The organism is Streptomyces sp. NPDC031132, from assembly GCF_055570595.1.
Map to the genome: position 1 here is coordinate 1 of NZ_JBVIGX010000017.1, position 115,343 is coordinate 115,343.

Sequence of the window (115,343 nt, forward strand, 5' to 3'; positions counted from 1 at the left end):
TCGTCCTCGCTGGCGTGGGGGTTGCCGTACGCCGCGTTCGCCGCGACCTTGAAGGCGCCGCCGATGTACTGCTCCTCCTCCCACACGGTGCCCGCGGCGATACCGAGGTTCCCGGCCAGGGTGGACGCGTCCTGGATCAGGGAGCGCACGCCCCACTCCCAGCGCTCGCAGAAGTCCTCGAAGTCGGTCGAAAGCCCCGCATGCCCGGCCTCCATGCCGGTCATCGACAGATCGCTGAACCCGGAGCCCATCGAGGCACCAGCCGCGTCCGCACCGGACTCGCGCAGCTCGGCGATGGCCGCTCGCAGACCCTTCTGGATGGCAGCGACCGCAGCAGGCGAGACCTCCAGGTCCCCGTCGCCGGCCATCAGGCCGCGTCCACGGCGTCGACGGCGTAGGCATCGGGGACGATCCCGGTGACCGGCGGGAAGAACATCGCACCGTCCGCGTCGGCGACGTTGACGACCACACCGGTCGGCCCGTCAGCCATCGGAACGACTGCATCGACGAGACGGGCACCCAGAATCGCCAGGTACTCCCACTCCCGGCCAGCCGCGCCACGCGCCTCGGCGAACCGCGCCAACGCCTCCTCATCGGTGAACGCGTACAGCCAACGGATGCCATCCTTGACCGCGGACATCAGGCCACCATGAGAACCCTCGGACTCACCGGAACCATCAGCACGGACGGCGAGCGGCACGAGCAGCACGGCCCGGCGGAACTCCCCCACCAGCCGCGCCGGATCACCTCTGCCATCCCGGACGGCTGCTATCTCCCCGGTCAATCCCATGATCGTCATCCCCACACGTGCTGGTCAGCGGCCTAGGGGGAACCGTACCTTGGGCGGTTACTCCACTTTCAGCTGGATCGTTCCGGCGGCCTCGCACCAAGTCGGTCCTCTCGCTGGTACCGCCTCGGGTGCGGCGAAGCCCGTGTGCACCACCGGCCGGTACGTGCCGTCCGGAGCCCCTGGTCAGTCGCCCGGTGTCACTGCCTCCGCCTTCGCCGCGCGCAACGGCGGACGGTGCAGGACCGCCCGTTCCCTCGGGGTCAGTTCGGGGCCGTCGAGCAGCGATCTGCGGGGCCCGAGGACAGCTGCCAGCAGGATGCCGGGGCGGCCCAGGACATGGGCCGGGCTGCGCATCGTCATGACTTCGGTGAGCTTCTTGACGAGCATGCCGTCCCCAATGGCCGTGTGGTCGAGGCCCTGGACGTAGCGCCCCATGCGGTCCGCCAGTGTCGACTTCTTGCCGGTCGCCCAGGTAAAACCCGTCCTGGCCGGCCCCCAGCATCCACGCCACCACGGCCGGCCAAACGATGGCGCCGTCGCTGTGAATCCGGGAGAGGCGCGGACGGCCACCGAAGCTGGTGCCTCTGCACTGAAATGCCCTGTCCACGGCAACCCGTGCGGTCGCCCGGTCCAGACTCGGGGCCGCTGCCGAATCGCAGCCGAGGAGGAACGCGCCACCGCCCGCATCGAACGGGAGGTAGCGGTCCAGGAGTCCATCGCCGCGGCAACCTCAGCCGAACCGGATTTCAAGATTTCCGTAGCCGGAGATCATCGCTGGAGGACGGTTGGCCAACGGCCACCGTGCTGGGGCGGTCGACGCGTGAAGCTGAGAGCGCAGCCCGCGGCAAACAGGGTCACAGCGGCTACCAGTGCCGGCAGGGAATTCGAGCGGTGCAGGATGAGCGCCCAGGGTTCGGCTCCACCGCCTGCGCGCCATCCCGCGGCCGCGCAGATCAAGGGAAAGACTGCGGTGAGCGGCGCTGCCACGCGCTGGCCGACGAGTGGGTTGAGGAGGAGGGCAAGGCCCAGGTAGACGGCAGTGTTACGTCCCACCGCCACGGCGATGTCGGAGAGGCCCAGCAGATGCGCGACACCGGTTATGGCAAGGGCGATGGTGGCGAGTCCGGCGGCGAGCCCGGTGTCCCAGCGGTGTACGGGCCGTACGGCGGTGGCCTCGGCGGGCGTGGCGGCGCGCCCTGTGCCATTCAGCCACATGACGGCGGGCAGGACCGTGACGAGGTCTGCCAGGAGGAACGTACCGGCTTGGCCCACCAGGACGGGTATGGGCAGTTCGACGTTTCCGATGACCAGGCTGGCGAGGGCCGTCAGCAGGGTGCCGGCGGCCAGCACCGAAATGGCGCGTGAGCGGAGCCACCACGTCACTGTGCGGCTCCGGTCGGGTCGAGGCTCGGCGCCTGATCGCATGTGGTCAGGGCCTGACGGTTGGCTTCGTACCACGCGAGCTGTGTGTGGCGGGGTTGCTGCAGCACCTTCTGGGCGAGGGCCGCTTCCTCAGGCCTGAATCGCCCCCCGGGCCGGGGCGGGGACTGGGTGGCGATGGCCATGAGCCAAGCCATCAGGGGAGCGCGGGCAGGGTAGGCGGCGAACTTGCCCGTGGTGCGGGCGCAGTCGGGAAGCGGGGGAAGGACAGCGTTTGCCAGGTTGGCTGCCAGGTCCTCCTGACGGGGGCTCTCGTTGATTCCGAACGTGATCTCGCCCGGCTTGGGGCTGCGGTTCTGCGTGAGGTTGGCAGGAACGAGCAAGCCGGCCTCCTTCAGGCGGGCCGCATAGGCACGCGTCTGCCTTATGGCCGCCTTGTCGTCGGCGTTTTGCGGCCACAGGCAAATCCGCGGTTCTCCCTCCGCGTCACAGATCAGCTCGGAAGTGTCACGTGCAACGACAGGGTCGTAGCCCAGAGGCTTGGCGAGAGGGATGGCAACGGCAGCGGAGCCGACGACCAGCACGAGCGCCAGCGCCGTTGTGGCCAGGGACGTGCGGTGGATCACAGCCAGGGCCGCAGCACACAGTGCTGCGGCGAAGATGACGGCGACCCAGACAGCCGTTGGGTTGATTACGTTACCGACCGAGCAGCAGCTTCCGAAGCCTCCGGCGACGAGCTGGCGCGGCCATGAACTCTCCCAGGAGGCGGGAAACGCCATCAGGAAGAAGCTTGCGACGAGTCCGAGAGGGGCGGCGGCCAGCGCGGGAAGGACGGAGCCGAGAAGGTATCCCCCAAGGACGTTGGCCGCCAGTAGCAAGCCGAGCGCGACGAGCATCCCCAGATGCGAGAGGGGAGGCACCGCACCGACAGCAGCGGAAGAGATGACCAGAGCCACGCTCATACCGGCGACGCCCATCAGCCAGACGGGCAGAAGTACGGGCAGGACAATCCCCAGCCGGCCCCGTACGGGAGCCTGGTGAAAGACCCTGCCACGTTTGAGACGGGCTGCTTCCCATGCCGCGCTGCCCGCGCATGCCGCCGCGGCGAATGGCAGTGCCATGGAGGCTTTCCCGAGAGCAGAGGGGCCGTACCCGTGGGTCACGAAGCTCGTGAGCGTGTCGTTGAGCAGGAAAGCGATGAATCCGGCGAGCAGGAAGAACATGACCGTCGCGGAGGACGACCGTATGAGGGTGCGTGTCAGCATGATTCAGACCTCGTGCCCGACGAGATGCGCGTAGGCGGCTTCCGCTCGTTCGCGGCTTCCCCCGGCGGTAGGGGCGAGGGCGTGGAAGTCTTCGGGAGTTCCCTGGAAGCGGACAGCGCCCTGATCCAGAACGATCACTTGGTCGTACAGGTCCGCGAGGTCCTCGGTCTGGTGGGTCGAGACCAGAACATGCACTGTCGAGGACAGTTCCTCCACCAGCTGGCGGAACACTTGCCGCTGCTGAGGGTCGAGTCCCGCGGTTGGCTCGTCCATGAGGATCAACTCGCTGCGGTGGGTGAGGGCGCCGGCGATGCCGATGCGCCGCAGTTGACCGCCGCTGACCTGATGGCTCCTGCGGTCCGCGAGCTTGCCCAGACCCACTCGTTCGATCGCTGTGGCGGAGGCCTCCCAGGCAGAGGCTCGGCTCATGCCCTTGAGCCAGCCCGTGTACGCGACCTGCTCGCGCACGGTGAGTCCGGGGATCGGCGTGATGTGCTGAGGAATCCACGCGACGCGTTTGCGGTAGGCAGACCGCGTGCGCCGGTCGGGGCGCAGAGCCTTGAAGCTCAGCGTTCCAGCTGTTGGTGTGAGCTGAGAGGCGGCGAGGGCCATCAGGGTGGACTTACCCGCCCCGTTAGGGCCCAGGAGCACGGTCGCGGGAGCATCGACCGTCAGCGTGAAACCGGTCAGCACCAGCGACTGCCTTCCATATCGGAAGGCGATGTCATGGAATACCAAAGCCATGTTGCAGCGCGCAATCCGCCGCCCTGATCGATCAGTGGCGGCATGTCGTGGGACGATGGAGAGCTGGGTGTCCCGGCGCTGAGACCGCCGGGACACCCGTCTTTCACAAGTGGTGCTACCAGCCGATCTTCACGTAGTCGACCCACAGGTAGCCACCGTTGAGCAGACTGTCCAGCCGGAAGTAGTACTGGCCGGCGTCGTCAGGGTCATTCCAGTCGACCCAGCCGCAGTAGTTGACGCGGTAGCCCTTGTTGATGTCCGGGCGGAAGTCCTGGTGCTTCCAGAGCTGCAGGCCGGATCGGTTGTAGCCCATGCTCGAATCGGTGCTGCAGCCCTGGAAGTAGACGCCCGTCCAGGCACCGTCATTGTTGTTGTCGGTCCAGCGGCTGGACTCCCTGCCGGGCGCCCACTGGGTTATGTAGCTCTCACGCGAACCTTCAGCCTGGGCAGCGGTTGCCCCGACCAGGCCGACCAGTGCCACACCTGCCATCAGAGCGGCGATCCGCTGGCGATTGATCTCCATGCTTGTCCCTTCGTTTTGGGCACCCCCAAGGAGCGCCGGAAGTGGATGGGGAGTGATTGAGCCGCCGCAGTAGCCCGGGCCCGAGCCGGACACGTGCCCTTGCGCAATCCGGTCGCCGCAGCGACACGGCACGGACCTGCGTGCCGCGCATGTGGAAGTCGGCTGCTGCTTCCGGGAGAGGCGGTCCTACCAGCCGATCCGCACCGTGTTCACCCACAGCGCCTCGCCGTTGGCCAGGCTCCCGAGGGCGAAGTAGTACTGACCTGCGTCGTCGGGGTCGTTCCAGTCGACCCAGCCGCAGTAGTTGGTACGCGAGCCCTTGGACACGTCAGGGCTCCAGGAAAGATCCTTGTAGAGGTGCAGTCCCGCGCTCGAGAAGCCGCCATCGGTGGAGCAGCCCTCGAAGTAGACGCCCGTCCAGGCACCATCGGAATTGCTGTCGTACCAACGGCTCGACTCCTTATGCAGGGTCCAGCCGTTGATGTAGGAGTCCCGTCCGGACTCTGCATGTGCGGGGATGGCACCCGCCACACCGAGCAGGAGTACGCCGGTCACAAGGCCGGCTAAGCGCTGGAATAACACTTCGTCGTTCTCCATCCTGACGAAAGGAGCCGCGCGCGGTCTCTGACTCTCTCCAGCCCTTCCGCACGGCCGTGGGGTGCGTTCCGTAGACCTTAAAAACCAACCGTCACCTTGTTGACCCACAGGCGGCTTCCACTGCTGAGGCTCTCCAGCACGAAGTAGTACTGGCCGGCGTCGTCAGGGTCGTTCCAGTCGACCCAGCCGCAGTAGTTCGTACGCGAGCCCTTGCTCGGGTCCGGCTGCCAGTCGACGGCCTTGCGGAGCATGAGCCCGGCCTGGTTGAAGCCGGCATTGGTGGAGCAGCCTTCGAAGTAGACGCCCGTCCAGGCACCGTCGGAGTTGCGGTCTGTCCAGTGGCGGGATTCGTTGCTCACGAACCAGTTCGAGAGGTACGTGTCGAAGGTGCCCTCGGCATGCGCTGGTGACATGCCGACTGTGCACAGAAATGTCACACCGGCCATCACACCGGCAACGCGCTGACGACTGATCTTCACTGCGTCTCCCCCAGATCGGGTACGTCGAGGGCAGCGTTCAGCTGTGCGCATCCGTCCCCCGAAGTCATGCACGAAATCGAAGGGTAGGCCCGGAAGATCTTGTTCCACCTGCGAGGCCAAGACATGGCCTGAAACGAGGGTTTTGCCAGCCAACTGCGCACGAACGAAAGCCAATGGTCAGGCATGGGTTCAAGGATGCTCGAGGTGCTCTCGACATTGGCCAGAGTCAGATCTCTCGAGGCGGGGCTGCCGGTACATACCGGCCACGCAATCCGGTTACGCAACGTGGGCGATTCGGGTTTCCATTCCTGGTTCCGACGCGACAGACCCTCATGGCTCAGGATCCGACGGCGCACTCCTCATTTCAAACCTCGGCGATTCAGATGAGGGCCTTCCACGACACCCCGGCGTTCAGGCTAGGGCTACCCGTCTTGACCTTCGGCATACAGCTCGCCGCACGGGTGACACCTGACCTGGTACCTGCCTCGGCTCGGAGGAGAGGGTCTGGGGACCCGGATCAACGCCGACGGCACGGCAGCCTGCACTTCAAGGAGCTGCGGCGTGTGCCAGCCGCAATAGCCAGAACTCCCTGATCGGATCGGGCAAATCGAGCAGGAACAGCAGCTACGACCAGGACGACAGGGGAGGCGGCACGGTGCAGACCCTCGTACCGATCGAGGCACGCAACCGTAGCCTGTGAGCGGCTCCTGTTCGCACTCCGTCACGTGGACGGGGAAAGCTTGGCCCGTACCCATTCAGGGTCGGGGTTGATGTGCGGCCGACCCGCCACCACGACCGTGGGAACGGTCTCGTCGCCGTCATTGGCTGCCCTCACGGCCGTCGCCCCAGCCGGGTCGCGCCAGATGTCGACCCAATGCAGCCGACGGGCGTTGGGGCCCAACCGGATCCGCAAGCGCAAGCAGTACTTGCAGCCAGCCCGCCAGTAGACGATCGGTCGGCCGTCGACCGCGCTGCGGCGTTGTGCCTCCGCCGCACCGATCGAACGTGGGAACGCCAGCGGCGAGTGCAGTCCAGCGAGCACGACGAACATCAGCAGGAGTAGAACGGCTACGCCGGGGAGCCCCCGGACGACCAGCGTGGTCGCAACGAGGGAGCCGCAGACCACGAGCAACATGGGCAAGATCCAAGCGCGCATCATGATGACGCAGGCTACCGATGGCGCAGGTTCGGCGGATCGAAGGGTCCCGCGTCTCTGGGCCATGTCGCGCCGCGTCATTGGCGATGGCCGTGGATCGCCGGCGGCCGGTCACCGACGGCCGTCCGCTGGAACCTCGAGTGCTGCTATGAGGCTTCGATACGAAGCCAGGTGTCGCCTGCTCGAAGCCACAGAGAGCCGTCCCGTCCCTGACCGCAGCGCATGACGACCCGGCCCGGCATTCGGACCTTGCGTCGGTCAGTCACCGTCCAGGTATCGCCGACCAGTTCGGCTCGGACCACCTCGGTCGACCTCTGGTTGTGATCGCGCCTGGTGAGGACTGCCTGGTGGCCGCGTACGGCGAATCCGTCCGGGTTGCGCACCGGGCTGGGCCAGCTGGTCACTTCCCCCGTGGAGGGGGTGATCCGCGTGAGGAATGTGCTGCCGCGCGAGCTGCCGGAGTACCAGATCAGCCAGACTCGGTCACCTTCGGTGGCGGCAGTACAGCCCTCCAGGGGCGCGTCAGGAAGGCGACCCTCCGGGGCCCAGGTTGCCCGGCCTCCGGCACTCCAACCGGCCAGCCCGGCTGCGGACTCCGGATGCCCTCCGTAGATGCCCTCGTCCCCGTACGCCGTCCATATCGATCCCCCGCGATCGGTCACCAGAGCGGGGATGTCGTCGCCGATGCAGAAGGTGTCCTCCTGCTCGCCGCTCTCCAGGCAGAACACCACGGCGTTCGGCTGCCACGAGCCCATGTCTGCCTTGCGCGTACGACCGCTCGCTATGAGGAGCCGGGAGTCCGGGAGAAGGGCGATGTGGCTGGGCCGGACCGGGATGCCCTTGATCAGCCGGCGTTGAACCGATCCGTCAGCCTGGCGAAGCACAAGCACCCCGTCGAACGGGATCTTCGGTCCCCAACCCACCCATCCCTTGATGTAGCGGCTTCGGCTCAGATACTTCCGATGGACGAGCAGAACGACAAGCTCTCCTGTCGGGCCGCCGGTCCACCACAGAGGACGTCGCCCCGCCCAGAGATCCCTGGCAGACGGGCTCCAGACCCTCTGTATCTCCACGCCCGCCGACACCGCATCCCCCGCTCTCAAGCGCAGCCTCGAACGTAAGCGCTGGTGAGAGGAGTGTATGGCTGCCAGAACCCGGCGGTCGGGACACGGTCGGCATGCACGGCGCAATCCAACTGTCCCGACCCGGGGCTCAGCGGATATAGTGGAGGCACCAAGTTACTCAGGCGCGGAAGGCCCTCCACCACGGTGGAGGGCCTTCTGTCTTGTGCGGCTCCCGCCCAGGTCAGGCGATCAGGCGACCTGAAGCTTCGGGCGGCCCGTCGGGGTGGGCGGCGCCTGGTGGTACGTCGGCAACTTCAGGTTCGGCAGGTCCCCCGCCTGGATTCGGACGAGCGCTGCACGAAACGCCGCCTCCATCGCCTCGGGGCTCTCGTACTTCGCCGCGAGCGGGTGGAGCCGGTAGGAGTTGCCGTTGCGTTCCTCGCTGCGCGGCCTGAGCACGATGTTCAGGTCGCACAGGGGCGCCATGAGCCCGCTGACCGCCTGCGGGGTGACCCCGTACTCGGCCGCCATGTCCTTCTGCCGGACCGGCAGTGTGCCCCCGAAGTCGCTGCGGGCGACGAGGTACTGGAGGAACTTGACGGCAGACCCTGACAGCGGCAGGGCCCAGATGCGCTCCGCGACGATCGGAGACATGACGTTAGCCATGGGACAGCCTTCCTCGAGAACGGTCGCCCGTACAGGGGCATGGCAGCACTATCACCCGGTACGTCTCCTTCCGCGAACGTCGGCTTCGGTCCCGAAGTCGAGGTCCAGCTCCTCCTGATGGGCGCCTTCCGGTCCCACCGCGTACGGGAACACCTCGGTGTCGTGGTCGTGCCGGTCCGCGATCTCGGCGAGCACTTCGTGCTGGGCCGTGCTGTTGCCGTGGAACCAGAGGCGCACGTTGATCTGGATCCGGCCGTTGCCGGCCTTCTCCACCCAGTTGTAGTCGCACAGCGCCTGGACGGCACGGTTGACCGTGGAACGCGTGATCATCTTGCCGCCCTTCTGTGCGGCAATCTTGTTGAGCCCGTCGGTGATCTCCTGCTGCGTGTACTGGGTGATGCCGGTCCCCGGCACCTGCCCCCCGGCAACGAAGAGGAAGACACAGAGCTGGGACTTGGTGATGCTGTTCGCGACGGCGAGCTGTGCCAGCAGCTGCGTGAACCAGTTGCTGGCCAGGCTGTAGCCGGCGCCTCCGGCCATGTCGTGGACGGAGCGCGGGTCGGCGGCGTACTCGAAGTGGACGCCCTTGAGCCGACGTCGGCCGCTGGGGTCGGCGGCGTCGGCCACCTTCTCCCCGAGCTGCTGGCCGAGGACGGCCAGGATGTCTCCGTACTCGGCGTCGTTCCCCGCGGCGGTGGGGACGGGTACAGGTCGGGGCCCGCGCTGTCGGCGACGTGCGGGCGGATCAGATGTCACAGGACCTCCTTGTTACTCAGGCGGTCCGAGACTATCCAAAAAATCAACGTGTGCTTGTCTTTTGGGCCGTCGACGCGCCGGAAGATGCCTCTGATCCCAGGCCTGTTCGAACGGGACGCCAAAAGTACACGGTACGTGAAGTTATTTTGCCGTCAAGCGCCGAAAGTACACGGCTGCTTGACTTCGGTTGTCGCGATGGCAGCACATTTCAGAGGGTCCGCGCGTGCCCAGCCGGTGCTCAACGGCTCCGCGCTCGCCATTGTCCGAGGCTCTGACCTGCGGCGATCCAGGGCCCGTTGGCGCCTCGCGAAAATCAAGCTGTGCTTGAGTTTTCAGCGAAATGTGCTCGCCAGGTACACATTTCAAAGCTCCAAATGTGTCCTGGGGGACACATACCCTCGAGCAAAACCGCAGGTCAGAGGCCCTGCGACGGCGGCGGCCTCTTACTAAAAGAGCAACGTGCCCACCGGCATCAGCTAGCACCGGACCTGTCGTTGCCGAGCCCCCATGACAGCGCGCACGTCACCCTCCCTGCACCCACAGGCCCGATGACTCCCAGCTCCTCCCCTACCGATACCGCTGCCCCACCCACCTCACTTCACGGGAGCTGTACTTTTTGTGCTCCCCCCTCCCCCGCACCCAGCCACGGACCTCCCCCGCACAACCTGCACCACCGAACGTCAGCCCCAATGGGGGGTGCGGCAAACGAGCACGACCAGTGGCCACCCGCACCACCCACGGCCTCAACCACGCTTCCAGTCTTTGCCGCGCGTCCCGCCCGCAGTCGCCGATGCTGCCTCACCACCCCGGCGGGGCACCGCAAGCCCGCCAGGGCTGAGGAGCTACCGACCAGGGGCGAGACCGCAAATCCGGCACACCGGTGGAAAATCGGCCCGCAGAACGGCACCTCTGAGCGCCGATCTCCATGCTCCCGGTGTGGTGGGACGTTTCTTCCCCTGGGAGGCCCACAGCGAGCCGCACGCGGCCTTTCGGTCGCTCCAAAGCTGCTGCAAACGCGTCAAGCGTCATCTCAACGGCCCAATGTGCAAGAGCAGACAGCCGGGGCACACTCTTCAGCTCCAGCCCAGCCGTCGGTCTCGAAGGTCCGGGTAGTACGTCGGAGAGCCGGCGCCGACGGGCCGGGTGGAGCACGGTCTCTGCGATCTCGCGGACACGGTCCAGAGTGATGCCGGTGCGCTGTTCGACGGCGAGTTGTGGAGTAGCTCCTCGGGAGCTCCGGGTGGTGCGCTCCACGTCACGAGCAGGTGAAACCGCGGTCGTTGGTCATGGACGGAGCGTAATCGGGGCCGCATGACGGGTCCTCATGAAGTCCGTCCGGACTCTCGCCGTCATCCTGCAGGCACAAGTAGCCGGTGATCCTTCGGGCAACACGTTACAAACAAGGGCAACATATTTTGGTGTGCCTCTTCGCCTTCCCGTCGGAAGGTTAGTAAGGTACCCGCATGACCGCTCCATACGATCCGGAAGTCAGGGAAAAGGTAGTCGCCAAGCTGCCCGCACCCCTGCGGCAGGAACTCAAGGTCCGCGCAGCCCAGTTGGGCGTGGACATCCAGGACGCCGTCACCGAAGGCATCCACGCCTGGCGTGCCGATGCCTCCGCGGCGTCCCCCGTGGACACCTCCGGTGCCGCGTCGTTCTCCACGTACCTGCCCACTGGGCTCTACGGGGACTTCAAGGAGGACTGCCGGGTGCGGGAGGTGCCCTACAACCAGGGCGTCGCCCAGTCGATCCGGCTGTGGCTCGACACCCACCCCTCCCCCACCGGGCGCCGCCGGCCGTCCCACGAGGGCGCCCGCCGGATCGTGGTCTGCAACCAGAAGGGCGGCGTCGGCAAGAGCGCCATCAGCAACGGGCTCTCCCAGGCCCTCGCCGAGACCGGCGCCCGCGTCTGCGTCATCGACTTCGACCCCCAGGGCCACCTGACCCGACACCTGGGCGCAGAGATGCTGGGCATCAAGGAGCCGAGCCTGGCCAAGCACATGCTCGGCGAGACCGAGGTCCGCATCCGGGAACTCCTCGTACCCATCGAGCACGGCGTGTTCGCCGGCCGCCTCTTCCTCCTGCCGTCCTGCAAGGACGCCTTCCTCCTCGACGCCCGGCTGGCCACCACCCGCCACGTCCGCACGAAGGAAACAGCGCTGGAGAAGGCCCTGGAGGACCTGGAGAAGGAGTTCGACTACATCGTCGTCGACTGCCCTCCGAGTCTCGGCTACACCATGGACACCGCGCTCTACTACGCACGCACCCGTGAGGGCGAAGTGCCGAAGACCTCCGGGATCATCGTCCCCGTCCAGGCCGAGGACACATCCGCCGACGCGTACGACATGCTCAGCGAGCAGCTCGAGGACCTCGTCGACGACCTCGACATCGAGATCGCGCAGCTCGGGTTCGTCGTCAACCTCTACGACAGCCGCAAGGGATACGTCGTCACCTCCTCCCTCAACAGCTGGAAGGAGTTCGGCGACCCGCCCGTCATCACCGTCATCTCAGACCTGAAGGAGCAGCGCGAAGCCGTCCGCGTCAAGCTGCCCCTGCTGCACTACGCGCCCGACTGCGAGCAGTCGGAAGCAATGCGCGAGATCGCGCGGAGGATCGCGGCATGAGCAAGAGCGACCTTCTCGGCACCGGCGCGGCGTTCAGCAACGCCCGCCGCAGCGGCGGCCGGAGCGAGCGCGGGCGGGCCAAGGCCGTCGCCCAGGGCGACGTGCCGGCATACGAACTCCTGCGGGTCCTCCTGGATCAGGTCTCGCCGACCCCGCTCAACCCGCGCCGCAACTTCGGCACCGACGAAGACATGGCGCGCTTCGGCGAAGAGCTGCGGCAGGCCCAGCTGTCGGCGTGCGTCGTGGTCAGCCGGAGCGCATACCTGCGGCTGTGGCCCGAGCACGAGTCCCGGATCGGGACCGCGTCGTACGTCCTCATCAACGGCGAGCGACGTTTCCGCAGCGCGCTGCACGTGGGGCTCGAGTCGCTGGACTTCGTCGTACGCGACGACCTCGCCGGCTCGCGTACGGACTTCATCGACCACCTCCTCGCGGAGAACCTCGAGCGCGAGGACTTCGACGTGGTCGAGCGCGCCCGCGGTGTGCAGCAGCTGGTCGACACCTGCGCGGAGGAGGGCCGCGAGCACGGCGCCAAGTCCCGGGCCGCAGAGCGGCTGGGGCGCTCGCCGTCGTGGGTGACGAACCAGCTGGTGCTGCTGGAACTGCCCGACGAGATCCAGCGGATGCTGAGCTCGGGGGAGCTGCCCGAACGGGACGGGCGGCTCCTGGCCCGTACGGCCAAGGACAGGCCGGGCGTGGGCGCGGCTGAGCTGCTGGACTTCCTCAAGACGAGCAAGCAGCAGGAGGCCGAGGTCAAGGCGGCGCAGCGGGAGATACTGCGCGGCGCGCAGGAACCCGTTGCGGCAGCTGTGCAGCTCGAGCCGAGCCAGCCCGGGGGAGTCACGGAGGCTGCTGCTCAGGACCCGGAGCCGCCCCGACTTTTGTCCGCGGACAAAAGTCCGGCCCCCGAGAGCCGCCCTCCCGTAGCTACGGAGGCGCCCGCTCCGGCGGTCGAACCGGCCCCGGTGCCCCCGGCAACTTTCCTGCCGGGGGCGCCGAGGGCACCGGAGCCTGTGGCCGCTTCACCGGTTCCGGCACCGGCTCACGAACCCGACCCGGAGCCCGAGCCGGAAGGCGCGATCCCGCCGCAGGGCAGGGGAGCGGACGACGCCGGACTTCCGTGGCACGACCCGAAGGCCGTCTTCGACGCGATCCGCCTGAACATGCCGGCGCAACAGCGCGCGGAGCTGACGAAGCTCCTGCTCGAGAACAACAGCTGATCCGCTGCCGCTGACCAACCCTGAGGGGCCCACCGCATCTTGCCGCGGTGGGCCCCGACTTTTGTCCGCGGACAAAAGTCGGGCGACCCCCCGGTGTCGCTCTGTAAGGATGACGCCATGACACGTGATCTGCAGATGATCAGCTCCGGGTCCCCCCTCGAACCGCAGATCGGCTTCTCCCGAGCCGTTCGCATGGGCGAGTACGTCGCCGTTGCCGGGACCGCACCCATCGGCGACGACGGCGCCACGGTGGGGACAGGCGACGTCTACGCCCAGACGGTGCGCTGCCTCGACATCGCCGAACGCGCACTGAAGGACGCGGGAGCCGACCTGAAGCACGTCGTGCGCACCCGCATCATGCTCACCGACATCGAGCAGTGGACGGATGCGGCGCGAGCGCACGGCGAGCGGTTCGCCTTGATCCGTCCCGTCTGCACGTTCGTCGAGGTGTCCCGCTTCATCGACCCCGCATGGCTCGTCGAAGTCGAAATCGACGCCATCGTCGGCTGAGGACTGCCCTGTCGTCCGACCAGTGGGGGATGTGCGATGAACGCGTGGGCCGTGGTGTTCAACGAGCTCGCTCAGGAGCGGCGGCCGATGTCACACGGCATCCAGTGGTTCGATGGGCTTGACGGCGAAGAGCAGTCCGCAGCCCTGCGGCTCTTGTCCCACTACTGCATCCAGGCTCGCGCCGACGTCGAAGACGTACCGGAGAGCATCCGCCGTTCCGGGCTTCGCCCGACCCATACGCCGGCGGTTCTGATCTCACGCGGCCGGATCAACGAACAGCTGGGGAAGATCGCCAGCCTGACGCCCCTGGACGAGCGCCGGAAGGCATTCCGACTGCTGATCTCGGTGCTGGCGATTTCGGACGCACGCCGCCGCGAGCGCTACTGCTCCGACGGGTGCGGCCACGAGTGGCACAACCTGAACCCCGCGGGGTAGGGCTGTTCAAACGAGTCAGCCTGACCTGGATACATCAGCGGCAACACGGATCCGTACCCTCTGACCGACCCGGACGGGGCCTACTGCATCTTGCCGTGGTGGGCCCCGACTTTTGTCCGCGGACAAAAGTCGGGCTCCCTCGAGCACCACAGCCGGGGCGTCGGCACAGCACTGGCCGACGTGAAGTAGCTGGTGGGTTCTTCCGACCGCGGTGAGGACATTCGGCACGTCTGGCGGATCACCCTGCCGAGCGTCTGGGGCAAGGCGGCATGACCGGAAATTCCATCGCCGGTTCGAGCAGGAGTCGGTAGGTTCCGCGGGTGATCAATATGGTGGTACGCGGGGACCTTGGGAACCTCGTGGCTCGGGCCGAGGCCGGCCTGACGTGGACCGCTGCCTTCGCGGATCTGGACTCAGCGGAGTTCCCGATGCTCTGGGCTCTGACTCCCTACGGGGATGCGGTCTTCAACCAGCGGCAGATGCCACTGCTCCTGGCGGAACTCGACAGGCTCCCCGCCGTATATGGCGGTGACTGGGTGGAGCAGACCCGAGAGTTGTGCCGGGTCGTCGCGCGGGGAACTCACCTGTATCTGTGGTTCCTCGGCGACTGACCCCGCTTGATCTGCTCTCACCTTTCGTTAGCCCGGTACGGGCCTGTGGCCTGCAAGCCGACGGTGGCCGTGCTGGACGGAACGGGCCTTGTCCGCGAGTGCGAGCGAGACCCACCACACGGCTGGTGAAGCTGACCCGGGCGAAGCGCGCGGCCACCGCACCTCGGGCAGACCACGAGCACCCGGCGGGTGAACTGGACGAGCCACGTGCCGTGATCGTGGTGGCGTATCGGCCCCAGGTGGCGGGTCAGGTGCCCCTGGGGGTCGAAGTCGATGACGCAGACCCGGGCGCCGGTCTCGGCCAGGGCCCTGGTGATCGTTGTGGTCCGCGCGTCACTCACACGAGTGAAGTCGGCGAAATGGCGTTCGGGGCAGGTTTGATGCCTCGATCATGAGCGGGTTCCCCTTACTCGAGGGTGAGCACGGGGGCCCGCACTCCCGGCAGGGACAGGCGTTCCCGCTGGCGGTGGGGGGGTACTGCGGTCCTGGGGGGATCGAGATGCATCAGGGAACATCGCACTGGAGCGTCGGGCTGACACCCGCCGCGCGCACGGTGTGGGCCAAGCACGACCAGAACGCCGGGCAATGGCTTCAGCTCTGGCGGCACATGGCTGACTCAGCCGCGATGGCGGAGCGCCTGTGGGACGAATGGGTGCCGCACAACGTGCGCACGCTGGTCGCGGAGAGCCTTCCTGGCGGGGATGACGACGCCAGGCTGCTCGTCGTATGGCTGTCGGCCATCCACGACATCGGCAAGGCCACGCCGGCGTTCGCGTGCCAGGTGGAGCAACTCGCGGGCGCCATGCGTTCCGAGGGGCTGGAGATGCCGACCGCTCGGCAATTCGGAGACGCCCGCAAGCGGGCCCCACACGGGCTGGCAGGCCAGGTCATTCTGGAAGAGTGGCTGGAGCAGCAGGGCTGGTCTCCCCGCGCAGCGATGGCTTTCGCCGTGCCCGTCGGGGGCCACCATGGTGTGCCCCCGGGGCACGAGCACTTCGACCATCTGCACCAGCACACCGAGTTGTTACGTACGGCGGGCCCGAGCGAACCGCTCTGGAGGGGCGTCCAGACTGAACTGCTGGACGCGTGCGCTGCGGCCTACGGCGTCCAGGAGCGACTGGCGCACTGGCAATCGGTCAAACTGCCGCAGCCGGTCCAGGTCGTGCTCTCGGCTCTTGTGATCTTTGCGGACTGGATTGCCAGCAATTCGGACCTCTTCCTCCTCTTCCCCGAGGACCAGCCTCGCGGGGACGCGGAACGGATTGAAGCCGCGTGGCGTGGCATCGAGCTTCCGCCGCCGTGGTGGCCGGCGCCCGTGGCGGAAAGCGCGCAAGTGCTCTTCCAAGCGCGGTTCGGGCTCTCCCAGATCCGTCCCTTGCAGGAGGAGGCCGTTCGGCTCGCACGGGGGGTTCAGACTCCTGGGCTGATGATCATCGAGGCACCCATGGGGGAGGGGAAGACCGAGGCCGCGCTCGCTGTGGCGGAGATCTTCGCTTTTCGTACGGGGGCAGGCGGATGCTTCGTCGCCCTGCCCACCCGGGCGACGGCCAACGCGATGTACGGCCGCATGCGCAACTGGCTCACGCGCCTGCCGGGGGATGAGGTCCGCACCGTCTCCCTGGCTCACTCGAAAGCCTTCCTCAACGATGACTTCGCCCGGGACCTGCGGGCCGGCGCCCGCACGATTGCCGCCGTCGACCTCGACGGCGCGACCACCTCGCGCTGGTCCGCACGAGACGACCAGCGCGCCGCGGCCTCCGACCTGGTTGCGCATCAGTGGCTGCGTGGCCGCAAGAAGGGCATGCTGGCACCGTTCGTCGTAGGCACCATCGACCAACTGCTCTTCGCGGGGCTCAAGAGCAGGCATTTGGCACTGAGACATCTCGCTCTGGCGGGCAAGGTCGTCGTCATCGATGAGGTCCACGCCTACGACGCCTACATGAACGAATACCTGGAGCGCGTCCTGTCCTGGCTCGGCCAGTACAAAGTGCCCGTGGTCATGCTCTCGGCCACCTTGCCTGCCGACCGACGCCAGGCCCTTGCCCGCGCGTATGCCCAGACGGCCGACGGGTGCGAAGAGCTGGTGGAGACGGACTCCTACCCCTTGATCAGCGTGATCTCGGACGGCGGGGAGCTGATGGTCAGCACCCCGCCGGCAGCGGCCGACCGGCGCGGCGAGATCATCCTGGAACAGCTGGACGACGGAATCGGCTCCCTGGCGGACCGCCTGGAGAGCGAACTCGCCGGGGGCGGCTGCGCACTGGTCATCCGGAACACCGTCGACCGTGTCCTGACGGCGGCGGAGGTCCTGCGGGAGCGCTTCGGGCCACAGGGGGTGGCGGTGACCGTGGCCCACTCCCGGTTCACCGACCTCGACCGGGCACGTTTGGACGACCGCCTCGTCGCCGAATTCGGGCCTCCCCCACGCAAGCGGCCTGCCGGCCCGCACATCGTCGTCGCCAGCCAGGTCGCGGAGCAGTCCCTCGACATCGACTTCGACGTTCTCGTGACCGATCTGGCTCCGGTCGACCTGGTCCTCCAACGCATGGGGCGTCTGCACCGTCATCGCCGTGGTGACGGACAGCGCGAGCGCCCGGAGCGGCTGCGCACACCCAGGTGCTTGATCACCGGGGTCGAATGGGAGGAGGCGGAGCTGCCGGAGCCGGCGCCGGGATCGGTCGCCGTGTACGGACGCCACGCACTCCTGCGTGCCCTGGCCGTGCTGCGGCCGCATTGGGCTGGGCGGCCCGTGGTCTTGCCCGACGACATCAGTCCGCTCGTGCAGGACGCATACGGTGCTCCCACCCCCCACGTGCCCCAAGGCTGGGCCGAGCCCATGCAGAGCGCGCTCGCCGAGCACGAGCAAGCCATGGCAAAGCAGCGCCGACAGGCGCAAGCGTTCCGTATCGACGAGGTCCGCAAGCCCGGCCGCTCCCTCATCGGATGGCTCGATGCAGGCGTCGGTGACGCGGACGACACACGCTCCGGCCGCGCCCAGGTCAGGGACGGCGAAGAATCCCTCGAGGTCCTCGTCATCCAGCGTCGCAGGGACGGTACGTACGCCACGCTGCCCTGGCTGGACCGCGGACTTGGGAGTCTCGAACTCCCCGTCGACGCCGTTCCGGCTCCTCGCGCGGCCCGAGCCGTGGCCGCCAGTGCACTGCGGCTTCCGTACCACTTCAGCAAGCCCTGGCTCATCGACCGGGTGATCGCAGAGCTCGAACAGTTCTGCCCGGACGCGTGGCAGGCCAAGGAGAGTTACACGCTGGCCGGGGAGCTGTTCCTCGTACTCGACGAGGATTGTCAGACCCGCCTGGCAGGCTTCGAACTTCGCTACAGCGAGAGCGACGGCCTGGAGGTCACTCCGGTCGGCGCCAAGGACGTGAAGGTGGTGAAAGGCGTGCCCGGTTTTGACCTCATCTCTCGTCCGTGGCTGCCCGTCCAGTTATGCGACGGCTCAGATGCGGAGCTCTCCTTGAAGGAGGTCTTCGCCCGTGCCGCCGGCATCCGGCGGCTGGTGGGCGACGTTCCCACCCAGGAATTCGCGCTGATGCGGCTTCTGCTGGCCATCCTCCACGATGCAGTGGACGGCCCCGAAGACGTCGATGCCTGGCAGGAGCTCAGCGAGAGCCCACAGCCGCTGGCCGCCGTCGGGCCGTATCTGGACCGGCATCGCGAGCGGTTCGACCTCCTCCACCCCACCCAGCCGTTCTTCCAGGTGGCTGATCTGCGGACGCAGAAGGACGAGGTTTTCTCCCTCAACCGGATCGTGGCCGATGTCCCGAACGGTGACCCCTTCTTCACGATGCGCCAGCCCGGCGTCGAGCGGCTCGGCTTCGCCGAGGCAGCGCGGTGGCTCGTACACGCCCAGGCCTTCGACACTTCCGGGATCAAGTCCGGTGCCGTGGGCGACCCCAGGGTCAAGGGAGGCAAGGGCTATCCGCAGGGTGTCGCATGGGCCGGCAACCTTGGGGGAGTGTTCGCCGAGGGAGACGACCTCCAGCAGACGCTCCTCCTCAACCTCGTCGCCACCGACACCACTGCACTCACCATCGACGAGGACGACCGGCCCGCGTGGCGCCGCGAACAGTGCGGCCCGAACGTTCAGAGCGATCTGGTAGCCCGGCCCAGCGGTCCCCGCGACCTCTACACCTGGCAGGCCCGCCGTATCCGCCTCCATCACGACGGTCATGCCGTGCACGGTGTGGTGCTCTCGTACGGCGACCCTCTTGCAGCATCGGACGGTCACCGCCGCGAGCCGATGAGCGGCTGGCGCCGTAGCATCCCGCAGGCAAAGAAACTCGGCCGCCCGCTGGTCTACATGCCTCGCCAGCACGATCCCGCCCGCTCCGCCTGGCGCAGCCTCGCCTCCCTCCTCGTGTCCGCCACGGAGGAACAATCCATTCAGCACGGCGAACCCGCCCCGTACCTGCGTGCCGGGGTGCTGAAGTGGATCGCCGAGCTCACGCACGAGCGCCTGCTGCCCCGGGACCTGCTGATCCGCCCTCGGCTGATCGGCGCGGAATACGGCACTCAGCAGTCGGTCATCGACGAGGTCGTCGACGACGGTTTCGCAATGTCCGTTGTGCTGCTGCACGAGCACGACCAGCGGTATGCGCGGGAGGCCATCGCTGCCGTGGAGGACAGCACCAAGGCCGTCAACGCTCTCGGAGACCTCGCGTCCGACCTGGCCAAGGCCGCCCGCCGGCTCACAGAGGCGCCCCGCGACACAGCACGTGACCTGGGCTTCGGACTGCTCGACGGGGCCTACCGGCAATGGCTGGCAGAACTGGGCAACTGGGAAGACCCCGCAGATGCCCGAACCGCCTGGCAGCGGACTACGTACCGGATCGTCCGCGACGCCGCAACAGGGCTCCTCAACGACGCCACCGAGCCCGGGTGGTTGGACAACGCCGCCTCCGAACGGACGTTCCGCTCACGGCTCAGCAAGGCGCTCCCGCTGCGTCACGGCGACGCTCACCGCAACGACGGCGCGGACGGTGAACAGAACGACCCCATCAAGGAGGCAGTCCGATGACCGAGACCGCGCCGCCGACGCCGGCGCCCACTCCGCCACCCCAACACGTTCCAGTACGAGGCACGCTGAAGGCCAAGGAACTCAAACCGCTGGGCCAAGCCGTCGCCCGGCGCATCCGGATCCTGCAGGACGACTACCGCAACGACAGCTCCCAGGCCGTCCAGGCGCTCGCACGCCTGCGCAGGGGAATCGGCCGACAGGCGACCGAGATGCCTGACCTGTGGGGCCTGGTGGGCATGGAGCAGTTCTACGCCGCCCAGCCCCACGACCGCCGGATGAACGAGGCAGAAGTACTGCGAGCCGAACGCGCCGCACATGTCGCCGTGACCCTGTGGGCCCTGCACCAGCAGTCCAATCGCACCAAGCCGATGCACGTACCGGACGGAGCCTCCCTGGGCACCGCCGTACGGCATCTCATGTCCGGCACAGACTCCGACGAGCCCATCCGCAAGCGGCTCTTACGTGCCGGAACCGCGACGACGTTCGACGTGCTCGCGCAACGTCTGCGTGAACTGGTCGTACTCCTGCGCACGGCCGAGATCCCGCTCGACTACGGCCTGCTGGCCGAGCAGCTCGAGCAGTGGCAGAAACCCGGAGGACCGAGCCTGGTCCGCCAGGCATGGGGACGCAGCTTCCACGCCTACCACTCCTCGGCCGACGCCGGCCGACAGCAGGGCGAAGCACCCGAACGTACCGAAGCCGACGCAGGCACGAACGAGACGAAGGACCAGACGTGAGCCGCACCATCCTCGACGTACACATCCTGCAGACCGTCCCCCCGAGCAACATCAACAGGGACGACACGGGAGCCCCCAAGAGCGCCGTCTACGGAGGGGTACGCCGCTCCAGGGTCTCCAGCCAGGCATGGAAGAAGGCCACCCGCAAGGCCTTCGAGGAGCTGCTGGACCCCGCCGAGCTCGGCGTCCGTACGAAAAAGGTGGTGGAGGCCCTCACCGAGCGCATCGTTGCGCGTGAGGAATCGCTGACCGCACAACAGGTTTGGCCGATGGCCGCCGAGATCATTCAGGCCGCCACCGGTGCCAAGATCGAGGCGACCACGCGCAAGACGACCGCGAAGGGCGGCAAGGCGGGCGCAGACGACGAGCCGGCCGAGCCGCAGGCCCCCCAGTCCTCGTACTTGCTCTTCCTCAGCGCTCACCAGCTCGACGCACTTGCGGAGCTGGCCATCGAAGGCATCGCCAAGAATGCCGAGCCCAAGGTGTTCCTGAAGGAAGCGGACATCAAAAAGCGGGCGAAGGAGGCCGCAGCCACCCGGCACTCCGTCGACATCGCGCTCTTCGGCCGGATGGTCGCAGACACCACCGACATCAACGTCGACGCTGCCGCCCAGGTTGCCCACGCTCTCAGCGTGCACCCCGTCGACCTGGAAACCGACTACTTCACCGCCGTCGACGACCAGAACAGCGATGCCGAACCAGGCGCAGGGATGATCGGCACCGTCGACTTCAACTCCGCCACCCTTTACCGCTACGCCGCCGTAGACATCGACCTGCTGGCCAAGAACCTGGATGCCGGCCTCAGCGACGCCGAACGCGCAGGAGAGCCCGTACGGCGCGCAGTGGAAGCCTTCATCGAAGGCTTCACGCTGTCCATGCCCACCGGCAAGCTCAACACCTTCGGCAACAACACGCTCCCGGACGCCGTGATCGTCAAGCTGCGTTCCGCCCGCCCCGTCAGTTTCGTAGGAGCCTTCGAGAACCCCGTTTCCCAAGGCGGCACGACGGAAGGCCACGTGGCAGCTGCCTGCCAAGCACTGGCAGAACACATCCCGGCCGTCGAAGACGCCTTCGGCGCACCGGCGGACCACACCTGGATCGTGCGTGTCGGCCAGCAGACCCAGCACCTCGCTCCGCTCGGAGAGCAGGTCAACCTGCGGGAGCTGGTCAGCCAGGTGGGCACGGCCGTGACGGACCGGCTGGGGAAGCTTGGATGAGCATCTTGGCCCTCCGTCTGGCAGGGCCCCTGCAATCGTGGGGGTCCTCCGCCCGGTTCGCTCGTCGCACCACCGAGACCGCGCCCACCAAGAGCGGCGTGCTCGGCATGCTCGCCGGCGCACTCGGCCGGGATCGCAGCGCAGACCTGTCCGACCTAGCAGCACTGACTTTCGCCGTACGGATCGACCAGGCGGGAACGCGCCTGCGCGACTTCCAGACCGCCCATCACGCCGACACCGGGAAGGCGATGCCCATCTCGGAGCGCTTCTACCTGGCCGATGCAGTCTTCGTCGCAGCAGTCGCCGGCGACGACGACGTCATCCGCGCCCTCAACGAAGCCGTGAAGGCCCCCGTCTACCTCCCCTACCTGGGCCGACGGTCCTGCCCGCCGCAGGGTCCGGTCGACCTCGGGATCAGAGACGGCGACGACCCGGCGACAGCGCTGCGCGAAGAACCCTGGCACGCCGCTGAATGGCATCAGAAACGGCAATGGAGGAAGGCGGCAGTTTCCCTGCCGCTCCTGTCCGAAGCCGTCGCCGGAGGCACCCTCGGATCCACCCTCCGCGACCAGCCCATCAGCTTCGACCCCTCCCACCGTCGATACGCCCTGCGCGGAGTCGTATCGACCTCGGTCGACGTACCGAACCCCTACCACCGGCCCGACAAGCAGCCCACGCGCGCGGCCCGACGCCCGCTGCCCGTCCCCCGCCACACCCCGGAAGCACTTCTCACCCCGCTGCCGACGCAGTTCCCGCTGGACGGCCACTGATGTACCTGACCCGATTCCGCATCAACACCGCGCGCCTCGGCGCCCGCCACCTCCTCGCCTCACCGCAGCACATGCACGCAGCAGTCATGTCCTCCTTCGCCGGCGCCCTGCCCAGCGAGGGCAACACCTCGCGGGTCCTGTGGCGCCTCGACCGCAACGCCCGCGCCGAAGTACTGCTCTTCATCGTCAGCGAAGACCGCCCCGACCTCACCCACCTCGTCGAACAGGCCGGCTGGCCCACCACCGCCTCCTGGCAGACCTACGACTACAAGACCTTCCTCGACGGACTCACCCCCGGGAGCGTCTGGGACTTCCGCCTCACGGCCAATCCGGTCCATCACATACGACGCACACCAGACGAGCCCCGCAAGAGGACCGCGCACCGCACACCTCGCCACCAGATGGACTGGCTCCTCGCCCACCAGGAGCACGCCGGTTTCCGCGTCCTGGAAACCCCCGCAGACAAGCGCCGGCTGGCACAGGGAGACGAGCACCAGCTGACGGTCCGCGACGAGCAGCGGCACCGGTTCGGCAAGACCGAAGCGGCGACCGGCCACGCCAACCGGGTACCGCTGGTGACGGTCACGTTCGACGGCCGTCTCCAAGTCACCGATCCGGCTGCCTTACGTCGCACCCTCACCCTGGGTCTGGGCAAGGCGAAGGCGTACGGCTGCGGCCTGATGACGCTCGCCCGAGGCGGGGGACAGTGACCACCGTCGCCCAACGCCGCACATCCTCCCCACGGGAACTCACCCGCGTTGCCGAAAGGATCTCCTTCCTCTACCTGGAGCGGTGCACCATCCACCGCGACGCCAACGCCATCACCGCAGAGGACGCCGACGGAACCACGCACATCCCGTCCGCCACCATCGGCACACTGCTCCTCGGCCCGGGGACCCGCATCACCCACCAGGCGATGACCGTCCTCGCCGAAAGTGGCGCGGCGGTTGCCTGGGTGGGCGAACAGGGCGTGCGCTACTACGCCGGAGGACGAGCGCTCAGCCGGTCCTCGGCCCTCGTAGAGGCCCAGGCCACGCGCTGGGCCAACCGCCGCACACGGCTCGAGGTCGCTCGCGCGATGTACCGGCTCCGGTTCCCTGACGAAGACCCCTCCGGCCTGACCCGCCATGAACTCCTGGGCCGCGAGGGACAACGCCTCAAGGAGTGCTACCGCCGCCAAGCCGAACGCACCGGCGTCCCCTGGCGCGGACGCCACTACGTCCCCGGGGATTTCACGGCGGGTGACGCGCCCAACCAGGCCGTCACCGCCGCCGCCCAGTGCATGTACGGAGTAGCCCACGCGGTCGTGGCGGCACTGGGCTGCACCACCGGCCTCGGATTCGTCCACTCCGGACACGAACTGTCGTTCGTGCTGGATATCGCAGACCTGTACAAGACCGAAATCGGCATCCCCGTCGCCTTCGACGTGGCAGCCGAGAGCGACCAGGACGTCGGCTCCCGCACACGCCGTGCACTGCGCGACGCAATCAACAAGACCCGCCTGCTCGACCGCTGCGTGGACGACATCAAACTGCTACTGCTCCCCGACGGCCCCACCGTGGCCGTACCGGCGGGGGATGACCTCGTCACGCTCCAGTCGGACCGCGACGTCCCTGTTCCGGCCGGCCGCAACTACGCCGACGAGGTGACCTGGTGACGGTCATCGTCCTGACCCAATGCCCGGTCGGCCTCAGGGGCTTCCTGACCCGCTGGCTCCTCGAGATCTCGCCCGGAGTCTTCATCGGAGGTCCGTCTGCGCGGATCAGGGCGACGCTGTGGGACGAGGTGAAGCAGTACGCGGGCAATGGGCGCGCCCTTCTCGCTTACAGCACCGACAACGAGCAGGGATTCGCCTTCGAGACCCATGACCACAGGTGGCACCCGGTCGATCTGGAGGGCGTCACCTTGATCCACCGCCCGAACGACCGCGCTGCCCCACCTCCGCGGACCACCGAAGGCTGGAGCAAGGCAGCCCAACGCCGCCGCTTCGGAAACCGGTAAGGGCGGATTGAATCCTGATGCCGGATTCTCAACAACTGCTTGAAAATGGCCCACACTCCCCATAGACCCGCAGGTCAGGAAGTCTGCTCCCCGCACCCGCGGGGGATGACCCTTCTCCACGTACTGGTTGGAACCGTAGAAGAACTGCTCCCCGCACCCGCGGGGGATGACCCAAGGAGATCTGAGATGCGCGATTTCATCCTGGCTGCTCCCCGCACCCGCGGGGGATGACCCCTAGTTGTTTCTTCGACTACCGGTAGTACGTGGCTGCTCCCCGCACCCGCGGGGATGACCCCGAGTGGCAGCCGATGCGGCGCGCATGGGAGGACTGCTCCCCGCACCCGCGGGGATGACCCCTGGGCGCGGTCGCACCGGTTCGTGGTCGTGACCTGCTCCCCGCACCCGCGGGGATGACCCCATCAACCCCGGCGGTTTCCTGCGGGGCGTGAGCTGCTCCCCGCACCCGCGGGGATGACCCCGAGGCTGCCGCGTTCATCGAGGCGAGTGGCGGCCTGCTCCCCGCACCCGCGGGGATGACCCCGTGTTGACGACGGTGTCGACGCCGCGGAAGTTCTGCTCCCCGCACCCGCGGGGATGACCCCTTGTAGTGCTTGGCGGTGCCGCCGCCGGACGGCTGCTCCCCGCACCCGCGGGGATGACCCCGGCTCCCAGAGCGGCCCCAACTTGAGCGTCGCCTGCTCCCCGCACCCGCGGGGATGACCCCAGCGGAGGCGCTTTACTCGACCCTGTAAGGAGCTGCTCCCCGCACCCGCGGGGATGACCCCATGAGCGGTTTCAGAGACATGTCACCCCTTCTCTGCTCCCCGCACCCGTGGGGATGACCCCGGAGAGGCCAGGCTGTCTCCACGAGCGACCCCCTGCTCCCCGCACCCGCGAGGATGACCCCGAACGTGACGGGTACCAGGCCGGGCCGAAGTTCTGCTCCCCGCACCCGCGGGGAGGACCTTCAGTTTTTCGGCCACCGCGACCTAGAACACCCCTTGCTCCCCGCACCTGCGGGGATTGCCCCTGCCCAAGCGCACCGGTGTATGGGGGTACGGCCGCTTCCTTACCCGCGCAGCGACTTTTGTCCGCGGACAAAAGTCAGGCATCCCAATCTCGATGTTCAACTGCTGTCGGGCGACATGGATATGTCAGCGGTTGGCGACACGTTAGGTGTCAGCGACTCTGGATCGCCGGGCTGTCTGGTCTCATCCCTGGCGAGCGAATTGGTCGAGGGCCTTGAGTACATGGGCGCGGGTCGTATCGCTACCCAGATGGCCTGCGTTGCCGACGATGGTCAGCTGGGCATCGGGCCAGGCGCGGGCGAGTTCCCATGCGGTATCGAGCGGGCCGGCCAGGTCGAGCCTGCCGTGGACCAGCACGCCCGGGATACCGGCCAGGCGGTGCGCATCGCGCAGGAGTGCGCCTTCCTCCAGCCAAGCGCCGTGGGAGAAGTAGTGCGAGCAGATGCGGACCAGGGCCAGTTGCGCGGCTGGCGGGCGGTCGCCGTACGGGTTGGAGGCGCCGTTCGTTTCCCCGGACAGGACCGCGTCCTCCCAGGCGCACCAGTCGGCTGTGGCCTTCTCCCGTACCGCGGGGTCCGGATGTTCCATCAGGTGTGCGTAGGCCGCGACGATGTCACCGTCCCGCGGTGTGCCGCCGGCTCCTTCGAGGAAGTGGTCCCACTGCTCGGGGAAGAACCGGCCTGCACCTCGGTAGAGCCAGTCGATCTCGGAGCGCCGAGTAGTGGTGACGGCGGCGATGACGATCTGCGACACCCGCTCCGGGTAGGTCTCGGCGTAGGCCAGGATCAGCGTGGAGCCCCACGAGCCTCCGTAGAGCAGCCAGCGGTCGATACCCAGGTGATTCCGAAGCCGCTCCATGTCGGCGATCAGGTGTCGGGTGGTGTTGTGGCGCATGTCGGTCGTGGGTTCGCTTGCGTGGGGGGTGCTGCGGCCACAGCCGCGCTGGTCGAACAGGACGAGTCGGTAGCGGTCCGGATCGAAGTACTGGCGTGCCCCTGGTCCGCATCCTGATCCCGGTCCGCCGTGGACGACGAGTGCCGGCTTGCCGTCCGGGTTTCCGCAGACCTCCCAGTACACGAGGTTGCCGTCGCCGACGTCGAGCATCCCCTTCTCGTACGGCTCGACCGGCGGGTACAGCTCGCCCATCTTCCAAACCTCCTGGCAACCAAATGCAACATGAACAAGGCCTTGTAGTAGACAACATGGCTGAGGTGACACCGTCGGCTACTCCGGCCCCTGCCCGATCGGCTGGCTGGGTTCTCGGCTGGTCACCGACGGTTGTCAGGCGGCCCAGCGCGGAGGGCGGTGATCCTTGGCACGTCTGTGGTGGCCGCGGCTTCGTCGTACGCGGCGAGGGTGCGGTAGAGGTGGAACGGCCGACGCCGAGGTGCTTGGCGATGGCGGTGACCGACTCCTTGCCGTCGCGGCGGCGGAGGGCGACGGCGAGCATGTCGCCGTCGATGGCGGGCGGGCGGCCGCCGTGGGTGCCGTTGGCCGCGGCGGTGTGTCCAGGCCGATCAGGATTCGTTCGTGGATGAACTCCCGCTCGACCTCGGCCATCGCGGCGAAGACGACGCACAGCACCTTCCCGGCGCCCTGCGGGTCGTACATCCCGGACAACGGGCTGCCGAGGATTTCCAGGTGATGGTCGCGTTCGGCGAGGTCCTGCGCGGAGGTGATCAGCTCGATCATGTTGCGGTCGAGCCGGTCGAGCCGGTCGAGCCGGTCGAGCCGGTCGAGCATGGTGACGGTGAGGGTGTCGGCCGGACGGAGGTCGGCGAGGGCGGCGTTGTACTCGGGCCGGATCTTCTCCCGGGTGCCGATCTTCTCGACGTAGATGCGTACGCACCCGGCCCCTCTGAGGAGGCGGACCTGTCCGGCGAGGTCCTGGCCTTTGCTGGAGACGCGGGCGTAGCCGATGCGGTCGCCGGACCGCGCAAGCGCGTCGCCGATGGCGAGGTGGGGTTCGAGGCCGGGCTGCCACGGCCGGCCCGGACTGCGCGCGGCGCGGATGCGGATCGCGGGCCCGGACTCCAGCGCGGGGATCTTGCCGTAGCGGCCGGTGTGGTAGTCGACGGCGACGTCGGAGTTCGCCCTCGAACACGCCTGGGCCGACCCCGGCCTCGGCGGCCCGTACGCCCTGCGCCGAGTCGCCCCCGCCCACTTCACCCTCGCCCCACGCCTGGACGTCCTCACCGACGAGCAGATGAACGCGATCCACCCCGGCAACCACAGCGCGACCTGGCGCAACCCCAACGGCACACACCGCCGGCCCCTCCAGCGCGACGTCCTCAGCGACCTCGACGCCAGCGTCCTCTACCAGGCCTGGCACGACGGCTCCGTGCCCAGCCGGCGAGGACGGGCCATGGGCCCACGCCGTCGCCGGACTCATCAACGCCGGACTCCTCACCGTCACCACCGTGGTGACGCCGTCCTGGCCGACGACGTCCAGTACAGCCTCCGCGCCATCGACACCGACGACGTCAATCCCTACTGACACACCTCATGTCGCCGACCACTGACACTTTCTGTCGCCGGCCACTGGCATCCGTCTGTCGTCCGACACACGTCATCTTGCCGACTACCGACACGTCGTGGCGTCTCCCACTGACGTTCCGACGTCGTCCGATACCCCTGGGGCGCGTCACAGCGGCTCCGGGATAAGGCATAGGCGAAGGATGTTTAGCACTCCAGGTATCTTTGATACACGATCATGAGTTGGGAAGCGGCGCGGCCGGGTGAGGGGGTGGACGGGTGGGGTATGCCACGCCCATCTACGCCCCCGAGCAGGTCGACTACCGGCTGAGCGAGGACTGCGGGTGCGACCGGGCCGAGGATGCTCAGGTCGAGTACCGGCTCGCCGGCGAGAGCACGCTGCGGTGGATCGGCGGGGGACTGGGCGATCTGGATCTCGTCGCCGGGGAGCGCGTCGATCCGGATGCCGCCCGTGCGCTGATGGACGGTCGGGACTGGCGTAGCGGCGAGCAGCTGGTGGCCCGTAAGAAGGCCCTCGACCCGCGGGGGAAGGTCACCGCGCGCGTGCTCGTGGACGCCGTCTCCGAGGCCGCGGCCGATGCGGGGCTGACGGTCTCGGCGTACCTGGGGCGGCCCGCATTGGCGACGCGGTTCGCTCGGGCCGAGCGCGGGGTCATGCGCGCGGGGGAGATGCACCTGCTGCCCCTGGCCGACGCCGAGCAGCTGGCCGCGGCCGCCGGGCTCGACCTGGACGGGTTGTACGGCGCCGAGGTCGTGGCCGAGGCCCGGAAGTGGATGCGCCGCCGGGTGGACGTCGGTCTGCGCGGCGTGGACATCACCCTCGATCTACCGAAGAGCATCTCGGCCGCGTACGGGCTGGCCGGCGCCGAGCTCGCCGGACTGCTCGAGGAGGAGTGGCTGGCATCAGTCACCGAGGCCGTCGACGCGCTGGAGGGCTGGGCGGCGTACGGGATGGCCGGGCACCACGGGGACGGACGCAAGGCCGAGCGGGTGGAGACGTCCGGCCTGATCGGCTGGACAACCCTGCACCGCTCCGCGCGCCCGGTCGACGGCGCGCCCGGCGACCCGCACCTGCACGTCCACGTGAACATCGCGCACATGGCGAAGTGCGCGGACGGCAAGTGGCGCACGATCGCGGGCGGCGGCGAGGACCTGCACCGTTATGCCCACCTCGTCAACGAGATCGCCGAGGGCCGGCTCCGGGCCCGCCTCATCCAGTCGTACGGGGCCCGCTTCGAGCGGTCCGCGACCACCGGGGCGTGGGAGCTCGCCGGAGTCGACGCAGGGCTGCGGGACGCTTTCTCGCGGCGCCACCGGCAGGTTCTCGAGCTGGTCGGCGAGGGCGCCTCACGCGAGCAGCAGAAGACGGCGGCCCGCAGGAGCGCGGAGGCCAAGGAGGACGCAGGTCCGGGTGCGCCGAGGCAAGCTTGGCGCACGCGGGCGGCCGCCGTGCTCGGCGGCGAGGCCGCGGTCGACGCGATGGTCGCGGCCGCGCTGCCCGGACCGGACGGGCCCATCCCACCACTGTCTGCCGGCAACGGCGGCGGGCCGCGGATGCCGGGTCCGGCCGAAATCGCGGCCCTGGTCTGGGACGCCGAACACGGGCTGACGGCGGCGCGGAAGGCCGTGGCCCACACGCACGTCATGGCGGCCGTCGCCAAGACGCTGCCCTACCTCCTTTCGGTGCAGCAGCTTGCGGCGCTGACGGACGAAGTCCTCGCAGTCGGCGGCCACGCGGTCCGCCTGGCCGACTCCAACCGCGGCCACCACACGCACCGGCAGCGCTACACGCACACCACGGTCGTGGCCGCCGAGCAGGCCGTCATCGAGTGCGCCGCGGCGGGGCTCGAGCAGCAGCTGGCCCGGCTGACGGCCCAAGCCGCCGAGTTGACGCTCGCATCCGTCGAGGTCGCCCACTCCGCTGCCGACCGGCCGTTCCGGTTCAGCGCCGAACAGCGCGCCGTCGTGATCCGGCTGCTGACCGCCGGACACGCAGTCGACGCGGTCATCGGCGTCGCCGGCGCGGGCAAGACCACGCTCATGGAGGCCGCCCGCACCGGATGGGAGGCCGCGGGCCAGCGCGTGGCCGGCGCCTCCACCGCGGCCGTCGCCGCCGCCAACCTGGCCGCCGAGGCGGGCATCGCCTCCCGGACCGTCGCCGCATGGACCCGCGAGATCAGCGGCGGCCGCGGCCTGCACGGGGTCGGCGTCCTCGTCATCGACGAGGCGGCCATGGTCGACGACCGCGCCCTCGCCGCGCTGCTGCAGCATGCGGCCACCACCGGCACCAAGGTCGTCGCCGTCGGCGACCCGCTCCAGCTGCGCGCGGTCGGCATCGGCGGCAGCTTCGCCCGTATCCATCGCATCGTCGGCGGACTGGAACTCACCGAGAACCGCCGTCAGCGCGACATCGTGGAGAGAGCCGCCCTGCAGGACTGGCGCACCGGAGCGCGCACCGGCGCACTCGCCTCCTTCGCCGCCCACGGGCGCGTGCACGCCGAGGACACCGCCACCCAGGCCCTCACCTCCCTGCTCGGGCACTGGAACGAAACCCGCGCCCGCTGGGCCGGCGACCCCCACCGGCAGGTCGGCGACCTCCTGCTGCTCGCCGCCCGCCGCGCGGACGTTGCTGCCCTCAACGCCGGTGCCCGCGCTGTGCTCGTCGCCTCCGGCGAGCTGGGCGAGGGCCGTACGTACGCGCTCGCGAGCAGCAGCGGCGGCGGACGGATCGCGTTCGCCGCCGGCGACCTGGTCCACATCCGCCGCAACGACTACCGCAGCCGACGCGACGCATCCGCGGTCGACGTCCTCAACGGCTTCCGCGGAGTCGTCCTCGAGGTGCACGCGCAGCGGGGCGCCCTCGTCGAGTGGCGCCGCCCGCGGCCGGACGGCGGATTCGCGATGCACGAAGCCTGGATGTCCCCCCGCGACATCGCGGAGGGCCGCCTCACCCACGCGTACGCCATGACGATCGGCTCCGCACAGGGCCTGACCGCCGAAGTCGCCCTCGCCTACGGCCTGCACGCCGACTCCCACACCCTCTACCCGGCCATGTCCCGGGCCCGGCAGGAAAGCCACCTCTACCTCCCCCTGAACGAGCTCGAGGACCACCCCACCCGGGCCGACCTCGGCCCGGTCCGCAGCGACGCCGAGCGTTTGGCCCGCGCCGTCGCCGCGTACGGCCGCCGGCTGCAGGGCAACGGCCACGACTTCATGGTCACCGACGAGCTCACCCGCGTCGGGACCGCGGAGGAGCCGGCCCACACCCCGTGGCGGCAGCGCCCGTACGGTGATCTGCCCGCGCACGACTTGTACGCCCGGGCCGACGAGGAGAGCACCGCCGTACAGCGCGCCGCGCAGCAGGCCACCGAGTACGAGCGACGGGCCGCCGAACACCAGCGCCGGCTCGAGGCACCCGTCACACCGGGAGCGGCTTTGGCGGCCGAGGCGTACGAGGTCCTTGCCCGTGCCGATGCCTGGACGCAGCGTGCGCGGGAGGAAGCGGAACACCACGTGGCGGCAGAGCAGCACGCCGAAGCGATGCACCGGATCAGGGACGGGATCGCGCAGTCCGCGAAGAAGAGCCGCACGGCACTCCGCCTGGCTGGCACCAGCCGGAAGGAAGCGCTGGCGCTCACCGCCCACTACCAGCAGCAGTACGAGACCGCGACGACCGAGGCCCAACGGGCCGCGCACGCCTCCGCGCAGGCACTGCGGGAGGCGTGGCAGACCCTCACGGCCTACCCCCACACCGCCCTGCTCGCGCAGGCCGGGACCTCGATCCCGCCCAGGGACGCCCAGTCGATGCAGGCGACCCTGGAGACGATGCGGCAGCGCGTCCCGGTCCTCGCCGGTCGCCTGGACGCACGCGTAGCAGAGGACGTACGGGAACTGCGCGGCAACGCGGCGGCCCAGCGCGCCGCGGCCGACCGCCATCGCGCGAGCCTGAGCGAGATCCAGCGCGAGGCTGCGCTGCGCCAGGAGATGCAGTCCGCATCCCCCCTTAGCCACGCCCGCGAAGCCGCCGAACGCGCCGCGGCCCTGCGTGAACAGCAGCACCGCCCCCCGCCGCAGGCGCCTGCCCCTGCCGGGCAGCCGCGCCCTCCGCACGTACCCCTCCCGGACCACGCCCCCGGCCCCCGCCCTCCGAGGGCATAGCCCGCACGACTGTGGCGCCGCCCCAGGCCGGGGCGGTCGCCCCTCACGTAGAACCTGGAGCAGGGGACCGGGCCCTCTCCGGCTTCGGACGGCCTGATCCGGAGAGCGCGCAGAGAATGTCGCGTGCTTGGGCCTCGAATCCACCAGTCAGGCACCACGGGTTGGCTGCGCCCTGCGCTGCGCTCCGGTACTCGCCTCGCCAACTGAGTTGTGAGAGACGGTGGCGAGCGCGTTGTGGCCGTGCATCGTGAAGGGCAGCACAGTGGCTGGGGCTGTCTGTGGTGCGGAGTAGCGCCCGTGCACCGGATACCGCGTGCGGCTATCGGCTGGGCGCACCTTCTGTGGCTGAGGCTTCACCGGGCAGAGACGGCCGTCCGCTCGCACCATTCCCGGCCCGCAGGACGGGTCCGGCCCTACAGACGTGATGGCATACAGGTAGATGCGCCGGGTTTGCCGGTTCCGGTGAAAGTGCTTCAGAACGCCCTCCGGCCGACCTAAAGTGGCAGGTCAGCAAGACTGCTCCCCGCACCCGCGGGGATGACCCCCCCCGAGACTGCCGACAAGGAGATGGAAGCGGTCTGCTCCCCGCACCCGCGGGGATGACCCCTGCGCGCGGACCTTGACCGGAATGGCATCCTTCTGCTCCCCGCACCCGCGGGGATGACCCCGGCGCCACCGCCTGCGTTTCCCTCAGCGGCGACTGCTCCCCGCACCCGCGGGGATGACCTCGGGACAGTTCCACCACCCCCGCCGCCCTGAGGCTGCTCCCCGCACCCGCGGGGATGAACCCACCCAAGGGTTGGCCGCGCCGCCGCCTACCCACTGCTCCCCGCAGCCGCGGGGATGACCCCGTGTAGGTCTTCGATCCGGTCGGTGGTGTCGGTCATGGTGTCCCGATCGTCAGGGGCCGCGGGTGGTCCACTGGCCAGGCTAGTGACGGGGCTGGGGTGGTGCCGGCTGCGCCGCGGGGTGTCAGACGAGCCTGGCGCGGATGGGGAAGCGGGCGGCGCTGGTGCGGCGGCTGAGCGGAGCACCTCGAGGAGGCCAGGCGTGGTGCGCCGGAGGTTGAGGTCATGTGCCGCGGTGGGGGCGTGGTGAAGTTGGTGGCCATCCTGGTGCCGGAGAGGGCCTCGTTGCGATCGAAGACCCCGGAGCCAGTTACGCGAGCGACAGGACAGTTCAGGTTATGGCAGTTCGAGTTCAGGTAGGGAGAGGCAACCTGTGATCGTCTGCACGATCCGTTCCTCGAAGTCCTCTTCGCCGCGTTCCGCGCGCGGGCCGACCAGGTCGGCCGCCTTGAGGGCGGGCAACAGCAAGTTGGGTTCCTCACCCACCCCGGAGGCCAGCGTCTCGAAGCTGAAGCCGGTGTGCAGGCGACCGTCACGGTAATACTGGAACCAGGGGCGGTGGGCCTTCGCACTGCATGGTTCGGTGATGAACACGGCGAGTTCGCCGCCGGGTGGGCACACCTTGCCGTAGTCGGTGTCGTCGTAGTCGCCCTCATCCCAGCTGAGCATGTCGTGCATCATCAGGCCCCAGTCGGTGCCCTTGCCGTAGGCAAGCGGCCGACGGTGCACGCCGAGGAGTCCCTGCGTGAGCGTGTCCAGGGACATGCCCCGAAAGAAGACGACATTGGTCTCTTCTTCGTGCGGGAGTGGACCGTGTATCCATGCGAGCGGACCGTGTATCCAGTGCTTCATACCGGCAAAGTAGAGGACCGCACTGACACCGCTACCCCAAACTGCGGCGATCACCAGACCACACAGGCCACCGAGCCCCCAGGAGCCAGTGGGAGAGGGGGCGCCCTCTTCGTACCTGGGATCAGGACTTCTCACCAAGAGCAGCCCGCAGCCAGTCGAGTGAGCCCTGCCCGAGCAGCTCATCAGCCAGACGCTGCCCGGTTTCTGTCGTGAGCCGAGCCCGGCTGTTGTCGATCCACCTCTGCGCACTCGCATAGCCCTGCGCCTTGTATTCGATGCCCTGGAGCATGCACTCCAGTTTGTCTGCATCCCGTGCGCAGACGGCCTCCGGCGAGTCCTTGCCTTCGTACTCGGCGACGAGGTCCTGGATCGCTGACGCGAGCAGCTCGGGCATGCCGGCTGTCTGGTCGGCCGTGACCGCCACAGGGTCGGCGCCGGCCGCGTACTTCTTTCCGAGGTGGTTCACGTCACCGGTGCGGGTCTCTTGGGTGTCGTGCCAGACCGCGAGGAATGCTGCCCGGGCAGGGTCGGCGCCCTCCAGCTTTGCGATGATCGACGCGATGAGAGAAGTACGCCAAGAGTGTTCGGCGACGCTCTCCGGGTTGTTGATGCCGGCCATCCACCAGCCCGTGCGGCGCGTGTGCTTCAGCGTGCCCGCTTCGTAGAGGAAGCGGGCCACCGCGGACAGGTCGTCAGCCACTGTGTCTCTCCTTTACGCCTCGGCGAGGCGGATCGCGTACCGGATGCCTTCCAGCTCTCGGCGCGCACGCGTCGAGGCCGTGGTGCTATCCAACAGCACGGGTAGCTGCGCTCGCAGCGCGCGTCCGGTGTCCGAGCTCGCGCGGAGAAGTCCCGGCCGAGCGGCGAGAAGCGCCCACAGCGTGTGCACGTTCAGATCGAAGAACCCGTGGTGGGGGGCAAGACCGGCCACGAGGTGTTGGAGCAGCCGGTGACCGTGCCAGGTCATCGTGCGGGGGGCGGCAATGAAGTCGTCGGACAGCTCGGGGTGCGTTGACTCCCCGATCCAGTAGGCCCAGTAGCTGAGGTTGGCCGCCTCCCCTGCGTCGTCATCGTCCAGTGCCGTGGAGATGAAGTGCTGCATTCGGTCACGGTCGCCCTGGCGGGCGGCTACGGCAGCGACGGAGCGGGAGGTAAGCCACTGACTGAGCCAGTCGGAGGGCCGCTGGGTTTCGCGCTGCTGGGCGAGCCAGTCAGCTGCGTCGGCCGCGTCGTCGTAGCCCGCGAGGTAGAGGGCCTGGCGACGGAGGAGGAACTGCCATCCGTGGTGGGCCTGCTCGGCCATGCGCCGCATGTGCCCGAAGAAGCGGCGGCGCTCCTCCCGGGTGAGCTCGGGCTGGCTGGCGGCAGGCCCGCGTCGGGAACGCGGCGGCACCGGAAGAGCCCGCATGGGCTCCGGAGTGACGCCGTTCACCGGCCAGGCGAGCACCTCAACGAGGTCTCGCTGCATGACCCAGGCGCCGAGCGGACTGTCGCTAGGGGTGCACTCGTCGTCGAGCGCGCTGGCTAGCAGTACATCTGCTTCCAGCGCCTTTTCCAGGGCGAGGAGCAGAGGGGGGCTGGCGCCCATCCGCATCAGCCGGTGTCGGTGCACCAGCATGTGGCCGACGGCGAGGGCGGTCAGCGGGCGGCGTCCGGTTTCCCATCCGGCGATCGTGTCCGCCGATACCGCGAACGCCTCCGCCAAGGTTTCTTGCGTATGGCCGAGCTGCTCGCGGATGACGCGGAACACGTAGCCGGACACGATGCCGCCGCGGCCTCGCCACTGCTCTCCCTGACCGCTGGTCAGGGTGGAAGTCGGGTTGTTACCCATGACGCTCCACCTCCCCGCGCGCGCCGCCAAGTAACCCGTACTGGGGGTCACTTCGACCGGCGCGGCACGAATTCTACGCTCGTGTCACCACCCGCTGACGACGATAGGGAGCGCAGCCGTGAGCCGTTCAACATTGGCCGATTGGCTCGCAGACAGCCATCCCGACCCCAAGGAGGCACGGGCCGAATGGACGGATCGCGGCGTCGCGGTGATCCCCGTAGGCACGCTTTTCGGGGCGGTGCGGATCCCCGAGGCGATCGTCCACGCAGCCGTGCAGTCCCAGGACCCCGGGGAGATCGAGACCGTCCTCTCCGACCGCCTCGACGGGCCCGTCATCCACGACGGCCGCGGCCGCAACTACTACATGCTGATCAATTCCGAAGCGACCCTCGACTGGGGCACCTCGGCCCCCGGCGTCGAGTGCCTGCCCCCAGGAACATACCTAGGCGTCCCCGCAGTCGGGGTCTCCCACTACACGCCTGGGACACCCGTCTACTGGGCCGTCCTCGGCGTCACGCCAAGGCATTGCGACTCGGCCGCGATCGCGCTCCTCGTCCGCGTCGGGGCTGCTCGGCTCAGCGAGGCTGCGGCCTGATGGCCGCAAGCTTGGGGCGTATGCAGCGCCAGGCGTACGACCTGACACGGCTGACGCGGCGGGTCGAGGCGTCCGAGGCTCATCCCGATGGGGTGTGCGCGCGAGAGATCATGCGATGTCTTTCATGTGTGCAGCCGGTTCCGATCGCACCCAAGTACGGCGGCCCGATGGCTGACTGCCGGGTCTGCCGGCACGCCTGGTCCGTATGGCATGACGCGGTGTACTGCTGGCAGCGCACAGACCCATTGGGGCGGCGCCCGTCGTGGGCGAGCACGTGAGCCGGCGCGGGCAGCTGGCCTGGGCAGCAGGTGGGCGATGGCGTAGGAGATGACGACGGTCATGCGGGGTGCGAGGCCCTCGACGAGAGCCCGCCCCAGGCCCTGGCCGCCGGTGCCGGTGCCGAGGGCGGTCGAATCGCAGGCCGAACGGCCCGACGAGTTCACCGACGTGTCTAGCGCCGCAAGCCTTGCGGTCATGCGCTCTTACGGCCCCGTGATGCGCCACGGCGGCTTGCTTCTCGTGGTGGTCAGCAGCCTGGGCACTCCCGGCCGCCTCGACCTCGGAATCCACCACCGTTTCGACGGCGCGAGCCTGGACCAGGTCGAGTGTCTTCGGTGACCACTTTGACCACCTACTCGGTCAGCCACGGCGATGGCGGGCAGCCCGGCGGAAACGGTCGATGACTCCTTTGGGGGTGAGCTCTTCGCGCAGCCCGAGCAGGTAGCCGGGCGCGGTGTGCCGTTGCGTCCTTGCTTCGACGACTGCGGCGCGCGCGGCGGAGGTGAACATGATGGCCGCCCCCGCTGCCGTGGTTACTACGGTCGAGGCTCCAGCGGTGTGCATGAGGGCTGCGGCGCTGGCCGGGAGGGCGAGTTCGCGAGCGCCGAGGACGGCGGAGACGGGTCGCAGTCCAAGGCGGGTGAGGCCGGTTTCCAGTTCCTGGCGGACGCTGTCCAATTGAGTGTCGAACAGTTCGCGGAGGTCGGCGTCCAAGTGGGCGGGGTCGCTGGAGCGTGCGATTTGCTCGAAGCGCTGCATGGCGTCGTCGAGGTGGGCGGTGAAAGCGTCGAACTCGGTGCGCAGGGTCTTGCGTGCGCGGACGATGGCCAGGGCCGGCACGCGATCGAGGTCTGCCGGAAGGACGGCCTGGACGGCGAGGGCGGCGTAGGCGTGCCTGACGTCGTCGGCGCGGACCGGATGAATGGGCCGGTCCGAGCCGCCACTGGCGTCGGGTAGGAGCGCTGCTGTGAGGCCAGCCTCCTCCGCGGTGTGGAGGTGGGAGAACGCAGTCGACCTGTCGGTGATCGTCCTGACGCCGCGGTGCTGGGCGACAGCGTGGGTGATGACGGTCAGGACTGCCTCGGCCAGTCTGCCGTCCATCGCGAGCCACGCCTGACTGACCTGCCTACCCGTACCGGGAATGGTGACGCGTTGTGCCAGGCCGGCGTGTTCCAGGAGGCTGGCCAGGTAATTCCCGCTCTTTCCGCTGTCCAGGAACCCGATCCCCACGGCTTGTGGTGTCGACCCGGGTTGGTGAGGAAAAAGGTTGCTGGACAGCTCTTCGAACGGCGGAACCGGATAGCGGGCAGCCAGTTCGGTGGCATGCTGCCGGACGAATTCGTTCAGCGTTCTGCCAGGCTCCCGCAGCACCAGGTCGAGGTCGTAGCCGTCGTATGGAACGGTCCTGAAGAAATCGAGTTCTGCCCGGAGGACTTTGACCGTTCGCGAGTCCTGTCTGGTGCCCACCTCTCCCGCGCCCAGGCCGGCGATGCGGGGGAGGTACAGGGCAGCGGCCTTCAGCCAGGCGTCGTCCCGGATCCGCGGATACGGGTAGTGCAGCACGTAGTCCATGGGTTCCCCGCATGTCGCATGGTGCCAGCCGCCCCGGCGCGGCAGCGCTGGGACAAACGTACTCGTCGTCCTTCTGTAGGACGGGGAATAGCGAGAAGTTCCCTGCCGTGCGCGCAGACACCACCTTGCTGCTCCCTGCGGCGATGGCCCCACCGCCCAAGCGGACTGGCGTCAGCGACGTAGGCCCGGGCGGCGGCCTGCCATCAGTTCCTGCGGGACCGATGCTCTGGGCAGAGGGCGTTGTGTCGGCGGGACTTGGTGGGGTGGGGCCCAGCGTTGGTCCGCGGCGATGGTCTGGTGGGCGGACGCATCGAGTACGGCGCGGGGAACGGCGGTGCCGGCTCGGCGGGCCGCGTCGAGGAGCGTTCCCGCGGTCCGCTGTTCTGCGGCCATCACTGCGGAGTAGGCGCCTGTCAGGGCTTCGACCTCGCGCAGGTGTACGGGGTAGAAGCGGTGCCTCTTGTCGACGTTTTGTGGTCCGTGTCCGATGACGCTGGATACGAGGGTGGCTCCGGCCCGCTTGATCGTCCAAGGGGCCGCGGCCGCCATCTGCCAGCCAGCCGAGGGCAGCCGGTACAGCGAGGCTGCGAGCGGGCCCGGTCCGCCGGCGTCCGCGAGGATGTCGGCGGCTGGCCGTTCGGGCCCCGGACCCGTGTATGGAGTCCACTCTGGGCCGAACAGTAGTTGCCCCAGCCGCGTCGCCGCCGTCCGTGAGATCACCGTGGCGGGGTGCGGGTCGGGCGAGGGCATCCTTACGGCTTGACCGCGGCGGACCATCTCATAGGCGGGAGGCGCAAGGGCGGGGTGCTCGCGAGGATCAGCGGTGTCGACCACCTGCCGCCACGCACTCGCCGTTTCCTTCCATGCCCCGGAGGACTCCCTCAGCGCGCCGGCCGCGGCTCGGAGGCTGCTGCTGACCTCTCCGTCCGTCACGCCTTCTGCAGCCCGAAGCAGGACCCGGCCCGCCAGAAGACGAGCCGCCGAAGTCCAGCGGGCCATCTGGTGGAGGTCCGAGCCGCTCAGCCGCCGCTCATCACGGTCGTGCAGTGCTGCGTAGGCAGCCCGGGAGAGGCGCTCGCTGTCCTCCGTCAGGCGTGTGACGACCGCGCTCGTCGGGTCGCTCGGCGTGGATTGGACGGGCACGACCGGTAGGGCAAGGGGGAATGCCGCCCAGTGTGCTCCGGAGTCGCGGGTCGCGGCGCGGGTGAGTACCGAGGCCTTGTCGAGGGAGGTTCGGGCTGCCTGGAAAGCCTCGGCAGCGCCCGGGTGTTCGCTGTTCTGGGCGATTCGGTGCACGACCTGCCCGGCTGCCCGTGTCACTTCGGCGTACCGAGTAGAGAGGTAGTCGAAGGCGCTCTGGTGCCGTAACAGGTAGGCGTACGGGGTCAGCGGCGCCCGGTCCGGGCCGAGGTGGCTGCCGATGGTGTCGCGCACCGCGCCTACGGCCTGCGCGGCAGCCTCGATTCGAGCACCGGCCAGTCCGGCATCCTGGGCTCCCGGAGATTGCAGGAACTGCTGGGCCCTGCCCAGCCAACCGGAGGCCTGCGTCAGCCATCCCTCGAGGTCCTTCTCGGCCGAGGTAAGGAATCGCTCCTCCGTCGTTGGTACCGGCGTGTAGGCGCCCGGCCCCAGCCCCCGCCTGATTTGGTGCAGGACCTCGTCTACGCGGCCGGCCAGTGCTGCCCGCTCGTGTGGGCCGGTTCCCGTGAACGGCTCCCGGGCCGCGTGGTGGAGCTGGGTGACCGCGACGTCGAACAGCTCGCCTAACGTCGTCACCTCACTGCCCCCGTACGGCGGCCAGTGCCGCGGCAGCGCCTGCGGCCAGCTCCGAGGTGATAGCCAGCGACTGCTTCCCTTCCTCACTGCCTTCTGCAGTTGCTGCGAGGCGAGTGAGGGATTTTCCTGTGTGCTTGAGCAGCTGCACGTACGGGGTCAGGCCTGCGGCGCCTGGCGCCGGATCTGGGGGAGAGAGGGGCTGACCGTTGGTGGGAAGCGGTAGCCGGCTACGGCCCTCGATGCACTGCTGCGCAGCGATCATGGCCTGTAGCTCATCGCTGCCCTCCTCGAACGTGATTCTGTCGGCCAGCTCGGCAGTCATCGTGAACGCGTCCCAGGCCGCCGACAGCACCGTCAGAGTGTCGTCGGAGTTGAGCTGTTCAGTGAGGCCCGTCAGGGCAGACGAGGGCATCAGTGTCCCCTCCTTCGTGTCGAGGTCGGATTGCCGTGATCGTCCCACCCCGGGCCGGGTCGCCTGTGAGCGCTGTGGACAACGGACCGGTTGTGGAGAACCGGATCACCTGGCCGGGCATGGGCGGTCATGCAGGAGGCTCGAGTGCAGGTCTCGCCAGGACCTGGCGGATCCGTATCGCGGCCGCCCCATGTGGCCCCTGGACGTCGATGACCGTGGTCAGGAGTTCCTGGCCGAGGTGGTGGCTGAGCACCGGGTTCCTGATTTCCCGCCAGAGGCTGTACGCGCGGCGTACAGCCGCGTCGGTGTCGGGGTGCGCGGGCCCCTGCAGGCCGGCGCGGAGGCGGACCATGTGCAGGTACCAGCCCACGGCCGCCCGATGGTCGCCGCCCAGGCTGGCCAGGTAGCCGCGGACCTCACGGATATCGGCGGTGGCCGCGGTGAGCGTGCCACCGCAGGCTGCGGTGTGCTCCTCGTCGAGCTGTTCGGCCAGCAAGGTGGCCTTCTCGAGAGCTCCTTCCGTGGCGAGGGCGGCAATCTCCGCGATCCGCTCGGGTACGGGCACCAGGGTGGGGGCTGAAGCGGCCAGCCCCGGGACGGACTCGGGCGCCGTCCAGAAGTCCGGGGTGACCACGCCCCACGGCAGGAAGACCTCGCTGCTCACCAGCTCACCACCCGTCGTACCGCCGTCACCCGCGTCATGTAGTTCGAGGAGTTGCGCCAGCTGCTGTACGGGACGATGCGGGTACGGACCCCGGTCCGGGGCGACTCGATCAGCAGGCCTGAGCCGAGGTACATGCCGACGTGACCGGGGCTGGAGGCGGAGCCGTCGGATCCGGCGTTGAAGACCAGGTCTCCGGGCTTGGGGTTGTCCAGGCCGACGTGGATCGGCAGGTCCACCTGGTCGTAGGTGACGCGGGGGATGGAGATGCCCGCCGCCTTGTACGCCTGCTGCATGAGCGAGGAGCAGTCGCACCAGTGCTGGGGGTTGCTGCCGAGTGCGTCGGTGCAGTCGCCGCCGAGCTGGTACCAGCCGTCCTTCTGGGCGAGGGCCCAGGCCACGGCGGTGCGGACCTGCGGCGGGGTGTCCGGGGACAGGGTGAATCCCTTGGGGAGTTCCACTGGTCCACCTCCGCCGGCGGGCGCCGTGTACTGCGCTGAGCGCGCCATGATCGCCTTTACGTAGTCGTAGGTCTGGCCCTCGGCGAAGCTTGCCGGGGGGACTCCGCGGAATTCGTCGACGCGTCCCCAGCCGGCGTTGTAGCCGGCCAGTGCCAGCTCGATGGGCGACCCGCGGTATTCGGGATGCTTCTTCGCCGTCTTCAGCAGGCCGCACATCATCCGGCCCTGCGCAGGAATGGCGTCGGCCGGGTCCATGACGTCCTTGTCTCCGTCTCCGTCCCCGTCGACGCCCTGAGTCGCCCATGTGTCCGGGATGAACTGCGAAATCCCGAAGGCGATCGGATTTCCGGACCGGTCCCTTGAGACGGCGGAGGGATTGAATTCGGACTCGGCCCACAGCTGGGCGGCGAGGATGGCCGGGGGCAACCCCTGGTCACAGGCGGCTGCCGCCGCCAGGATGAGCGGTGCGTACTGGGCGGGCACGCCGTTGGCACCGCCGATTTTCAACGCCCCCGCCGTGGGCCAGGTGCCGACGCGGCCGCCCTTGTCGTCGTCCTCCGCGAGCGCGGCGATCAACATGACGAAGCCGATCCCGAGAGCCACAGGGGTGGCCACCACCCCCGCGGCGGCCACCCCTAACCAGCGCTTCGCCCGCATTCAATCCCCCCGAACCGACAGTCTGTTTGCGTCCACGAAGAAGCAATTCGGCCACTGTGGCCTGTACTTGATCTCGCTTTGGTCGCGCAGCAGATCGTGACACTATGCCATTTCTGCTCACGGGAGGGTCGCTGAATATCCCTCAGTCGGTCGCGAACGGCCGGTGTAGGGTGCCGATGCGTTCCGTCTTCGAGCCGACAGATGTGTGAAATTCACACTAGTAATGGCTTTGGGTCGCGTGTTCGGGGGGATTCATGGGTAAAAGGGACGGCTCGGGGTTAGCCAGCCTGCCGGAGCGTGCCCGTCTGGTGGTGCCGCTGATGGCTGCCGCCGGAGGCAGTGCACGCTCAACCGTGGCGCACCTGCTCGCCGACGAACTGGCACGTGCCGCCGACACCGTGGTCGCGGACTTATCACCGCGCCTCGCCTCACCCTGGCCCTCTTGGACCGCCGGGGCGGCGGCCGAGGTGCCAACCCCCGGGCTCGCCGCCCTCCCGCCGGATCGGCCCCTGTCCCGCGATGACATTCGCCGAGCTGCAGCCGTACGGCACACTGCCGACGGCGCATGGGCCGTGCTGACCGACGCCCGCGAGTGGCACGCTGCCCCTCTGGAACTGCCGCCCGAGCCCGCCGCCTGGTACCAGCTCACCGCGGCCGGCGGCTGGCAGGCCCTCCTCGCGGACACCGCGCACCCGGCGGCCCACGACCTGATCGAGTCCCGGTGTTCAGGAGCCCCGAGCCTGACCCGCGCCTGGTGCGCGCTCCCGTTCGCCGTACCCGTCCTGTGCGCCCAGTCGACCGCGGCCGGCGTCCAGGCCCTGCAGCAGGCCGTGATGGTGCTGAACGCCGAAGGCCTGCCCCTGCAACGCACCGTGGTCGTCCTGGCCGCCACAGGAGACGGGCGGCCGCCGGCCGTCGTCCGGGCCGCCGCCACCATGCTCTCCGCCCGTACGGCGGCTGTGATCCACCTGCCGTACGACGCAGACATCCGCGCCAACGGACTCCAGGCCCAGCCCGCCCGGATCCGCACGCGTACTCGGCAGGCGGCGCAGGAGCTGGCCACCGCCGTGCTCACCGCCGCCCGCGAATCCTTCGGTGATCCGCTGCCCGATGCTCCGCAGCCCGCGCCGCTCTCCGCCGTTGCCGTCTCCGCCGTCTGACGAGGAAACCCCGAACATGAGCCTCCTGATGAACCTGCACACCCTCGCCACGGACCCCGGTGTCGCCGTGCTCGCCGACGGTCCCGTGCCGGCCTTCGATCCGTCGCTTCCCAGCGAGGTCAACAACTCGGTCAAGAACATCCTGGCCTGGACCGCAGGCGGTGGCCTCTCGCTCGCCGTACTCGGTGGTCTCAGCGGCTGGGCCTTGGTTGCGGTCGGTCACAACACCGAGCGTGCCGCCTTGGCCGCGCGGGGCAAGCAGAGCGTGCTGTGGAGCCTGATCGGCGCAGGCGGCATCGGACTGACGTCCTCGCTGGTCCTGGCCGTCTTCACCATGACCAAGAGCGGCTGAACGTGGACTCGTCGAACGGGCTTAAGGCCCGCAGAGCCCGACTGGTCCTCGCCGCGATCGTCGTGGCGGTGGCCGCGCTCCTGGTCGCGGGTGGGTTCACGGCCGCCACCCTGATGCGGGACGACGCGAAGGGGCAGCCGCAGGCCGGCGGCGCCAGCCCTTCCGCCAGTGCCCCCGCGTCGGCGAGCACCGGTGCCGCCGGCCCGGTGACCCCGGAGACGGGGAAGAAGACCACACTCTCCAAGCCCACGGGCCACACAGACGGGGTGTCCACCGGCTTCCCTGCTTCGCCCAGCGGGGGGATTTCTGCCGTCGTCTACTTCTGGGAGGAGTTCGACTGGCTCGACGACGAGAAGGCCCGCCAGCAGCTCAATGCAGTGGCCTCCAAAGACTCACCCGAGTACGTCGACAAGCGTGTCTCCGAGATCCGCAAGATGCGTGAGGCTCTCGGCCTGGCTCCCTCAGGGGGTATTCCGGCCGATATCACCTTCACCACCTCCGTCAACGCCACGCGAGCCACTACCGTCCACGCGCCCGGCCTCCCGGTCGGCCACGTCATGCAGGTCTGGGTCTCCTATGACCGCTTCGCCACTGGCCCGAAGGGCGGCCGCGATGAGAATCCGCTGCGCGGAGACATGGTCGACTTCATCGTGAAGTGGCAGGAAGGAGCCTGGAAGTTCACCGACGAGTTCAATTCTCTGCGCTCGTTCCCCGTCGCCTACGAACCCACCAGCCGGTTCGCCTGGAATGACGGATGGGTCCAGGTTCGCCGTGCCGACTGACCGCTGCCATCGTGTCTCCCGTGCCTTAGTCCTGCTCTGCGCCCTGTTCTCATTCCTGGGCGCTGGCGCCACCTTGTCCGTCGCTGTCGCGGCCGACGACCCGAAATACCACTCGTCCGTCGGACCGCCCGACCCCATCCCCAAGGAGTGGGAACTGGACATCGTCGGTCTCGACTCGAAGGGGAAGTACTGCCTGGCCGACCAGATCGGTGACATCAACCTGTGCCATAGGCCCGGCCCAGGCGACCCGCCCATCCCCGGCCGAACGATTCCCTGTGAGGGCGCGGACGGCAACGGGGCCAGGGACTGCACTCCGGAGGACCAGACGGAGGCTGAGCTCCGCCGCGTGGAGAGGTGGCGTAAGGACTTCCCTGACAAGCAGTGGAAGAACTACGAGCCCCTCAACCAGTACATCACCGACTGCGTGGTGAAGGAGAAGAAGCCGTTCACCGTGTGCCGGGACGCGGGGGAGGGAAGGTTCGGCACGCCTGCCAAGGGGCCGCTGGAGTGGGTCGCCGGCAAGTTCTCAGAGTTCGCCTCCAACGCGTTGAAGGAGGCTGCGTCCTACATCGGCAAGTCGGTGGTCTGGCTGCTGTCGGAGTTCGCGAAGCTCTTCAACCAGAACTCCTCGATCGACCTGGGCAAGACCGGCATGGCGAAGTTCACCATGATGATGACCTCGCTGTCTGCGGTCCTGGCCGCCTTCCTCCTGCTGATCCAGTTCGGGAAGGTCGCGGTCAGCCACGAGGGCGGGCCGGCGGCGACCGCGCTGACCGGTCTGGCCAAGTGGGCCGTCATCTCCTCCGTCTACTGGGTCGTGGCACAGACCGCACTGACGTGGTCCGACGAAGTCTCGACCTGGATCATCAACAAGACCTTTGAGGGTGGCGGCAGCGGGCCGGACTCCGCGACGGCGGCGATGCAGAAGCAGCTCGGAACGCTCTTCGGCGGCCTGATCACCGGAGGGGGCGGGACCGCCACCATCGGCGGGGCGATCATTTCCGGCGAAGGCGTGGCTGCTTCCGCGGTCGGCGTTGTCATCGTCGTAGGGATCGTCTGCATCCTGGCGATCGCCGCCCTGTGGGTGGAGATCCTCATGCGCCAGGTCGGCATCATGATCATCATCGCGACGATGCCCATCACCCTTGCGGGGCAGCTCTCGGATGCCACCGCCGAGTGGTGGCCCAAGGCGCGCAACGCATTCATCTCTCTGGTTCTGATGAAGCCTGCGATCGTCGCCTGCTTCTCCATCGGCTTCTTCGCCATGTCGACCGGCGAGGGCGTGCAGAACATGATCGTCGGCTTCGTCATGTTCCTGGCCGCGAGCCTGTGCTGGCCGGCCCTGGCCAAGTTCATGGTGTTCACGACCAACGGGGCGGGCTCCTCCATGGTCTCCGGCTGGCTCAGTTCCGTCGGCTCCTCCGCCTCCTCGTCCTCCGGCGGATACCGGCCCGATCCCAGTGGCGCCGGATCGGTCGGCGGTGGCCCCGGCTACACCAAGGCACTGGAGTCGGAGAACTCCGTGCCCGCCGCTGGTCCCAGCGAAGGCGGCGTTGCGGGGGCCGCCAAGTCGGCTGCCCGCTTCGGCGGGAAGGCGCTGGGCGTGGCCGCCTTCGGGCTGCAGGTCGTGGCCGTCGGCAAGGACAGTCTCGAGTCCGGGCTGGCCAATACGGCCGCCCACGCGGGCCTGGACCAGGGAGCAGCCGGCGGTCGGCACGTGGTCATCCCGCCGCCTCGAGGGGGTCCCGCGCCCGTGCCGATCGGGGCGCCGGTCGAGGTGCCGCCCGATCCGCAGCCCGATGAGCAGCCCGAACCGCAGCCCGCACCGGCTTCCTCAAGCGAGGGATGAGATGTCACAGCCTGTTTCGTACGGAGGCTGGCAGTCCGAGACGACCGGCTTCATGGGCCGACTGTCCGGTCCCGGCTTCGCGATGGTCGCTGCCGCCTCCCTCCTCGCGCTCCTGCCGTTCAACGTCGGCTGGCAGGCCGCGTTCGTGTGCGTGCCGATCTCGCTGGTCCTGCTCGGCCTTGCCTTCGGGCGGGTCATGGGGCTCAGCGCCGACGAATGGATCTCTCTCGCAGTAAGGCATCAGATCTCCGTGGCCACCCGACGCAATCTCTTCTTCTCCGGCGCCTTCGCGCCGCGCTCCGCCAAGACCGGGCGCCAGCCGATGGACCTGCCCGGGATCCTGGCCCGCCTGCGGATCCTCGACGCCCCCGACGGACTCGGCGGGCAGCTCGGCGTCGTCCACGACCCCGTGGCCGGCACCTACAGCGCCATCGCACGCATCACGTTCCCCGGCCTCGCCCTGGTGGACACCGACAAGCAGAACGCCCGTGTGGCCGCCTGGGCGCAGCTCTTGCGTGGCTACTGCACCGAGGACTCCCCGGTCACCCGGATCGCCGTGCACCAGCGGTGCCTTCCGGACGACGGTGCGGCCCTGGCCTCCTGGACCGCGCGCCACGTCACTCCGGATGCGCCGGCCGCCGCGGTGACCGCACTGACGGAGCTGATGGACGGCGCCGGGCCGGCCGCCGCGTCCCGTGAGACGTACCTGACGGTCACCCTCTCCAGTGCCCGGGCCCGTCTGGCGATCAAGGGCGCGGGAGGCGGTCAGGTCGGGGCCGCGGCGGTCCTCGTACGGGAACTGCACGCGATGGGTCAGGCGCTGTCGACCGCGAGCCTTCAGGTCGTGGAGTGGCTGCCGCCGCGCAAGGTGGCGCAGGCCGTGCGCACCGCGTACGACCCCGAGTCCCAGCAGGTCCTCGCCACGCGCAACGCGGCGGCACAGGCGCCGGGCTGGTCCGGTACCGCTCCGGGTGTCGACGTGGATCTCGCCGGTCCCGCCGCGACCGAGACGGCGTGGGGCGTCTACCGGCACGATGGCGCGTGGTCGGTGTCGTACCAGGTCCGCACCTGGCCCCAGGCCGCCGTGTACGCCACGATCCTGCAGCCGCTGCTGCGGCCGCGGCAGAACGCCCGCCGGGCGATGACCCTGCTGTACGAGCCGATCGGCCCTCGCCGCGCCCGACAGGAACTCGCCCGGGACAAGGCGAAAAGGTCCTCCGCCCGGCACTTGCGCAAGAAGTCGGGGCGGGACGAGAGCGAGGACGAGCGCCGCGAGGAGGCGATCTCCCGCGCCCAGGACGTGGCCCGCGCCTCCGGGCAGGGCGTCATGCGGATGACCGCCGTCCTGACCGTCACGGTCACCGATCTCGACGAGCTGGAGACGGCCTGCGCCGAACTGCAGGCCGACGCCGCCGCCTCCGGGCTCGAGGTACGCCGTATGTGGGGTGCCCAGGACACCGGGTTCGCCACCGGCGCCCTGCCGCTCGGCCAGGGACTGCCCTACCGCAGGATGGGATTCTGATGGGCCTCTTCTCCCGCCGCCCCGCAGGCGACACCCTCCTCGAGGCCATCGGCATGGACGAGGCCGCCGGCGTCGCCGACCGCGCACCCGTACCACTCCCGCCGCAGCGCAGCGCCCGCGAACTGCGCCGCTCCCGCCTCCTCGAGGACCCCGAGACCTCCATGCGCGTGGCCCCGAAGAAGGGGTGGACCCATCCCTTCGCGGGCCGGGCCGCGTCCATGCCGCGTACCGAGGTCGTACGGGCCGACACCGCGAACGCCGCCGGGATGTACCCGTACCTCCATGCCGCGAGCCTGCCGCCGATCGGCGCGTACATGGGCCGCAACGTACTGACCACGGAGGCCTTCAGCGCGCACCCCGCGGTCTGGGTGAAGGAGGGCCTGTGCACCAACCCGAACGTCATCTACACCGGGATCCCCGGGTCGGGTAAGTCCGCGCACGTCAAAGCCCTCGCCTTCCGGCTGATGGCGTTCGGGCACCGCACGCTGATCGCCGGGGACGTCAAGGGCGAGTACCAGGCCCTGTGCCGCCACCTGGGCGTCGAGCCCGTACGCCTCGGCCCCGGCCTGCCCGGACGCCTGAACCCCCTGGACGCGGGCCCGCTCGGCCACGGACTTGAGCTCATCAAGGACCCCGCCGAGCTCAAGGGCCGCCTCACCGAGATCCACCGCCGCCGCCTGACGCTCCTCAAGGCCCTGCTCGAGCTCCAGCTGCGCCGAACCCTGCAGCCGCAGGAGGAGGAAGCCCTCGACGTCGCGGTGCGCGAGGTCACCGGCGAACTCCACGGCGCCGGCGCCACCCGCTTCGCGGTGCCCACCCTCCCGCTCGTCTACGACCGGCTGCGCGACCCCACCGACGCGATGGCCCGCGAGCTGCGCATCCGCGATGGGGAGGTGCAGCGGGCCCGCGAGCAGATGGCCTCCATCCGCTCTGCCCTTGGCGGCATGGTCACCGGCCACCTCGGCGGCCTCTTCGACGAAGCGACCTCCATCGACCTGGACTGGGACGCCCCCATCCAGTCCGTCGACATCTCCGCCCTGCAGGAGTACGGCGACGAGACAGTCGCCATGGTGCTGTCCTGCGTCTCGACGTGGGCGCAGTCGGCCATCGACCAGCCTGGGCAGAAGCCGTGGATCGTCGTACGGGACGAGCTGTGGCGGCAGATGCGCTCCGGTGGGGCGACGATGGTCAAGAAGATCGACGCCGATCTCAGGCTCTCCCGCGCCACCGGCACGATCCAGGTCCTGGCCACCCACCGCCTGTCCGACTTCGAGTCGGTCGGCGCGGCAGGCTCCGAGGCCGTGGCCATCGCCCGCGACCTCATCGCCTCCTGCGAGACGCGCGTCCAGCTCGCCCAGGACACCCGCCCCCTGCAGATCACCCGTGAGGCCATCGGACTCACCGATTCCGAATGCCGCCTCATCGGCTCCTGGGGCGCCGGGCAGCGCGGCCGCGCGCTGTGGAAGGTCGGCCGCGGAGGCGGCTCCCACGCCGTCCAGCTGATGCTGTCGCGCACCGAGCAACGGCTCTTCGAGACCGACGAGAAGATGGTGATCTGAGGTGTCCGAGCGCGGCTTCTCGGCAGGGCTGGACGACAACACCCTCCTCGCGGCCTACGGGGCAGGGCTCGCCGTCACCGTGTCAGGCGCCGTCCTGCTCGCCGGGCCGCTCGCCTCGCTCCTGTCCGGCGGAGGGTGGGCTCACAGCTCCCAAGGCGTCCCGGTCACCGTGGTCCTCGCGCTCGCGAAGGGGCCGGCCGCGGTGTACGAGCCGGCCCCGCCCGCCTGGCTCTTCTATGCCCTGACGGCCCTTCTGGTCCTCGCCCTCGGGCTGACCGTCGTCAAGGTGGCTGGCCGGGTCTCTTTCGGCGGGCGTGGCAGCGGTGCGCAGTGGGGCGGGGCCAAGGTCGAGAAGAAGATGGCCGCGCACGACGACCCTCGGCGCCGGGTCAACCGCATCACGGCCGGACGCGGGCGTCAGACCAGGAAGGTGGTCGCCGCCCAGCCCAACATCTCCGCGACCGTGTTCGGCGTGCCCGGCTCCTCCAAGACCACCGGCCTGGTCCTGCCGAACGCCGCCGAATGGGAGGGGCCGCTGGTGGTGACCACCACCAAGGCCGCCGACCTGGACGTCATCTACGCCCGCCGGCGCTGGTTCGGACCCGTCTGGGTCATCGCCCCCGCGGGCATCCCGGGACGGGCCAGCGACCACTGGTCGCCCGTCGAGTACTGCACCGACGCCAAAGCCGCCGACCGCATGGCCGCCTGGCTGGCCGAGGCCTCCGCCTCCGGCGGCGACAAGCGCGGCGCCCCGTGGGTCGACCAGGCCAAGAGCGTCCTCAAGGGCATCCTGCTCGCCGCCCACCTCTCCGGCGGCGGCCTCTCCGACATGCGCCGCTGGATCTCCCTGGGCAAGGACGCCGTCGACCACGTCCGCGCCGTCCTCCTCGCCCACGGATTCACCGACGTCGCCGACGACTACGCCTCCCCGTGGCTGCGCCTGCACGAGGACGGCGTCGGCTCCATCCAGTTCAGCCTCAACGTCCTCGCCCGAGTCTTCGCCGACGAGGAGGTCCGCGAGACGTGCGCCCGCTCCGACTTCGCCTTCGAGGACTGGCTCGACCAGCACGGCACGATCTGCATCATCGCCTCCGAGGCCGACGCCGACCGTTTCGCACCGCTGATCAGTTCCCTGATCGCCGGAGCCATCCACGCCGCCGAGACCCGCTACAACACGTACGGCAAACCCATCGACCCGAGCGTCGGCATCCTCGTCGACGAAGCCGGCAACATGCTGCGCTACCCGCGCCTGCCCAACATCCTCACCACCGGCCGCGGCATGGGCATCACCCTGCTCACCGTCTGGCACGACCTGTCCCAGCTCCGCGAATCGCTCGGCACCCAGAAGGCCAACACCGTCCTGTCCGCGAGCGGCCTGCGCATGCTGCTGCCGGGCTGCGGCGACCTCGAGACCCTGCGCTACTTCTCCGGGCTGTACGGGCGCACCGAGGTCATGAAGACCAGCCACGGCCGCTCCCGCGGAGAGCAGTCCACCAACACGCAGGCCGTCGAGACCGACCTCGCGCCCGTCCACTCCCTCCAGCAGCTGCCCGACTTCACCGCCATCGCGCAGTACACCAACCTGCCGCCGATCAAAGTAAAGATGCGCCTGACCTTCCGCGACAAGGACCTGAAGAAGCTGCTCACCGATCCCCGGACCACCACCGTCGTGAAGGGACCGTGACCATGAGCGCACTGAACCCGGCGGACCTGTGGCCAACGCCCCCCGGCAGCCCCCGTAACGAACCGCAGCGCTGGGTCTGGGCCGCCATGGAACCCCCCGAGCGCAGCATCCGCATGCGTGAGCTGGCCGCATGGGTCGAGTGGCTCCGCGAGACCTTCGAACTCCACAACGTGCTCTCCCACTGCTGGTACCGCCACTCCGCCGTCGTCGAGCACCTCACCGCCCTGTACGCCGGCTGGATGCGCACGTACGCCGGAGAGGAGCCACCCGGACGCGAGCTCGCCGAAGCCGACTGGATCAACACCCTCCACGCCTTCACCCCGCGCCTGCAGCTCGCCGCCTGCGCCACCGGCACCCACCAGCAGCCGCCGCCCCGCATCCCCCGCCCCGCCGGCGCCGACGAGGACTTCGAGCTCTACCTCGCCGTCTCCGACGCCGCGACCGATGCTGCAGCCCATCCGGCCGCCGCCGAACTGCTCCGCCGCGAGACCGAACTGAACGCCCCGCTGTAACGATCCCCGCCGCCTGCCCTGGAGGTACGAGGTGTCCACACCCATCGACCCGAACGACCCCGCCTACGACCGCCCCGGCCTGCGCCCGTTACCCCTGTGGCGCGGAAACCCTCCGCAGGCTGCCCCGACTCCGCAGCCGCCTGAGCCTCCGGCACCGACCGAGCCCGCCATCCCGGGGGACCCGGACTGGCCCGAGTACCGGGACGTCATCGCCGCCTACGCCGCGATCGGCCTCGACCCCGACGAAGTCCGCGAAGCACTCTCCGCCTACGTGGCCGAGATCCTCACCCCGCAGCCGGCCCCATCTGAGGACACCTTTGAGGAGGCGACCCCGCCAACCCTGGAGGACGCGGCGACCTCCACCGAAGCCGCCCTCGCCAAGGCGGAGAAGTACGCGCCCACCCTCAAGGACTTCCCCGAGTGGCAGCGCATCCAGACCGTCTCCGGCGCGCTGCGCCACGTCTGGGACGTCCTGACGGAGAGGGCAGGTCCGTACTGGGAGACCCTGCGCAACGACGTGCGCGTCCAGGGCTTCTGGAAGACGGCCTCCATCCGAGCCTGCGAAGCGATCGCCACGCACGCCGTTGCCCTCGCCCAGCGCGTCCAGGGCAACCTCCCGGCCGCCGAAGCCCTCCTCGCACTCTCGGCAGCCACCCTGACGTACAGCACCACCGCGACGGCCGGCCCCACTGCGCCGCCGTCCGTACAGCAGACTCCACCGCCGTACGCGGTCCGGGAAGACGCCGTCCGCGCGGCCGAGGAGATCACCTCCCGCTTCCAGGTCTGGTTCGCCAGCCCCATGGGCCAGGAGGCCAAGACCTCCGACCACCGCAGGGTGCTCGAGCTGCGGGCGGCCTGGAAGCAGGTCCCGCCCCACGACGCCGACCCCGCCAAGGCGGTCGCCCCGTACGGAGCGGTCGCGGAGAAGGCCCTCGCCTTGGCTGCCGCAGCGTCCCGCTCGGGCCGCTTCACCCCAGGCGACGTCCAAGCCCTGCAACTCCTCGCCCAGGCCGCAGACCACCACGCGGCCCGCCTCGCGGTCACCCTCCCTCCGGGTACGGCCAAGCAGCCAGCGAAGGCCGCAGCGCCCACCCCAAAGGTCGCCACTTCCACACCCCAGGCCGCCCGCAGCCCGAGGGCATCCATTTAGATGGCTTTTGTTACTGAATGAGCCGATTGTCGAATTCGATGAAAGTACTCAAAAACAGTGCCCGGCCCCCATAGAATCCCAGTTCAGAAAGCCTGCTCCCCGCACCCGCGGGGATGACCCCTCTCCGGAACCTTCGGATCGGCGGGAACCCTGCTGCTCCCCGCACCCGCGGGGATGACCCCCCCTCTCGGGGACGGGCGTTCTGTGGTGTCAGCTGCTCCCCGCACCCGCGGGGATGACCCCCACATGGAGGGGGGAAAGTTGAGATCCGCCGCCTGCTCCCCGCACCCGCGGGGATGACCCCGACAACGGCGGCAGCCAGCCGAGCATCAGTTCCTGCTCCCCGCACCCGCGGGGATGACCCCTCGACACACAGCCTCGACCGATGGGGAAAGTCCTGCTCCCCGCACCCGCGGGGATGACCCCTCCTCGACGCCAACCTGACCATCCCGCTCGCCCTGCTCCCCGCACCCGCGGGGATGACCCCAGGTCGGGGTTCATCAGCGGCGCGATCACGTTCTGCTCCCCGCACCCGCGGGGATGACCCCTGCTTGACCCGGGCATTGCCAGGGCAATCGGTCTGCTCCCCGCACCCGCGGGGATGACCCCGCCCAGCTCATGAAGCAACTAGCGGCCGTGACCTGCTCCCCGCACCCGCGGGGATGACCCCGAAGACCTCAGCAGCGAGCGCGAGGCGCGGAACTGCTCCCCGCACCCGCGGGGATGACCCCGAGCAACCACCCATCACCCCGCTCGGGAGAGCCTGCTCCCCGCACCCGCGGGGATGACCCCCCGTTCGCTGGCCCCAAAGCGCACAGCGAACTCTGCTCCCCGCACCCGCGGGGATGACCCCATGCGCATCGAGCCGAAGCACCACATGCTGCTCTGCTCCCCGCACCCGCGGGGATGACCCCCGCGCCGGTCCGCTGCGCCACCTCAGATCACCACTGCTCCCCGCACCCGCGGGGATGACCCCTTCTCGGTGCTCTCCATCGCTTCGGCCGCGTCCTGCTCCCCGCACCCGCGGGGATGACCCCGGGAGTCGACGTCGACGGCTACGCGGTGAGCCCTGCTCCCCGCGCCCGCGGGGATGACCCCTTCTCGACCGGCTTGGCGATGGCCAGTGCCATCTGCTCCCCGCACCCGCGGGGATGACCCCGCGCGCGCAGCCGGAGACAATTTCTTGAGGGCCTGCTCCCCGCACCCGCAGGGATGACCCCGAACCCCATTAAGCTGAGCGACGTCAACGCGACTGCTCCCCGCACCCGCGGGGATGACCCCACCACCTTGCTGGTGTCCATGGCATGCCGGACCTGCTCCCCGCACCCGCGGGGATGACCCCGGGTCCGTCTCCCGGCGCCCCTTCCTTTCCGCCTGCTCCCCGCACCCGCGGGGATGACCCCGACGACGCAACTCTCGTCATCGGCAGTGGTAACTGCTCCCTGCACCCGCGGGGATGACCCCGTGAGCGTTGCAGGTGCGCGGAAGACGAGCGCCCTGCTCCCCGCACCCGCGGGGATGACCCCGAGCCCAGCGGAGCGGCAGAGTGCGTGGGGCGCTGCTCCCCGCACCCGCGGGGATGACCCTCCCCGCACCCGCGGGGATGACCCTCCCCGCTCGCCGCTCTCCACGGCCATGGGGCGCTACTCCCCGCACCTGCGGGGATGAGCCCGCTCCATCGCCGAGGGCGGCTCCACCATCCATGGACTTCACCTACCTCGGCCGCGGGAATCGCCGCGGGCATAGATCATGTCGAACCTTAAGATGCCCGCATGCCCAATCCCCTTCGCCCCTGTGCCGTCTTACTCGCCGCGCTCGCCACACTGCTCGCGACGTCCGTGTCGGGGTGTACCGCAGATCGAGGAACCACGTCGACAACCAGCCCGACGGTCGCGGGCAAGGCTGGTGGAGGGCCTCCGGATGCGAAGCCTCGCGCTCCCAAGCAGGACGGAAGCCCTGGCGACATCCTGGTAGCTGGCCGTCCCGTCACGGGATCGGAGCGGTCGGGCATCCCCAAAGCCCCGTTCAAACGTACCTACACCGATGGTGAGCTGTATGCGTCGGTTACGGGGTACTGGTCTATGGCCTTTGGTTCTTCCGGGCTTGATGCTCTCCTGGCAGACGACATCAAGGCGGGCAAGGATGTGGCGACCACCATCGAGCCGGCTGTGCAGCGTGCCGCCTACGACGGGCTGCAAGGTCAGCGTGGAGCCGCGATCGTCCTCGACGCGGAGACGGGCGACATCCTCGGGCAGGTGAGTACCCCGTCGTTCGACCCCGGTTCATTCAGCGGCAACTCCATGGCGGATCAACGGGCATGGATGCAGGTGAAGGACCTCAACGACGGGCCCCTCACCAACCGGGTCCTGCGCCACGTGGACAACCCAGGGTCAGCGATCCACGTCCTGGTCGCGGCCGCAGCCCTGGAGAAGGGCCTCCTTCCGTCTGTGGACACGCCAACCCGGAGCCCGGCCGTCTACGTCGCCCCGAACAGCACTACCCAGTTCTCCGGGGATCCGGCCCACTGCACCGACGCAACCCTCCGTGACGCCCTGCGGTACACGTGCGCGAACGTTTTTGCCGGCATCGCTTCCGACCTCGGCGCCGACGCACTGGCATCGACGGCGCAGGCGTTCGGGTTCAACAACGACACGATGGACACGCCGCTACGCGCCTTCGCCAGCACCTGGCCGAAGAAGCCTGAGAATCCGACCCAGCTCGCCCTCATGGCCAACGGACTGCTCGAAGTAAAGGCCACCCCGGTACAGATGGCCATGGTGATGGCCCTGCTCGTGAACGGCGGGAGCCGAGTTCATCCCAATTTCGTCACCGGTTCAAAGACTGCCGTGCCTGCTCAACGGGTGGTCACCGAGCGCACTGCGAACCAGCTGAGGTCGGCCCTCGGGGATTCGTTCGGCACATGGGTGCCCTCCGCTTCGGCCGCCTGGACGTTGTCAGCCACCCGGACCGCGGCTGGCCGGCCCGTAGCCATCGCCGTTTACCTTTCCTCGCCCGCCGACTCCGCCCACCAGGCCAGCCAGGTCGCAGAACGGATCTCGGCAGCCACCCGAAAGTAGGCAGTGACGCAGGTTCAGTGCACACGACGTGTCCGCGCGGCTGATCGACGTAATGCGGTGGGCCGCCGCGCAGGCCGGGGGAGGCGGACATCGTGACCGCGGCTGCCTGCCTGCACACGGAGGCGTTCCGGGCGGCGCACGCCCACGGTATGGGGCAGACAGCCGTGGAGCGTGCCCTCAACGCGGGTTATGAACCTCAAGTCCGTTGCGGCTGGGGCACTTTCGTACGTTCTGGATCACACAGGACCGGCCTTGCCCCATACCCTGTCAGTGTCGAGCTGCAAGGTAGGAGGGCAAGGCCGCCATGTCACCTGATGCTACCCCCGACCCGTACGCCAACCCGCTGGTCTTCGGCCAGAGAATGCAGATTAACCGCCAGCGCCGCGGACTCACCCAGGAACAACTCGGCGGCCTCATCGGCCGGTCCGGGTCATGGGTCCGGGCTGTGGAATCGGGGCGGCTGAAGACTCCGAAACTGGAGATCATCCTACGAATCGCCGAGGTTCTCCGCGTTCGGGAGCTATCCGATCTCACGGGGGACCAGTCCACGCACACCGCCCTGTTCACCGGCCCCGGCCACCCGCGGTTCGCCGCGGTCCGCGAGGCCCTCAACGCCCTCCCGTTCGCCAGCGACGTCGAGACACCGCCCGCGGCCCACCTCACGGCGCGGCTGGCCCGCGCCTGGCAGGCCCGGCACCAGGCGCCGCGGCACCGTGACGTGGTGGGCGCGCTCCTGCCAGACCTGATCCGGGACGCGCAGGCTTCCGTGCGTCAAGCCGAGACGGTCGCCGACCGCAAGGCGGCGCAGGCGCGGTTGGCAGAGGTGTACTTCCTGGGGCAGTTCTTCTGCGCCTACCAGCCGGACCCTGCGCTCGTCTGGCGGGTCGCAGAACGCGGCATGATGGCCGCCCAGGACTCCGAGGATCCGCACGCCATCGGCCTCGCCGCGTGGCTTACGACGCAGGCCCACCGCGACAGCGCGCACTTGGACGCCGCGGACGCTGTCACCCTGGAGACCCTCCGTTACCTCGACCCCCTCCTGCCCGACGCCGGCGCGGACGTCCGCGCGGTGGCCGGCGCGCTCACCGTCGAGGCCGGGCTGACGGCGGCCCGCCGCGGGGAGACCGGGACGGCGTGGCGGTACTGGGACGAGGCCCGGCATCTTGCAGAGGGCCTGCCGGGCGAATACTTCCACCCGGTCACCTCGTTCTCCCGGGCGGTGATCGGCGCACACGCGGTCACCGTGGCGGTCGAGCTGCACGCAGGCCGGGAGTCCGCGAGGCAGGCGGCCCGGGCGGAGGCGGAATCGATCCCGTCCCGGCCGAGGCGTGCCCGGCACCGGATCGAGCAGGCTCGCGGCTATCACCTGGACGGGCAGCCTGACGTCGCGCTGGCAACGCTGGCGCAGGCGCACGAGGCGGCCCCGGAGACCGTCCAGTACAACGGGTACGCCCGCCGGATCCTTTTGGAGGAGTCCGAGGCCAAGAGTCCCGCGCGCCGCCGCCGTGCGTCTGAACTGACCGCACGTCTGGGCCTGCTGACGGCCTGATACGGGACCGCACGTTCTGTGCGGTCGTACGCTCGCGCCGCCCCTACCGTCGTCTCAACACCCGCTGACGACGGTAGGGAAGCGTCCGGCATGCAGCAGCAGACTCACGTAGCGTTAGCCGCCCTGACGGCCCGGGCGCTTGCCCCGTACGCCACCCGCCCCGACCCGGAGGATGTGGCTCACCTCGTCGATGACCTGATCACCTGCGGTCAGCGCCTTCACGACGAGGTGGCAGACATCCCGGCTGCCGAACAGACGCCGGGGGCGGGAGACGCTCTGGCCGAGTGGGCGTACTGCGTGGCGGCCGGACCTCTCGGGGCCGGTCCGCACGCGAACTGGAACTACGCCCGCGGTCTCGCGCGCACGGTGCGGAAGCTCGCTCGCGGGCTGGAGCAGCACCGCGCGGCGGGCCTCCTGTGACTGAGCTCGGCCGCCAGGTCGCGTACGTCGCGGTCGTGCTCGGGATCCTCGCCGCGATCATCATCGGCACTCACTGACTCCCGCGTCGGGCGCCCGCAGGCCTCCGCCCGACGCCTCGTGACCGACAGCCCGGGCGGCCGACTACCAACCGTGGATCGCGAGGCATACAAGAGGCGCAACGCCGTCGAGATCCCCCCGGTCACCTTCCACCCCGACGCGAAGGCCCTGGTCGTGATCGGGCTGCACGCCGACCGGCGGTGGGTGGCCAAGCGGGGCCGCGCGGCCGGACTCAAGGTGTTCATCGTCGACCCGGAGGGATTCCCCCGTCCGGACGGCTCCTGGTTCGACTACCCGCTCGAGGCGCCGCAGACCGGTGACGTCGTCGTACGTCAAACGGCCGCCGACGCGATCAGCGATCTGGAGCGCCTGCTGCACCTCGACATCGACAACGCCTGAACCCGTGGGCCGGAGAACGGCGCTAGCCTCTGACGCCTGTTCCCCGGCCCCGCAGACGGGCCCTCCCAGAGTGAGAGTCAAGGAATGCGTACTTCAGTAATCGGCTGTGGGCACCTCGGCATCCCGCACGCGGCGGCGATGGCCGAACTCGGCCACGAGGTCATCGGTGTGGACGTCGACCAGGCCAAGGTCGACCGGCTCAACGCCGGGGAATGCCCCATCTACGAGACCGGTCTACCCGAGCTCCTCGCCCGTCACACCGCGAGCGGGCGCCTGCGGTTCACCACCGACATCCGCGAGGCCGCCGACTTCGCCGACCTTCACTTCATCGGCGTCGGCACCCCCATCGACGCCGACGGCCGCTCCTACGACACCGCACAGGTCTACGGGGCGATCCGCCAGCTCGCCCCCCACCTCGACCGGCCTTGCACGATCGTCGGGAAGAGCACGGTCACGGTCGGTACCACCGTCCAGGTCACCGCACTCGCTCAGCGCCTGGCCCCCGCAGGCGAGCGGGTCGACGTGGTGTGGAACCCCGAGTTCCTCCGCGAGGGGCACGCTGTGGAGGACACTCTGCGCCCGGATCGCCTCATCGCCGGCCTCACCACGGCCGACGGCGAGAAGGCTATCCGCGCCGTCTACGCCCCCATCCTGGATGCGGGGGTGCCCCTGTTCGTCACCGACCCGGCCACCGCCGAACTTGCAAAGGGCGCCGCGAACACCTTCCTCGGCCTGAAGATCAGCTACATCAACGCTGTCGCGGACATGTGCGAGGCCGCCGGCGGCGACATCTCCCAGATCGTGGACATCCTCGGCATCGACCCCCGCATCGGGGCCGGCGGGATGAGGCCCGGCATCGGCTACGGCGGCGGCTGCCTCCCCAAGGACGTCCGCGCCTTCACCGCCTCCGCCCGCCAGCTCGGCGCAGACCAGGCCGCCACCCTCCTGCGCGCCGCCGAAGAGATCAACGAGAGCCGCACCGACGTCGCGATGGGTCTCATCGCTCGTGCCATGGCCGACCGGCCGGTCAAGGGCACCCGGGTCACCGTGTGGGGCGCGGCGTTCAAGCCGGGCACCAATGACGTCCGCGAATCCCCGGCCCTCGCCCTGGCCCATTCCCTCCAGCAGGCCGGCGCCACCGTCACCGTTCATGACCCGCAGGCCGTGGCCACAGCCGTGATCCGCAACCCCGAACTCGACTACGCCGACGACCTGCCGACCTCCGTCGACGGCGCCGGTCTCGTCGTCCTGGCCACCGAATGGCCCGAGTACCAGCAGGCCGACGCCCAAGCCCTCGTGGACCGCCCCGCCAACCCTCTGCTCATCGACTGCCGCACCACCCTCGACCCCGAGCCCTGGCGCACGGCGGGCTGGACCGTCCACCAGCTCGGACGACCCAGTAAGTAGAACCGGGCCCCACTGGCCGGGCCCCGCAAGACGTCATCAATCCCTGCAAGGTCATGGAGGTATCGCGCTGTGAACAGTGATGACGTTGTTCTCCGCCGTGCAGGCGACGCCGACGCGCTCGCCGCGGCCGAAGCTGCGTCCTTCGCCGACGCGCTGCCGTCGCTGCTCTGTGCGCTGTGCGCACGACGATGTCGACGTGCGGTCGTGGTTCTCACGCAAACTTGTGCCGCTGTACGCCGCGGACTTGCGCCACGACTGACCGCTGTGTCCTGCCTGCAGCGGCGTCCAAGGCGTCATTCGCGATCGCCGGGCCGGGACGGATGCTCCGGGAATCCATTGACGCAAAGGTGCCCCGTCGGGAACTGGTCCCGGCGGGGCACCTTTACGGGGTTGCGCCGTGGTCTCGCGTCAGGTCAGCCGATCGTGAGGAATCTTCCCCAGGCGTCTTCGTCACGGCCGCTGACATCGCCTACCTGGCGAGTGCCGCCCTTGACGAGGTACTCGAATCCGTCGCCGGCCTGTACCGCCCAGATGTCGGGGATTCCGTCGCCGTTGGTGTCGGGTGTCCCGAGGATCTGGGGGAAAGCCGTCCTGCCCCAGCCCTTGGTGGCGTAGGTGATGTCTGTGCCTTCCTTGGAGTTGGCCGCCGCTTGCAGGGAGGTGATGTCCGCTCCGCCGTTGGCGCCCGGCTTGCCCAGGCGTAGGGCGAGGGTGCGGTCCGCGTTGGAGTTGTCGCGGAAGAGCAGGTCGGGGACCTTGTCACCGTCGGTGTCTCGAACGCCGACGATGTCGCGCGCTGCCCATCCGGACGCCAGCTTGCGGTAGGAGGAGAAGCTGGATCCCGTATAGCCGGAGAAGAACCAGAACCCGTCGCCGTCCAGGGCGAACATGTCCGGCAGGCCGTCTCCGTCGACGTCCTCGGTGACGACGATCTGCCGGAGAGTGGCGGGGTTGGGAGCGCTGAGCGGCAGGATCATCTCCATGCGGCGTCCCACATCGAACTGACCGGTCCCGGTGCCCGGGTAGACGTACATCTTCCCATCGGGCATCCGGGCGATCAGGTCGGTGATGCCGTCGCCGGGGTACCAGTCGGTGGAGTGCCCGATGAGTGCGGGCTTTCCGGTGGCCGGATCCTTCCAGTAGCCAGGCGCGACGGGCTTGCCGTTCTCGACGGCGCCGGGGATGTAGGCGTCTGTGTCCCCGATGTTGTCGCCGGCGTACGTGCGCAAGTCGCCGGCCGCGTCGATGGCGAGGAGGTCGGGGTGTCCGTCGCCGGTGACGTCACCGGGCTTGTCGGTGCCGGCGCGGGGGCTGACGTAGAAGACGTACTCGGTGGGCGGGGAAATGTTCCCGGCCTTGTTGACGGTGCGGACGTAGAGGACGTTCGGGCCGGCGACGTCGACCTGGAGATTGATCGAGGCGAGGTCGTTCTGCCAGGGCCAGGTCTTCTGGTCGTAGACCGGGTGGTTCAGGCTCCACTGGTACTCGCGGATGTCGGCCGCGGCGGTGCCATTGCCCAGGACCTCGATCCACTGATCAGGGGTTCCGGCCGGATTGAGGCTCCACTCCATGCCGTCGGGTCCGGGTGCGGGGAAGTGCGCGGAGCGTAGGGCGGGGCTGGCGGGAACGGTGTGGTCGACGGTGAAGGTGCACCAGCCACCGCCCCCGGAGTCAAGGGGTCCGCTGGCGGACACCCAGCCGTCCCAGTCGGACGTGCGGGAGAGCCAGTGGTACTTGTGTCCGGAGGTGAAGGAGTCCCAGGCGAGGGTCCTCTTGACCTTTCCGTCGGTGGGCCACAGCCATTCGTCGAGGATCTGCGCCCCGGATCCGGCGTCCCAGACCACGATCTCGACCTGCTTGAGGTTGCCGTCCCGGTCGGTGCCCTTGCTCTCGAACATCACTTCGGTTTTGCCGATGCTGGTTCCGTTACCGCTGGTCAGGCACGCGCCGCCCGGGGTGGTGTTCATGTTCTGGGCGAGCGGGGTGTCGGGCGGCGTGTTGTAGATGACGTCGACGTACGGGGCGCTCTCGCCGTTGGCCAGCAGCTTCTTCCAGTAGTACGGGTCCGATTCGTTCGGGGCGGCGAAACCGAGGGACATCGCGCCCCATCGGTTGTTGGCCGCCTCCGTGGCGAGGCCGGTGATGTTGGGCGCCACCCAGTTGTCCGGGCAGGAGCTGTTGTACCCGTAGCCGGCGTCTTCCGTGGCGATCTTCCGGTTCCAGTAGCCGGTGGTGTTGTTCCACGTGCTCGACGAGGTGATAAAGGGCGTCGCGTAGATGTCCATCGGCTTCCGGTCGCAGGACCAGGAATACGTTTGCAGGGCATACACGGCGGCCGACTTGATGCCAGCGCCGTAGAGCTCGCTACCGAAATAGAAATTGAAGATGGAACGGGACGTTCCGCCCGAGGTGGACTCGTACCCGATCCGGGCTTCGTTCGTACCGCTCGCGTTGTAGTTCTGCCCGTTGTAGAAGCTGGAGTTGCCGGCCGTCTTGTAGAGCAGCGTCCAGGAGTGCTTGTGCCCCTTGAACGAGGGGTCCACGAAGACCGGATACACCGTTTCCGGAGCATTGAGGAGGGAACTGTCGGGTGTGAGGGACAGGGTGGCCTCGGTCAGTGCGGCCTTGGCCACCGCCATACGGGCGCCTTCCGCGCCCGCCAGGCCCGCCAGGGCCAAGGTGGGGTGTTGCTTTGCCGTTTCGGTGGGCACCCAGGCCGGCTCGTTGTCGGTGGTGGCGACCTTGCCGGACGAATCCCACATCAGCGGGGACGGAGAGCCCGCCACTTCCTCGCCCGCCTGGTTGCGGGCGCTGACCGCACCGGACTCGGCATCCAGCTGGAAGGCCAGGTCAGGTGAGGCGAGGCGGTACTTCAGCTCGCCGAGCAGGGGGTCGGCCGCGGCCTGCTTGTCCTTGATCACCAGGACGTGCGAGTAGCCGCCGTCCTGCGCCGTGAGCACCAGGTCGATGCCCGGCCGGACGTTTTCGTACAGGGCCCGGGAGGCGTCGATGACCGGTTCGGGCAGTGCGCCGGGCCAGCTGACCACGAGGTCGTGGCCGTCCGTGTTCAGCCGCACCAGGTCGGTCCAGGTCGTGCCCGGGGTGTCCCGGGTCAGCGACGCCCGGGACACCCCGCGCGAGGCGCGGCCGGTCCCGGCGCTGAAGAGGACCCGGCCGTTGACCGCCTTGGCCGCGAAACCGCCTTCCACCCGCTCGAGGCTGGTGTCGATCGGCTTCCACTGCCCGCCCACCTTCGCCCGGATCGCGGACGCGTAGACCTTCTTCCTGAAGAGCCCGCCCGGCTGTGCCCAGGTGGTGGTGTTCGCACTGCGTTCGGCCGTGACCTCGACTTCCTTGCCGCTCTTGTCGGCGAGCCGGCGCGCCTCCGGCGCCGCAACGGGAGCGTCCCGGTCGGCCGGCTTCGCCGTGGGCGCGTCTGCTCCGAGGTGCACACCGACCGGCACGGCGACCGCGAGCGTGAGTAGAGCGGCGAGCCCGCCCAGTCTCCGGCGGCGCCGGAACCAGGGACGGGGCGGAGGTCCGGCTTCTCCTGCTTCAGCGGCTGCTGGCGGGCTCTCGTCCACGGATTCACTGACAGACACAGGCGTACTTCTCCCCCCTCGGGCGCGGACTTCCGCAGCCCTCGGTACTCATGAAACGATTCCGGTCACTGGCCTGAATGCGTAAAAGGCATGCTCCCCGCCCGCCTTTCACGCACAAGAGGCGCGAGCCGAGCATGAACTATCGGTCCGACATCCTCACCCCCCAAATCCCTCAACCCACCTGTCATTTACACCTGATTTACACTGATTGCCCCAACCTATGCGGCCCTTAAAGTGATAAAGCCCACATCGGATATTGGAACCGTGGATTTTCTGACCCGGTGGCCACAGAATCAGCTGGCTAATTGCCAGTTTCCTGCCGTCCGTGCGCCATCGCCGCGGCGGCAGCTCGTGGGGGGGTCCACATGTCGCCGTTCTCGGCGAACAATTTCCACCTGCCCGGAAACAGAAGAGCGCGCGCGAAACGCGCGCGCCTCGCCGGGCGGGCCGGCATCACGCTGTCCGTGCTGCTGATCGCGTCTCTGCTCCCGGTCCAGGCCTGGGCGGCGCCACCCGGCGACCGTACGGGAGTCCAACTGCCAGACTTGCAGCCGGACTTCAAGGCCAAACTGGACCAGGTGGCGGCCGCAAAGCTCGAAGGCTGGGACGGCAAGGCGGCAGCACCGCCGGCAGGGTACGAACCTTCGATGGTGGCACCGCCGGCCGCCGGCAGCGCCAGCGTGGCATTGACGCCGTCCTCCGGTGACGTCGTCCGGGCTGGCACTCTTCCGGTCAGTATCGGCAAAGTCCAGGTACCGGAGAACAGCCCGACTCCGCCCGCCCCGTCAGGCACCTGGTCCGTGGCCGTCGAGTCGCGCGCAGCGACCGAGGCCGCCGATGTCGACGGCGCCCTGATCAAGATCACACCGCCTGCGGAAGGTTCACCTCCCGCCGACGTCCTGCTGGACTACACGAAGTTCAGGGACCTCTACGGCACGGAGTGGGCCACCCGCCTGAAGCTCAAGCAGTATCCGGAGTGCTTCCTCTCGACTCCTCAGCTGCCCGAGTGCTCCGTCTCCAAGGACGTGCCAAGCACCAACGACCCGGTGACCAATACCGTCCGCGCAACCGTCGACCCGGCCACCGCACCCGCTCAGGGCATGCGCACCATGGCCGTGAACGGGACTGCCGGCGGCGGTTCACTCGTCCTCGCTGCCTCGGACGGAGCAGCCGGCGCAGTCGGCAGCTACAAGGCCACTCCTCTGACTCCCTCCGGCTCCTGGACGGCAGGCGGCAGCGGAGGCGGGTTCTCCTGGACCTATCAGCTGAGTGTTCCGCCCGCTCCGGCCGGGCCCACACCCAGCATTGCCTTCTCGTACGCGTCCCAGGCAATCGACGGCCGGACGTCCGTCGCCAACGGCCAGGCGTCGTGGATCGGAGACGGCTGGGACTACACCCCTGGCTTCATCGAGCGCCGGTACCGCTCCTGTGCGGACGACCGCGCGGCCAAGCCGAGCGCGCCGAACAACGACAACACCACCGACAAGAAGAAGACCGATCTTTGCTGGGCCAGCGACAACATGGTCATGTCACTTGGCGGAGGCATGATCGAGCTGGTCCACGACACCACGACCGGGCAGTGGGTTCCCGCCTCCGACGACGGCTCCAAGGTGGAGCGCAAGACGGGAAGCACCAACGGCGCTAACGATGGCGAGTACTGGGTCGTCACGACGCGCGACGGAATGCGGTACCACTTCGGGCGCCACAACGTGGGCACTCACGGCGTCGGCAGCCTGCAGAAGACGGTCACCGACTCGGTCTTCACAGTCCCCGTGTTCGGCAACCACCAAGGTGAGCCCTGCCACCAGACGGCCTTCGCCGACTCCTCCTGCAACCAGGCCTGGCGATGGAACCTCGACTACGTCGAGGACATCCATGGCAACGCCATGGTCATCGACTGGCAAAAGGAAGAGAACCGCTACGCCAGGAACCAGCAGTTCAAGGAGAAGGACCCGGCCAAGGTCCGCTATGTGCGCGGCGGGTACCCGACCAGCATCTTCTACGGTCTGCGCGCGGACAACCTCGCGGGTGCCCCGGCCGCCAGCGTCCAGTTCGGAGTGGAGGAACGATGTGTGGCAGAGGGCGGCGTCAAATGCGGCGATGCCCAGTTCGAGTCCAAGAACTACGGCGACAAGCAGGCCTGGTGGGACACGCCCTCCACGCTGCACTGCAAGGCGGACGCGGAGAACTGCTACAACGCCTCCCCCACCTTCTGGTCCCGCAAGCGGCTCAGCACCGTCACCACCTACGGCCAGCGCACCGAGGGTTCCACGGCCCTGTCCAAGGTGGACCAGTGGGCGCTGACCCAGTCGTTCCCCATGCAGCGCACCTCGACCCAGCCGCCGCTGTGGCTCGAGTCCGTCACGCGCACCGGCTACGGCCCGAAGGACGGCGCGCAGGGCACGGCCCTGCCGGCGGTGTCCTTCCTCCCCAACGTCGTCGACATGCCGAACCGCATACGCACGCAGTCGCAAGACCCCCGGCCCGGCTTCGACCGCCTGCGCGTTGAGACGATCCGTACCGAGACCGGCGGCGAAATCAAGGTCGACTACTCCGACCCGTGCCCTGTCGGCGGTTCCCATCCGGACCCCGACAAGAACAACTCGCGCTGCTTCCCGGTCCACTGGTCCCCGGACACCGACCTGGAGAAGCCGCCGCTGGAGTGGTTCAATAAATACGTCGTCGAGAACGTCACGGAGAAGGACCGCGTCGCGCGCCAGCCCGATGTCACCACGTCCTACACCTACGAAGGCGACGCCGCTTGGGCCAAGGACGACGACGAGTTCACCAAGCCGGAACTGCGCACGTACAGCCAGTGGCGCGGCTACGCCAGCGTTGTCACCAAACGCGGCGTGACCGCGAACGCAGGCAAGCCCGATGCGACCGAGCAGTCTCAGAGCCGGACCCGCTACTTCCGGGGGATGTCCGGCAACGCCGGGCGCCCCGAAGTCACGGTCAAGGACTCCACCGGTACAGAGGTGCTCGGTGTGGACCTGCCACAGTTTCAGGGACAGGCCGCCGAGAGCATCAGCTACGACAAGGCCGGCGGCCGCGTTGTCTCGCGCGTCCTGACCTGGCCGTGGCGAAGCGCCCCGACCGCGACCCGCCCCCGGGACGGCACCACGGCGCTGGAAGCATACCGCCGGGGGGTCGAACGCACCGAGGAGATCGAGACCCTCAGCGACGGAAAGTCCCGGAAGGTGCAGACCCGGCCGTCGTACGACGGCACGTACGGCCTGACCGAAAGCGTCCAGGTCGCGGCCCTGACATACGACGGGACCAGTTGGACGACGGCTGAGCAGGCGTGCACGGCCACCAGCTATGTCCACAACCCCGACAAGAACCTGATCGGCCTACCCCAGCGGGTCACCAAGACAGTGGGTGACTGCACCCAGGCCAAGACCGGGGCCGTCCTCGCCGACGTCCGCACCTCCTACGATCAGAAGGACGCGTTCGGCACCGCACCGGTCAAGGGCCTTGTGGCCCAGGTCGACAGCCGCGACGCGGCGGGTACGGGCTGGATGACGACCGCACGCGCCGAGTACGACTCGCTCGGCCGGGAGATCAAGAAGTACGACGCCGAAGGGACGCCGTCATCCTTCTCCTTCAGCCCGTCCACGGGCCCGGCGTTCGCCGTCACGTCGACGAACGCCCTCGGTCACACCACGACGACCAAGGTCGACCCTGCCCGCGGGACCGTACTCGAGGCGATCGATGCGAACGGCCGCAAGGCCACCACGGCCTACGACGATCTCGGCCGCTCGGTCGCGATGTGGACGCCGTCGCAGAACCCTGCCTCTGACCCGGCCGCCTACAAGTTCGAGTACCAGGTCTCCGAACACAACACGCCGACCGTGACCGCACATGCGCGGCAGGACGACAGCTCATACACCACTTCGCTCACGATCTACGACGGCCTGCTCCGTCCGCGCCAGACCCAGTCCGAAGCCCTCGGCGGCGGCCGCCTCATCACGGACACGCTGTACAGCGCGAATGGCACCGTCAGACAGACCAACAACGGCTACCACGCCGAAGGCGGTCCGGATGCGAAAATCTTCGTGCCGGAGTCGATGACGGCCGTCCACAACTCCACCCAGAGCGCGTACGACGGCCTCGGCCGGTCCGTACAGTCGACGACCCTCTACGACGGAGTGCCCAAGCAGTCCAGCACCACTCTCTACGGTGGCGACTGGACGCTCTCCCGTACCGGCATGTCCGCAACGGGCACGACACCGCTACCGGGCAGCCGCGCGGTCAAGACCACGACCGATGCCTTCAACCGCACCACAGCGGTCGAGTACTACACGAGCACCGACCTCGCAACCAACCCCAAGCCGAACAAGACGGTCTACACCTACGACGTCCGCGGCAAACTTGCAAAGGTCACAGACCCCGCCGGCAACAACTGGACGTACACCTACGACGCGCGCGGCCGGATGACGTCCTCCGACGACCCCGACATGGGCAAGTCGACCTACACCTACAACAAGCTCGACAAGCAGGTCTCCGCCACCGACTCCCTCGGCCGGAGCCAGTACACGACCTACGACGTCCTGGGCCGCACGACGGAGCTGCGCGACAACGCGCCCGACGGCCCCCTGGTCTCGTCCTGGACCTTCGATACTCTGCCCGGCGCCAAGGGTCTCCCTGTCGCCTCGACCCAGTACTGGGGCACTGCCGCGTACAGGAGCGAGGTCACTGCATACGACGCGGAGTACCGCCCCACCGGCTCCAAGATCACTGTGCCCCAGACGCCCACGACCACGGGCCTGGCCGGCACCTACGCCTACAGCACCACCTACACCCCCACCGGCAAGGTCCAGTCGACCACGGTCCCGGCAACACCAGGCGGCCTCGCGGCGGAGAAACTCATCACCCGCTACGACGCCGACGGCATGCCTCTGAGCATGTCGGGTCTCGCCTGGTACACAGCCGCGACGATCTACAGCCCGTACGGCGAGGTCCTGCGCACGACGTCCGGCAGCGCGCCCAACCGCGTGTGGTCGAGCAACCGCTTCGACCCCAACAACGGTCGGCTTCTCTCATCGACGAATGACCGTGAAACGTCCAGCCCCAACCGGATCTCGGCTCTTTCCTACACCTACGACGCGGTCGGGAACCCGACCTCCATCACCGACACACAAGACGGCGGCCGCATCGACCGCCAGTGCTACAAGTACAACCCCATGGGCCAGCTGGCCGCGGCCTGGACCGGCAAGACCAAGGACTGCACCGGCCCGAGCCTGAGCGATGTCGACCCCGGTCCCGACCACGACGGCTACTGGCAGGAGTACGAGTTCGATGCGATCGGCAACCGCACCAAGCTCGTCAACCACGACCTGACCAGTGCGAGCCTGGACGACGCGACCACGTACACGTACGGCGTGAGTGTCGCGGGCAACGGCACCCAGCCTCCCACGACCACTCAGCCGCACGCTCTGGCCAAGGCAGACAAGACCACCAGAACACCCGGCTCCGTCGTCAGCTCTGTCTCCACCTACACGTACGACGCTGTCGGCAACACCAAGACCCGGCGCATCGACGGCGACACCCAGACACTGAACTGGGACCGACGCAACAAGATCACCTCTGCCACCAGCCCCGGCATCGGCGCCGTCGCCGTCACCGGCCTCTCCGGCAAGTGCCTCGATGTCGAGAACGGCCAGACCGCGGACGGTACCCCGGTCCAACTGACGTCCTGCAACGAATCCAAGGCCCAGCAGTGGCGCCTCAGCGGCAACACCGTCCAGGCTCTCGGCAAGTGCCTTACCGCAGAAGGCGGCGCGGCTCGGCTGTACACGTGCAAGGCCGACGACGCTCGGCAGAACTTCACCTACAAGGCCGAAGACAAGACCCTGGTCAGCCAGGGGGGCCAGTGCGTCACGGTCCCCAACGACAACGCCGCCGACGGCAACGACCTCGGCGTTGCCGCGTGCCGCACCGGAGCTACAGCTCAGCAATGGGCCTTCTCGGATACGACCTCGTACCTCTATGACACCTCGGGCAACCGGGTCGTCGAGGCAACCGGCAGTTCACGAACCCTCTACCTCGGCGAAGCCGAGATCACGGTCAACACGGCCGGGCAGGCGATGGACGCCGTCCGGTACTACGGCGGACCCAGCGGAGCCACGACCGTCCGCCGCACCGGCGGCAAGAGCAAGGACCACAAGCTGTCGGTCCTGCTCGCCGACCACCACAACACCGCCACGACCAGCGTCGACCAGAGCGCCGGACAAGCGATCACGCGCCGCAAGTCCGATCCCTACGGCAACCCGCGAGGCGGCCAGCCCTCGGACTGGCCCGGCAACCGCACGTTCCTGGGCACCGGGGTCGATGACAACACCACGGCACTGACCCACATCGGCGCCCGCGAATACGAGCCCTCCACGGGTCGGTTCATCTCCGTCGACCCACTGATCGACATCACCGACCCGCTCCAGATGAACGGCTACACCTACGCCGGCGGCAACCCCGTCTCAGGTTCCGACCCGACCGGTCTTCGAACCGAGGAGTGCGGGACGCTCTACGACTGCCATGGCAATACCGTCATCACAGCCTCCAACTCCCACGACATCACCTACGCCTCGCCGAGCCAGCAGATCCGGTACTACGAGACACACGCACCGGCACCGGACTACCACGGTGGTCGCGGCGCCAGGGACGAGTCCTGGACCTTTACCAGGTACATCGAGCAGGTCTACGTCAACCAGGGCATGAGGTACCCGACAGGATTCGACTTCCGGCCGGGCCACTTCCTGGCCGGTGTGGGCCAGGGAATGCTTGACCTGGCCGACAAGGCGAACCCGGTCACGGCCATCAGCGGCGCCCTGGGCGGCCCAACCAACGGCAACATCTACCGCTCCGCCATGCAGAGCCTGGGCCTGGACACCCACCATGTCGACTACCAGGTCGGCGAGATCCTCTCACCCGTACCCGGGGGCGGCGCCCTGAGGGCGCTGGAGAAGACGGCAGCACGCTTCGAAAAGACTGCGGTGCAAGCCGAAAGGGCCGAGGCGAAAGCAGCAACGACCTGTCTCACGCACAGCTTCACTCCGGGGACGGAGGTCCTGCTTGCCGACGGAACCGGCAAACCCATCGAGGAGCTGACAACCGAGGACGAGGTCCTCGCCACCGATCCCGAGACGGGCGAAACCTCGCCGAAGGCGGTCACCGCCGCGATCCTCACCGAAGACGACAAGACCTACGTCGACGTCGCCGTGGAAACGGCCGATGGCGTCAAGACCATCACCACGACGGAGCACCACCCCTTCTGGTCGGAGACCACCCACACCTGGCTGGACGCCGCGGCTCTCACGCCGAGTACGCAACTCCGCACCGATGAGGGCACCACGGTCGCCGTTGTCACAATCCACATCTACGAATCGACGAAGCGGACCCACGACCTGACCGTGGCAGACCTGCACACGTACTATGTGCTCGCGGGGGCTACTCCGGTGCTCGTCCATAACTGTGATATCGGCGATGGCTATCTTTACCGAGGCGTCTCCGATGGTCACCACCAGCTTCCCGATGCGCTTGAAGGTCGAGCTGTTCCGTTCGGGGGCCACTCAGAGCCTTGGATGCATGTCGGTGGCAATACAGGGAGTGAGATGACTTCTTGGACTCACGATGTCGATATAGCCCGCGATTTTGCTGAAGAAAATGGCCCGGGTGGGGTAGTGCTGCGGATCCGTCATGCGGATGTCCCGAACAGGGATGTTCAGGTTCATGACACTGACCTCGATGGCAGTTGGTTCGAGCAGGAGCATCTACTCTTCGGCACTGTCGAAGCGCCAGAGATCAGCATAAATCGTGGACAGTGGTTCAATCCACGAGCGCGGTAGGGGTAAGAATGGACAGAGGTGAACTAGCACGAGCATTCGCCGGTGAATCCGATGCCGACTTCCAGGCCAAGCGCGCCCTCGCTGCTGGGGCGGTGTTTGAAATCTGGCCGGGTGCGATTCCTGCCGAGAGGCTACATCGGACATACGCCAGACGATTGCGGAGATCGCAAGAACTCAACCACCCGTCATTGGGTTTCGAGGAGGCTGTGGCGAACCTCGCGGCGTACGGTGGTCAAGATCTCCTAATCGGATACATCGATGACCGCGGAAGAGGAGGGTGTTACTTTCAGCTATTCCTTAGCCCTGATCTGACGAGGGTGGTCGGATGTATTGGCCTGAAGGTTCTCTCGTGAGATGGCTTCGATCCCCATGTGATGAATGAGTAGAGGGTCTGATTCTTCATCACATCAGCGTGTCCGTCATCGCTGGGGGAATGGCAGACAGAGTTGGCGGCACGCTTTGGGTTCTTGCTCTGCATGGACTGAAGAACTGCCGACCGTCGCAGCCTCACAGCACCCCAGCGACCCCTCCGGATCTGTTTCCGGTGGGGCCGCTGGGGTGTCTGACGGCAGTAGTTGACGGCAACGTCAGCGGATGGCCGGTGCGCAAGGCGGTGGGCCAGCGCTGGCGTCTGGACCGGTGGTGGTCCCGGTGGGCTTGTGGAGGGTGCGGCCGAGGAGGTCGATGGCGTCGCGTTGGAGGCGGATTCTGACGTGGGCGTAGACGGTGGCGGTGACTCCGATGTGGGCGTGGCCGAGGAGCTCTTTGATCACGACGAGGTCGACGCCTTGCTCCAGGAGCAGGGTGGCGGTCGAGTGGCGGAGGTCGTGGAAGCGGATGCGGCGGAGCCCGGCACGGTCGAGGAAGGTGAGGAAGCGGCGGGTGAAGTTTGGCCGGGTCGAGAGGCCGGCCGGTGGGCGTAGTGAAGATGAGGCCGCTGTCTTGCCAGGCTGACCCTGCGGTCTCGCGCTCCGTGTCCTGCTGCTGCTTGTGCTCCTTGAAGGAGTGAAGGCATTCGGTCGGGAGGGCGATGCGGCGCTCGGACGCCCGGGTCTTGGTGGGCAGATGTGTGAGGCCGCCGGTGCGAGTTCGCTGGAGCGAATGGCGGATGCTAGCCGTTCCGGCGTTGAGGTCGAGTGCCAGGACGTTCCGTGTCGACGTCGCCACGGTCACCGGACAGCCGTACGCCACCGAGCTGCGTGCGGACGAGCTGGACATCCTGGACGGCCCCTGCACCCGGTGGCCATCGTGGTGTGAGCCAGCCGCTAATTTGGGGTGATCAGGCCAGCTCGTGCACGACCAGTCGCGACTGTTGCCCCGCGAACGAACTGCGCAGCGCCCGTGCCTCCCGGTCCCGCGCAGCGAAAACTCCGTGCTTGTCCACGTGAACTACCAAGACGTCGTAGCTGTCGATGACCTCGGAGATGCCTCGGGTCTGGATGGTGTCCCGCCAGGCCTCCGTATTCCGACCGAACCACTTCGGCAGTCCGCAGGGCTCGGTGACGGCGTCCCAGAAGTCATCGAGTGTCTTGATCGACCGTCCCCGCAGGTCAAGCACCAGCTCCGACCCAGTCTTCTTTGCCACCGCAGCAGAGTAGCGAACCCTCACCCAACCGGGCAGCGGCCCAAAGAGGCAGCTCCAACCCCGCCGATGCGGCGTCGGTCATGATGGACCGGTGAATCCCCGTGACCTCGACCTCGTCATCGCCGCCGCCCATGCCGTGGGGCCATGCCCGCCGGGAGGCGAAGCCGACTGGACCGACCGGGTCCGCGAGCGGGCCGTCAGCCTCTACGTCCTGGGGGACACGGTCGGGCAGGACGTTGCCCGACTGGATGCCGCGAAGCAGTTCACGGCCACGCTGTTGGACGTACGGGTGGAGGCCTCCAGCACCCGTGGCGTCCTGGTCCTGCGCAACACCTCCGGCGAGCTGGAACAGCCGATCCGCACCGATCGCGGCGACTCCGAGGCCGGCCGGGCGATGATCGAGCGCGCCCGGGCGCTCATCGGCCACCGGGTCCGGGTTTATCGGCTCAACGAGCGGATGGCGTCCAACCCGAAGCTCGAAGTGCGCATCGTCGTTCACCTGGCCGACTTCGGCCTGGACACCGACCCGGTGCACGAGAACAGCGCGAAGCAGAACGTTCTCGCGGCCGCCGAGGGAGACACGGCCACCGCGCAGCAGGCCTGGTCGCAGGCAGGCCTTCCGGACTCCGGCGCCGTCTCCGTACGCCAACTGGCCGACGCCCTGGCCCGCCTCCCGCACGCCGAGGGGTAGCTGCCACTGTGCAGCAGCCGAGTCGGCAACGGGTGCTCAATTGCCGAGACCAGAGGAGAGTCGGCTTGCCCGTGCCCGACGCTCATAGGCTTTTCCCATGACGATTCGCGCTGTGGTGTTCGATGTCGGTGAGTGCCTGGTCGACGAGACCCGGGAGTACGGCACCTGGGCCGACTGGCTCGGCGTCCCGCGCCATACGTTCGCCGCGATGTTCGGGGCGGTCATCGCGCAGGGCCGCGACTACCGGGAGACGTTCCAGCAGTTCCAGCCTGGATTCGACCTCACCGAGCAGCGCGAGGCCCGCGCTGCCGCTGGGCAGCCGGAGTGGTTCGGCGAGGACGACCCCTATCCCGACGTCCGGCCCGCGCTGGCCCGGCTCCGTGCCGATGGCCTGTGGCTGGGCATCGCCGGGAACCAGACCGTGCGCGCCGGCGCCCTGCTTCGCGAGCTGTTCACGAACGACGTGGACCTGATCGGAACCTCGGACGACTGGGGCGCTTCCAAGCCGGACCCCGAGTTCTTCGAGCGGGTCGCCGCGGTCGTGCCGTTCACGCCGGACGAGATCCTGTACGTCGGCGATCGCGTCGACAACGATCTCCGGCCCGGCGCCGCAGCGGGCATGCACACGGCGCTCGTCCGCCGCGGCCCGTGGGCCACGATCCAGTGGGACCTGCCGGAGGCGCGTGAGCTGCCCACGTTCCGGGTCGAGGGCCTTGCCGAGCTGCCGGACCGGATCGCCGAGTTCAACGCGCAAGGGCGCTGACGACAGGTCCCCAGTCGTACAGGCGGTCGTCGAGGTCGCGGACGCACTGCTCGTGCTGCCAAGGGGTGAGGGCACGCCGTACGTCGCGGACCCGCTCGAGACCTGTCGCGTACCAGTGCGTCTCCAGCAGACGGAGCGCCCTGACGGCGTAGGCGGCCGCATCGACGGGCCGGCCGGCCGCGGCCTCGACGGCGGCGAGGTCCCCGAGGATCACCGTGCGCTGCTTGTCCGCATCCTCGGGGAGCTCCTCCAGAACTCGCAGCAGCGTCTCCCGAGCCTGCGGCAGGTGACCTGCCGCAAGCTGCGTGTTCCCTTTGAACGCCGCCAGCCGCACCGGGCTGAACCAGTCCATCCATTCCGGGTTCTCGCCCTCACCGCCTGCGACGAGTACGTCCTCGCCGTGGGCGATCAGGTTGAGTGCGGTACGGGTGTTGCCGCAGCGGGTTTCGCACTCGGCCTCGACGGCGTCCAGCCATGCCAGGAACTCGGGGCTCGCCGAGCCCCGCCGGGCGTAGGTACGGGCCGCCACCATCCGTTCGGCGGAAACCTCGTGCTGGCCGGCCCAGCCGGGGATGAAGGCCATGTGGGCCAGGACCGCGGCGCCGAGGAGAGCGTCGTCCGCCTCCCCGGCGGCCTGGAGAGCGCGGATCAAGGTGTCCCCGGCCCGGTCGGGCTCGCGCAGATCGAAGAACTCCACACGGCCGGCCAGGAGCCAGGACTCGGCGAGGGCTGTCGCGAGCACCTGGCGAGTGCGGCCGGCGGTGGCTTCAAGGAGCTGCCCGCCGAGGGTGGCGTGCGAGCTGACCGCCGGGTGCAGCGTCGCCGGTGCCACCGTCCAGTACAGGCGCCGGTGGGCGCGTGTGACGGCAAGGAAGTCCGCGGCGGCGGTCGCCGGTAAGCCACGATTCACCAAGACGAGCGCGAAGAAGTCCGTTTTGATGCCTGAGAAGTCCCTATTGAAGTCCTCCCGGTAGGACTTCGATGCGTCCAAAGTGTCCCTACCACCGGATGACCACGGCAGGGAGTACCCCCATGTACCAGGCGCAGGGCCAGTCGGAAGCGAGGGCATTGGTGGCTCGCGCGCTCGTGCCGTACGTCGGCCGCCCGTCCAGTACGGACGTCGCGCGGCTCGTCGACGACCTGATCACCTGCGGGGAGGGCCTGCGTGTCCTTGTAGAGGCGGTCCCGCGCGGTGAGCTGTCCCCTCGGGGGACCGGTGCGCTTGCGGATTGGGCGTATGCCATCGCGGCCGGCCCTTACGGTTCGAACCCGAACTCGACGTGGAACTATGCCCGTGCGCTGGCTCGAGTGGTACAGGGCATGGCCGGTGCGCTGGAGCAGCACCGCGCGGCGAGCACGCTGTGACCGAGTCCGGCCGACAGATGGCGTACGTCCTGATCGTGCTCGGTCCTTGCCGTCGTCATCCTCGGCACCGGCTGACTTCGGTCTCACCCCTTGAGTCCTGCGGCCTGTCCGGAGTGAGTCTTTCCCTCCTGCGACTGGTCTGGCCAGCGAAGTAGCCGTGAATCGCTGCACCTTGGCTGGTTTCACATCCGAGGTGTCGCAGAGGGAGGGGCGGATGAAGCGACCAATTCGCCTGAAGAGTCCGTTTCGGTGAAAGTGCTTCAAGGTGTGGAACATGACCGATCGCGAGGTCCTCTTCAGACTCCGCCTCATGCACCCGGAGATCACCATCGTCTGGGCCGACTCCGCCTACGCCGGACAGCTCGTCGACTGGGCCAAGAAGTACCTCCGCCTCACCGTGAAGACCGTCAGTCGCCCCAAGGTCGCCACCGGATTTGTCGTTCTGCCCCGCCGCTGGGTCGTCGAACGCAGCCTGTCCTGGATCATGCAGGCCCGACGCCACGCACGAGACTACGAGCGACTCGTCCAGCACAGAGAAGCCCTCATCACCTGGGCCGCCATCACCCTCATGACTCGCCGCATCAGTCGCAGTCCCGGAATCCGGGCCGAACGCGGAACAGCCCCGACCGACCTGGTTCAGGCTGCCTGAACCAGAGAGCCGAACGGCTACAGGCCGGCACGGGCGAGGAGGTCTTCCGCCTGTTCTCGCGTGAGCTTGGGTGAAACCGGTGTGCGTGGAGGGCATGGGTGGGCGTTTCGACGGAAGGACAGAAACCAGTCGGCCACGGGGTCGTCAGTTGTCAGGGTGGCCACGATGCTGTCACGCAGAGTCGAGGGAGTGTCCGCGCGGGCCGCGATCTCGTTCCGGACGAAGGTGTCCCGGTCACCCGCGAGCAGATCTCGCAGCTCAGCGGGCAGGTCCGGATGGGCGGCCACAGCCTTGCGAACACCGGAATCCGGGTCAGCGGCCAGCTCCGGGGACGGACCGGCATACCTGACAGCGACCGCACGGGTCTGCGGATCAGCAAGAAGAGCAGGCAACAGGTCCGCCGGCGGCGAGTACACCGAAGCGGCAGCCCTGCGGATATTCGGGTCAGAGTCCGTCAGTAGAGCCCGGCGCACCAGCTCGGGTGCATGCCGCCAGTGATCGACAACCGACGACCGCACGCTCGGCTCGGGATCCTCGGCCAACACGGCCAACAGCTCTGGCGGCAAATGCTCGTTCATCGCAAGGAACGCACGCACGGACGGATCCCGATCAGCCGCTAGGCGTGCCAGCAGCCCAGGCGGCTCGTCGGTAACGCTCGCCGCGACCGCGGCCCGGACCAGCGGCTCCGGACTATCCGCGAAACGAGCCCCGAACTTGGCGGGCACGGAGCCGTTGGCGGCCAGACTACGGGCGGAGCCGAGCCTGATGATCTCCCCCATCAACTCCGGAGTCAGATCCCTGCGCAGAAGGGCCGCAGAGCGCCGGGCCTGAGGATGCTGAAGCAGACGTCGCACAAAGTCGGCGGGTAGATCCTCTTGGACAGCAAGAGCGCTCAGTTCAGCATCCAGGTTCATGAACCGCAGGCTAAGCCGCCGTTCATGAAAGCGTCAGCCATCCGCGAGTCATGTCATGAACGGCTCAGACACAGGCACTGATGCCCATTCCGGTGAGGCCGACTTGGGGCTTACCGTCGAAGACGATCCAGTGGAGACACTGGGGCGGATTGGGAGAGCTGACATCGAGCGACGAGACTTCTTGACGCGAGCCGCGTACTCCGTGGCCGCCGCTGCCCTACCTCTTGGCGTGGCCGGCGAGGCGCAAGCGCGCACAGCCCGCGCGATTACTGGTGGCGTTGCCGGAGCCGCTGAGGTCGCGGCCGTCCGGGACATGGTGGCCATGTTCACCGCTATTGACGAGCGGCACGGCGGACAGCACGGCCGCAGCACCGTCGTTCAGTACCTCACCGACGGCGTGAGACGCCTGTGCCAATCCCGCTTCGAGACAGATGGCCTACGCAAGGAGATGTTCTCCGCTGCTGGCTCGCTCGCCTATCTCGCCGGCTGGAAGGCCTACGACGCTAGCGAGCACGGGCTTGCCCAGCGCTACTACCTTCAGGCGTTCAACTTGGCTCGTGCCGCCGAGAACCGGGCCGACCAGGCATATGTCCTGCGTATCCTCGCTCACCACGGCATGGACAACGGGCGCCCGGAGCACGTCCTCGGCCTGGCCAACACAGCTCTGGAGCTGAGTCGCGGCGTGGACCCGGCCACCGAATCCTTGTTCGTCATCTGCCGGGCACGCGCACTGGCGGAGTGCGGCCAACACGCTGAAGCGCGCCGCGAGTCTGAACGTGCCCGCGAACTCGCCCTTCAGGGAGAAGCTGCCGAGATGAAGGGCTGGGCCACCATGTGGGGTACGCCCGCAGCGACCGTCGATTCACACACGGCCAAGATCTACGCCCGGTTGGGCGACCACGCCGCCGCCGAGGTTCATCACGCCGGCGCGCGTAAACGGTATGCCTCCACCGAGCACCAGCGCATCGCCGCCTTGTCGGCCGCGGCCGAGGGCGGTGCTCAGCTCAAGCAGGGCCAGATTGAGGCGGCCTGTGAGACCTGGGACAAGGCGCTGGACACCATGATCGGTATCCGCTCGTCCCGAACCGTCAAGTCCGTACGGGCGATGCGCACAGACCTCGCGCCGTTCCGCGCCCGCGGTGCCCGCTCTGCCCTTGAGCTGGATGAGCGGGCCCGTACATGGCTACGGCAGGCGATTTGATCCTGATGGCGGCTCCGGTTGCGCCCCGGCACGCGCGGTTCCGGTAGCGCCAATCGTGGTCCCGTGTCCGTGCCTGCGCGCCGTCGGCGTTACGGCTGCATGGATCGGAGTCGGTCCGCGATGCCATACGAGTCGAGGCGAAGGGCACGGATCTCGTTGATCAGGTCGCGCCACGGTTCGTACCGGGTGTCGACGCGCTTCCCCGACGCCTCGAGGTAGGCGATGGCGACGCCGTACCCGTACGCCTCATTACGGGCCGGGAGCGGGCGCAGGAGTACGCATTCCTCCAGGAATACGGCGGCGCGCCAGAAGGCGTCCGGGTCGGCCTGGTCCAGGCGCGGGGTGTTGACCCGATGCCGGGCCGCCATGCCGACGAGGACGGAGAGGTCGTTGACGGTCAGGTGGGAGCGGAGGATGTCCTCCTGGCGGTCCAGGAGCCATCGGTAGTCGACGAGCAGTTCCACAGGGTCAGGCCGCCTGCGGGGTGTCGTGTGCGGCGGCCGGCGGCAACCCGCCGAAGTCGGCGTCGAACCGGTCCAGGATCCCGGGCGCGCCGATGACCCGCCGGAACGCGGCCGTGGCGGTGTCGAGCTGCTGCTCGTGCTCCTTCTCCGCGGCGACACGAGCGAGGTAGTCCTTCATGGACACGCCCGCGGCATCGGCCAGGGCCTTCAGGCGGTCCCTGGTGGTGTCGTCGATCTTCACACTGGTGTCAGCCATGATTCGAGTATGCCAACCGGTATACCCCGCTGGCTACCGATTCGCGCACAAGTCCGCTGACCTGCTCTTTTAGACGTGCATGTACGGTGCCATTGACGTCAACGGCCCGATGAGCTGTGCGCCGCGGGTCGTCCGCCAGAAGGCCTGTGCCCGGTCCCGTCCGGGCCTCTTGACCTTGGGGGCCTTCGCGCTGGCCTCGCGCCGGTCCATCCCGGCGGCCATCAGGGAGTTGCGGCCGCGCTCCCACATCCGGTCGTGGGCCAAGAAGAAGGCATGGGCGAAGTTGTAGGCGCAGCGGAACGCGGTCGCGTACCGCTGGAGGATCTCGATCTGGGTCGGGCTGACGTCGAGGGCGAAGCGATAGGCCCGCTTGATCTCCGTGGTGGTCACCTGCGACATGTCCTCTCGTGGGTGTGGTGGGGCGGCCATCGGGTGCTGCTGCGCCGGTGGCTGGTGGCGTCGCGAGCGGGATCAGTAGAAGCCGGTGATCTTGTAGTAGCGGTGGGCGTGGCAGGCGGTGAAGCTCATCACCCACTGCGTGGACAAGTCGTCCAAGACGATCAGGCGCCGGTCGGTGCTCGCCATGGGCCGGTGCAGGGCCATGCGCAGGGGTACCGGGCACTCTCCGTCGATCTCGCAGGAGCCGCGGAAGTGTGCGGCGGTGATCAGGCGGCCCGTGAAGGGGCCGGAGCGGTGGTAGTGGCCGGGAACGGGTCGCAGAACACCGTCCAGCTCGACGGCCAGGGGCCGGCGCTCGGTTGAGGACGCGGCCGGCAACGGGTGCGGGGGCTCGTGGCCGGGCTGTGTCAGGGGGGTGGACATGGCGCGACCGTAGAATCCGCCGCCGACAAGACGTCCGCCGTCTGGCAGGTGCCGCTTCCCCGCAAGGGTGACCGGATCCCCTGGTCGGCCCAACGGCGGGGCGTATGGTCCGTGGTGATCATCGCCTGCTTGCCCGACTCCGAGTGAGGTATCTGTGCGTGCTCCGCGGCCGTTAGTTCTTACCCTGTCCCTGACCGCAGTTCTGCTCGCCGGATGCGGCCCGGCGGCCGACGACGCCAAACAGGGCAGCAGCACACCGCCGGCGGCCGCGAGCTCGTCGGCTGCGGCGAAACGGCTGACCCCGCACGATCCCCCGCAATGGTTCGACGTACGCGGGCGGGTGCCGCTGCCCGAGGCGGCCACGAAGGGCCGTACCAACCTCGCTGGACAGGTCCGCGGCGGCGGCGAGGATCTGCCGATACTGCTGCACGACGCCACCGCCTTCGTCGTCTCCCCCACCGGGGTGCAGGTCATCGACCTCGCCGACGGCCGCATCGTGGGGGAGGAGTCAGCGCGCGGGAAGGCCCTGCGGCAGGACTCCGACGGTTACGTCCTGCCGCCGGTCCTGGCCGACAACGAAGTGCTCGTACCCTTCCTCCTGACCAAGCCCGCCTCCGGCACATACACCGCGGGCGCGATGGTCGAGCTCGTCGCGATCAGCGCGACGCCCCCGTACAAGGCCGCCTGGCGCACGACGATCCAGCTGCCCGACTGGGCGTTCCAGTCCTCGGGCAAGGTGCAGGCCGCAGCCATCGGCGCCGAGGACGGTACGGTTGTCGTCACCGTGACCGGCGGCGACAACGCGGTGTCGTACGGCATCGACACGGCCTCCCACGCCCTGCGCTGGACACAACCCGGCCTGGAGGCGATCCAGACGGGCACCGGCATGGCCGTGGGCCTGCTCCACGTCGAACCCCTCACCACCGTTCCACTCGGCGTCGACCTCGCCACCGGCACCGAGAAGTGGCGCGGGGAGAAGACGTACGCCGCGATCATGAACGGAGCCGGGCCCGGCACGGTACGCGTCGCAGGTCCGCAGGTCGCCCCAACCGCCGACCTGCTGCTGGACGTGACCAGTGGCCAGACCCGTGCCACCATGCCGCCAGGCATGCGCGCGGTGAGTTGCACCTACGACCTGAGCCAGACGCTGGTGTGCGCAAGCGGCTTCGCCGTCGCGGCGGTCGACGCGGCCACCGGCAAGCTGCTGTGGGCGCTCGGCGACGGCGATCAGGGGCGCAGGCCCCCGACGGTGACCGCGGTCTGGCACGGGCGGGTATACGGGCGTGGAGCAGGAGGTCCCGTGGCCCTGGACGCGCGGACCGGCGCGGACATGCCCACCAGGCCCGAAGCCGCACCCCTCCTCGTCAACGCCTACGCCGGGTTGGTCTTGGAAGACAACCGGCTGTCGAGCTACCCAGCTGGCGGCTGAACTGTCCCCGTCTCCCCGATAGCCCGTGCCCGTCGGTCGCACACGGGCTCTCGCCCTACCCGCTCGGCTTCAGCGGACGCGGGTCACGGTCACCACCGCATGCCGGGTCGTTCCGGCGAGGATCTCCACCAGGAGGGGCGCCCCCTCGTAGGGGGTGTACGCCTCGCCGTCGTCCGTCCGTCCGCGTGCTCCGGGGCCGGCGGCGACGGCACGCGCGACCTGCGCGGCCAACGTCCCCGTGACGCGCTGGGAGCGGACCCGGCGCCCGGCCCGGGCAGCTCCAGGAGCAGCTGCCCAGGCCGGGCCGGAGTACCGGTGAAGCCGATCACGCGCCCGTCGAGTGTTTCGGCATGTCACTGGCGAAGAGTCCGCCACCTTCCGGGCCAACACGCTCACCCGTCAGCGGGGACGAGCACTTCGAGTTCCTCGCGGGGCGCGGCCAGGTCGGGGTAGTGGGCTGCTGCGCGTCGAAGGGGCGCCAGTCCCAGGGGACTTTGGCGGCCCACCGGAGTCCGTTTGTCGCCCGAGTTCAGGTGCTGGCTAGGGGAGGACCTGTCGGAGTCGAAATTGGGGCCTTGGGGGTCGCTGGTAACGGTGCCGTTCAAGCCCTCGATAGGGCCGCAGCCGCACCCCGGCACCGGTTCGCGACCTCCGGACCGAATGCCTCCAGACAGTCGCTCACGCCTCCGCCAGCGGCATCGGAGAAACAGCTCTGACCTGGTGTTTTTCCGGGATCTATCTAACCTGGGAGGTTCTGCTCGACATCATCGGAGGGGACATCGTGAGCGAGGAAGACACCAAGTACGACGCCAGCCACATTCAGGTGTTGCAGGGGTGGGAAGCTGTTCGGAAGCGGCCCGGGATGTACATCGGCTCGACGAGTGAACGCGGCCTGCGTCAGATGGTGTTCGAGGCCGCGGACCGGGCGGTGAACGAGGTCCTGGCCGGCCGTGCCGCCTCCGTCGACATCACCCTGACACCCGACGGCGGCGTGCGTGTCGCCGACGACGGACCGGGCGTTCCCAAGGACGGGACGGAGGGCGCCGACGGTCCCGGGCTCGAAGCCCTGCTCACCCAAATGCAGGCCGGAGTGGGTACCGGAGGCCGCTACGACGTGACGATCGGCTTCTGCGGAGTGGGCCCCGCCGTGGTCAACGCCCTGGCGTGCCGGATGACGGCCGAGGTGCGGCGCGAGGGAGTCCGATGGGTCCAGGAGTACGCGCGCGGCGTGGCCACCACGCCGCTCACCGAGGTGGGAACGGCGACCGGAAGCGGGACCACCATTGCCTTCTGGCCCGACGCCGACATCTTCGGAGCCATGGAGTTCTCGTTCGAGGGACTGGAGGAGCGGTTCAGAGAACTGGCCTTCCTGAACCAGGGTCTGGAAATCTCGCTGACGGACCTGCGCCGCCCGGATGAGTCCCGTTCAGTGCGGCTCCGCTTCCCGGGCGGGACGCGGGACTTCGTCGACTTCCTCGACGGCCACACCGCGGCGTCCGCCCCCATGGACACCATCGCCTTCGAGCGCGAGGACCCTCGAATGGCAGGGGTGATGGAGGTCGCCTTCCGCTGGTGCAGCTGCCCTGACGAGCGGGTGCAGAGCTTCGCCAACAGCCGGCCCACCGACAGCGGTACGCACGTACTGGGCTTCCGCGACGGGCTGGCGGCCGCGGTCACCGCGTACGCTCGGGAGCAGAGGCTGCTGACGCCTACGGACCCCGACATTGCCTCCGATCGGATCGGCGAGGGCCTGACGGCGGTCGTGTCGGTGAAGCTGGACCGTCCCGAATTCGAGGGCGCCACGCACGGCGTGCTGGGCAACTCCGAAGTGCGCGACTGTGTCGGACAAGCCGTCCAGGACCACCTCGGCAGGTGGCTGAAGGAAGACCCGGAGCGGGCCGCAGCTGTCATCGATCAGATCGTCCAGGGTGCCCGCCGGGACTGACCAGCAACGAACCGCCCTGCGCATGCCCCCTCCAGGGAGCTGGGCCGACGGTTTGGAGCGGGAACTTGGATCGCGCCAGGTTCGACTACGGCTGGTTGCTGGATGGCCTGGCAAGGGCGAGCTGAGTCCAACGCTGCAGCTCGTCTTCGTGGCTGCCGGTTTCCGTCTGCTGGGCGACCACCACGGTCTCCTCGAGTCTCGGATCGCCGTTGCGGGAGAGGAGCCTCAGCGGCCAGGTCGGGGTAGTGGGCTGCTGCGCGTCGAAGGGGCGCCAGTCCCAGGGGCCATCAAACCGCCAGGCACGCCCGCCTTGGTCAACGACCTCGTCGCCTGCCTCGAGGAAGGAGTAGGGGCGGAATAGCAACTCGATGCGGATCGGTTCGCCGCCCACCGGATCGAGGGCATAGCCCTGGTCCTCAAGCTCGGGAGCATGGGCCTCGCCCTGCCGGAGGATTTCGAGGTAGCAGGCGGGGCGGGGCAGCATGCCGGTCACCAGAGGTGGATCGAAGTGGTGGACAGACGCAACGTGCACCACGGTCGGGACGATTCCCACCAGGCAGGTGTCGCCAGCCTTGAGGCTCGGTTCCGGCGGCACGGTACGGAAGTAGGTGCGGTCCCAGTCGAAGGCTTCCGGCGTTGGCAGAGCGGTCTCGCCGTTCCAGCAGAAGCCGTGCGCCTCCGGATCGACCCTATTCCACGGCCACCGCACGGACACGTAGGAGCGGGAGACCGAAGTGACTGTTGTTTCGGTGAGTGGGCATTCCAGCGTCAGCACATCGCCGACGCGGAACCGGACACTACCGTCGTCCAGGCGGCTCTGGCTCATCGGCCCGTCTTCCCTGTCACCCATCATGTCCTCCTCGTTGTCCGGAGAGATCATCACAGGCAGGGACGTGGTGTCCCCCCGCAGGGGTCACGCTGGCCATGCGCTGGCGAACATCGAGATCATCGGTGCCGAGGCAAAGCTCCCTCGCGCGTGCGGACGTGGGACCATTCTCACAAATGTTCATCTGTGAGAGTTCTGCGAGAGCCCCGGGAGTGATCACGTTTCCGCAGGTCGCCGTTCGCAAAAGTCCTCTCGAAACCCGCACGTTGTGCGAGGCATTTCTAAGAGACTTCCCGGATGGATCTCACGCCCGATCGGGCCGCATTGGCGGTAGAACGTCACGACTGCCCGAACTGTGACGCGCCCGCCGGCTCCGCCTGCCGTACCCGCGGCGGTAAGACCGCCGCGAAGTACCACACCCCCCGCTTCGTCCTCGTCCCCGCGCCCCGCGAGGAACTCGAAGTGCTCGTCCCCGCTGACCGCCACCCCGGCCGCGCGTGGAAGCAGGGCCCGGCGCTCGCCGTCGTGCCCGCGCCCCGCACCGAGCGCCCGGTCCGCATCGGGTACGCCAGGACGTCGACCGCGCGGCAGGAGCTGGCGAGTCAGCTCGAAGCCCTGCACCGGGCGGAGTGCCACAAGGTCTTCCAGGAGCATCAGCACCCGGGTCAAGATCCGGCCCGAGCTGGAGAAGGCGCTCGCGCTGGCCCACCAGTTCAAGGAGGCCGCCCCCGAGACGCCCGTCATCCTCACCGTCCACGAGCTCAAGCGCCTCGCGCGCAACGCGGCCGAGCTGATGACGCTGTCCGCCGAGCTCCAGGCCGACGGCATCCAGCTCGAACTCCTCACCGGCCCCCTCACCGGGATCTACGACCCCAACGGCATGGGCGCCATGTTCTTCGCCGTCCTCGCCGTGGCCGGGCAGATCGAGCGCAACTACATCCGGGAGAAGACCCTCGAAGGCCAGGTCATCGCCGCGTCCAAGGGCAACCACGGCGGACGCCCGAAGGTCATCGACGACGACATGCTCACCTTCGCCGTCGCGCTCAAGGACAAGGGCGTCCCCGTCCCCGAGATCGCGAAGAAGCTGACCATCAAGGTCGGGAAGAACGCGGGCAAGTCCCCGTCGGTCGCCTCGCTGTACCGGGCGCTCGCGGAAGCCGGCCTCGGGGAACATCGGTACAGCCGTTGGCGCTGAGAACGATCATGGTCAGGGCGGCGTGAGGGGTCTGACGCGGTTCTCGTACTCACGCCGGGCCTTGCGCTGGGCCGGGACCGTGGGGACGCCGTGGCCGCCGTCGAGCGGCTGGCAGCGGGCAAGGAGCCCGAGGTGCACGGCGGGGACGGCGCTGACGCGCAGCGTGTAGCCCTGGCCGCGCCGTACGGTCACCGCCTGGTCGAGCGCGGCGCGCTCGGCGGGCTCCAGCTCAGTGGTGCGAAGGAAGTCGGCGACCTTTCCGGGCATGTCGAGGGTGGCCGGCAGTTCCGGGGCTGGGCTGTCCTTCTCGGTGGCGGTGTGGTCGGGCAGGAGGTCGGCGACGGCTGTGCGGATCGCGCCGCGGCTGACGCCGTGGTCGCGGGCGAGGGCGGCGATCGAGCGGCCTTCCAGGTACGCGGTGCGCACGTCGGAGGTCTTCGCGGCCGCCACTGCGGGGCGGCGGCCACCCTTGCGGCCGTTGGCCTCGGCCGCGCGCAGTCCGTCGTAGGTCAGTTCGCGCTGGAGATCTCGCTGGAGTTCGCCGGCGGCGGCGAGGGTCTGCACCATGAACTTCACGGTGGACAGCAGCTCGCCGGTGCGCGGGTGGCGGGCGGTGAGGTCCATCGCGGAGAACGCGCCGTCGTGGATGCGCAGGGCGACCTGGTCGCGGTGCAGGACGTCGAGCACGTCGAGGATGTGGCTGGTCCCGCGAACGAGGCGGAACATCTCGGAGATGTGCACGGTGTCGCCCGGCCGCGCGTACACGAGCAGCTCAGCGAACTTCGGACGCTCCAGCGGGTGGAGGCGGCTGGAGGTGCCTGCGGCCTCCTCGAAGACGACCGGGTCCTCGATCCCGGCTTCGTCCAGGACGAGGTTCTGACGGTCAGTCGACTGCTGGTCGGTCGACACCCGCTTGTAGATCAGGTTGGCCATGCCGTTCCCCGTCTCGGTGGCCGCATTCGACCCCTGGCTGTCAGCAAACCCTGTCATCATCCGTCATCAAATCCGATTGGATCGGCGCCGTCGTGATGCCGTGAAAAGTCCGGGTTCATTGGATGGCCGCCGCGCCTGTCGTCATTCGATCCTTTGACGACAGGGGCCGACGCGATGAGAGGCGTCGGGATCATCAGTCGTTGGCGTGGGGCGCGTGGGTCTGGGGTGTGGCAGCCCAGGAGGCGAGCAGGCGCAGGCTCTCTTCGGAGGGCGAGCCGGGTTCGGCGGTGTAGATGGTGAGGGTGAGGCCGGGTTCGGCGGCCATGTCCAGCCCTTCGTAGGCGAGGGTGACATCGCCGACGGTGCGGTGGTGGAAGTGCTTGGTGCCGGTGCTGTGGTGGCGGACGTTGTGGGCGCCCCAGCGGGTGCGGAACTCGTCGCTGCGGGTGGACAGCTCACCGACCAGGTCGTGCAGGTCCTTGTCGTGCGGGTTGCGGCCGGCTTCGGTGCGGACGATGGCGACGGTGATGTCGGCGAAGGCGTCCCAGTCGGGGTAGAAGTGCCGGGCGGCAGAGTCGAGGAAGGTGAAGCGGGCCAGGTTCTGCTGGTTGCCGCGGCTGGCGTACAGGTCGCTGTAGAACGCTTGGAAGAGCTGGTTGGCGGCGAGGACGTCCATGCGGCCGTTGCGGACGAACGCCGGACCGGCGGTGATCGCGTCCAGGGTCCACTGCAAGCTTCTGTGCGGCGTCCACGCGCGGCTGGTGCGGCGGCGGGGCCGGGTCAGGGCGTCGGAGCCGTCGGCGGCCTGGGCGAGGTGGAGAAGGTGGGCGCGTTCGGCGTCGTCGAGCCGGAGGGCGCGGGCGACGGCTTCGAGGACGGCCGGGGAAGCGCCGGCGAGGTTGCCGCGCTCCAGCTTGGCGTAGTACTCCACGCTCACATCGGCCAGGGCAGCGACCTCGCTGCGGCGCAGGCCGGGCACCCGCCGGCGGCTCCCGCCGGGCAGGCCCGCCTGTTCGGGGCTGATCTTCGCGCGCCGCGAGGTGAGGAACTCGCGGACCTCTTCCTGGTTGTCCACGCCTTCGACGGTACGTCCCGCACGCGGCTATAGGGATGTACTGCCGGTACACCCCTTGATGGTGTCTCGCTCCGGGCGCGAGCACGGGGTTACCTGGATGACGTGGTGCTTTCCGCCTCGTCTCGGCGGCCAGGCACCCGTCTCTGCACACGGCGACGGTCCCCGGCCTTCCGGCGGCGGTGCGCCTCGGCACGTAAAGGAACTTCTCTCATGCGCGGCGCAGTGATTCACGCTCCCGGCGACGTCCGGTTCGAGACCGTGGACGACCCCAAGATCATTCATCCGACGGACGCGGTCCTCCGCACGGCCGTGACCTGTGTGTGCGGCTCGGACCTGTGGCCCTACCGCGGCGCGGAACCGATCGGCGACCCGCACCCGATGGGGCACGAGTACATCGGCTTCGTAGAAGAGGTCGGCTCGGAGGTCACCTCGGTGAAGCCGGGCCAGTTCGTCGTCGGCTCCTTCGCGACCTCCGACAACACCTGCGCGAACTGCCGGGGCGGTTTCCAGTCGAACTGCCTGCACCGCGAGTTCATGTCGACCTGCCAGGCCGAGTACGTGCGCATCCCCAACGCCCAGGGCACCCTGGTCGCCACCGACAGCGTGCCGGACAAGAGCCTCTGGCCGGGGCTGCTGGCGGTTTCCGACGTGATGGGCACCGGCTGGTGGGCCGCGGACGCCGCCGAGGTGAAGCCCGGGGCGACGGCCGTGGTGGTCGGGGACGGCGCGGTCGGCCTGTGCGCGGTGATCGCGGCGAGGGAACTGGGCGCCGAGCGGATCATCGCCATGTCCCGCCACGAGAGCCGGCAGAAGCTCGCCCGCGCGTTCGGCGCCACCGACATCGTCACTGAACGCGGTGATGAGGGTGTCGCGCGGATCAAGGAGTTGACCGGCGGGATCGGCGCCGACAGCGTTCTGGAGTGCGTCGGCACCGCCCAGGCCATGAGCCAGGCCCTGTACTCCGCCCGCCCGGGCGGCAACGTCGGCTTCGTCGGCGTCCCGCACGACGTCGCTCTCGACGGGCAGGAGCTGTTCTTCTCCCACGTCGGCCCGCGCGGCGGCCCCGCCCCGGTACGCCGCTACCTCCCCGACCTCATCGACCGCGTCCTGACCGGGGCGATCGACCCGGGCCAGGTCTTCGACCTCACCCTGCCCCTCGATCAGGTCGCCGAGGGCTATAGGGCGATGGACGAACGCCGCGCCATCAAGGCCCTCCTCCAGCCCTGACCCCTCCCGCCACCCGTACAAGGAGCACCCCTGTGCAGATCACCCGCAGCTCGATCGACACCGCCAAGGGTCCGGCCGACTGGTTCACCGGGGACGTCTACATCGACCCGGTCGCCGCCGCCCCGTCCCCTTCCCGGGTCATCGCGTCTCTGGTGCACTTCATGCCCGGCGCCCGCACCCACTGGCATCGCCACCCCCTCGGCCAGACCGTTTTCGTCACCGAAGGGATCGGCCTGTGCCAGCGCCGCGGCGGCCCGGTCGAGGTCATCCTGCCCGGCGACCGCGTCCTGTTCGAGGCCGGCGAAGAGCACTGGCACGGCGCTGCCCCGAACCGGCTGATGGTCCACCTGGCCATCAACGAGGGCGACGACACCCACGACGTCGTGCACTGGCTGACCCCCGTCACCGACGCCGAGTACGCCGCCGCCCCCGCCACCAACTGAACACGGAAGGGACCCTCGTGACCACCTTCGCCCTCATCGGCGCAGGCCCCGGCCTGGGCCTGGCCGCCGCCCGCCGCTTCGGCACCGCCGGCCACTCGGTCGCCCTTATCTCCCGCAGTTCCCAGCACCAGGACGACCTGGTAGCCGAGCTGGCCCGGGACGCCGTCCGCGCCCGCGGGTTCACCGCCGACGTCCTCGACCCCGCCTCCCTCACCGCGGCACTGCACGAAGCCGCTGAAACGCTCGGGCCCATCGAGGTCCTCCAGTTCAGCCCCGTGCCCCGGGGTGACTTCATGAAGCCGGTCCTGGAGACGAGTGCGGCCGACCTGGACGACCCGCTGGCCTTCTCCGTCAAGGGCCCCGTGACCTGTGTGAACGCCGTGCTGCCCGGGATGCGGGAGCTGGGGCGGGGCACGCTGCTGTTCGTCAACGGCGCCAGCGCCGTACGCCCGAACCCCAAGGTGGCCGGCACCTCGGTCGCGTTCGCCGCTGAGAGCGCCTACGCGGCCATGCTCCACGACGCCCTCGCGCCGGAGAACATCCACACCGCCCAGCTGATCGTGCCCGGCGCGATCAGCCCGGACGCCGAGCACTCCAGCCCCGATGCGCTGGCGGAACGCCTGTACGCCATCCACACCGAGCGCGGAGCCTTCCGGCACTACGCCGAGCCCATGCCCGCCTGACCACCCCCGGGACACCCTCATGCACTCCGCAGTCCGCTCCGGGCTGGTCGGTGCTGCGGCGGCAGCCACGCTCCTGGCCGTGACCGCGTGCTCCACGCAGAACAGCACCCCGGCCTCCCCGTCCTCAGCCCGCGCGTCTTCCGCCGCCGCGTCCCCGCCACAGCAGCAGACGCCGGTCCCCACCCCCTCATCCCCCTCCCAGAGGAGCACCCCCATGGGCATCCAGGTCACCCTCGACGGCCGCCCCCTCAAGGCCTCCTTGAACAACAGCCCGGCCGCCCGTGACCTCGCCGAGCTGCTGCCGCTCACCCTGGACCTCACGGACTTCCACAACACGGAACGGGTTGCCGACCTGCCCCGCGAGCTGACCACCGACGGCGCCCCGAAACCGGCTGCGGCCAAGGTCGGCGACATCGCCTACTACGCGCCCTGGGGCAACCTCGCCCTCTTCTACCAGGACGGCCCCGCCCCCTCCGCCGATCTGCTCATCCTCGGCCACCTCGACATCGATGCCGACCAGCTCGGCCGGGCGACCCGCATCACCATCGAACCCTCCTCCTGACCCCACCCCCGCCCCGGGCGACGGCCCGGGCCCACGAAGAGAAAGCGAAGTACCTGTATGGCCTCCGCCGCCAGCACCCGGAAGGGCAAGCTGCCCCTCGTCGTGTGGGTGCTCGCCGCCGGCACGTTCCTCATGGGGACCACCGAGTTCGTCATCGCCGGACTGCTCCCACAGATCGCCGGCGACCTGGACACCAGCGTCTCCCACGCCGGCCTGCTGATCACCGCATTCGCGATCGGCATGATCGTCGGCGGGCCGACCATGGCCCTGGCCACCCTGCGCCTGCCCCGCCGCCTGACCCTCGTCGCAGCTCTGGTGGTCTTCGCCCTCGGACACGTCGCCGCCGCGCTCAGCTCCTCCTTCAACCTCGTCCTGGCCGCCCGGGTGATCACCGCGCTGGCCACCGGCGCCTTCTGGGCCGTCGGCTTCGTCATCGTCACTGCCGCCGCCGGCCCCGCCCGCGCGACCCAGGCGGTGGGCGTCATGATGGGCGGCCTGACCCTGGCCAACGTCGTCGGCGTGCCGGTCGGCTCCTTCGTCGGCCAGTACACCGGCTGGCGCGGCCCCTTCTGGGCGCTGGCCGTCCTCGCCTCGCTCGCGGCCGTGTTCGTCGGCCGCTTCATCCCCGCCACGCAGCAGCGCGCCGAGGTGTCGGTACGGGCCGAGGTCCGGGCCCTGCGTCAGGGCCCGCTGTGGCTGGCGCTGGCCGCCGCCATCCTGATCATGGGCGGCGTCCTGGCCACCTACACCTACATCACGCCGCTACTGACCGACCGGGCCGGCATTCCGGCCGGGGCCGTCCCGCTGGTGCTGATCATCTTCGGGCTCGGCGCCCTGGGCGGCACCGCCATCGGCGGCCGGTACGGCGACCGCCGCCCGATGGCCACCACGCTCACAGCCGCCGCCGTGACCGCCCTGGCCCTGCTCGCGCTGATCCCGCTGTCGAGGGGGCCGGTGACCGCCGTCGCGCTGGTGTTCCTGATGGCCCTGGCCGGGTTCACCGTCAATCCCGTCGTCACCTCCCTTGCCGTCCGCTTCGCCGGCGACGCCCCCACCCTGACCTCGGCGCTGACCACCTCGGCGTACAACACCGGCATCGCCGCCGGCTCCGCCCTCGCCGGCACCGCCCTGAACAGCTCCCTCGGACTGACCGGGCCGGTCTTCGTCGGCGGCGCCCTGGCCGCTCTCACCCTCCTGCCGCTCATCGCCCTCGCCCTCACCGGCACCCGTCGCCAAGCCCGCATCGTGGCCCAGCGCACTACCTCAGGCTCCGTACAGGGCGGCGAAAGGGCATCGGTGACCTGGAGCCACTGACGCACGTCGCCAGCTGCCCCCACACCCACCTCTCGACGGGAGAAGAACGCCATGAACCCCACCTACGACTTCACCGGCCAGGTCGCCTTCGTCACCGGAGCCTCCTCCGGCATGGGCCTGGCAGCCGCCCGCGCCTTCGCGCAGGCGGGCGCCGCCGTCGGCCTCGCCGACATCAAGGAGGACGCCGTCAACGCCGCCGTGAAGGAACTCACCGACGCCGGCCACCGGGCCCTCGCCCTGGTCTGCGACGTCACCGACGAGGACCAGGTCGCCACCGCCGTCGACCGCACCGTGGAGACCTTCGGACGGCTCGACATGGCCTACAACAACGCCGGCATCATGCCCCCGCCCACCGACGCCGCCGACGAGAGCGCCGAGCAGTTCGACCGCGTCCAGAACATCAACCTGCGCGGCATCTGGGCGAGCATGAAGCACGAACTGCGCCACATGCGCGATCAGGGCAGCGGCGCCATCGTCAACTGCTCCTCCCTCGGTGGCCTCGTCGGCAACCCCGGCCGCGCCGCCTACCACGCCACCAAGCACGGCGTGATCGGCCTGACCAAGAGCGCCGCCCTCGAATACGGCCCGCGCGGCGTCCGCGTCAACGCCGTCTGCCCCGGCACCATCGCCACCCCCATGGTCGACGCCATGGTCGAAGGCGGCGAACTCGACCGCGACCGGGCCGAAGCCGGGCAGGCCATCAACCGCCTCGGCACCGCCGAGGAGATCGCCCAGGCCGTCCTATGGCTGTGCAGCGACGGTGCCAGCTATGTCACCGGTATCGCGCTGCCCATCGACGGCGGCTACACCGCCCAATAGCCGGACACCCTCCGGCCAGTACCACGCATCTGCCGAACAGCTGGCTCACACCTCTCCCTCGTCGTCCTCGTCCAGCTCCCGCGCGTCCGGGTCCCGCAGCGGTCGCAGGGCGCCGGCGGCCGGAGTCGAGGCGGTGAAGCTGTAGCGGCCGAGCAGGTTGAGGTTCGCGTGCTTGAGAGGGGACAGGCGCGCGATGTCCTCCTCGCGGATCTCATGGCCCTCGGCCCGGAGCTGGACGACGGCGGCGTCGATGTACTTCGTTGTCCAGAGCACGATGGCGTTGAGGACCAGGCCGAGCGCGCCGAGCTGGTCCTCCATGCCGTCGCGATACGCCTGGTGGATGGTGCCGCGCTTGCCGTGGCACACGTCGCGGGCCAGCTTGTGGCGGGACTCCTGCACGGTGAGCTGCCGGTTCATCTGCCGACGGTAGGTGTCGTCCACCGGGTCGACCACGCGCAGCAGGTGCTCGGTCTTCGCGATCCGCCCGTACTCCGCGAACGCCGCGCCCAGCGGAGTCGGGCGGCCGTCACGGCCGAACATGCGCAGCAGGTCGTAGGCGCGGACCTGGTTGGTGACCAGGGAACCGGCGACCTTCAGCATGTCCGGCCAGTGCGTGACCACCTTGTTCAGGTTCACGCGGTTGCTGGCCAGGTCCTCCACCGCGCCGTACGTGCCCGTCACCACACCCGGCATCGTGGCCCGCCAGAACCGCTGGTCGTCCAGGTCACGGAACCGCGGGCTGAAGTTGTAACCGAGGATCTTGAACAGGCCGAACACCATGTCGGAGTACGAGGCATTGTCGGTCGCCACCATCTCCGGCTTCACCCCGCCGTCCAGGTTCAGCAGCGCGTCCAGGATGTGCAGGGAGTCGCGCGGGGTGCCGGGGACGACCATCTGCCCGATGCCCGCGACCTGGTCGTTGACGGCGTTGAGCCAGGTGATGCCCCGCTTGAAGCCGAAGTACTTGGGCGACGGCGCCGCGCTGATCGTGCGCACGGGAACGACGAACCGCAGCCCGTCCACCGAGGCGAGCAGGCCGTTGCCCCAGAACTTCACGATGGGCACGGCGGCCTGGGCGGCGATCAGCGCCGCGTTCGCCGCGACGATGGTGCCGGCGCGCAGGTAGTACTGGTCGACGTGCACGAGCCGGGCCCGGGTCAGCGCCTCGTAGCCGGGGTTCACCACCGGGGCCAGGCCGATGTTGCACGCCTCCGACACCAGCAGCGCGACCACCGAGGTGGGCAGGTCCTTCATCCGGGTCGTGCCGTCCCCGAGGTGCACGAAGGCGTCCAGGAAGCCGGTCCAGGCATTCACCTCGAACAGCAGGTCCGGCAGGTCGATCTTCGGGAGCATCTTCTCGACCCGCCGGCGCAGCCAGGCCAGGGACTTCGGCTCGCCGAGCGCGCCGAGCTTGTCGACGTGCAGCTTCACCCGCCCGTTGTCCTGCACCTCGACGGAGATCTTCGCCGCCGGCCCCGCCTCCTCAAGGCGCTCGGCGAGCTGCTTCCACCCGGCGTCCAGGCCCCGCACCAGCTCCGCCAGATGCTCCTCGACGGGCATGTCCAGGCTCAGGGCCGCCAGGACGTCGTCGCACACGGCGTCCCACTCGGGGCCCTCCAGCAGGCGAGCCCGCGGGTTGGACCAGCGGTGCGAGGGCGCGGCGAACACGTCGCGGTTGTTCAGCGCGCGGTGCAGCTGCTCCAGCACGCACACCACATACGCGTCCCGGTCCACCGCGCCCTGCGGCAGATCCGGGTTGGCGTAGACCGTCTTGCGCCACGCGGGCGGCACGAGCCTGTCGTCCACCTCGCGCGGCAGCAGCGGCTTGATGCCCGTCTTGCGCCGAGCCAGCGCCGGGAGGCTGCGGACCCCGGCCAGGACCCGCTTTCCGGCGCTCGCAGCGTCCAGCGCCTTCGACTCGCCCAGCAACGCGAGGAACGGACGCACCGTGGCGTACCGGGTCGCCAGCGCGGCCCGCATCGCCACGTCGGCAGAGCCCTCGTCCTCCGGCACCAGCGAGACCACCGTGGCCGCCGCTGTCATGACGGCGGCGCGCGGGGCGACCTCCTCCACCGCTGCCCACAGGGCGGCTACGTCCAGGTCCGTGCCGTGCTCCTCGACCAGCTCCAGCTCCTCGAACAGCACCTTCGCCGCCCGCGCGAGCGTGCGTGACGCCTTCTCCAGCTGCGGCAGCGTCGACAGCCGCTCCTTCTCCGTCTTGCGCTTCGCCGTGCTCAGCAGCCGGGTGGCCATGAGGACCTGGAACAGGTCCAGGGCCTCGTCAATGGCCTTCGCCTCCAGATGCCGCATCACCGCAGTAAGCATCGCCGTGCGCTTCGGCTCCGCCGCCCGCTCCAGCAACGCCGCCTTCGACCCCAGCGCGTACCGGGCCAGCACCGCCATCCGGTTCGGCGGGATCTGTGACAGCTTCAGCCGCCCGAGCTGGAAGGCGCCGATCTCGTCCACCCGCTCCAGAGCGCGGGCGAACGCCGTGCCCGTCGTCCGCGTCGGCGGCCGGCGCAGCCGCTCCAGCTCCGAGAACCGGGAGCCCTCCGGCGTCTTCAGCGTCGCCACCAGGTCCCCGGGCAGCGCCGCATCCGCGCGGCGGGCGGCACCCGCGACAGTGGCGTGCAGCCGCTGGTCCGCGACCTTCCGGACCTCCGACACCTGCCGGGCCAGCACGCTCACCCCGGGCAGCAGCATCCGGTTACGGCGCAGCCAGCCCACCGCGTGGTCGAACAAAGCCTTCGGGCCCTCGGCGTGCGTCCACGCCCGCCCGTGCAGGAAGGTGCGGAACCGCCGCGACCACTCCGGGTCCTCGTACTCGTGGTACTCGTAGGCGTCCCGGATCTCCCATGCGTGCTCGTACGCCGTCTTCGGCCGCTCGGTGTACCGCTTCACCACCGACGGGTCCTCGATGCCGAGCTGCGCGGCCAGATGCTCGACCACCGGCCACGGCGCGTCGAGCGGGTCATCCGGGAGGGACCGGCCGATGTAGCGCACCGTGCACATCTGGAGCGCGAAGCCGAGCTGGTGGTGCGTGGAGCGCCGCAGTGCGATCAGGTCGCGGTCGACATCGTCCAGGAAGAAGAACCGCTCCAGCTCAGGGCGGGTCGGCTCCTCGGTGAACTTCCCGTACGCCTCGGCCTGCTCATCAGTTAGAAATTCCACCGGCACGATCGGACCGTAGTCAGCCCCGATGCCCACTTAGCGATCTTTCCGTGAACCCCAGCGGAGTCCTCAGCCTGTGTGCTAGCCGACCATGATCGTTCTCAGCGCCAACGGCTGTACCGATGTTCCCCGAGGCCGGAAGCCGAGGAAGCTGCGGCCGACGACGGTCTGCCGCTACGGCCCAAGCCCGTACGCATCCGGCGGCCCGAGGACCCACTCACCCTTGAGGAGACCAACCTCCGCGAACGGCTCCAGACCCAGCCCCACCCGAACGCCGAGCTGCGGTAGTCCCGCCCACGACCTGCCCCGATCCCATGATCACCGGCTTAGCGTTAACCGCTGTACCACTGTGCCCCAAGGCCGGCAGACCGGGCCACCCTGTACGCCGAGGTGTCCGGCTCCCCGCTTGCCGCGGCTGCCGCCACCCGCGAACTCGCCGCCGTACTACGCCATCAGGGCCAGGAAGCCGCGGCCCAGGCGCACATCGAAGCCGCTGTCGCCCGCGTGGAGGCCACCGGCCTCGCCACGGAAGCCCAGGCCGCCGCCTTCGCGCAGATGCTGTGCAGCACTGCCTACACGGCCGCCATCGCAGGGGACCGCGACCAGGCGCTCGCCATGATCCGGGAAGCCGCCCGCGCGGCACGCGACCTGCCCGACGCTGCGCCGGCCGGACGTCTCTTCCCGATCACCCCGGCAGCTGTCGATCTCTACGCGGTCGGTGTCCATTGGGCACTCGGCGACGCCGGCACCGCCCTTGAGGCTGGCCGGAACCTGCACGCCGATCAGTTTCCCACCATCGAGCGCAAGGGCCGTATGCACACCGACCTCGCACGCGCCTGGTGGCAGCGCGCCAAGCCGGATCAGACGGTCGGCGCACTACTCTCCGCGGCCCGGCTCGCCCCCGGAGAGGTCCGTGACCGGCCCGCCATTCGACAGATCGTTGACGACCTCTACGCCAAGCACCCCCACATCAGTGGCGTTCGCGAGCTCGTCGCGGTGACTGCCGCATAACCCTGGCCTATCCAGCGTGCTCACCACCGTCCCGCGCGAATGAGTGGATGGGGACCTTGTTGAACGGGTCCTTGCGTTCGGTTTGGGCAGGGCGGACGTACACCGTGCGGGGGATGCGGGAGCCCGGCCGCCAGCGGCCGGCGCGCTCGAGCTCGTCGTCGGTGGCACCGGCTTGGGCGAGGTCGGTGGCGGCGCCGGCGCGTACGCCCTGGGAGGAGACGTGCCGGCCGTCGGTGGTCAGCCTGGCCGCGCCGAACCAGTGCTTCACCCTGTCGTTGACGGTCTGGCCCCGGAGGTGCAGGCCCCGGACCGTGGCGGTCTTGGCCCGGGTCTCGGCGGTGGCCACCTTGCCGTTCTTGAGGACCTGCCGGAAGACGGGGCCGGATGTGATGCCCTGTTCGGCCATGTAGTCGAGCCACCGGGTGAGGCGAGGGACGAGCTGGATGTCAGGCCGGTCCATCAGGACGAGGTTCTGCTCCTCGTCGTGCGTTTTGTCCTCGGGGAGCCAGACGAGGATGCCACCCTCGGTGAAGGTCAGGTCCTCGATCTCCAGGTTGGCGTCTTCGACGCTGCGGCCCAGGAAGCGGTAGCCGAAGGCGAACAGGGCCGCGTCGCGCCAGCCGACGGGCCGGCCGTCTTGCTCCGCCTTCTCCATCATCGGGATGAGGTACGGCAGGGTGATCGGGAAGGCCCGGCGTACGCGCAGGGCGCGCTTGTTGCCCTTCCGGTAGTCCTCCAGAAGCCGCAGGTAGAGGCTGTTGTCCGGCTTCTTCCCGGGCGGCATGGCTGTCCTGATTCGCGACATGTAGTTCGTGATCGTCGAGACCTTGAGGCCGCGGCTCATCAGGTGCCGGCCGTACTCGGTGTACGTGGCCGTGGTGCACGGCACCGGCACCCGGCCCTGCTGCGCGCACCAGTTCTTGAAGGCGCGCATAGGGCCCGTGTCAGTGGGGTCGGTGTCCTGCAGGATCGCGGCGGTCTCGTCGCTGACGTACAGGTCCCGCTCGCTGTAGACCGGGCCGTCCGCCACCGTGGGCAGTGCCTGGCCCGGGTACAGCACGGTGTCGTGGTCGACGAGCAGCCGGGGCGCCGGCGCCTCGACGAGCGCGAGTTCGCGGTCATCGACTAGTTCGGCGTCGACGATCTCGTCGTCGCGCTCGCGGAGGCTCATCGGTCCCGGGCCCCGCGGTCCTTCAGCACGGACGATGTGACGTGCTTGAGAAGCGTGTCCAGGCGGTGGACCGTCGCGTTCTGCTCGTCCGCCGGGTCCGCGAGGGCGAGTTCGTGCACGAGGCTCAGGACAGAGCCAATCCCGTTGTGTTCCTTGCTGTAGAGCAGGACGCGGCGCGTGCTGTCGGTGGGGAGCTTGATCGGCAGGTGGCCGATGTTGTGCTCGGCCAGCTTCTGCTCGATGCGCTCGATGACGCGGGCGCCGGCCTTCTGCGCTCCCACGAGGTGCACCAGGTTCTCAATATCGCGCGCCTCATGCCCGGCCCACCGCAGCCTGTGCGCCAGGCTCTCCCACTCGTTCATGTCTTCCCACCGCTTCACGGTCACGACCTTCCTCCAGCTCGGATCTGTGTGGGCATCAGATTACCGACAACAATTGAAGTTATTGTCGGTTACCGCAGGTAACACTTCACTCGTTTGAGTAGACGTGGATAGAGGTCTGGTAAACGAGCCATCGGGGCCCGCTAGCGTGTGACCACTCGTCAAGCAGATGTCTATCCGCGTCTCATATAACGAAGGGTCCCTTGTGGAAATCGTCCTCACGATCAAGAATCCGACGGCAGCCGCCTACGCCGACCTCAAGAGCTTCTTGGCCAAGCACGCTGCCACCGTCCGGCTCGACAACGACTGGACCCTCGAACGCGCCGAGCGCTACTACACCGCGCTGCCCGCCCGGGGGAAGAGGATCGTCCGCGAGGCGGCCATCCGCAGCGGGTATGTCTCCGCAGACGACCTCCGCGACACCGAGACGAGCAGCCTGCGCGGCCACGCCGCCAGCCTCAAGCAGGTCCTCGAGCGCGGGGAGCGCAAGGGCTGGTGGCCGGCGGACATGCCAGCGCCCGTCACCCCGCAGGGACCCGGCTTCGGGAAGGTACTCGGGTACCGGATCCCGGACGCACTCGTGGAGGTCTTCTTCACGGCCATCAAGAACGTCGGCGAGGGGCCGGACACGCAAGGCGAGTAGACCGTTCCGTTCTGAACGCCTCGCAGAACAGGACGCAAGAGAGCAGCGCAGGCCAGCATCTCAGCGCCAACGGCTGTACCGATGTCCCAAGCGCCGCCGATGCGCGGCCTCCGTCCAGGTGGTCTGTTCGCACGGGTCGACGAGCCGCGAGGCCCGAACAGTGGGAAGTGGGCTGTGCTGAGGGCATGGACACCAGGCAAAGGCGGCGGAAGCCCTGGATGTGGGTGTGGGGATTCCTGGCGGTACTCGGCGGAATCGGCGCGATAGGGGTAGCGCTGTGGCGGGTCCCCTGGTGGCTCGATGAGCATTATCTGCCCACCATCACCCTGCCTCAGGCCACCGCCGTCACCGGCATGCGCACAGCTCTGCTGGCCATGGGTGCAGGCAGCCTTGCCGCGGTCGGCATTATCTATACCCATCGCACCCTGCACCAAAACCGAGAAGGACAGGTTACCGACCGATATACCAAAGCCATCGGCCAGATTGCCAGCGATAAGTCAGTCGAGCAGCTCGGTGGGATCTACGCTCTGGAGCGCATCATGCGGGACTCGCCGAAAGACCACACCACCATCGTCGAAGTCCTCGCTGCATTCGTCCGCGAACAGGCCCCTATCCCGTCCAGCGAGACGGACACGGTCATGGAGACCCGACCGAACGAACCGGTCCAGGCAGCACTGACCGTACTTGCCCGACGGCCCCGCGACCGTGACGAACCCTTCCGCCTCAATCTGGCTAATGCTGACCTGCGAGGCGCGAATTTAGAAAAAGGGCACCTGGAGGGAGCCGATTTGTCCGGGGCCCACCTGGGCTGGGCAAAGATGAGCGGAACGCACCTGAATGGAGCAAACCTCTCCGGGACCCGCCTGTGGTGGGCAAGGCTGATCAGTGCTGATTTGCAAAAGGCGCACTTTTCAGAGGCTGCGCTGACGAACGCGCGCTTGGACCAGGCCCTTCTACAGAAGGCAACTCTGTCTTGGGCCAGCCTGCAGGGGGCTAGCTTAAACCTTGCCAACTTGAGTGGAGCCGACATGGAGCGCGTCAAGGATCTGACAGTTGAGCAACTGGTATCTGCCCGTCCCACACAGAGCACGCAGCTTCCAGAACATCTCGCCACGAATCCCAAGGTCAAGAAGCGGATCGCCTCAGTGGAAGCGGAAGGCGGACCCCGCAGCTATCTATAGAGGATCAGCCGCACGGCCATACTGCTGGCATTGGGGCAGTCCTGCATCTGCGGTTCCTGAACATCTCCGGCTCGGGGCACCAGGCTGGGGTTACAGGCCCACTTTCGAGCAATCGGCGAGTTCGGCATGCGCCGCAAAGAGGGCGGCCTCTCGGCGCGCCGTCCTGCTCGCGCAACTCGGCCTGACGGTCGTGAAGGTCCGCCAAGGCGGGCGTGATGCGGGCCCACTTGGCTACGGCGATCAGGATGCGCGGCGGCGAATGCATCCTCAGATCACCTCCAGTCACCATCGGGCTGATCATCGCGGAGAATTGACGACAGTTGAATACGCGAGCCCACCAGTAATCGGCCCCGTCACCTGCGGCGCCCCAAAGTCGGCAAGCCGCCGGAAACCGTACGCAGACTGACCGAGGGGGTCCGTTCGTCCTGCCGTCTGTGCGCCGCCTGCAACTGCTCCTCCTCGCGACGCTTCGCGACCTCTTCAGCCTCTCGGCCAGCCTTCGTCTCGTGGTGCATCTCCACCGCGGACGTCACCAGCTCGATCAGCGCCTGCCTGCCCTTATCCCTCTGCGTCCCGGCCACAAGGCGCCCCGGTTGGCGCTCCGCGTGATCACGAACTGACGGGTTGGTGCGGGCGGATCAGGAACCGCCACGCGTATGCCTTCTCCGGCCTTCAGACGGTCGATTGATGAACGGCTGGCCCATCGTCAGTGGCATCGGTCTCTAGCACAGATAGATAGGCAACTGCGGAGTCGAGCTCAGCGGCGCTGAGGCGCCGATAGATGTCTACGGCGGTGCGGAGACCCGTGATCGCCTCGGGAACATCCCCCGCGCCTGCCCTGTAATGCGCGGCGCCTTCAAGGGCACGCGCCTCTTCCAGCGGGATGTGGGTTTGGCGGGCGAGGCTCAGTGCCTGTTGGTACTGAGCGAGCGCCCCCTCCGCGTCGCCGGAATCGGCTAGTAGGGCTCCCATTTTATTGGAGATCTCCGCCTGGCTCTCCTGGTCGCCTAACTCGCGGTAAAGCGACCGTGATTTTTCCAGCATGTCGGTGGCACCTCTATAGTCCCTGTTTCGACGCCGCAAGACGCCCAGCGCGCTCAGGGCCCATGCCTCGCCGTGCTGGTCCTTGAGGTTGCGATACCGGGTCAGCGCCTCCGCAAGTAGCTCGGCAGCGCTTTCATAGTTCCCCATGCTGCAGTGCACAGAGCCCAGCATGGTGAGGACATTGGTCTCACTTGATGGATCGCCTAGGTTGCGGAACAGAGCCAGCGCTTGTTCCAGAATATCGGCAGCGGTCTCATAATTCCCGGTCCTGTGGTGCAGGGTCCCCAGCCCGTTGAGCGCGGCTGCCTGGCCCGCCAAATTCTCCATTCTGCGGAAGAGTTGCAGAGCCTCTGTCAGTGATTCCCTCACTGACTCAAAACTGTCATCCACAAGCCCCATCGAGCCCAACTCGATGAGAGCGTTGGCTTGATGCAATGAAGCACCGCAGCCCCGGGACAGGGTCAGCGCCTGATCCAGTAGGCGTGCGGAAATTTCACGCTGGCCTTGTCGTGGACGAATGGCGGCAAGCACAGTGAGGGCGCTGACTTGACCAGGGCGGTGCTTGAGCGTGCGGTAGAGGTCCAGCGCCTCCTCCAGCAGGGCAGCAGCATCCTCATACTCATTAGCGAGATAGTGAAGGTAGCCCAGTTCGACTAGGCTATCCGCCACGCCCGATTTGAGACCGAGGGTGCGATAGATCGCCAGGGCCTGGGCCTGATTCGCATTAGCTGTTGCGTACTCTCCGGTCATGCGCCGTAGCGAGCCCAACGTATTTAGAGCCGCTGCTTCACCTCGCCATAGTCCGATCTGGCGATACAAGGTCCGTGATTGTTCCAGCAGATCGGCCGCGTCCGTATATTCTTCTGCTCCGCCCTTCAAGAATTGCAGAGAACCCAACCCTGTGAGAGCGTCCGCTTTGCCGTGCTTGTAGTCTTGACACAGTGCTAACGCCTTCCTATGTGCAGTTTGTGCCGCCGCATGATCTCCCTTCAAGCGCTGTACATGACCCAGCCGGTTGAGTTCGTCTGCCTCACGCCGGCGAACGCCGAGGCTGCGTGCTGCTGACGCAGCCATCCGATGGATGGTAATTGCATCATCCCACGGGCCTTCCTGGTGCAGGAAAGCAGCCATCGCCGCAGCGAGTCGGATAACCCGTGAATGTCTTCTCTGAGTGTTGGCATAGCGGGCACAGGCGAATAGGTTGGCTCGTTCGGTCAGCATCCATGCCAGCGCCTCGGCCCTTGAAAAGAGCCCCGGCGCGGTGGGGAGGGCGCCCGGCGGCGGAGTGGCGGTCCCGATGCGGTGCGCGAGGTAGTGATCCGCAGCTTCAGCACTGTTCAGGTAGTAGTCCAGGAGCCTGTCCGTGGCCTGCTGGCTGTCCTTGGACGGGTCGTTGTGGGTGGTGAGGGCGTGGGCATAGGTGCGCAGGAGGTCGTGGAGGCGGTAGCGGTCATGGGCAGGTTCGTCGAGGAGGCGGTCGGTGTAGAGCGCTTCCAGGTGGCGGCGAGTTGCGGTGAGGGGAGTGCCGTCAAGGGCGGCCGCAGCATAGGCGTCGATGTCCACGCCGGGGTGCAGACCGATACGGCGGAACAGCCGCCGCTGGTCGGAGGACAGCTCCTGGTAGGAGAGGGCGAAGGCCGTATAGATGGCACCGTTACCGGCGTCGAGTTCACCGAGGTGGTCCCGGGCGGCGGCGAAGTCGGCCGCGAACTGGGCAATGGTCCACTTGTCCTTGTGGCGGAGGCGGCCGGCAAGGAGGCCGATTGCCATCGGCAGATAGCCGCACAGCCGCACAGTCTCGGCAACCGCGTCCGCCTCGCTGCCGGTGGGGTGGCGATGGGCGAGGCGCGTGAAGAGGTCGGCGGCCTCACGGGGTTCCAGCGGGTCCAGCGGCAGGGGGTGGGCGCCGTCCAGGGCGATCAGGCGTCGACGGCTGGTGACCAGCGTCAGACAGTCGACACTGCCCGGCAGGAGCGGCTTGATCTGGGCGGGGTTTGCGGCGTCATCAAGAACCAGCAGGACCCGTTTGCCAGCGAGCCGGTCCCGCCACAGACCCGAGCGTCCCTCCAGGGTCGGGGGGAGGTTGCGGGGATCGATCCCCAGGTTGGTAAGCAGCACGGCTAGGACGTCGGCCGGTTTGGCAGGGGTTTGGCCGAGGGTGTGGGCGTGTAGGTCATGGAAGAATTGCCCGTCCGGGAACCGGTCGGCCAGCAGGTGCGCGGCGTGGGTGACCAGGGCGGTCTTGCCGACCCCGGGCATCCCATTAATCGTGTACACCGCCACCGCCTGGCCGGGGGCCGCGGCCTCCAGGAGGGACTGGAGTTCTGCGCTGCGGCCGGTGAAGTCCGCGATGTCCTGGGGCAGTCCGTGGATGACCGTCGGCCGGGCCGGTGCTGGCGCCTCCATGATGGTGGGCTGGTTGATGTCGCCTGCCGCCTGCAGCGACGTCCCGCTGTACACCGTCGCCTGCTGTTCCACCCGCTTGGCTGACGGCTCGTCGGGGGTGGTCAGTCTTTTGGGGACGGCAGATTCCCGTGGTAGTCGCGCCCGACCTGGATGCTCGTACCGCCGGAGACAGTGGCGTTCTGGGTGAGGGAATGCACCCGCTCGCGCTCGCTCGGGTTCAGGGTCGGGACAAGCTGTTCGTCCAGCAGTCGCCGCAGTTCGCTGGCCGCCTGCGGGTTCTGCCGCAGTAGCGTCTGGAACTGCATCCGCCACGTACCCTCCAGAGCCCGCTCGGTGTCCGCGTCCTGGTCCTCGCGGGCCTCCAGGACCTGCGCATGCAGTTCCTCCAGCTCGCCGCGGACCGCCTCGGCACGCTCGGGATGCTCCGGATACACCCGCCGCCACAAAGCGACCACGCCATCCCGGGCCTGCGACCACACGTCGGTGGCCATCGCCGCCACCAGAGCCGAACCCACCGCCATCGTCAACGGATCCATCCTGCACTCCCACCGCCGTCGCCGTACCAGACGCATACCAGCATGACGACCGCCCGCCCGACCACGCCATAGCCGGAGGTGATCGAACACGGCCCGAACGGTCCGCACGGCTAGCGGGCACCGCCACCTACTGTCCGGCGACTGCAAGACCCGTCTATGGAGGCACAGCAACGCTGCGCCCGATGACGCAGGCTTCCTCAAGGGGCCGTAATGATCCCTGTGTCGGCTGGCCAACGGGGGCGGGGCGGGTTGGCGCCGGCGAGCTGCAGGCGTTCATCCATGTCGAGGTTGACCTCGCCATAGGGGCGTACATAGGACCAGAACAGCGGGGTCAGGCCGCGCCGGTCAGCGGGCGTGAGGAGTGCGGCCCACTCCGGTTTGCTCAGGATGTCCTGGAGCATCAGGGTGTTCACATAGACCAGGGCGGATTGCAGGATGCGCAGACACAGGACGAACATCTCCTGCTCGTTGCGCCGGAGCCGCGGATGCGCGGGACGTTGGCTCGTACGAACCGCATCTCCTTCTCCAGGTGCTCGGCTTCGTCCGCGTCCAGCTCGAGCACGTCTTCACCGTGACCCGCCAGTTGTCCGGCCACGGCCCGTCATAGCTGGTGTCATCGATATCCCGGGTGCCGGACGCGCATTTGTAAACCGGCGCAGCCGTGGCCGCAGGCGCAACCGGAGCCGCCACCGCAGCCAGAGCCAGCACCGCCACCGCGGCCGTCCTGAAGGTGTTCATGCAGGCTCAAGGCCTGCCGAACCCCCGGCGACACGGCCGTCCCACAAAGCCGACACCCACGAGGGACGGCACCCAACAACTGTCCGGGCCACCCCGTCATCGCGCCTACCAGGCCAGCTCCCGCGCGAACGACTCCCCGACCAAGGCCAACGACACCACCGGGGCGGGGAAGCCCCCACACTGAAGAACGACCCCGGCACACGAGATCTGCAGACCCAGGATGGGGCGGCATCCGTCACATGGCATGCGTGGCCGGCGCCGCCGCCGACTGCGGCCCGTCCGGGGCCAGAAAAGACGGCCAGCAGCGGGAGCTGGCGCGGGACCCCGGGCCCGCCGATGGCAGTGGCTGCCGTAGTCCACGCCCTTCACGTAGATCTTCGGTTCGGGCAGGTGGCGTGGCCACCAATTGTCCGGCCAGGCCACGCCGGCTCCGAGGACCGCCGCGACGATGGCCACCAGCCCGCCGACGAGGGCCACAATTCGCGCCGGGCCTTCCAGCCGCTGGTGGGCCGGGCCGGGAGCACGCGCCATGCCCCCACGATGCGGGGGCATGGCGCGTGTGGCGAGCCCGTCGCGTCCGTACAAGTCAAATGCGGTCCAGCCGAGCATGACGATCAGGCCGGGCCTGGATCGGGATGCATGCACAATAAGAGCAAGATGCTGTTTCCCTCCTCATCGACCTGGCTCGCCATCGGGGCGCCTTCCCGGGGAGCCCGGTGGGGCGCGATGTCCGGTTCGGAACTGGGCGTTGCGAATCGGTTCGACACGAGCCGACACGATAGGCCAGCTGTGAGGGGAGCGGGGGGACGTTCGCCTGCTTCTTGCTCTTATTCTGATGTTCAAGGACGGTCCGAACCCGGGAGGATCCTGATGACCCCAAGCACGAGCCGGCCCGACCGCGGCCCCTCCGCACGCGCAGCCATCGCCGCCTTCCTGACCGCCGTCCCCGGCGAAGCCACCCGCAGCCTGCGCCGCACCTACCTCCAGGAATACGCCGCCCACCTCGCCACCCTCAACAACTCCCCCGAAGCCGCCCTCACCCGCGCCGACCTCCTCGACCCCACCCACGCCACCGCCTGGCTCGAGGCCGCCGCCCGCGGCGAAACCCGCCGGCGCACCGGCCTGCACGGCCCGCGCACCCCCGCCTCCGCCAACTCCATGGCCGCCCGCACCACCACCCTCAACACCTTCTCCGCACACCACGGCCACCCTCTCACCCTCACCGTCCCCAAACCCGAATTCGCCCCCCGCCTAAGCCCCGAAGAAGCCCACCGCACCCTGCGCCTGCTCACCGCCCACCCACCCGACGGCATCCTCACCGCCACGTGGGAACGCACCGTCGCCCTCATCGCCCTCGCCGTCACCACCGGCCACGGCCTCGCCCACCTCCAACCCATGACCCTCGACGACCTCCAACTCGACCGCCCCCTCCCCCGCGCCCGAGCCCACCGCACCTGGCACCCCCTCGACACCGTCACCCGCCACGCCCTCACCCGCTGGACCGACACCCACCACGCCCTCACCGCCGGCCACCTCAAAACCCTCCACGGCGGCAACGTCCACCAACTCTGGGTCACCACCGCCCCCGGCCGGCCCCGCCACGACCGCGACGCACCCCCCGCAGGCCTCCCCGCCGCCCGCCGCACCCTCGAAGCCGCCCACCGCCGCCTCACCACCCTCGCCCTCGGCACCCCCCTCCTCCTCGAACAGTTCTGCCCCGCCGAACCGGAGAACAGTGCCTAGCAGCCCGGTCTGACGTTGACACGCGTAGCCAAGTTCTGTGGTCGTGACTCGGTCCGAATGACGTCCTGCTGGGCTGTCTTGTGGTCGTTCTGTCTGGCCATCGAAACCTGCTCCTGGGGCGGACCCGGGCGGAACATGAAGGAAATCCCCGCCATCGTTTTCCGACACACGACATCCGGTCCGGGAAGTCGCGGATCTGTGTGTGGGCAATGGTGACGGCTGCACTGACGTCCCCGAAGTCGCACTTCCGAAAGCACCCCGTGCTGACACGGGCATGACCATAATGGCGAGACTGGGCCGGCATGGATGCACCCGAGCTGGCGGCGATGGCTGCGCAAGCTCTGTCCGCCGCGGCGTCAGGCGCCGCAAGTACGGCAACGTCGGATCTCGTGCGAGGCCGGCTCAGTCGTTCCGATCGCGGGCGGGCAGCCTTGGACGAGCTGGTCAACGCGCCTGATGATCCGGAGGCCAGCAGAGGTGTGCAAGCCGCCCTTACCGAAGAGATCAGCGGCGATGCCGAGTTCGCCGGGCGACTCGCGGTGCTCCTGAACGCGCCCTCGCAGCAGCACACCGGCAGCGTAGTCCTGGCCGGCAGCAAAGTGACACGCAGCCAGATTACGCTCGGTCCGCTGACCATCCACAACGCTCCTGCCGGACGACTGTCCCTCAGTGCGGGCATCGTCCTTGCGGTGTTGATGGTCGTGCTTGCCGTCTAGGGGGGTGTGCGGCTGTTCGAGAAAACAGATGACTCACCGCGCAATGCGCCGTCGGCCCCCAGCACTACACACTCTGCCAGCCGCACCGCTCCTCTTCCACCCACGGCCGAGACGGTCCGCCAGATCCTTCCGGATCGGAACAGTATGGATGCTCGCGAGTTTCCCTGGGCTGGGACACCAAACGTCAGGACGTCAGCGGCCGGCCTTCCCCTCTGCAAGGCAGCACCGGAGTGCGAGAAGAATGCCACCGCAGCCGGCATGGTCGACTTCGGCCGGGGTGAGAACGAGGGGGAGAACAGGGCTGAGTTCCTGGTCCTGGCCTTCCCGGACGCTGCTGCCGCCCACCGGGCGTACATCGACATCGTGCAGGACATCGAAGAGGCTGACCGCGGGTTCAACAACTTCCGCAAGGTGGCGCTGGAGCAAAGAGGCGAGGAGAGTCAGGGCCTCGATTCGGACGGCACGGATACGAAGAGCAGCCCGGCGCCGTTGCATGTCAATCGTGAGCTGATTTTCCGTCAAAGCGCGTTCATCGGCATAGCGCATCAGCTGGACGATCCGACCGAGCAACGGGGCACCCGGATCCTCAGTCTGTCCGCCGTACTCGCCGACCGCATCGCGAAGGCCGACGCTGGAAAGACCCCGTAGCGGACGCCCCTGACCATGAGTCACGGGGTAGATCGTTCGGCCTGTGCCGCATCGTCTGCGGTCTGACGAGGCCGGGGAACGACCAGGGGCAGCAGGTCGAGCCGCTTGCCCATATCGAGACGGAAGGTGCCGTAAGGGGTTGACGTGCAACGCGAGCATCGATGTCTCGGCGTGCTCCTTGTCCGGGCCGGTCAGGGCACCGTCCTTCCCGTAGTCGAGCACGGTGTTCGCGCAGAACAGCGCGGTTAGCCCGCAACGGTCCTCGACACTCAGCTTCTTCGCCCCCGCCGGTTCGGCCAGGACCTGCTGGAGCAGCAGGGTGTTGACGTGGACGAGGCTGGACTGGAGTTCTCCACGACCTGGAGCCCACCGTGAATTTCCCGGCGCAGACTGGGACTGGCGAGGTAGTCGCAGGCGAAGACGGCCCTATTCTCCCGAAGCTACGGCGAAGCGACAAGTAGCTCTGTGTAATCAGAGTGACGCTCGGTCAGGGATAGCGAGACGGGGTCCGGGGACTTCGCCGACCTGAAGGGCGGCCAAGTCGGCGTGGGCCTGTTCGACAGCTTCCGGGTACGCCCCACGCTTGGCGTGCTCGGCCCGTGCCGTGTTCATGCCATCGGTGTCATATTCTGACGTTGTGTGGACAACGCTTGCGCCGCTCATCGGCGTGCTGCTCGGCGGGCTCATGTCGATGCTGGCCCAGCGCTCGGCAGGACGCGCCTTGGAACGCGGCGAGGCGCGCCGCAGTGTTCGTGAACTTGCCGAGGCGCGCCGCAACGAGCGTCTCACGCACCTCATCGCATTTCTGTCTGCGGTGCAGGAAGCAGAACGAGTCGCGGTGGATCGGTATCACCACAACCTGGCTGACGAGCAGTGGCAGGCCCGGGCAAGGCAGGTCCTTGACAGGGTGTGGGTGACGCAGAAGACGATCCACGTACTGTGCGCGTCCGAGGTCAGCGAAGCGGCACGCAGCCTCGCGTGGGCAGTACAGGAGGTGATCAGGAAGGGCCCCGAAGACCCGGGAGAGCCACAGGATGAGAAGGTCTGGGCGCACATCCATCCGAGCCGACAGGCATTCCTTGATCTCGTACGCGACCAGCTAAGTTGAAGCCCCGGGGAGGGATTCGGCACCTGCCGTGAGCGGCCCGGGACAAGCAGCACCAGCTCCGGCCTCCATTGTGCGGCGAGCGTCATCTACTTCGCCGGCTTCTCGGGGGATGCAAGGCCCGCCTTGGCGCAGGAGGCGTGCATGTCCACGGGCCAGCAGCAGGCCGTCGAATGGCCCCTTGGCCCATCGGCAAGCTGATCATGATCAGTTCGGAATGACTCGTCTAGCGTCGAAGGCAACGTCGCCGTCATGCGAACAGGTGATCTCGCAGTGCTGGCTGACTCCTCGCCAGACAGCCTTATCTACCCCTCAATACGGCATCCTCCCGAGCGCTGCAGCGGCGGCAGCGACGTCCCGTTTGAGTCCACGTTCTCGCCTCGGCGACGGCCTGGTTGCAGGCACGCCGCGTAAGTAGACAGCGTTTCCGACGGCTCGTAGACGACGCTTGGCCTTCATCGGCAAGGCCGCCGCGGTATCCCCGGTTGCCCCAGAGGGCCATCGTCGTGCCCGGAGACCCACGACGATCGTAGATGGGGTCATCCCCGCGGGTGCGGGGAGCAGGAGCAGGCTGCGGCGCTCGCCAAGGTCGCCGCGGGGTCATCCCCGCGGGTGCGGGGAGCAGCGTCCGCTGTACCAGGGCAGGGCGAGCCCGTCGGGGTCATCCCCGCGGGTGCGGGGAGCAGTGCGAGTTCAGGTACAGGACCTTGTGCCGGTAGGGGTCATCCCCGCGGGTGCGGGGAGCAGGAGACCATCACCGGCGCCGCGGCGGTCGTCGCGGGGTCATCCCCGCGGGTGCGGGGAGCAGCGGAGGCCCCCACGGGAGGCGTACACGGTGCTGGGGTCATCCCCGCGGGTGCGGGGAGCAGCTCGCCAGGCGACGCGGTCCGCGGCCGGCTCAGGGGTCATCCCCGCGGGTGCGGGGAGCAGACTTTCTGACCTGCGACTCTATGCGGGCGACAGGCCGTTCTCGAGCACTTTCACCGAATCCGGCAAACGAAGCACAACTCCCATCACGCATAAAGCTTCGCAATTGTGGGTGCCCCGAGCCGTGCGTGAGTCGCCGATACGTGGGCGGGCCTGGCGTTAGCCACCTGGTGGGCCCTGAACCCCTCCCCCTTGCCCTCGCCCCGGACTGTCGCCGGATGGATCCTCCGCCGTCCGGAGACCCTCACCGAGACCGAGCAGCTCCAGCTCAAGGCCGCCAGGGTGCACTGCCCCGAACTCGACGCCCTCACCGGACATGTCCGCTCCTTCGCGACCATGCTCACCGAGCGCCGGGGCGAACGGCTGCCCGACTGGCTCGACGCCGTCCGGCAAAGACGACCTGCCCAGCCTCCACACCCTCGCCGCGGGCATCGACCGTGACCGCGATGCCGTCATCGCTGGCCTAACTCTGCCCTGGAACTCAGGCGTCGTGGAAGGGCACGTCAACCGGATCAAGATGCTCAAGCGCCAGATGTTCGGCCGTGCAGGCTTCGCCCTCCTGCGGAAGCGCGTCCTCATGTCCTGATCACCGACGACGACGGGAGGAACTTGATGGCGGCGGCGTCGGCGGATGTGCAAACCTTCCCCCTCCAGATGCCGACGGAGAAGACCTTGATGACCAGCGACGACGCCCTCGAGCAGTTCAGACACATCGCGCGTGAGAGGGCATTTGGCAGGCATGTCGGGTCGGACAGGCTCATCCAGGCAGGTCTGGACGCGCTGATAGCTGGGGTCGAGAGCCCATCCCTGGCCATGCTGGCTGGACTCCTCCGGAGCGAAGAGCCCGAAGCACCGGAGCTCTTCGACCAAGTACTCGACGAGCTGGGGCTGCTCTTCCGCCCGCCCGCGGACCCCCGAGCCGCAAAGTGGGCGATGGCCTACTGGATCGCCGGTCAGATCGCCGACGGATCCCTGGATCCCGCCGCCGGCACTCACCTCATCTGGGCAGACATCGCCTATGACCTCGGCTATCCCGAAGAGCTGGAACCCCTTGTGTACTGCGCGCACAACCTCGACGGCTGGGAGGAGAGCTGGGGAGTCTCCGTCGAGGAACTCAACGGAGAAGCGGTTGAGGCAGCGAAGCAGTTCCTCAGCAAGAGGTCTGTAGCCGAGGCGGGAGACTGACCCGGGGTTCGTTCTCGCCATCGAGAACGGTCAACCGCGAGGTGATCCGCTCACTCAGCGTGGCCGCGTCACAGAACCTGAGCCAGAACCACAACCCGTGAATAAAGCCAGCGAGGCATGTCCATCACGCCCGCCGGCCCAAAGGTGAGCTGGTTGACGACGAGTTGGCCCGTCTCTGATTCCAGCGAGACAGGGACGGTGCCCTCAGCGTCTACCGAGGGCTTCTGAGGGGTGTCCCAGACCTTGATGGTGACCTGTACTTGGATGTCGGGCTGGGGGCTGTGCAGGTACAGGTGGTAGCCGTTGCCGGCGAACACTGGGTCCTTGACTGCTCCAGCGCCTCATTGTCGCCGAGGTAGGCGTCGGAATCGGGGGCTGAGGAACATCCGTGTCAGATCGTGCGCTAAGCCGTCTCCGGGCTGATTGGGCCTTTGACCTGGGGTGATTGAGCGTCGGAGCCTTCGTGGGTCGTTGTTGTCGATCTTCGGAGAGCTGTTGTGGCGGTCGAGTTCCTGACGGACGAGCAGGCGGCCCGGTACGGGTCGTTTCACGAGGCGCCCTCGCGGGCGGAGCTGGAGCGGTACTTCTTCCTGGACGACGCGGACCTGGAGGCGGCGCAGGCCAAGAGGCGTTCGCACAATCGGCTCGGGTTCGCAGTCCAGCTGACGAGTGTGCGCTACTTGGGCCGGTTCATGCCGGACCCGCGGCAGGTGCCGGCGGAGGTCGCCGAGTACCTGGCCGAGCAGCTGGAGATCGCGGATCCGTCGTGTTTGAAGCTGTACGGCGAGCGGGACGGTACGGCCCGTACGCACGCCGGGGAGATCCAGGAGGCCGGGGGCTGGCGGGACTTCGCCGAGGTCCGCGAGGAGCTGGTGGTCTGGCTGGACGCGCGGGCGTGGACGACCGGCGACGGGCCGAAGGCGTTGTTCGACGCGGCGGCGGGCTGGCTGCGCGAGGGGCGGGTGCTGCTGCCGGGGGCGAGCCGTCTGGCCCGGCTGGTGGGCACGGTGCGGGAGGCGGCGAATCAGCGGTTGTGGGACACGCTGTACGGGCTGCTGAACATCGGTCAGAGGGCGGTGCTGGACTCGCTGCTGACTGTCCCGCCCGGCGAGCGGGTCTCGGAGCTGGACCGGCTGCGACGCGGTCCGGTACGGGTGTCGGGCCCGCAGATGAAGTCGTCGCTCCAGCGGGCAGAGGAGATCGCCGCCCTCGGGATGGGGGACCTGGACGTGTCGGCGATCCCGCCGCGGCGGCTCGCGGAGCTGTCCCGGTACGGCGTGGACGGCAAGGCGTCGCTCCTGCGCCGGCACGGCGACTCCCGGCGTCTGGCGACCCTGCTGGCCACCACCGTCTACCTGACGGCCCGGGCCGTGGACGACGCGCTGGACCAATTGGGGTGATATCTGGGGGACGACTTCGGACCGGCCCCGCCGCCGACGCCCCGTCAGCCACTCATCAGGGCCGACGCGGGCTTAGCGCACGATCTGACACCGATGTTCCTCAGCCCCCAAGCTGGTCCCAGAACGCCTCGATCTGAGTGTGCACCTGCTCGAGGGACTCACCCTCCCGGTGCGGCGGGACGCCGCTGTCGAGACGCTTGAGTACCCCATACATCCAGTTGAGTCCGCGATGGACCTTGTCAACGGTGGCGAGCACGTCGTCCGGAACCCCCATCTGAGCCTCTGAATACCGCGCACGATGCTCGCGCCGCGCGTCATCAAGGCGTGACCTCAAATCGTCGGTGACATGCCTGGCCCGGAGCGCGTGCCAGAAGTGGTTCAGCTCAGAGTGGTAGTGAGCGAGGCGGTGTTCAGGGTGACGTAGCACGCCCGAAGCGCCTCCACCGACGCGTGCTTCGTCTCGTACTGCCGCTCCTCAGCTCGCTGCCAGTCGGAACGGTCCAACTCCTTGGACTTGGCCTTCTCGGCGAGCCGCTGCGTCATAAGCCCCGATGCGAGCGTGCCGACGATACCCAGGAACGCGATCACCAACGGAACCACCGTACTGCTCATGCCTGGTGCACCCTCTCTTACCCACACCAAGTATGGCGGCATCACGCCACCACGTCCCAACAAATGGTGCCAAACACGCTTAAATGCTCCTGGAATCAACATTCCCAACCAGCGCAACGAGCAACCCGGCGAACGTTCCCGGTCGCGGCACTAGCAGCCCGGTCTGGCCGCACCACAGGGAGCGGCGATGCTGCTGCTCGTCAGCGGATTCGAAACCTACATCGCCGTCAAGTAATGCCTGGCGGGGAACCACGTGCCCGGACACAGAAGCCCCGCCAACGTGCGGGGCTTTCGCGCGTCACAGATCAGCCACAGCCCACCCACACCGGTCCCGGCGCCGACACCATGACGCCATGCGCACACACCACACCATCACCCTCCTCGCCGCCGCCTGCCTCCTGGCCCTCACCGGCTGCTCCGAGGCCGTCACCAGCGAGCCCAAGCCCGACGACAAGGTTGCCGCCTTGCCGTCCGCATCGCAGTCGAGCATCGCCCCCGAGGCGCTCAGCTCCGCAGCCGCAGCCGCCGGCATCCCGCCCAGCCCTGCCCCGAGCAGCGCGCCATCTACCTCGCTGCGCTCAACAAGATCGACCCCGAGATCGTCAACGGCAAGGACGACAAGGCCGTCAGCCGCGGGCTGAGTCAGTGCCAGTCAATGAAGGACGAGAAGGACCCGACCAAACGTGTCGAGTCCACCAACCGGCGCTTCATCAGCCCCAACCACCCGGACGGCTTCGGCCCCACCAAGGCCGCCTTCATCCTCGCCGCCGTACAGACCAACCTCTGCCCCACCTACTGACGGAACCACAGACCACCACGGTGCGGATGGGTGCGGGTACGGCCGCCCAGGACGGGAGCCCCGGGCGGCACCCCGCAGACGGGGAGACGGCATGGCCAAGCGGACCGACCTCACCACCTACGCCTACCGCAAACAGCGCGCCCGCCTCCTCGCCGAGTCCGACGTCTGCCACCTCTGCGGCCATGCCGGGGCAGACGTCATGGACCACCTCACCCCGGTGAGCCGCGGCGGCGCCCCGCGCGCGGCGCGGTCCAGGCCGCCACGCGAAAGGCCCCGACCGCGAGTCGCGGACGGGGCCCGATGGGGCGACGTGCGAAGACAACCGCACCCGGGACGAAACTGGTCGGATCACACCTGCTGACCGTGGAGAGCACGGAAGCCGACGCCGTCTCCCGGCACGCTCACGAATCATCGGAGCCCACCGGCCCGGGCAAGGTTGCGCCGTCCAAATAGTCCGTTCCCGCTCGATCGGGTCAGCGCATCGCGGTCGCAGCGTCGAACGCTGCATCAACAACTGAAGCAGCGGCACGGCCTGACCTCCCACTTCGAGGTACGCCCACCCCTGATCAGAGCTGCACCATCGGGGTCGAGAGGATCCACCGCTCGCCAACACCCCGCGTCAATCATGAGCAGGAGCGTCACACAAAGCCCACCCGGCAGTCCGGCATCGAACAAGAGGCCGAAAACTCCCCTGCCCGTCAGCGGTGCAGAATGCCGAGGGCAGCTGCAAGTGAGCCCGCGAGCCCCAGGTGGGCCACGACGAAGAACATCCACTGCAAACCGCTCATCCGCCACCCACTCCGAACCAGCAGGCGCCACTCGTAGGCCGCAGCACCGATACCCATGGCGAACAGCGGGATCCAGAGCAGGGCCCACCATGACCAGACGCCGCCGAAGTTGAGTACGGCCCCGACCACGCCGAAGAGCAGCACCGGCAAAGACCATCCCGGCTTCTGCGCCTCCTGCGTGGAGTACAAAGGCTTGCTCATGTCCCATGACCTCTCGGGTTTTGACGGGCGATGAGATGAGGGGCGCCGCAGTTGCGGCGCCCCTCATCAGTCAGAGCACTGCGTGACGCTTAGTGGAAGAACTCCCAGATGGTGTAAAGGTCTCCGGCCACGCCGGCAGCCGACAGCGGAGCCTTCCAGTACCAGGACAGGCCGTCGTACCACGCCTTGAAGTCGCTGTACTTCCCGGCCACGGCGGAGGCGAAGCCGGGTACCTTCTTGAGCAGCTTGATGAGAGGGTCGAGCTTCCCGGCGGTGGCGCTCTCGCCGTTCGCGATGTCCTGGAGCTCAGCGCGCTCGGCTGCGGTGTACTCGATGGGCGAGTTCAGAAGGCCGTTGGCGAGCGCACGGATCGCCTGCTGCCGCTCCTGAGTCGTCGCAGCGCTGACCTGCGGAGCAGGGGCAGCCGTGCTTGCCTCAGCGACGGTGCCGCCGAGCCCCAGAGCAAGAGCCGCGAGTACAGCCACGCCCCCGATGCGTACGGTGTTGCGATTCACGTATTCTTCCCTTGTGTCATGCACAAAGGGGTGCGGAGATCAGGAACCTGTTCGTGGAGCCGGCGGCTTGGACACTTTCGGCCCCGAACCGCTCCTGACTCCGCCCCCCGTGCGAATTGCCATGTTCA

At 68.6% G+C, this 115,343-nt stretch carries 95 protein-coding genes, 8 pseudogenes and 3 CRISPR repeat arrays; of the genes and pseudogenes, 57 read left to right on the plus strand and 46 right to left on the minus strand.

What is annotated here, in order from left to right; genetic code table 11:
• The 13 genes and pseudogenes from ACZ49B_RS23950 to ACZ49B_RS24010 form a co-directional block, all read right to left on the minus strand.
• Positions 1-368, minus strand: a pseudogene (locus ACZ49B_RS23950) (hypothetical protein); the annotation flags it as partial.
• Positions 368-790, minus strand: a complete 423-nt coding sequence (locus tag ACZ49B_RS23955; RefSeq protein WP_468309580.1) for an SseB family protein — start codon at positions 788-790, stop codon at positions 368-370. The gene ACZ49B_RS23955 and the pseudogene ACZ49B_RS23950, both read right to left, overlap by 1 nt.
• A gap of 183 nt (positions 791-973) precedes the next feature.
• Positions 974-1,225, minus strand: coding sequence for a hypothetical protein (locus ACZ49B_RS23960; protein ID WP_468309286.1), 252 nt, complete (start codon positions 1,223-1,225; stop codon positions 974-976).
• A 333-nt stretch (positions 1,226-1,558) separates the two neighbouring features.
• Positions 1,559-2,173 carry a hypothetical protein gene (locus tag ACZ49B_RS23965; protein WP_468309289.1) on the minus strand — a complete coding sequence of 205 codons (615 nt, stop codon included), beginning with the start codon at positions 2,171-2,173 and terminating at the stop codon, positions 1,559-1,561.
• Positions 2,170-3,435 carry a DUF7224 domain-containing protein gene (locus tag ACZ49B_RS23970; RefSeq protein WP_468309292.1) on the minus strand — a complete coding sequence of 422 codons (1,266 nt, stop codon included), beginning with the start codon at positions 3,433-3,435 and terminating at the stop codon, positions 2,170-2,172. Before ACZ49B_RS23970 ends, ACZ49B_RS23965 begins: the two co-directional genes overlap by 4 nt.
• Positions 3,436-3,438: 3 nt before the next feature.
• Entirely contained in the window at positions 3,439-4,179 is a 741-nt protein-coding gene (locus tag ACZ49B_RS23975; RefSeq protein ID WP_468309294.1) for an ATP-binding cassette domain-containing protein, read from the minus strand.
• A 115-nt stretch (positions 4,180-4,294) separates the two neighbouring features.
• Positions 4,295-4,702, minus strand: a complete 408-nt coding sequence (locus ACZ49B_RS23980) for a hypothetical protein (RefSeq protein ID WP_468309296.1) — start codon at positions 4,700-4,702, stop codon at positions 4,295-4,297.
• 186 nt (positions 4,703-4,888) lie between these two features.
• Positions 4,889-5,257 (minus strand): hypothetical protein, encoded by a 369-nt coding sequence (locus ACZ49B_RS23985; RefSeq protein ID WP_468309299.1) that lies wholly within the window; start codon positions 5,255-5,257, stop codon positions 4,889-4,891.
• 119 nt (positions 5,258-5,376) lie between these two features.
• The gene (locus tag ACZ49B_RS23990) at positions 5,377-5,712 is read right to left on the minus strand and encodes a hypothetical protein (protein WP_468309302.1); all 336 of its coding nucleotides are present in this window, start codon (positions 5,710-5,712) and stop codon (positions 5,377-5,379) included.
• 787 nt (positions 5,713-6,499) lie between these two features.
• Positions 6,500-6,937: a thioredoxin domain-containing protein gene (locus ACZ49B_RS23995; protein ID WP_468309305.1), complete on the minus strand. Its 438-nt coding sequence runs from the start codon at positions 6,935-6,937 to the stop codon at positions 6,500-6,502.
• A 143-nt stretch (positions 6,938-7,080) separates the two neighbouring features.
• Positions 7,081-8,007 (minus strand): hypothetical protein, encoded by a 927-nt coding sequence (locus tag ACZ49B_RS24000; protein ID WP_468309308.1) that lies wholly within the window; start codon positions 8,005-8,007, stop codon positions 7,081-7,083.
• Between the two features lie 240 nt (positions 8,008-8,247).
• Entirely contained in the window at positions 8,248-8,664 is a 417-nt protein-coding gene (locus tag ACZ49B_RS24005; RefSeq protein WP_466529373.1) for a hypothetical protein, read from the minus strand.
• A 51-nt stretch (positions 8,665-8,715) separates the two neighbouring features.
• Positions 8,716-9,420 carry a hypothetical protein gene (locus ACZ49B_RS24010; RefSeq protein ID WP_466529370.1) on the minus strand — a complete coding sequence of 235 codons (705 nt, stop codon included), beginning with the start codon at positions 9,418-9,420 and terminating at the stop codon, positions 8,716-8,718.
• A 1,463-nt stretch (positions 9,421-10,883) separates the two neighbouring features.
• Between ACZ49B_RS24010 and ACZ49B_RS24015 the strand changes: the two genes are divergently transcribed.
• From ACZ49B_RS24015 to cas2e, 12 genes are all read left to right on the plus strand, one after another.
• Positions 10,884-12,044, plus strand: coding sequence for a ParA family protein (locus ACZ49B_RS24015; RefSeq protein WP_468309311.1), 1,161 nt, complete (start codon positions 10,884-10,886; stop codon positions 12,042-12,044).
• Positions 12,041-13,264: a ParB/RepB/Spo0J family partition protein gene (locus ACZ49B_RS24020; protein ID WP_468309314.1), complete on the plus strand. Its 1,224-nt coding sequence runs from the start codon at positions 12,041-12,043 to the stop codon at positions 13,262-13,264. Before ACZ49B_RS24015 ends, ACZ49B_RS24020 begins: the two co-directional genes overlap by 4 nt.
• Positions 13,265-13,381: 117 nt before the next feature.
• On the plus strand, positions 13,382-13,774 hold the full coding sequence (locus ACZ49B_RS24025) for a RidA family protein (protein ID WP_468309317.1): 393 nt from the start codon (positions 13,382-13,384) through the stop codon (positions 13,772-13,774).
• A gap of 36 nt (positions 13,775-13,810) precedes the next feature.
• Positions 13,811-14,209 carry a DUF5958 family protein gene (locus ACZ49B_RS24030; RefSeq protein ID WP_468309320.1) on the plus strand — a complete coding sequence of 133 codons (399 nt, stop codon included), beginning with the start codon at positions 13,811-13,813 and terminating at the stop codon, positions 14,207-14,209.
• Between the two features lie 329 nt (positions 14,210-14,538).
• Positions 14,539-14,820 (plus strand): hypothetical protein, encoded by a 282-nt coding sequence (locus ACZ49B_RS24035; protein ID WP_468309583.1) that lies wholly within the window; start codon positions 14,539-14,541, stop codon positions 14,818-14,820.
• Between the two features lie 499 nt (positions 14,821-15,319).
• Positions 15,320-19,858, plus strand: a complete 4,539-nt coding sequence (casA, locus tag ACZ49B_RS24040; RefSeq protein ID WP_468309323.1) for a type I-E CRISPR-associated protein Cse1/CasA — start codon at positions 15,320-15,322, stop codon at positions 19,856-19,858.
• A complete protein-coding gene (gene casB / locus ACZ49B_RS24045; RefSeq protein WP_468309327.1) occupies positions 19,855-20,595 on the plus strand; it encodes a type I-E CRISPR-associated protein Cse2/CasB in 741 nt (246 codons plus the stop codon). The genes casA and casB overlap by 4 nt, the downstream gene beginning before the upstream one ends.
• Entirely contained in the window at positions 20,592-21,812 is a 1,221-nt protein-coding gene (cas7e, locus tag ACZ49B_RS24050) for a type I-E CRISPR-associated protein Cas7/Cse4/CasC (protein WP_468309330.1), read from the plus strand. The genes casB and cas7e overlap by 4 nt, the downstream gene beginning before the upstream one ends.
• Positions 21,809-22,582 carry a type I-E CRISPR-associated protein Cas5/CasD gene (gene cas5e / locus ACZ49B_RS24055; RefSeq protein WP_468309333.1) on the plus strand — a complete coding sequence of 258 codons (774 nt, stop codon included), beginning with the start codon at positions 21,809-21,811 and terminating at the stop codon, positions 22,580-22,582. Before cas7e ends, cas5e begins: the two co-directional genes overlap by 4 nt.
• Positions 22,582-23,292 carry a type I-E CRISPR-associated protein Cas6/Cse3/CasE gene (gene cas6e / locus ACZ49B_RS24060; protein ID WP_468309336.1) on the plus strand — a complete coding sequence of 237 codons (711 nt, stop codon included), beginning with the start codon at positions 22,582-22,584 and terminating at the stop codon, positions 23,290-23,292. Before cas5e ends, cas6e begins: the two co-directional genes overlap by 1 nt.
• Entirely contained in the window at positions 23,289-24,239 is a 951-nt protein-coding gene (gene cas1e, locus ACZ49B_RS24065) for a type I-E CRISPR-associated endonuclease Cas1e (protein ID WP_468309338.1), read from the plus strand. Before cas6e ends, cas1e begins: the two co-directional genes overlap by 4 nt.
• A complete protein-coding gene (gene cas2e, locus ACZ49B_RS24070; protein WP_468309340.1) occupies positions 24,236-24,583 on the plus strand; it encodes a type I-E CRISPR-associated endoribonuclease Cas2e in 348 nt (115 codons plus the stop codon). Before cas1e ends, cas2e begins: the two co-directional genes overlap by 4 nt.
• A 1,211-nt stretch (positions 24,584-25,794) precedes the next feature.
• Here cas2e and pip read toward each other — a convergent pair.
• Positions 25,795-26,757, minus strand: a complete 963-nt coding sequence (gene pip / locus ACZ49B_RS24075; protein ID WP_468309342.1) for a prolyl aminopeptidase — start codon at positions 26,755-26,757, stop codon at positions 25,795-25,797.
• Positions 26,758-26,892: 135 nt separating this feature from the next.
• Complete coding sequence (locus tag ACZ49B_RS24080) at positions 26,893-27,780, minus strand: recombinase family protein (RefSeq protein WP_468309345.1); 888 nt, start codon at positions 27,778-27,780, stop codon at positions 26,893-26,895.
• Between the two features lie 37 nt (positions 27,781-27,817).
• Here ACZ49B_RS24080 and ACZ49B_RS24085 point away from each other — a divergent pair, with 37 nt between their 5' ends.
• Both ACZ49B_RS24085 and mobF read left to right on the plus strand, forming a co-directional pair.
• On the plus strand, positions 27,818-28,108 hold the full coding sequence (locus ACZ49B_RS24085; RefSeq protein ID WP_468309348.1) for a hypothetical protein: 291 nt from the start codon (positions 27,818-27,820) through the stop codon (positions 28,106-28,108).
• Between the two features lie 257 nt (positions 28,109-28,365).
• Positions 28,366-32,265: a MobF family relaxase gene (gene mobF, locus ACZ49B_RS24090; protein WP_468309350.1), complete on the plus strand. Its 3,900-nt coding sequence runs from the start codon at positions 28,366-28,368 to the stop codon at positions 32,263-32,265.
• Positions 32,266-32,781: 516 nt separating this feature from the next.
• Positions 32,782-33,116: direct repeats of the CRISPR family, unit length 29 nt; unit sequence CTGCTCCCCGCACCCGCGGGGATGACCCC.
• A 333-nt stretch (positions 33,117-33,449) separates the two neighbouring features.
• Here mobF and ACZ49B_RS24095 read toward each other — a convergent pair.
• From ACZ49B_RS24095 to ACZ49B_RS24105, 3 genes are all read right to left on the minus strand, one after another.
• Positions 33,450-33,965, minus strand: coding sequence for a hypothetical protein (locus ACZ49B_RS24095; protein ID WP_468309353.1), 516 nt, complete (start codon positions 33,963-33,965; stop codon positions 33,450-33,452).
• A 121-nt stretch (positions 33,966-34,086) separates the two neighbouring features.
• Positions 34,087-34,665 carry an HD domain-containing protein gene (locus tag ACZ49B_RS24100; protein ID WP_468309355.1) on the minus strand — a complete coding sequence of 193 codons (579 nt, stop codon included), beginning with the start codon at positions 34,663-34,665 and terminating at the stop codon, positions 34,087-34,089.
• A 12-nt stretch (positions 34,666-34,677) separates the two neighbouring features.
• Complete coding sequence (locus ACZ49B_RS24105; protein ID WP_468309357.1) at positions 34,678-35,796, minus strand: helix-turn-helix domain-containing protein; 1,119 nt, start codon at positions 35,794-35,796, stop codon at positions 34,678-34,680.
• A 118-nt stretch (positions 35,797-35,914) separates the two neighbouring features.
• Here ACZ49B_RS24105 and ACZ49B_RS24110 point away from each other — a divergent pair, with 118 nt between their 5' ends.
• Complete coding sequence (locus ACZ49B_RS24110; RefSeq protein WP_468309360.1) at positions 35,915-36,391, plus strand: hypothetical protein; 477 nt, start codon at positions 35,915-35,917, stop codon at positions 36,389-36,391.
• 411 nt (positions 36,392-36,802) lie between these two features.
• Positions 36,803-36,997 (plus strand): annotated as a pseudogene (locus ACZ49B_RS24115) (carbonyl reductase); the annotation flags it as partial.
• Positions 36,998-37,030: 33 nt separating this feature from the next.
• On the opposite strand, the gene ACZ49B_RS24120 reads toward ACZ49B_RS24115, so the two are convergent.
• The 5 genes from ACZ49B_RS24120 to ACZ49B_RS24140 form a co-directional block, all read right to left on the minus strand.
• Positions 37,031-38,242 carry a DUF6236 family protein gene (locus ACZ49B_RS24120; protein WP_468309363.1) on the minus strand — a complete coding sequence of 404 codons (1,212 nt, stop codon included), beginning with the start codon at positions 38,240-38,242 and terminating at the stop codon, positions 37,031-37,033.
• 171 nt (positions 38,243-38,413) lie between these two features.
• Complete coding sequence (locus ACZ49B_RS24125) at positions 38,414-40,018, minus strand: hypothetical protein (protein ID WP_468309366.1); 1,605 nt, start codon at positions 40,016-40,018, stop codon at positions 38,414-38,416.
• A 1-nt stretch (position 40,019) separates the two neighbouring features.
• A complete protein-coding gene (locus ACZ49B_RS24130) occupies positions 40,020-40,430 on the minus strand; it encodes a hypothetical protein (protein ID WP_468309369.1) in 411 nt (136 codons plus the stop codon).
• 127 nt (positions 40,431-40,557) lie between these two features.
• The gene (locus tag ACZ49B_RS24135) at positions 40,558-41,094 is read right to left on the minus strand and encodes a hypothetical protein (protein ID WP_468309372.1); all 537 of its coding nucleotides are present in this window, start codon (positions 41,092-41,094) and stop codon (positions 40,558-40,560) included.
• Positions 41,091-42,209, minus strand: coding sequence for a C40 family peptidase (locus ACZ49B_RS24140; RefSeq protein ID WP_468309375.1), 1,119 nt, complete (start codon positions 42,207-42,209; stop codon positions 41,091-41,093). The genes ACZ49B_RS24135 and ACZ49B_RS24140 overlap by 4 nt, the downstream gene beginning before the upstream one ends.
• A gap of 320 nt (positions 42,210-42,529) precedes the next feature.
• Here ACZ49B_RS24140 and ACZ49B_RS24145 point away from each other — a divergent pair, with 320 nt between their 5' ends.
• The 14 genes from ACZ49B_RS24145 to ACZ49B_RS24210 all read left to right on the plus strand — a co-directional run bounded on the left by ACZ49B_RS24145 (position 42,530) and on the right by ACZ49B_RS24210 (position 59,688).
• Positions 42,530-43,369: a hypothetical protein gene (locus ACZ49B_RS24145; RefSeq protein WP_468309377.1), complete on the plus strand. Its 840-nt coding sequence runs from the start codon at positions 42,530-42,532 to the stop codon at positions 43,367-43,369.
• A 16-nt stretch (positions 43,370-43,385) separates the two neighbouring features.
• On the plus strand, positions 43,386-43,721 hold the full coding sequence (locus ACZ49B_RS24150) for a hypothetical protein (protein WP_468309380.1): 336 nt from the start codon (positions 43,386-43,388) through the stop codon (positions 43,719-43,721).
• 68 nt (positions 43,722-43,789) lie between these two features.
• Complete coding sequence (locus tag ACZ49B_RS24155; RefSeq protein ID WP_468309383.1) at positions 43,790-44,503, plus strand: hypothetical protein; 714 nt, start codon at positions 43,790-43,792, stop codon at positions 44,501-44,503.
• Positions 44,504-44,576: 73 nt separating this feature from the next.
• Positions 44,577-46,352 (plus strand): hypothetical protein, encoded by a 1,776-nt coding sequence (locus tag ACZ49B_RS24160; protein WP_468309386.1) that lies wholly within the window; start codon positions 44,577-44,579, stop codon positions 46,350-46,352.
• Position 46,353: 1 nt separating this feature from the next.
• On the plus strand, positions 46,354-47,874 hold the full coding sequence (locus ACZ49B_RS24165) for an SCO6880 family protein (RefSeq protein ID WP_468309389.1): 1,521 nt from the start codon (positions 46,354-46,356) through the stop codon (positions 47,872-47,874).
• Positions 47,874-49,433 carry a type VI secretion protein gene (locus ACZ49B_RS24170; protein WP_468309392.1) on the plus strand — a complete coding sequence of 520 codons (1,560 nt, stop codon included), beginning with the start codon at positions 47,874-47,876 and terminating at the stop codon, positions 49,431-49,433. The genes ACZ49B_RS24165 and ACZ49B_RS24170 overlap by 1 nt, the downstream gene beginning before the upstream one ends.
• Position 49,434: 1 nt before the next feature.
• Positions 49,435-51,117, plus strand: a complete 1,683-nt coding sequence (locus ACZ49B_RS24175; protein ID WP_468309395.1) for a type IV secretory system conjugative DNA transfer family protein — start codon at positions 49,435-49,437, stop codon at positions 51,115-51,117.
• A 2-nt stretch (positions 51,118-51,119) separates the two neighbouring features.
• On the plus strand, positions 51,120-51,629 hold the full coding sequence (locus ACZ49B_RS24180) for a hypothetical protein (protein WP_468309398.1): 510 nt from the start codon (positions 51,120-51,122) through the stop codon (positions 51,627-51,629).
• A 31-nt stretch (positions 51,630-51,660) separates the two neighbouring features.
• Positions 51,661-52,779: a hypothetical protein gene (locus ACZ49B_RS24185; protein WP_468309401.1), complete on the plus strand. Its 1,119-nt coding sequence runs from the start codon at positions 51,661-51,663 to the stop codon at positions 52,777-52,779.
• Between the two features lie 92 nt (positions 52,780-52,871).
• Positions 52,872-54,451: a CRISPR direct-repeat array (repeat unit 29 nt; unit sequence CTGCTCCCCGCACCCGCGGGGATGACCCC).
• A 100-nt stretch (positions 54,452-54,551) separates the two neighbouring features.
• Positions 54,552-55,856 (plus strand): penicillin-binding transpeptidase domain-containing protein, encoded by a 1,305-nt coding sequence (locus ACZ49B_RS24190; RefSeq protein WP_468309404.1) that lies wholly within the window; start codon positions 54,552-54,554, stop codon positions 55,854-55,856.
• A gap of 304 nt (positions 55,857-56,160) precedes the next feature.
• Positions 56,161-57,405, plus strand: coding sequence for a helix-turn-helix domain-containing protein (locus tag ACZ49B_RS24195; protein ID WP_468309407.1), 1,245 nt, complete (start codon positions 56,161-56,163; stop codon positions 57,403-57,405).
• A gap of 90 nt (positions 57,406-57,495) precedes the next feature.
• Positions 57,496-57,825 carry a DUF6415 family natural product biosynthesis protein gene (locus ACZ49B_RS24200; protein WP_468309410.1) on the plus strand — a complete coding sequence of 110 codons (330 nt, stop codon included), beginning with the start codon at positions 57,496-57,498 and terminating at the stop codon, positions 57,823-57,825.
• A gap of 150 nt (positions 57,826-57,975) precedes the next feature.
• Positions 57,976-58,281 (plus strand): hypothetical protein, encoded by a 306-nt coding sequence (locus ACZ49B_RS24205; RefSeq protein WP_468309413.1) that lies wholly within the window; start codon positions 57,976-57,978, stop codon positions 58,279-58,281.
• An 84-nt stretch (positions 58,282-58,365) separates the two neighbouring features.
• Entirely contained in the window at positions 58,366-59,688 is a 1,323-nt protein-coding gene (locus ACZ49B_RS24210) for a UDP-glucose dehydrogenase family protein (RefSeq protein WP_468309416.1), read from the plus strand.
• A 413-nt stretch (positions 59,689-60,101) separates the two neighbouring features.
• On the opposite strand, the gene ACZ49B_RS24215 is transcribed toward ACZ49B_RS24210, so the two are convergent.
• Entirely contained in the window at positions 60,102-63,152 is a 3,051-nt protein-coding gene (locus ACZ49B_RS24215) for a VCBS repeat-containing protein (protein WP_468309419.1), read from the minus strand.
• Between the two features lie 503 nt (positions 63,153-63,655).
• Between ACZ49B_RS24215 and ACZ49B_RS24220 the strand changes: the two genes are divergently transcribed.
• A complete protein-coding gene (locus tag ACZ49B_RS24220; protein ID WP_468309422.1) occupies positions 63,656-71,134 on the plus strand; it encodes a ricin-type beta-trefoil lectin domain protein in 7,479 nt (2,492 codons plus the stop codon).
• Positions 71,135-71,721: 587 nt separating this feature from the next.
• Here ACZ49B_RS24220 and ACZ49B_RS24225 read toward each other — a convergent pair.
• Together ACZ49B_RS24225 and ACZ49B_RS24230 are read right to left on the minus strand one after the other, a co-directional pair.
• Positions 71,722-72,271, minus strand: a pseudogene (locus ACZ49B_RS24225) (site-specific integrase); the annotation flags it as partial.
• Between the two features lie 142 nt (positions 72,272-72,413).
• Complete coding sequence (locus tag ACZ49B_RS24230) at positions 72,414-72,719, minus strand: barstar family protein (protein ID WP_468309424.1); 306 nt, start codon at positions 72,717-72,719, stop codon at positions 72,414-72,416.
• A 91-nt stretch (positions 72,720-72,810) separates the two neighbouring features.
• Here ACZ49B_RS24230 and ACZ49B_RS24235 point away from each other — a divergent pair, with 91 nt between their 5' ends.
• Entirely contained in the window at positions 72,811-73,410 is a 600-nt protein-coding gene (locus ACZ49B_RS24235; RefSeq protein ID WP_468309427.1) for a hypothetical protein, read from the plus strand.
• A 97-nt stretch (positions 73,411-73,507) separates the two neighbouring features.
• Positions 73,508-74,173, plus strand: coding sequence for an HAD family hydrolase (locus tag ACZ49B_RS24240; RefSeq protein ID WP_468309430.1), 666 nt, complete (start codon positions 73,508-73,510; stop codon positions 74,171-74,173).
• Here the strand turns inward: ACZ49B_RS24240 and ACZ49B_RS24245 are convergent.
• Positions 74,154-75,068: pseudogene (locus tag ACZ49B_RS24245) on the minus strand (transcriptional regulator); the annotation flags it as partial. The gene ACZ49B_RS24240 and the pseudogene ACZ49B_RS24245 sit on opposite strands and share 20 nt — an antisense overlap.
• 137 nt (positions 75,069-75,205) lie before the next feature.
• On the opposite strand from ACZ49B_RS24245, the gene ACZ49B_RS24250 reads away from it, so the two are divergent.
• Positions 75,206-75,538, plus strand: coding sequence for a DUF6415 family natural product biosynthesis protein (locus ACZ49B_RS24250; protein ID WP_468309432.1), 333 nt, complete (start codon positions 75,206-75,208; stop codon positions 75,536-75,538).
• A gap of 283 nt (positions 75,539-75,821) precedes the next feature.
• Positions 75,822-76,130: pseudogene (locus tag ACZ49B_RS24255) on the plus strand (transposase); the annotation flags it as partial.
• 74 nt (positions 76,131-76,204) lie between these two features.
• Here ACZ49B_RS24255 and ACZ49B_RS24260 read toward each other — a convergent pair.
• Positions 76,205-77,101 carry a hypothetical protein gene (locus ACZ49B_RS24260; RefSeq protein ID WP_468309435.1) on the minus strand — a complete coding sequence of 299 codons (897 nt, stop codon included), beginning with the start codon at positions 77,099-77,101 and terminating at the stop codon, positions 76,205-76,207.
• A gap of 229 nt (positions 77,102-77,330) precedes the next feature.
• Between ACZ49B_RS24260 and ACZ49B_RS24265 the strand changes: the two genes are divergently transcribed.
• A complete protein-coding gene (locus ACZ49B_RS24265) occupies positions 77,331-78,302 on the plus strand; it encodes a hypothetical protein (protein WP_468309438.1) in 972 nt (323 codons plus the stop codon).
• Between the two features lie 89 nt (positions 78,303-78,391).
• Here ACZ49B_RS24265 and ACZ49B_RS24270 read toward each other — a convergent pair whose 3' ends face one another.
• From ACZ49B_RS24270 to ACZ49B_RS24285, 4 genes are all read right to left on the minus strand, one after another.
• Entirely contained in the window at positions 78,392-78,766 is a 375-nt protein-coding gene (locus tag ACZ49B_RS24270; RefSeq protein WP_468309440.1) for a toxin Doc, read from the minus strand.
• Between the two features lie 4 nt (positions 78,767-78,770).
• Positions 78,771-79,022 carry an antitoxin MazE7 gene (locus tag ACZ49B_RS24275; RefSeq protein ID WP_468309442.1) on the minus strand — a complete coding sequence of 84 codons (252 nt, stop codon included), beginning with the start codon at positions 79,020-79,022 and terminating at the stop codon, positions 78,771-78,773.
• Positions 79,023-79,091: 69 nt separating this feature from the next.
• Positions 79,092-79,412: a hypothetical protein gene (locus tag ACZ49B_RS24280; protein WP_468309445.1), complete on the minus strand. Its 321-nt coding sequence runs from the start codon at positions 79,410-79,412 to the stop codon at positions 79,092-79,094.
• 81 nt (positions 79,413-79,493) lie between these two features.
• Positions 79,494-79,844: a hypothetical protein gene (locus tag ACZ49B_RS24285; RefSeq protein WP_468309447.1), complete on the minus strand. Its 351-nt coding sequence runs from the start codon at positions 79,842-79,844 to the stop codon at positions 79,494-79,496.
• Between the two features lie 154 nt (positions 79,845-79,998).
• On the opposite strand from ACZ49B_RS24285, the gene ACZ49B_RS24290 reads away from it, so the two are divergent.
• Positions 79,999-81,273 (plus strand): hypothetical protein, encoded by a 1,275-nt coding sequence (locus ACZ49B_RS24290; RefSeq protein ID WP_468309450.1) that lies wholly within the window; start codon positions 79,999-80,001, stop codon positions 81,271-81,273.
• A 69-nt stretch (positions 81,274-81,342) separates the two neighbouring features.
• On the opposite strand, the gene ACZ49B_RS24295 is transcribed toward ACZ49B_RS24290, so the two are convergent.
• Complete coding sequence (locus tag ACZ49B_RS24295; RefSeq protein ID WP_468309453.1) at positions 81,343-81,504, minus strand: hypothetical protein; 162 nt, start codon at positions 81,502-81,504, stop codon at positions 81,343-81,345.
• Positions 81,505-82,054: 550 nt separating this feature from the next.
• Here ACZ49B_RS24295 and ACZ49B_RS24300 point away from each other — a divergent pair.
• On the plus strand, positions 82,055-83,218 hold the full coding sequence (locus tag ACZ49B_RS24300; RefSeq protein ID WP_468309456.1) for an ATP-binding protein: 1,164 nt from the start codon (positions 82,055-82,057) through the stop codon (positions 83,216-83,218).
• 85 nt (positions 83,219-83,303) lie between these two features.
• Here ACZ49B_RS24300 and ACZ49B_RS24305 read toward each other — a convergent pair whose 3' ends face one another.
• Complete coding sequence (locus ACZ49B_RS24305; RefSeq protein ID WP_468309459.1) at positions 83,304-84,098, minus strand: hypothetical protein; 795 nt, start codon at positions 84,096-84,098, stop codon at positions 83,304-83,306.
• A 243-nt stretch (positions 84,099-84,341) separates the two neighbouring features.
• Here ACZ49B_RS24305 and ACZ49B_RS24310 point away from each other — a divergent pair.
• Both ACZ49B_RS24310 and ACZ49B_RS24315 read left to right on the plus strand, forming a co-directional pair.
• Positions 84,342-84,446: pseudogene (locus ACZ49B_RS24310) on the plus strand (zinc finger domain-containing protein); the annotation flags it as partial.
• Entirely contained in the window at positions 84,400-85,239 is an 840-nt protein-coding gene (locus ACZ49B_RS24315; protein ID WP_468309462.1) for a recombinase family protein, read from the plus strand. The pseudogene ACZ49B_RS24310 and the gene ACZ49B_RS24315, both read left to right, overlap by 47 nt.
• Positions 85,240-85,251: 12 nt before the next feature.
• Here ACZ49B_RS24315 and ACZ49B_RS24320 read toward each other — a convergent pair whose 3' ends face one another.
• The gene (locus tag ACZ49B_RS24320) at positions 85,252-86,172 is read right to left on the minus strand and encodes a recombinase family protein (RefSeq protein WP_468309464.1); all 921 of its coding nucleotides are present in this window, start codon (positions 86,170-86,172) and stop codon (positions 85,252-85,254) included.
• A gap of 193 nt (positions 86,173-86,365) precedes the next feature.
• Positions 86,366-87,247, minus strand: coding sequence for a helix-turn-helix transcriptional regulator (locus ACZ49B_RS24325; RefSeq protein WP_468309467.1), 882 nt, complete (start codon positions 87,245-87,247; stop codon positions 86,366-86,368).
• Positions 87,248-87,457: 210 nt separating this feature from the next.
• Between ACZ49B_RS24325 and ACZ49B_RS24330 the strand changes: the two genes are divergently transcribed.
• The 6 genes from ACZ49B_RS24330 (at position 87,458) to ACZ49B_RS24355 (ending at position 92,295) form a co-directional block, all read left to right on the plus strand.
• Positions 87,458-88,474, plus strand: a complete 1,017-nt coding sequence (locus tag ACZ49B_RS24330) for a zinc-dependent alcohol dehydrogenase family protein (RefSeq protein WP_468309470.1) — start codon at positions 87,458-87,460, stop codon at positions 88,472-88,474.
• A 32-nt stretch (positions 88,475-88,506) separates the two neighbouring features.
• On the plus strand, positions 88,507-88,917 hold the full coding sequence (locus tag ACZ49B_RS24335) for a (R)-mandelonitrile lyase (RefSeq protein WP_468309472.1): 411 nt from the start codon (positions 88,507-88,509) through the stop codon (positions 88,915-88,917).
• 17 nt (positions 88,918-88,934) lie between these two features.
• Entirely contained in the window at positions 88,935-89,600 is a 666-nt protein-coding gene (locus ACZ49B_RS24340; RefSeq protein ID WP_468309475.1) for an SDR family NAD(P)-dependent oxidoreductase, read from the plus strand.
• A gap of 214 nt (positions 89,601-89,814) precedes the next feature.
• Positions 89,815-90,162, plus strand: a complete 348-nt coding sequence (locus ACZ49B_RS24345; RefSeq protein WP_468309477.1) for a cyclophilin-like fold protein — start codon at positions 89,815-89,817, stop codon at positions 90,160-90,162.
• Positions 90,163-90,219: 57 nt separating this feature from the next.
• Positions 90,220-91,476, plus strand: a complete 1,257-nt coding sequence (locus ACZ49B_RS24350; RefSeq protein ID WP_468309480.1) for an MFS transporter — start codon at positions 90,220-90,222, stop codon at positions 91,474-91,476.
• A gap of 51 nt (positions 91,477-91,527) precedes the next feature.
• Positions 91,528-92,295 (plus strand): SDR family NAD(P)-dependent oxidoreductase, encoded by a 768-nt coding sequence (locus ACZ49B_RS24355; RefSeq protein ID WP_468309483.1) that lies wholly within the window; start codon positions 91,528-91,530, stop codon positions 92,293-92,295.
• 45 nt (positions 92,296-92,340) lie between these two features.
• On the opposite strand, the gene ACZ49B_RS24360 is transcribed toward ACZ49B_RS24355, so the two are convergent.
• Positions 92,341-95,472: a Tn3 family transposase gene (locus ACZ49B_RS24360; protein ID WP_468309586.1), complete on the minus strand. Its 3,132-nt coding sequence runs from the start codon at positions 95,470-95,472 to the stop codon at positions 92,341-92,343.
• A gap of 354 nt (positions 95,473-95,826) precedes the next feature.
• On the opposite strand from ACZ49B_RS24360, the pseudogene ACZ49B_RS24365 reads away from it, so the two are divergent.
• A pseudogene (locus tag ACZ49B_RS24365) lies at positions 95,827-96,477 on the plus strand (transcriptional regulator); the annotation flags it as partial.
• Between the two features lie 7 nt (positions 96,478-96,484).
• Here the strand turns inward: ACZ49B_RS24365 and ACZ49B_RS24370 are convergent.
• Both ACZ49B_RS24370 and ACZ49B_RS24375 read right to left on the minus strand, forming a co-directional pair.
• The gene (locus tag ACZ49B_RS24370) at positions 96,485-97,648 is read right to left on the minus strand and encodes a tyrosine-type recombinase/integrase (RefSeq protein WP_468309486.1); all 1,164 of its coding nucleotides are present in this window, start codon (positions 97,646-97,648) and stop codon (positions 96,485-96,487) included.
• Complete coding sequence (locus tag ACZ49B_RS24375) at positions 97,645-98,034, minus strand: hypothetical protein (RefSeq protein ID WP_468309489.1); 390 nt, start codon at positions 98,032-98,034, stop codon at positions 97,645-97,647. The genes ACZ49B_RS24370 and ACZ49B_RS24375 overlap by 4 nt, the downstream gene beginning before the upstream one ends.
• Before the next feature lie 199 nt (positions 98,035-98,233).
• Here ACZ49B_RS24375 and ACZ49B_RS24380 point away from each other — a divergent pair, with 199 nt between their 5' ends.
• Together ACZ49B_RS24380 and ACZ49B_RS24385 are read left to right on the plus strand one after the other, a co-directional pair.
• Positions 98,234-98,671, plus strand: coding sequence for a hypothetical protein (locus ACZ49B_RS24380; protein ID WP_468309492.1), 438 nt, complete (start codon positions 98,234-98,236; stop codon positions 98,669-98,671).
• A gap of 185 nt (positions 98,672-98,856) precedes the next feature.
• Positions 98,857-99,852, plus strand: coding sequence for a pentapeptide repeat-containing protein (locus ACZ49B_RS24385; RefSeq protein WP_468309495.1), 996 nt, complete (start codon positions 98,857-98,859; stop codon positions 99,850-99,852).
• 672 nt (positions 99,853-100,524) lie between these two features.
• On the opposite strand, the gene ACZ49B_RS24390 is transcribed toward ACZ49B_RS24385, so the two are convergent.
• The 3 genes from ACZ49B_RS24390 to ACZ49B_RS24400 form a co-directional block, all read right to left on the minus strand.
• Positions 100,525-103,374, minus strand: coding sequence for a tetratricopeptide repeat protein (locus tag ACZ49B_RS24390; RefSeq protein WP_468309498.1), 2,850 nt, complete (start codon positions 103,372-103,374; stop codon positions 100,525-100,527).
• Positions 103,375-103,403: 29 nt separating this feature from the next.
• Positions 103,404-103,838 carry a hypothetical protein gene (locus ACZ49B_RS24395; RefSeq protein ID WP_468309500.1) on the minus strand — a complete coding sequence of 145 codons (435 nt, stop codon included), beginning with the start codon at positions 103,836-103,838 and terminating at the stop codon, positions 103,404-103,406.
• Between the two features lie 197 nt (positions 103,839-104,035).
• Positions 104,036-104,296, minus strand: coding sequence for a Tn3 family transposase (locus ACZ49B_RS24400; protein ID WP_468309502.1), 261 nt, complete (start codon positions 104,294-104,296; stop codon positions 104,036-104,038).
• A 1,150-nt stretch (positions 104,297-105,446) separates the two neighbouring features.
• Between ACZ49B_RS24400 and ACZ49B_RS24405 the strand changes: the two genes are divergently transcribed.
• The 6 genes from ACZ49B_RS24405 (at position 105,447) to ACZ49B_RS24430 (ending at position 110,900) form a co-directional block, all read left to right on the plus strand.
• Positions 105,447-106,319, plus strand: coding sequence for a hypothetical protein (locus ACZ49B_RS24405; RefSeq protein WP_468309505.1), 873 nt, complete (start codon positions 105,447-105,449; stop codon positions 106,317-106,319).
• Between the two features lie 302 nt (positions 106,320-106,621).
• Positions 106,622-107,035 carry a hypothetical protein gene (locus tag ACZ49B_RS24410; RefSeq protein WP_468309507.1) on the plus strand — a complete coding sequence of 138 codons (414 nt, stop codon included), beginning with the start codon at positions 106,622-106,624 and terminating at the stop codon, positions 107,033-107,035.
• A 258-nt stretch (positions 107,036-107,293) separates the two neighbouring features.
• On the plus strand, positions 107,294-107,683 hold the full coding sequence (locus ACZ49B_RS24415; protein WP_468309510.1) for a hypothetical protein: 390 nt from the start codon (positions 107,294-107,296) through the stop codon (positions 107,681-107,683).
• Positions 107,684-108,320: 637 nt separating this feature from the next.
• Entirely contained in the window at positions 108,321-108,791 is a 471-nt protein-coding gene (locus tag ACZ49B_RS24420) for a hypothetical protein (protein WP_051880332.1), read from the plus strand.
• A gap of 532 nt (positions 108,792-109,323) precedes the next feature.
• Positions 109,324-109,718: a CRISPR direct-repeat array (repeat unit 29 nt; unit sequence GGGGTCATCCCCGCGGGTGCGGGGAGCAG).
• Between the two features lie 189 nt (positions 109,719-109,907).
• Positions 109,908-110,156 carry a hypothetical protein gene (locus tag ACZ49B_RS24425; RefSeq protein ID WP_468309595.1) on the plus strand — a complete coding sequence of 83 codons (249 nt, stop codon included), beginning with the start codon at positions 109,908-109,910 and terminating at the stop codon, positions 110,154-110,156.
• A gap of 234 nt (positions 110,157-110,390) precedes the next feature.
• The gene (locus ACZ49B_RS24430) at positions 110,391-110,900 is read left to right on the plus strand and encodes a hypothetical protein (protein ID WP_468309513.1); all 510 of its coding nucleotides are present in this window, start codon (positions 110,391-110,393) and stop codon (positions 110,898-110,900) included.
• 68 nt (positions 110,901-110,968) lie between these two features.
• Here ACZ49B_RS24430 and ACZ49B_RS24435 read toward each other — a convergent pair whose 3' ends face one another.
• Positions 110,969-111,217: a hypothetical protein gene (locus tag ACZ49B_RS24435; RefSeq protein WP_468309515.1), complete on the minus strand. Its 249-nt coding sequence runs from the start codon at positions 111,215-111,217 to the stop codon at positions 110,969-110,971.
• A gap of 180 nt (positions 111,218-111,397) precedes the next feature.
• On the opposite strand from ACZ49B_RS24435, the pseudogene ACZ49B_RS24440 reads away from it, so the two are divergent.
• Positions 111,398-112,294 (plus strand): annotated as a pseudogene (locus tag ACZ49B_RS24440) (DUF4158 domain-containing protein); the annotation flags it as partial.
• Positions 112,295-112,678: 384 nt separating this feature from the next.
• Here ACZ49B_RS24440 and ACZ49B_RS24445 read toward each other — a convergent pair.
• Positions 112,679-112,912, minus strand: a complete 234-nt coding sequence (locus tag ACZ49B_RS24445; RefSeq protein WP_468309519.1) for a hypothetical protein — start codon at positions 112,910-112,912, stop codon at positions 112,679-112,681.
• Between the two features lie 562 nt (positions 112,913-113,474).
• On the opposite strand from ACZ49B_RS24445, the gene ACZ49B_RS24450 reads away from it, so the two are divergent.
• The gene (locus ACZ49B_RS24450; RefSeq protein ID WP_457410449.1) at positions 113,475-113,711 is read left to right on the plus strand and encodes a DUF732 domain-containing protein; all 237 of its coding nucleotides are present in this window, start codon (positions 113,475-113,477) and stop codon (positions 113,709-113,711) included.
• A gap of 698 nt (positions 113,712-114,409) precedes the next feature.
• Here ACZ49B_RS24450 and ACZ49B_RS24455 read toward each other — a convergent pair.
• Both ACZ49B_RS24455 and ACZ49B_RS24460 read right to left on the minus strand, forming a co-directional pair.
• Positions 114,410-114,700: a hypothetical protein gene (locus ACZ49B_RS24455; protein ID WP_468309522.1), complete on the minus strand. Its 291-nt coding sequence runs from the start codon at positions 114,698-114,700 to the stop codon at positions 114,410-114,412.
• Between the two features lie 89 nt (positions 114,701-114,789).
• Complete coding sequence (locus ACZ49B_RS24460) at positions 114,790-115,215, minus strand: hypothetical protein (protein WP_468309525.1); 426 nt, start codon at positions 115,213-115,215, stop codon at positions 114,790-114,792.
• Between the last annotated feature and the right edge of the window lie 128 nt (positions 115,216-115,343).

Excerpts from the sequence above, each read along its gene's own strand:
- ACZ49B_RS23955 (WP_468309580.1), bottom strand. The coding sequence starts at position 790 with ATGGGATTGACCGGGGAGATAGCAGCCGTCCGGGATGGCAGAGGTGAT.
- ACZ49B_RS23960 (WP_468309286.1), bottom strand. The coding sequence starts at position 1,225 with ATGGGGCGCTACGTCCAGGGCCTCGACCACACGGCCATTGGGGACGGC.
- ACZ49B_RS23970 (WP_468309292.1), bottom strand. The coding sequence starts at position 3,435 with ATGCTGACACGCACCCTCATACGGTCGTCCTCCGCGACGGTCATGTTC.
- ACZ49B_RS23975 (WP_468309294.1), bottom strand. The coding sequence starts at position 4,179 with ATGGCTTTGGTATTCCATGACATCGCCTTCCGATATGGAAGGCAGTCG.
- ACZ49B_RS23980 (WP_468309296.1), bottom strand. The coding sequence starts at position 4,702 with ATGGAGATCAATCGCCAGCGGATCGCCGCTCTGATGGCAGGTGTGGCA.
- ACZ49B_RS23990 (WP_468309302.1), bottom strand. The coding sequence starts at position 5,712 with ATGTCACCAGCGCATGCCGAGGGCACCTTCGACACGTACCTCTCGAAC.
- ACZ49B_RS23995 (WP_468309305.1), bottom strand. The coding sequence starts at position 6,937 with ATGATGCGCGCTTGGATCTTGCCCATGTTGCTCGTGGTCTGCGGCTCC.
- ACZ49B_RS24005 (WP_466529373.1), bottom strand. The coding sequence starts at position 8,664 with ATGGCTAACGTCATGTCTCCGATCGTCGCGGAGCGCATCTGGGCCCTG.
- ACZ49B_RS24015 (WP_468309311.1), top strand. The coding sequence starts at position 10,884 with ATGACCGCTCCATACGATCCGGAAGTCAGGGAAAAGGTAGTCGCCAAG.
- ACZ49B_RS24020 (WP_468309314.1), top strand. The coding sequence starts at position 12,041 with ATGAGCAAGAGCGACCTTCTCGGCACCGGCGCGGCGTTCAGCAACGCC.
- ACZ49B_RS24025 (WP_468309317.1), top strand. The coding sequence starts at position 13,382 with ATGACACGTGATCTGCAGATGATCAGCTCCGGGTCCCCCCTCGAACCG.
- ACZ49B_RS24030 (WP_468309320.1), top strand. The coding sequence starts at position 13,811 with ATGAACGCGTGGGCCGTGGTGTTCAACGAGCTCGCTCAGGAGCGGCGG.
- ACZ49B_RS24035 (WP_468309583.1), top strand. The coding sequence starts at position 14,539 with ATGGTGGTACGCGGGGACCTTGGGAACCTCGTGGCTCGGGCCGAGGCC.
- casA (WP_468309323.1), top strand. The coding sequence starts at position 15,320 with ATGCATCAGGGAACATCGCACTGGAGCGTCGGGCTGACACCCGCCGCG.
- casB (WP_468309327.1), top strand. The coding sequence starts at position 19,855 with ATGACCGAGACCGCGCCGCCGACGCCGGCGCCCACTCCGCCACCCCAA.
- cas5e (WP_468309333.1), top strand. The coding sequence starts at position 21,809 with ATGAGCATCTTGGCCCTCCGTCTGGCAGGGCCCCTGCAATCGTGGGGG.
- cas6e (WP_468309336.1), top strand. The coding sequence starts at position 22,582 with ATGTACCTGACCCGATTCCGCATCAACACCGCGCGCCTCGGCGCCCGC.
- pip (WP_468309342.1), bottom strand. The coding sequence starts at position 26,757 with ATGGGCGAGCTGTACCCGCCGGTCGAGCCGTACGAGAAGGGGATGCTC.
- ACZ49B_RS24085 (WP_468309348.1), top strand. The coding sequence starts at position 27,818 with ATGAACGCGATCCACCCCGGCAACCACAGCGCGACCTGGCGCAACCCC.
- ACZ49B_RS24095 (WP_468309353.1), bottom strand. The coding sequence starts at position 33,965 with ATGAAGCACTGGATACACGGTCCGCTCGCATGGATACACGGTCCACTC.
- ACZ49B_RS24105 (WP_468309357.1), bottom strand. The coding sequence starts at position 35,796 with ATGGGTAACAACCCGACTTCCACCCTGACCAGCGGTCAGGGAGAGCAG.
- ACZ49B_RS24120 (WP_468309363.1), bottom strand. The coding sequence starts at position 38,242 with ATGGACTACGTGCTGCACTACCCGTATCCGCGGATCCGGGACGACGCC.
- ACZ49B_RS24130 (WP_468309369.1), bottom strand. The coding sequence starts at position 40,430 with ATGCCCTCGTCTGCCCTGACGGGCCTCACTGAACAGCTCAACTCCGAC.
- ACZ49B_RS24140 (WP_468309375.1), bottom strand. The coding sequence starts at position 42,209 with ATGCGGGCGAAGCGCTGGTTAGGGGTGGCCGCCGCGGGGGTGGTGGCC.
- ACZ49B_RS24145 (WP_468309377.1), top strand. The coding sequence starts at position 42,530 with ATGGCTGCCGCCGGAGGCAGTGCACGCTCAACCGTGGCGCACCTGCTC.
- ACZ49B_RS24150 (WP_468309380.1), top strand. The coding sequence starts at position 43,386 with ATGAGCCTCCTGATGAACCTGCACACCCTCGCCACGGACCCCGGTGTC.
- ACZ49B_RS24165 (WP_468309389.1), top strand. The coding sequence starts at position 46,354 with ATGTCACAGCCTGTTTCGTACGGAGGCTGGCAGTCCGAGACGACCGGC.
- ACZ49B_RS24170 (WP_468309392.1), top strand. The coding sequence starts at position 47,874 with ATGGGCCTCTTCTCCCGCCGCCCCGCAGGCGACACCCTCCTCGAGGCC.
- ACZ49B_RS24180 (WP_468309398.1), top strand. The coding sequence starts at position 51,120 with ATGAGCGCACTGAACCCGGCGGACCTGTGGCCAACGCCCCCCGGCAGC.
- ACZ49B_RS24190 (WP_468309404.1), top strand. The coding sequence starts at position 54,552 with ATGCCCAATCCCCTTCGCCCCTGTGCCGTCTTACTCGCCGCGCTCGCC.
- ACZ49B_RS24195 (WP_468309407.1), top strand. The coding sequence starts at position 56,161 with ATGTCACCTGATGCTACCCCCGACCCGTACGCCAACCCGCTGGTCTTC.
- ACZ49B_RS24200 (WP_468309410.1), top strand. The coding sequence starts at position 57,496 with ATGCAGCAGCAGACTCACGTAGCGTTAGCCGCCCTGACGGCCCGGGCG.
- ACZ49B_RS24210 (WP_468309416.1), top strand. The coding sequence starts at position 58,366 with ATGCGTACTTCAGTAATCGGCTGTGGGCACCTCGGCATCCCGCACGCG.
- ACZ49B_RS24220 (WP_468309422.1), top strand. The coding sequence starts at position 63,656 with ATGTCGCCGTTCTCGGCGAACAATTTCCACCTGCCCGGAAACAGAAGA.
- ACZ49B_RS24240 (WP_468309430.1), top strand. The coding sequence starts at position 73,508 with ATGACGATTCGCGCTGTGGTGTTCGATGTCGGTGAGTGCCTGGTCGAC.
- ACZ49B_RS24250 (WP_468309432.1), top strand. The coding sequence starts at position 75,206 with ATGTACCAGGCGCAGGGCCAGTCGGAAGCGAGGGCATTGGTGGCTCGC.
- ACZ49B_RS24260 (WP_468309435.1), bottom strand. The coding sequence starts at position 77,101 with ATGAACCTGGATGCTGAACTGAGCGCTCTTGCTGTCCAAGAGGATCTA.
- ACZ49B_RS24275 (WP_468309442.1), bottom strand. The coding sequence starts at position 79,022 with ATGGCTGACACCAGTGTGAAGATCGACGACACCACCAGGGACCGCCTG.
- ACZ49B_RS24285 (WP_468309447.1), bottom strand. The coding sequence starts at position 79,844 with ATGTCCACCCCCCTGACACAGCCCGGCCACGAGCCCCCGCACCCGTTG.
- ACZ49B_RS24305 (WP_468309459.1), bottom strand. The coding sequence starts at position 84,098 with ATGATCTCTCCGGACAACGAGGAGGACATGATGGGTGACAGGGAAGAC.
- ACZ49B_RS24320 (WP_468309464.1), bottom strand. The coding sequence starts at position 86,172 with ATGGCCAACCTGATCTACAAGCGGGTGTCGACCGACCAGCAGTCGACT.
- ACZ49B_RS24330 (WP_468309470.1), top strand. The coding sequence starts at position 87,458 with ATGCGCGGCGCAGTGATTCACGCTCCCGGCGACGTCCGGTTCGAGACC.
- ACZ49B_RS24345 (WP_468309477.1), top strand. The coding sequence starts at position 89,815 with ATGGGCATCCAGGTCACCCTCGACGGCCGCCCCCTCAAGGCCTCCTTG.
- ACZ49B_RS24350 (WP_468309480.1), top strand. The coding sequence starts at position 90,220 with ATGGCCTCCGCCGCCAGCACCCGGAAGGGCAAGCTGCCCCTCGTCGTG.
- ACZ49B_RS24355 (WP_468309483.1), top strand. The coding sequence starts at position 91,528 with ATGAACCCCACCTACGACTTCACCGGCCAGGTCGCCTTCGTCACCGGA.
- ACZ49B_RS24370 (WP_468309486.1), bottom strand. The coding sequence starts at position 97,648 with ATGAGCCTCCGCGAGCGCGACGACGAGATCGTCGACGCCGAACTAGTC.
- ACZ49B_RS24385 (WP_468309495.1), top strand. The coding sequence starts at position 98,857 with ATGGACACCAGGCAAAGGCGGCGGAAGCCCTGGATGTGGGTGTGGGGA.
- ACZ49B_RS24395 (WP_468309500.1), bottom strand. The coding sequence starts at position 103,838 with ATGGATCCGTTGACGATGGCGGTGGGTTCGGCTCTGGTGGCGGCGATG.
- ACZ49B_RS24400 (WP_468309502.1), bottom strand. The coding sequence starts at position 104,296 with ATGTTCGTCCTGTGTCTGCGCATCCTGCAATCCGCCCTGGTCTATGTG.
- ACZ49B_RS24405 (WP_468309505.1), top strand. The coding sequence starts at position 105,447 with ATGACCCCAAGCACGAGCCGGCCCGACCGCGGCCCCTCCGCACGCGCA.
- ACZ49B_RS24410 (WP_468309507.1), top strand. The coding sequence starts at position 106,622 with ATGGATGCACCCGAGCTGGCGGCGATGGCTGCGCAAGCTCTGTCCGCC.
- ACZ49B_RS24415 (WP_468309510.1), top strand. The coding sequence starts at position 107,294 with ATGGTCGACTTCGGCCGGGGTGAGAACGAGGGGGAGAACAGGGCTGAG.
- ACZ49B_RS24430 (WP_468309513.1), top strand. The coding sequence starts at position 110,391 with ATGACCAGCGACGACGCCCTCGAGCAGTTCAGACACATCGCGCGTGAG.
- ACZ49B_RS24445 (WP_468309519.1), bottom strand. The coding sequence starts at position 112,912 with ATGAGCAGTACGGTGGTTCCGTTGGTGATCGCGTTCCTGGGTATCGTC.
- ACZ49B_RS24455 (WP_468309522.1), bottom strand. The coding sequence starts at position 114,700 with ATGAGCAAGCCTTTGTACTCCACGCAGGAGGCGCAGAAGCCGGGATGG.